At 40.0% G+C, this 115,343-nt stretch carries 104 protein-coding genes, 6 tRNA genes, 1 other RNA gene and 2 pseudogenes (2 of these 113 cut by a window edge); 36 read left to right on the top strand and 77 right to left on the bottom strand.

The window, feature by feature from the left end; translation table 11 throughout:
* A protein-coding gene (ahpF, locus tag EGS47_RS13305; protein WP_005004919.1) for an alkyl hydroperoxide reductase subunit F crosses the window boundary here: on the top strand, window positions 1–413 show its end. The gene continues 1,147 nt to the left of window position 1, outside the view; only the last 413 of its 1,560 coding nucleotides appear in the window; the start codon falls outside the window, past its left edge; it ends in the stop codon at window positions 411–413.
* A gap of 180 nt (window positions 414–593) precedes the next feature.
* Entirely contained in the window at window positions 594–938 is a 345-nt protein-coding gene (locus tag EGS47_RS13300; RefSeq protein ID WP_005004922.1) for a hypothetical protein, read from the top strand.
* A gap of 41 nt (window positions 939–979) precedes the next feature.
* On the opposite strand, the pseudogene EGS47_RS13295 reads toward EGS47_RS13300, so the two are convergent.
* From EGS47_RS13295 to pheA, 7 genes and pseudogenes are all read right to left on the bottom strand, one after another.
* A pseudogene (locus EGS47_RS13295) lies at window positions 980–1,532 on the bottom strand (GNAT family N-acetyltransferase).
* Window positions 1,529–2,152 (bottom strand): hypothetical protein, encoded by a 624-nt coding sequence (locus EGS47_RS13290; RefSeq protein WP_005004927.1) that lies wholly within the window; start codon window positions 2,150–2,152, stop codon window positions 1,529–1,531. The pseudogene EGS47_RS13295 and the gene EGS47_RS13290 overlap by 4 nt, the downstream one beginning before the upstream one ends.
* A gap of 43 nt (window positions 2,153–2,195) precedes the next feature.
* Entirely contained in the window at window positions 2,196–2,972 is a 777-nt protein-coding gene (gene yaaA, locus EGS47_RS13285; RefSeq protein ID WP_005004930.1) for a peroxide stress protein YaaA, read from the bottom strand.
* 184 nt (window positions 2,973–3,156) lie between these two features.
* On the bottom strand, window positions 3,157–4,620 hold the full coding sequence (locus EGS47_RS13280; protein WP_119686194.1) for an aminoacyl-histidine dipeptidase: 1,464 nt from the start codon (window positions 4,618–4,620) through the stop codon (window positions 3,157–3,159).
* Between the two features lie 82 nt (window positions 4,621–4,702).
* Window positions 4,703–5,083 carry a hypothetical protein gene (locus EGS47_RS13275; protein ID WP_005004935.1) on the bottom strand — a complete coding sequence of 127 codons (381 nt, stop codon included), beginning with the start codon at window positions 5,081–5,083 and terminating at the stop codon, window positions 4,703–4,705.
* Window positions 5,084–5,212: 129 nt separating this feature from the next.
* Window positions 5,213–7,459: a bifunctional prephenate dehydrogenase/3-phosphoshikimate 1-carboxyvinyltransferase gene (locus tag EGS47_RS13270; RefSeq protein WP_035272335.1), complete on the bottom strand. Its 2,247-nt coding sequence runs from the start codon at window positions 7,457–7,459 to the stop codon at window positions 5,213–5,215.
* Between the two features lie 77 nt (window positions 7,460–7,536).
* The gene (gene pheA / locus EGS47_RS13265) at window positions 7,537–8,646 is read right to left on the bottom strand and encodes a prephenate dehydratase (RefSeq protein ID WP_005004942.1); all 1,110 of its coding nucleotides are present in this window, start codon (window positions 8,644–8,646) and stop codon (window positions 7,537–7,539) included.
* Between the two features lie 223 nt (window positions 8,647–8,869).
* Between pheA and EGS47_RS13260 the strand changes: the two genes are divergently transcribed.
* The gene (locus tag EGS47_RS13260) at window positions 8,870–9,769 is read left to right on the top strand and encodes an alpha/beta hydrolase (RefSeq protein ID WP_228128608.1); all 900 of its coding nucleotides are present in this window, start codon (window positions 8,870–8,872) and stop codon (window positions 9,767–9,769) included.
* Between the two features lie 137 nt (window positions 9,770–9,906).
* On the top strand, window positions 9,907–10,425 hold the full coding sequence (locus tag EGS47_RS13255) for a DJ-1/PfpI family protein (protein ID WP_005004946.1): 519 nt from the start codon (window positions 9,907–9,909) through the stop codon (window positions 10,423–10,425).
* A 69-nt stretch (window positions 10,426–10,494) separates the two neighbouring features.
* Here the strand turns inward: EGS47_RS13255 and EGS47_RS13250 are convergent, their stop codons facing one another.
* The 4 genes from EGS47_RS13250 to EGS47_RS13235 all read right to left on the bottom strand — a co-directional run bounded on the left by EGS47_RS13250 (window position 10,495) and on the right by EGS47_RS13235 (window position 15,888).
* A complete protein-coding gene (locus tag EGS47_RS13250) occupies window positions 10,495–11,640 on the bottom strand; it encodes an acyl-CoA dehydrogenase family protein (RefSeq protein ID WP_005004947.1) in 1,146 nt (381 codons plus the stop codon).
* A 269-nt stretch (window positions 11,641–11,909) separates the two neighbouring features.
* Window positions 11,910–13,508, bottom strand: coding sequence for a bifunctional aspartate transaminase/aspartate 4-decarboxylase (locus EGS47_RS13245; RefSeq protein WP_005004949.1), 1,599 nt, complete (start codon window positions 13,506–13,508; stop codon window positions 11,910–11,912).
* Window positions 13,509–13,564: 56 nt separating this feature from the next.
* On the bottom strand, window positions 13,565–15,250 hold the full coding sequence (gene aspT / locus EGS47_RS13240) for an aspartate-alanine antiporter (protein WP_035272147.1): 1,686 nt from the start codon (window positions 15,248–15,250) through the stop codon (window positions 13,565–13,567).
* Window positions 15,251–15,459: 209 nt separating this feature from the next.
* Entirely contained in the window at window positions 15,460–15,888 is a 429-nt protein-coding gene (locus tag EGS47_RS13235) for an organic hydroperoxide resistance protein (protein ID WP_005004952.1), read from the bottom strand.
* 428 nt (window positions 15,889–16,316) lie between these two features.
* Here EGS47_RS13235 and EGS47_RS13230 point away from each other — a divergent pair, with 428 nt between their 5' ends.
* Both EGS47_RS13230 and EGS47_RS13225 read left to right on the top strand, forming a co-directional pair.
* Window positions 16,317–17,018 carry a VIT1/CCC1 transporter family protein gene (locus tag EGS47_RS13230; RefSeq protein WP_005004953.1) on the top strand — a complete coding sequence of 234 codons (702 nt, stop codon included), beginning with the start codon at window positions 16,317–16,319 and terminating at the stop codon, window positions 17,016–17,018.
* Window positions 17,019–17,055: 37 nt separating this feature from the next.
* A complete protein-coding gene (locus EGS47_RS13225; RefSeq protein ID WP_005004954.1) occupies window positions 17,056–17,646 on the top strand; it encodes a 2-hydroxychromene-2-carboxylate isomerase in 591 nt (196 codons plus the stop codon).
* 1 nt (window position 17,647) lies between these two features.
* Here the strand turns inward: EGS47_RS13225 and EGS47_RS13220 are convergent, their stop codons facing one another.
* The 5 genes from EGS47_RS13220 to eat all read right to left on the bottom strand — a co-directional run bounded on the left by EGS47_RS13220 (window position 17,648) and on the right by eat (window position 23,514).
* Window positions 17,648–18,427, bottom strand: a complete 780-nt coding sequence (locus EGS47_RS13220) for a TIGR03915 family putative DNA repair protein (protein ID WP_125269727.1) — start codon at window positions 18,425–18,427, stop codon at window positions 17,648–17,650.
* Window positions 18,428–18,454: 27 nt separating this feature from the next.
* A complete protein-coding gene (locus EGS47_RS13215) occupies window positions 18,455–19,714 on the bottom strand; it encodes a putative DNA modification/repair radical SAM protein (RefSeq protein ID WP_004986945.1) in 1,260 nt (419 codons plus the stop codon).
* Window positions 19,715–19,841: 127 nt separating this feature from the next.
* A complete protein-coding gene (gene eutC, locus EGS47_RS13210) occupies window positions 19,842–20,657 on the bottom strand; it encodes an ethanolamine ammonia-lyase subunit EutC (protein WP_004986947.1) in 816 nt (271 codons plus the stop codon).
* Between the two features lie 12 nt (window positions 20,658–20,669).
* On the bottom strand, window positions 20,670–22,055 hold the full coding sequence (locus tag EGS47_RS13205) for an ethanolamine ammonia-lyase subunit EutB (RefSeq protein WP_125269726.1): 1,386 nt from the start codon (window positions 22,053–22,055) through the stop codon (window positions 20,670–20,672).
* Between the two features lie 10 nt (window positions 22,056–22,065).
* Window positions 22,066–23,514 carry an ethanolamine permease gene (eat, locus tag EGS47_RS13200; protein WP_119686196.1) on the bottom strand — a complete coding sequence of 483 codons (1,449 nt, stop codon included), beginning with the start codon at window positions 23,512–23,514 and terminating at the stop codon, window positions 22,066–22,068.
* A 238-nt stretch (window positions 23,515–23,752) separates the two neighbouring features.
* Here eat and EGS47_RS13195 point away from each other — a divergent pair, with 238 nt between their 5' ends.
* The gene (locus EGS47_RS13195; protein ID WP_119686197.1) at window positions 23,753–24,793 is read left to right on the top strand and encodes an NAD(P)H-dependent flavin oxidoreductase; all 1,041 of its coding nucleotides are present in this window, start codon (window positions 23,753–23,755) and stop codon (window positions 24,791–24,793) included.
* A gap of 112 nt (window positions 24,794–24,905) precedes the next feature.
* Here EGS47_RS13195 and EGS47_RS13190 read toward each other — a convergent pair whose 3' ends face one another.
* Together EGS47_RS13190 and dusB are read right to left on the bottom strand one after the other, a co-directional pair.
* Window positions 24,906–25,433 carry a DinB family protein gene (locus EGS47_RS13190; RefSeq protein WP_119686198.1) on the bottom strand — a complete coding sequence of 176 codons (528 nt, stop codon included), beginning with the start codon at window positions 25,431–25,433 and terminating at the stop codon, window positions 24,906–24,908.
* Window positions 25,434–25,445: 12 nt separating this feature from the next.
* A complete protein-coding gene (dusB, locus tag EGS47_RS13185; RefSeq protein ID WP_119686226.1) occupies window positions 25,446–26,471 on the bottom strand; it encodes a tRNA dihydrouridine synthase DusB in 1,026 nt (341 codons plus the stop codon).
* Window positions 26,472–26,552: 81 nt separating this feature from the next.
* Between dusB and EGS47_RS13180 the strand changes: the two genes are divergently transcribed.
* Together EGS47_RS13180 and EGS47_RS13175 are read left to right on the top strand one after the other, a co-directional pair.
* Window positions 26,553–27,761, top strand: a complete 1,209-nt coding sequence (locus tag EGS47_RS13180; RefSeq protein WP_119686199.1) for a DUF1615 domain-containing protein — start codon at window positions 26,553–26,555, stop codon at window positions 27,759–27,761.
* Window positions 27,728–28,381 carry an HAD family hydrolase gene (locus EGS47_RS13175; protein ID WP_119686200.1) on the top strand — a complete coding sequence of 218 codons (654 nt, stop codon included), beginning with the start codon at window positions 27,728–27,730 and terminating at the stop codon, window positions 28,379–28,381. Before EGS47_RS13180 ends, EGS47_RS13175 begins: the two co-directional genes overlap by 34 nt.
* Window positions 28,382–28,404: 23 nt before the next feature.
* On the opposite strand, the gene proB is transcribed toward EGS47_RS13175, so the two are convergent.
* The 9 genes from proB to uvrB all read right to left on the bottom strand — a co-directional run bounded on the left by proB (window position 28,405) and on the right by uvrB (window position 38,594).
* Window positions 28,405–29,538: a glutamate 5-kinase gene (proB, locus tag EGS47_RS13170; RefSeq protein WP_004986962.1), complete on the bottom strand. Its 1,134-nt coding sequence runs from the start codon at window positions 29,536–29,538 to the stop codon at window positions 28,405–28,407.
* 90 nt (window positions 29,539–29,628) lie between these two features.
* Complete coding sequence (cgtA, locus tag EGS47_RS13165) at window positions 29,629–30,855, bottom strand: Obg family GTPase CgtA (protein ID WP_044434271.1); 1,227 nt, start codon at window positions 30,853–30,855, stop codon at window positions 29,629–29,631.
* Window positions 30,856–30,951: 96 nt separating this feature from the next.
* Window positions 30,952–31,431 carry a hypothetical protein gene (locus EGS47_RS13160; protein ID WP_044434273.1) on the bottom strand — a complete coding sequence of 160 codons (480 nt, stop codon included), beginning with the start codon at window positions 31,429–31,431 and terminating at the stop codon, window positions 30,952–30,954.
* 87 nt (window positions 31,432–31,518) lie between these two features.
* The gene (locus EGS47_RS13155; RefSeq protein ID WP_213069590.1) at window positions 31,519–32,193 is read right to left on the bottom strand and encodes a hypothetical protein; all 675 of its coding nucleotides are present in this window, start codon (window positions 32,191–32,193) and stop codon (window positions 31,519–31,521) included.
* Between the two features lie 9 nt (window positions 32,194–32,202).
* Window positions 32,203–32,949 (bottom strand): MFS transporter, encoded by a 747-nt coding sequence (locus tag EGS47_RS13150; RefSeq protein ID WP_119686202.1) that lies wholly within the window; start codon window positions 32,947–32,949, stop codon window positions 32,203–32,205.
* A gap of 137 nt (window positions 32,950–33,086) precedes the next feature.
* Window positions 33,087–34,544: a glyceraldehyde-3-phosphate dehydrogenase gene (locus EGS47_RS13145; RefSeq protein WP_119686203.1), complete on the bottom strand. Its 1,458-nt coding sequence runs from the start codon at window positions 34,542–34,544 to the stop codon at window positions 33,087–33,089.
* A gap of 269 nt (window positions 34,545–34,813) precedes the next feature.
* Window positions 34,814–35,752 (bottom strand): EamA family transporter RarD, encoded by a 939-nt coding sequence (gene rarD, locus EGS47_RS13140; protein WP_119686204.1) that lies wholly within the window; start codon window positions 35,750–35,752, stop codon window positions 34,814–34,816.
* Window positions 35,753–35,854: 102 nt separating this feature from the next.
* The gene (locus tag EGS47_RS13135; RefSeq protein WP_004986974.1) at window positions 35,855–36,445 is read right to left on the bottom strand and encodes a lipocalin family protein; all 591 of its coding nucleotides are present in this window, start codon (window positions 36,443–36,445) and stop codon (window positions 35,855–35,857) included.
* Window positions 36,446–36,572: 127 nt separating this feature from the next.
* Window positions 36,573–38,594: an excinuclease ABC subunit UvrB gene (gene uvrB, locus EGS47_RS13130; RefSeq protein ID WP_119686205.1), complete on the bottom strand. Its 2,022-nt coding sequence runs from the start codon at window positions 38,592–38,594 to the stop codon at window positions 36,573–36,575.
* Between the two features lie 166 nt (window positions 38,595–38,760).
* Between uvrB and EGS47_RS13125 the strand changes: the two genes are divergently transcribed.
* Window positions 38,761–39,561: a hypothetical protein gene (locus EGS47_RS13125; protein WP_125269725.1), complete on the top strand. Its 801-nt coding sequence runs from the start codon at window positions 38,761–38,763 to the stop codon at window positions 39,559–39,561.
* A gap of 272 nt (window positions 39,562–39,833) precedes the next feature.
* A complete protein-coding gene (locus EGS47_RS13120) occupies window positions 39,834–41,270 on the top strand; it encodes a diguanylate cyclase domain-containing protein (RefSeq protein WP_004986989.1) in 1,437 nt (478 codons plus the stop codon).
* A 22-nt stretch (window positions 41,271–41,292) separates the two neighbouring features.
* Here the strand turns inward: EGS47_RS13120 and ykgO are convergent, their stop codons facing one another.
* Window positions 41,293–41,418 carry a type B 50S ribosomal protein L36 gene (gene ykgO / locus EGS47_RS13115; protein WP_010588981.1) on the bottom strand — a complete coding sequence of 42 codons (126 nt, stop codon included), beginning with the start codon at window positions 41,416–41,418 and terminating at the stop codon, window positions 41,293–41,295.
* Window positions 41,419–41,568: 150 nt separating this feature from the next.
* A complete protein-coding gene (locus EGS47_RS13110) occupies window positions 41,569–41,751 on the bottom strand; it encodes a hypothetical protein (protein ID WP_004986994.1) in 183 nt (60 codons plus the stop codon).
* Window positions 41,752–41,967: 216 nt separating this feature from the next.
* Here EGS47_RS13110 and EGS47_RS13105 point away from each other — a divergent pair, with 216 nt between their 5' ends.
* On the top strand, window positions 41,968–43,200 hold the full coding sequence (locus tag EGS47_RS13105) for a pyridoxal phosphate-dependent aminotransferase (RefSeq protein WP_034699926.1): 1,233 nt from the start codon (window positions 41,968–41,970) through the stop codon (window positions 43,198–43,200).
* A 71-nt stretch (window positions 43,201–43,271) separates the two neighbouring features.
* On the opposite strand, the gene EGS47_RS13100 is transcribed toward EGS47_RS13105, so the two are convergent.
* The 3 genes from EGS47_RS13100 to EGS47_RS13090 all read right to left on the bottom strand — a co-directional run bounded on the left by EGS47_RS13100 (window position 43,272) and on the right by EGS47_RS13090 (window position 47,039).
* Window positions 43,272–45,101: an FAD-dependent monooxygenase gene (locus EGS47_RS13100; protein WP_005004970.1), complete on the bottom strand. Its 1,830-nt coding sequence runs from the start codon at window positions 45,099–45,101 to the stop codon at window positions 43,272–43,274.
* Window positions 45,102–45,149: 48 nt separating this feature from the next.
* A complete protein-coding gene (locus EGS47_RS13095) occupies window positions 45,150–46,073 on the bottom strand; it encodes a VOC family protein (RefSeq protein ID WP_005004972.1) in 924 nt (307 codons plus the stop codon).
* 105 nt (window positions 46,074–46,178) lie between these two features.
* Complete coding sequence (locus EGS47_RS13090) at window positions 46,179–47,039, bottom strand: fumarylacetoacetate hydrolase family protein (RefSeq protein WP_005004974.1); 861 nt, start codon at window positions 47,037–47,039, stop codon at window positions 46,179–46,181.
* Window positions 47,040–47,201: 162 nt separating this feature from the next.
* On the opposite strand from EGS47_RS13090, the gene EGS47_RS13085 reads away from it, so the two are divergent.
* Window positions 47,202–47,882, top strand: a complete 681-nt coding sequence (locus tag EGS47_RS13085) for a GntR family transcriptional regulator (RefSeq protein ID WP_005004976.1) — start codon at window positions 47,202–47,204, stop codon at window positions 47,880–47,882.
* Between the two features lie 33 nt (window positions 47,883–47,915).
* Here the strand turns inward: EGS47_RS13085 and EGS47_RS13080 are convergent, their stop codons facing one another.
* A complete protein-coding gene (locus tag EGS47_RS13080) occupies window positions 47,916–48,341 on the bottom strand; it encodes a hypothetical protein (RefSeq protein ID WP_005004977.1) in 426 nt (141 codons plus the stop codon).
* A gap of 238 nt (window positions 48,342–48,579) precedes the next feature.
* Here EGS47_RS13080 and EGS47_RS13075 point away from each other — a divergent pair.
* A tRNA-Asn gene (locus tag EGS47_RS13075) sits at window positions 48,580–48,655 on the top strand.
* Between the two features lie 161 nt (window positions 48,656–48,816).
* Here EGS47_RS13075 and glnA read toward each other — a convergent pair.
* Window positions 48,817–50,226, bottom strand: a complete 1,410-nt coding sequence (glnA, locus tag EGS47_RS13070; protein ID WP_004987001.1) for a type I glutamate--ammonia ligase — start codon at window positions 50,224–50,226, stop codon at window positions 48,817–48,819.
* A gap of 359 nt (window positions 50,227–50,585) precedes the next feature.
* Between glnA and yddG the strand changes: the two genes are divergently transcribed.
* A complete protein-coding gene (gene yddG, locus EGS47_RS13065) occupies window positions 50,586–51,461 on the top strand; it encodes an aromatic amino acid DMT transporter YddG (RefSeq protein ID WP_005004979.1) in 876 nt (291 codons plus the stop codon).
* Between the two features lie 99 nt (window positions 51,462–51,560).
* Here yddG and EGS47_RS13060 read toward each other — a convergent pair whose 3' ends face one another.
* The gene (locus EGS47_RS13060; protein ID WP_005004981.1) at window positions 51,561–51,704 is read right to left on the bottom strand and encodes a zinc ribbon-containing protein; all 144 of its coding nucleotides are present in this window, start codon (window positions 51,702–51,704) and stop codon (window positions 51,561–51,563) included.
* 577 nt (window positions 51,705–52,281) lie between these two features.
* Between EGS47_RS13060 and EGS47_RS13055 the strand changes: the two genes are divergently transcribed.
* Complete coding sequence (locus EGS47_RS13055; RefSeq protein WP_125269724.1) at window positions 52,282–52,929, top strand: hypothetical protein; 648 nt, start codon at window positions 52,282–52,284, stop codon at window positions 52,927–52,929.
* Between the two features lie 39 nt (window positions 52,930–52,968).
* Here the strand turns inward: EGS47_RS13055 and EGS47_RS13050 are convergent.
* Window positions 52,969–54,101 (bottom strand): IS3 family transposase gene (locus EGS47_RS13050; RefSeq protein WP_223235881.1). Its coding sequence is split into 2 segments (ribosomal slippage): window positions 52,969–53,849 and window positions 53,849–54,101, totalling 1,134 coding nucleotides; the frame shifts between segments, so codons are not numbered across the junction.
* 379 nt (window positions 54,102–54,480) lie between these two features.
* Here EGS47_RS13050 and EGS47_RS18795 point away from each other — a divergent pair.
* Window positions 54,481–54,615, top strand: coding sequence for a hypothetical protein (locus EGS47_RS18795; protein ID WP_005004985.1), 135 nt, complete (start codon window positions 54,481–54,483; stop codon window positions 54,613–54,615).
* A 45-nt stretch (window positions 54,616–54,660) separates the two neighbouring features.
* Here EGS47_RS18795 and acnD read toward each other — a convergent pair whose 3' ends face one another.
* From acnD to EGS47_RS13030, 4 genes are all read right to left on the bottom strand, one after another.
* Window positions 54,661–57,291, bottom strand: coding sequence for a Fe/S-dependent 2-methylisocitrate dehydratase AcnD (gene acnD, locus EGS47_RS13045; protein ID WP_125269723.1), 2,631 nt, complete (start codon window positions 57,289–57,291; stop codon window positions 54,661–54,663).
* Entirely contained in the window at window positions 57,291–58,448 is a 1,158-nt protein-coding gene (prpC, locus tag EGS47_RS13040) for a bifunctional 2-methylcitrate synthase/citrate synthase (protein WP_125269722.1), read from the bottom strand. Before prpC ends, acnD begins: the two co-directional genes overlap by 1 nt.
* Window positions 58,449–58,619: 171 nt before the next feature.
* Window positions 58,620–59,504: a methylisocitrate lyase gene (gene prpB / locus EGS47_RS13035; RefSeq protein WP_125269721.1), complete on the bottom strand. Its 885-nt coding sequence runs from the start codon at window positions 59,502–59,504 to the stop codon at window positions 58,620–58,622.
* Between the two features lie 44 nt (window positions 59,505–59,548).
* Entirely contained in the window at window positions 59,549–60,229 is a 681-nt protein-coding gene (locus EGS47_RS13030) for a GntR family transcriptional regulator (RefSeq protein WP_004987017.1), read from the bottom strand.
* 407 nt (window positions 60,230–60,636) lie between these two features.
* Here EGS47_RS13030 and EGS47_RS13025 point away from each other — a divergent pair.
* A tRNA-Asn gene (locus tag EGS47_RS13025) sits at window positions 60,637–60,712 on the top strand.
* A gap of 7 nt (window positions 60,713–60,719) precedes the next feature.
* Window positions 60,720–60,795, top strand: a tRNA-Asn gene (locus EGS47_RS13020).
* Between the two features lie 122 nt (window positions 60,796–60,917).
* Here the strand turns inward: EGS47_RS13020 and EGS47_RS13015 are convergent.
* Complete coding sequence (locus EGS47_RS13015) at window positions 60,918–61,553, bottom strand: YitT family protein (RefSeq protein WP_004987018.1); 636 nt, start codon at window positions 61,551–61,553, stop codon at window positions 60,918–60,920.
* A complete protein-coding gene (locus EGS47_RS13010; protein ID WP_004998658.1) occupies window positions 61,546–62,028 on the bottom strand; it encodes an Lrp/AsnC family transcriptional regulator in 483 nt (160 codons plus the stop codon). Before EGS47_RS13010 ends, EGS47_RS13015 begins: the two co-directional genes overlap by 8 nt.
* A gap of 478 nt (window positions 62,029–62,506) precedes the next feature.
* Here EGS47_RS13010 and EGS47_RS13005 point away from each other — a divergent pair.
* Both EGS47_RS13005 and EGS47_RS13000 read left to right on the top strand, forming a co-directional pair.
* Window positions 62,507–62,582, top strand: a tRNA-Asn gene (locus EGS47_RS13005).
* Window positions 62,583–62,635: 53 nt separating this feature from the next.
* Window positions 62,636–63,079 (top strand): DUF2726 domain-containing protein, encoded by a 444-nt coding sequence (locus tag EGS47_RS13000; protein WP_119686209.1) that lies wholly within the window; start codon window positions 62,636–62,638, stop codon window positions 63,077–63,079.
* Between the two features lie 32 nt (window positions 63,080–63,111).
* Here EGS47_RS13000 and EGS47_RS18440 read toward each other — a convergent pair whose 3' ends face one another.
* From EGS47_RS18440 to EGS47_RS12985, 4 genes and pseudogenes are all read right to left on the bottom strand, one after another.
* Window positions 63,112–63,288 carry a hypothetical protein gene (locus EGS47_RS18440; RefSeq protein ID WP_162897677.1) on the bottom strand — a complete coding sequence of 59 codons (177 nt, stop codon included), beginning with the start codon at window positions 63,286–63,288 and terminating at the stop codon, window positions 63,112–63,114.
* 136 nt (window positions 63,289–63,424) lie between these two features.
* The gene (locus EGS47_RS12995; protein ID WP_004987024.1) at window positions 63,425–64,321 is read right to left on the bottom strand and encodes an OmpW/AlkL family protein; all 897 of its coding nucleotides are present in this window, start codon (window positions 64,319–64,321) and stop codon (window positions 63,425–63,427) included.
* Window positions 64,322–64,558: 237 nt separating this feature from the next.
* Window positions 64,559–65,630, bottom strand: a pseudogene (locus EGS47_RS12990) (OmpW/AlkL family protein).
* 250 nt (window positions 65,631–65,880) lie between these two features.
* The gene (locus EGS47_RS12985) at window positions 65,881–66,264 is read right to left on the bottom strand and encodes a DUF962 domain-containing protein (RefSeq protein WP_119686210.1); all 384 of its coding nucleotides are present in this window, start codon (window positions 66,262–66,264) and stop codon (window positions 65,881–65,883) included.
* A 227-nt stretch (window positions 66,265–66,491) separates the two neighbouring features.
* Between EGS47_RS12985 and EGS47_RS12980 the strand changes: the two genes are divergently transcribed.
* Window positions 66,492–67,952, top strand: coding sequence for a CYTH and CHAD domain-containing protein (locus tag EGS47_RS12980; RefSeq protein WP_125269720.1), 1,461 nt, complete (start codon window positions 66,492–66,494; stop codon window positions 67,950–67,952).
* A 42-nt stretch (window positions 67,953–67,994) separates the two neighbouring features.
* On the opposite strand, the gene EGS47_RS12975 is transcribed toward EGS47_RS12980, so the two are convergent.
* Window positions 67,995–68,627, bottom strand: coding sequence for a hypothetical protein (locus EGS47_RS12975; RefSeq protein ID WP_125269719.1), 633 nt, complete (start codon window positions 68,625–68,627; stop codon window positions 67,995–67,997).
* A 109-nt stretch (window positions 68,628–68,736) separates the two neighbouring features.
* On the opposite strand from EGS47_RS12975, the gene EGS47_RS12970 reads away from it, so the two are divergent.
* Window positions 68,737–69,138 carry a DUF3144 domain-containing protein gene (locus EGS47_RS12970; protein ID WP_004987043.1) on the top strand — a complete coding sequence of 134 codons (402 nt, stop codon included), beginning with the start codon at window positions 68,737–68,739 and terminating at the stop codon, window positions 69,136–69,138.
* Between the two features lie 124 nt (window positions 69,139–69,262).
* Here the strand turns inward: EGS47_RS12970 and EGS47_RS12965 are convergent, their stop codons facing one another.
* The 6 genes from EGS47_RS12965 to icd form a co-directional block, all read right to left on the bottom strand.
* Complete coding sequence (locus EGS47_RS12965; RefSeq protein WP_004998678.1) at window positions 69,263–69,586, bottom strand: hypothetical protein; 324 nt, start codon at window positions 69,584–69,586, stop codon at window positions 69,263–69,265.
* A gap of 162 nt (window positions 69,587–69,748) precedes the next feature.
* On the bottom strand, window positions 69,749–72,520 hold the full coding sequence (locus EGS47_RS12960; RefSeq protein WP_005004998.1) for a M16 family metallopeptidase: 2,772 nt from the start codon (window positions 72,518–72,520) through the stop codon (window positions 69,749–69,751).
* A 97-nt stretch (window positions 72,521–72,617) separates the two neighbouring features.
* Window positions 72,618–73,850 (bottom strand): voltage-gated chloride channel family protein, encoded by a 1,233-nt coding sequence (locus EGS47_RS12955; protein ID WP_005005001.1) that lies wholly within the window; start codon window positions 73,848–73,850, stop codon window positions 72,618–72,620.
* A gap of 122 nt (window positions 73,851–73,972) precedes the next feature.
* Entirely contained in the window at window positions 73,973–74,800 is an 828-nt protein-coding gene (locus EGS47_RS12950) for a PhzF family phenazine biosynthesis protein (RefSeq protein ID WP_005005003.1), read from the bottom strand.
* 31 nt (window positions 74,801–74,831) lie between these two features.
* On the bottom strand, window positions 74,832–76,223 hold the full coding sequence (locus EGS47_RS12945; RefSeq protein WP_005005006.1) for an L-cystine transporter: 1,392 nt from the start codon (window positions 76,221–76,223) through the stop codon (window positions 74,832–74,834).
* 331 nt (window positions 76,224–76,554) lie between these two features.
* Window positions 76,555–77,814, bottom strand: coding sequence for an NADP-dependent isocitrate dehydrogenase (icd, locus tag EGS47_RS12940; RefSeq protein WP_005005009.1), 1,260 nt, complete (start codon window positions 77,812–77,814; stop codon window positions 76,555–76,557).
* A gap of 196 nt (window positions 77,815–78,010) precedes the next feature.
* On the opposite strand from icd, the gene EGS47_RS12935 reads away from it, so the two are divergent.
* Both EGS47_RS12935 and EGS47_RS12930 read left to right on the top strand, forming a co-directional pair.
* Window positions 78,011–78,814 (top strand): rRNA large subunit pseudouridine synthase E, encoded by an 804-nt coding sequence (locus tag EGS47_RS12935; protein WP_119686216.1) that lies wholly within the window; start codon window positions 78,011–78,013, stop codon window positions 78,812–78,814.
* Window positions 78,815–78,872: 58 nt separating this feature from the next.
* Complete coding sequence (locus EGS47_RS12930; protein WP_005005012.1) at window positions 78,873–79,490, top strand: hypothetical protein; 618 nt, start codon at window positions 78,873–78,875, stop codon at window positions 79,488–79,490.
* A 64-nt stretch (window positions 79,491–79,554) separates the two neighbouring features.
* Here the strand turns inward: EGS47_RS12930 and EGS47_RS12925 are convergent, their stop codons facing one another.
* A complete protein-coding gene (locus EGS47_RS12925) occupies window positions 79,555–81,786 on the bottom strand; it encodes an NADP-dependent isocitrate dehydrogenase (protein ID WP_005005014.1) in 2,232 nt (743 codons plus the stop codon).
* A 355-nt stretch (window positions 81,787–82,141) separates the two neighbouring features.
* Here EGS47_RS12925 and uraH point away from each other — a divergent pair, with 355 nt between their 5' ends.
* From uraH to EGS47_RS12910, 3 genes are all read left to right on the top strand, one after another.
* Window positions 82,142–82,552 (top strand): hydroxyisourate hydrolase, encoded by a 411-nt coding sequence (gene uraH / locus EGS47_RS12920; RefSeq protein ID WP_004987069.1) that lies wholly within the window; start codon window positions 82,142–82,144, stop codon window positions 82,550–82,552.
* A 247-nt stretch (window positions 82,553–82,799) separates the two neighbouring features.
* Window positions 82,800–82,875, top strand: a tRNA-Glu gene (locus tag EGS47_RS12915).
* A gap of 23 nt (window positions 82,876–82,898) precedes the next feature.
* A tRNA-Glu gene (locus EGS47_RS12910) sits at window positions 82,899–82,974 on the top strand.
* Window positions 82,975–83,079: 105 nt separating this feature from the next.
* Here the strand turns inward: EGS47_RS12910 and EGS47_RS12905 are convergent.
* The 6 genes from EGS47_RS12905 to EGS47_RS12880 all read right to left on the bottom strand — a co-directional run bounded on the left by EGS47_RS12905 (window position 83,080) and on the right by EGS47_RS12880 (window position 93,262).
* On the bottom strand, window positions 83,080–84,324 hold the full coding sequence (locus EGS47_RS12905; protein WP_005005021.1) for an NADH:flavin oxidoreductase/NADH oxidase family protein: 1,245 nt from the start codon (window positions 84,322–84,324) through the stop codon (window positions 83,080–83,082).
* A 114-nt stretch (window positions 84,325–84,438) separates the two neighbouring features.
* Window positions 84,439–86,037 (bottom strand): ABC transporter ATP-binding protein, encoded by a 1,599-nt coding sequence (locus tag EGS47_RS12900; RefSeq protein ID WP_005005026.1) that lies wholly within the window; start codon window positions 86,035–86,037, stop codon window positions 84,439–84,441.
* The gene (locus EGS47_RS12895; protein WP_005005027.1) at window positions 86,012–87,025 is read right to left on the bottom strand and encodes an ABC transporter permease; all 1,014 of its coding nucleotides are present in this window, start codon (window positions 87,023–87,025) and stop codon (window positions 86,012–86,014) included. The genes EGS47_RS12900 and EGS47_RS12895 overlap by 26 nt, the downstream gene beginning before the upstream one ends.
* Window positions 87,025–88,098 (bottom strand): microcin C ABC transporter permease YejB, encoded by a 1,074-nt coding sequence (gene yejB, locus EGS47_RS12890; protein ID WP_005005028.1) that lies wholly within the window; start codon window positions 88,096–88,098, stop codon window positions 87,025–87,027. The genes EGS47_RS12895 and yejB overlap by 1 nt, the downstream gene beginning before the upstream one ends.
* A 30-nt stretch (window positions 88,099–88,128) precedes the next feature.
* On the bottom strand, window positions 88,129–89,958 hold the full coding sequence (locus tag EGS47_RS12885) for an extracellular solute-binding protein (RefSeq protein WP_051070642.1): 1,830 nt from the start codon (window positions 89,956–89,958) through the stop codon (window positions 88,129–88,131).
* Window positions 89,959–90,019: 61 nt separating this feature from the next.
* On the bottom strand, window positions 90,020–93,262 hold the full coding sequence (locus tag EGS47_RS12880; protein WP_005005031.1) for a LysM peptidoglycan-binding domain-containing protein: 3,243 nt from the start codon (window positions 93,260–93,262) through the stop codon (window positions 90,020–90,022).
* A 210-nt stretch (window positions 93,263–93,472) separates the two neighbouring features.
* On the opposite strand from EGS47_RS12880, the gene dnaQ reads away from it, so the two are divergent.
* The 3 genes from dnaQ (at window position 93,473) to nudC (ending at window position 97,570) form a co-directional block, all read left to right on the top strand.
* Window positions 93,473–94,948: a DNA polymerase III subunit epsilon gene (gene dnaQ, locus EGS47_RS12875; protein WP_035272344.1), complete on the top strand. Its 1,476-nt coding sequence runs from the start codon at window positions 93,473–93,475 to the stop codon at window positions 94,946–94,948.
* 229 nt (window positions 94,949–95,177) lie between these two features.
* Window positions 95,178–96,824, top strand: coding sequence for a hypothetical protein (locus tag EGS47_RS12870; RefSeq protein ID WP_005005033.1), 1,647 nt, complete (start codon window positions 95,178–95,180; stop codon window positions 96,822–96,824).
* Window positions 96,824–97,570 (top strand): NAD(+) diphosphatase, encoded by a 747-nt coding sequence (gene nudC, locus EGS47_RS12865; RefSeq protein WP_004998703.1) that lies wholly within the window; start codon window positions 96,824–96,826, stop codon window positions 97,568–97,570. Before EGS47_RS12870 ends, nudC begins: the two co-directional genes overlap by 1 nt.
* Before the next feature lie 50 nt (window positions 97,571–97,620).
* On the opposite strand, the gene EGS47_RS12860 is transcribed toward nudC, so the two are convergent.
* The 4 genes from EGS47_RS12860 to EGS47_RS12845 form a co-directional block, all read right to left on the bottom strand.
* Window positions 97,621–98,505 (bottom strand): alpha/beta hydrolase, encoded by an 885-nt coding sequence (locus tag EGS47_RS12860; RefSeq protein WP_005005038.1) that lies wholly within the window; start codon window positions 98,503–98,505, stop codon window positions 97,621–97,623.
* Window positions 98,495–99,196, bottom strand: coding sequence for a BON domain-containing protein (locus tag EGS47_RS12855; RefSeq protein WP_005005041.1), 702 nt, complete (start codon window positions 99,194–99,196; stop codon window positions 98,495–98,497). The genes EGS47_RS12860 and EGS47_RS12855 overlap by 11 nt, the downstream gene beginning before the upstream one ends.
* 68 nt (window positions 99,197–99,264) lie before the next feature.
* Window positions 99,265–99,669, bottom strand: coding sequence for a YraN family protein (locus EGS47_RS12850; RefSeq protein WP_005005045.1), 405 nt, complete (start codon window positions 99,667–99,669; stop codon window positions 99,265–99,267).
* Window positions 99,670–99,681: 12 nt separating this feature from the next.
* Window positions 99,682–100,620: a penicillin-binding protein activator gene (locus EGS47_RS12845; protein ID WP_005005048.1), complete on the bottom strand. Its 939-nt coding sequence runs from the start codon at window positions 100,618–100,620 to the stop codon at window positions 99,682–99,684.
* 12 nt (window positions 100,621–100,632) lie between these two features.
* Here EGS47_RS12845 and rsmI point away from each other — a divergent pair, with 12 nt between their 5' ends.
* On the top strand, window positions 100,633–101,478 hold the full coding sequence (gene rsmI, locus EGS47_RS12840) for a 16S rRNA (cytidine(1402)-2'-O)-methyltransferase (protein WP_005005050.1): 846 nt from the start codon (window positions 100,633–100,635) through the stop codon (window positions 101,476–101,478).
* Window positions 101,479–101,521: 43 nt separating this feature from the next.
* Here the strand turns inward: rsmI and EGS47_RS12835 are convergent, their stop codons facing one another.
* The 5 genes from EGS47_RS12835 to EGS47_RS12815 all read right to left on the bottom strand — a co-directional run bounded on the left by EGS47_RS12835 (window position 101,522) and on the right by EGS47_RS12815 (window position 106,428).
* Complete coding sequence (locus EGS47_RS12835; protein ID WP_004987097.1) at window positions 101,522–101,776, bottom strand: hypothetical protein; 255 nt, start codon at window positions 101,774–101,776, stop codon at window positions 101,522–101,524.
* A gap of 172 nt (window positions 101,777–101,948) precedes the next feature.
* Window positions 101,949–103,181 carry an FAD-dependent monooxygenase gene (locus EGS47_RS12830; RefSeq protein ID WP_119686583.1) on the bottom strand — a complete coding sequence of 411 codons (1,233 nt, stop codon included), beginning with the start codon at window positions 103,179–103,181 and terminating at the stop codon, window positions 101,949–101,951.
* Window positions 103,178–104,383, bottom strand: coding sequence for a 2-octaprenyl-6-methoxyphenyl hydroxylase (gene ubiH / locus EGS47_RS12825; protein ID WP_119686582.1), 1,206 nt, complete (start codon window positions 104,381–104,383; stop codon window positions 103,178–103,180). Before ubiH ends, EGS47_RS12830 begins: the two co-directional genes overlap by 4 nt.
* A 26-nt stretch (window positions 104,384–104,409) precedes the next feature.
* On the bottom strand, window positions 104,410–105,735 hold the full coding sequence (gene pepP, locus EGS47_RS12820; RefSeq protein WP_119686581.1) for a Xaa-Pro aminopeptidase: 1,326 nt from the start codon (window positions 105,733–105,735) through the stop codon (window positions 104,410–104,412).
* 60 nt (window positions 105,736–105,795) lie between these two features.
* A complete protein-coding gene (locus EGS47_RS12815; protein WP_119686580.1) occupies window positions 105,796–106,428 on the bottom strand; it encodes a UPF0149 family protein in 633 nt (210 codons plus the stop codon).
* 64 nt (window positions 106,429–106,492) lie between these two features.
* Here EGS47_RS12815 and EGS47_RS12810 point away from each other — a divergent pair, with 64 nt between their 5' ends.
* From EGS47_RS12810 to EGS47_RS12795, 4 genes are all read left to right on the top strand, one after another.
* Entirely contained in the window at window positions 106,493–107,065 is a 573-nt protein-coding gene (locus EGS47_RS12810) for a hypothetical protein (RefSeq protein WP_119686579.1), read from the top strand.
* Window positions 107,062–107,346, top strand: coding sequence for a cell division protein ZapA (locus EGS47_RS12805; protein ID WP_004987106.1), 285 nt, complete (start codon window positions 107,062–107,064; stop codon window positions 107,344–107,346). Before EGS47_RS12810 ends, EGS47_RS12805 begins: the two co-directional genes overlap by 4 nt.
* Before the next feature lie 102 nt (window positions 107,347–107,448).
* A non-coding RNA gene (gene ssrS, locus EGS47_RS12800) (6S RNA) lies at window positions 107,449–107,634 on the top strand.
* Between the two features lie 156 nt (window positions 107,635–107,790).
* Window positions 107,791–109,071: an integrase family protein gene (locus EGS47_RS12795; protein WP_125269718.1), complete on the top strand. Its 1,281-nt coding sequence runs from the start codon at window positions 107,791–107,793 to the stop codon at window positions 109,069–109,071.
* Between the two features lie 106 nt (window positions 109,072–109,177).
* On the opposite strand, the gene EGS47_RS12790 is transcribed toward EGS47_RS12795, so the two are convergent.
* The 8 genes from EGS47_RS12790 to EGS47_RS12755 form a co-directional block, all read right to left on the bottom strand.
* Window positions 109,178–109,660 carry a hypothetical protein gene (locus EGS47_RS12790; RefSeq protein ID WP_125269717.1) on the bottom strand — a complete coding sequence of 161 codons (483 nt, stop codon included), beginning with the start codon at window positions 109,658–109,660 and terminating at the stop codon, window positions 109,178–109,180.
* Window positions 109,657–110,097 carry a lysozyme gene (locus EGS47_RS12785; protein ID WP_125269716.1) on the bottom strand — a complete coding sequence of 147 codons (441 nt, stop codon included), beginning with the start codon at window positions 110,095–110,097 and terminating at the stop codon, window positions 109,657–109,659. Before EGS47_RS12785 ends, EGS47_RS12790 begins: the two co-directional genes overlap by 4 nt.
* Window positions 110,084–110,377, bottom strand: coding sequence for a holin (locus tag EGS47_RS12780; RefSeq protein ID WP_125269715.1), 294 nt, complete (start codon window positions 110,375–110,377; stop codon window positions 110,084–110,086). Before EGS47_RS12780 ends, EGS47_RS12785 begins: the two co-directional genes overlap by 14 nt.
* 63 nt (window positions 110,378–110,440) lie before the next feature.
* Window positions 110,441–111,409 (bottom strand): hypothetical protein, encoded by a 969-nt coding sequence (locus tag EGS47_RS12775; RefSeq protein WP_125269714.1) that lies wholly within the window; start codon window positions 111,407–111,409, stop codon window positions 110,441–110,443.
* A gap of 1 nt (window position 111,410) precedes the next feature.
* The gene (locus EGS47_RS12770; RefSeq protein WP_125269713.1) at window positions 111,411–114,104 is read right to left on the bottom strand and encodes a phage tail protein; all 2,694 of its coding nucleotides are present in this window, start codon (window positions 114,102–114,104) and stop codon (window positions 111,411–111,413) included.
* Window positions 114,070–114,267, bottom strand: coding sequence for a hypothetical protein (locus tag EGS47_RS12765; RefSeq protein ID WP_228711810.1), 198 nt, complete (start codon window positions 114,265–114,267; stop codon window positions 114,070–114,072). Before EGS47_RS12765 ends, EGS47_RS12770 begins: the two co-directional genes overlap by 35 nt.
* A gap of 11 nt (window positions 114,268–114,278) precedes the next feature.
* Window positions 114,279–114,527: a hypothetical protein gene (locus tag EGS47_RS12760; protein ID WP_228711809.1), complete on the bottom strand. Its 249-nt coding sequence runs from the start codon at window positions 114,525–114,527 to the stop codon at window positions 114,279–114,281.
* A 7-nt stretch (window positions 114,528–114,534) separates the two neighbouring features.
* Window positions 114,535–115,343 carry the 3' portion of a phage BR0599 family protein gene (locus EGS47_RS12755; RefSeq protein ID WP_125269711.1) on the bottom strand. Its footprint extends 181 nt past the window's final position, so 809 of the gene's 990 nt are visible here — the last part of the coding sequence; its start codon lies off the right edge, out of view; the stop codon is at window positions 114,535–114,537.

The following is a 115,343-nucleotide window of genomic DNA, read 5'->3' as shown; positions in this document are numbered from 1 at the left end:
TGGTTGAATTTGATACCAAACTTCGTGCCGACCAAGTGTTACAGGACAAACTAAACAGTTTGCCGAATGCGACCGTCATCACCCATGCACTTTCAACTGAAGTCGTCGGTGATGGTGCTCAGGTGACCGCTTTGAAATATAAAGACCGTGCTACAGAGACAGAACACAGCATTGAACTGTCAGGAATTTTTGTACAGATTGGTTTATTGCCAAACACAGATTTCTTGAAAGGATCAGTCGAGTTAAGTCCACGCGGTGAGATTATTATCAACGAGCGTAACGAAACCAATGTAGCAGGTGTATTTGCTGCTGGTGACTGTACCACTGTGCCGTATAAGCAGATCATTATTGCCACGGGTGAAGGGGCGAAAGCTTCTCTGTCAGCGTTTGATTATATTATTCGGAATAGTTAAACAAGTGTTGTAAAAATCAGACTTGATTTTATAGGCTTATCCACCCTCGAAGGATAAGCCTTTTTTTTTATTGCATTTTTTAACATTTTAATTACAAATTATAATCGTCATGGATTGCTTCTTATGCGTACAATTTATTCATCCAGTCATTTTGGATGCCATATTAAAAGGAAAGTTAAAATGAATAAATTTATGATGATTCTTGGTCTTGCTGCGACCGTTGCCCTCGTTGGCTGTAATAAAGATAAAGCACCAGAAACAGGGGCAACGACAGGCGAACATCTTGAAAATGCAGCCACTCAAGCGAGCCATGATGTTGAGCATGCAACTTCTGACGCTGCTGCAAAAATTGATGCGGCTACAGACAATGCAGTTGCAAAAATAGATGCTGCGGCCGATCATGCAGCGGCAACAACTGAACATGCTGCGGATAAAGCAGAAGCAGCAACTCGTGATGCTGCTCACGATGCCGCTGCTTCTGTTGAAAATACAGCGAAAAATGTGAAAGAAAGCACTCACAATTAATTTATGAACAAAAAAATCCCGCTCATTAAAAGCGGGATTTTTTATGATGGGGAATTTATTTTATATAAAACATGCAATTGTAAAGGACTTTCTTCTGGAAGCTTAGGATGATTAAATGTCGATTGAAAAGACATTCCTAAGCGTTGCATCAGTTTTTCTGAAGGCTTGTTCTGTATTGCAGTAAATGCAACTACAGCATCTAACTTCAAATGAGTAAAAGCAAAGTTCAATGCTGCCTGCGCTGCTTCAAAAGCATACCCCTTCCCCCAATAATTTTTATCCAACCGCCAACCAATTTCAACACATGGCGAAAAATCAAATAAATCTGGTTGCGAATGCAAACCACAAAGTCCAATAAAATGATGCGTCTCTTTTAATTCGATCGCCCAAAATCCCCCCCCCCTGTTGTTCAATCAATTCAAATATTTTCAGCGCTAAGGCATCACTTTCAGCACGAGTCAAAGGACTGGGAAAGTATTTCATCACTTGTGGATCAGAATTAAGGATAAAGAAAGGCTCTCGATCAGTTTCAAGCCTCCATGGACGTAAAATTAATCTTGGAGTTTCAATGGTTCTTGATACACCAGTATTCATTTTAGATTTTCAGGAAGTGCCAGTGTAAGATTTTGTTTGGCTTGTAATTCAAAATGATCTTGAAAAAAAGTTGTTTGATATAACGGTTGTTGCAGAAAAAAATGCGTTAACACCTGCTTACGTTTATGTTGATAAATTTCTGAATCAACCCAATGATATTCACATTGAATCTGTTGTTGATATTCCATAAACCGTTTAGATGTAGCCCCTAGAATTGCCAAATCAATATCCAATAATAGGTTTAAATCCTGATCGGAACTGGGGAGATGTTGTTTGGTCGCAATAATCCATTGCGAAATTTTAGCTAAGAGCGCGGCAGATAAATCATCTTTTAATAAATCTTGAAATAATTTCGCGCTACATTCTTCATTATCTGAAGCTTTAGGATTATAAACTGCATCATGAAACCACAGAGCCAGTTCAACTGCGCAGGCATCCTCAAGTAAATCCTGCACCTGTTCAAAATGGGAAAGACATTCACTTATATGTTGCAAAGTATGATAGGCGCGCTGAGATTCAGCATAAGCCTGCTTCAACACGTTTAGAACATTTTGACTATCATTAAAATGATAATTTTGCTCTAACCGAAGCCATGAACGATGAAGTATTTCGTTCCACATCGATCATCACTCCTGCTGTACTCTTAATCAAGTTTCACCATTATTAAGCCTGTTCATCACGCTTAAATACCAGTTCAGATTCAGTGGAATTATCAGCATCAAAATAATAACCATCACAATTAAATGCTTTTAAGTCCTGTACTTTTTCCAGTTTATTTTCAATGATAAAGCGTGCCATTAAACCTCTGGCTTTTTTAGCATAAAAACTAATCACTTTATATTTGCCATTTTTCTGATCTAGAAAAACAGGTTTAATAATCTGTGCATCAATCAGTTTTTCATTGACCGATTTATAGTATTCATCTGAAGCAATATTCACTAGGATATCAGTTTTGGTGTGTTCCAAATCTTTAATGATCAACTGGGTAATTTGATCATCCCAGAACTCATACAAATTATGTCCGCGCGGATTGTGTAATTTGGTTCCCATTTCCAGACGATATGGCATCATCAAGTCCAATGGACGCAGTAGTCCATACAAACCCGATAACATGCGTAAATGGGTCTGAGCAAATTCGATATCTGCCTGTTTTAAACTGTATGCATCCAAGCCCGTATAAACATCACCTTTAAAGGCATAAATGGCTTGTCGTGCATTCGCAAGCGACAAATCAGCGGTCCAATCACGAAAACGATCTGCATTCAGATTTGCAATTTTCTCACTGACACTCATTAGACTGGCAATTTGTGATGCTGATAGCTCACGACAAACTTCAATCAATTGTTCAGACTGATCCAGTAGTCTTGGTAAAGTATGTTTATCTGTTGGTAATGTGGTTTCATAGTCTAAAGTCTTGGCGGGAGAAATGACTGAAAGCATAAAAACCTCAATAAACCTGTAAATAAATAATAAGTAAGACTATAACACTTTCAGTGTCAAAGCGAATTTAGGATTTTGTTGACAATCATCGTTTATATAAATATCGATTGAAATAAAACACTTGATGAAGGTATCGGCTCTGGATCAAAGTAATGACATTGATTTTGAGCCGTATTCACTCTTTTTATTTCACGCTTTCCAATGCGGTTACCAATAACTTCCAGCATTTTTCGACCGTATCCACTTTCACCCGCTCTCCCGGTGCATGCGCACCTTGAATATCAGGCCCAAATGAGACCATCTGCAAATCAGGATAATGCTCAGCAATAATGCCGCACTCCAAACCAGCATGTATCACTTTTAAATGCGGTTCAATATTAAAAGCCGTCTGATAAGCCTGTTGTAGACATTTTAATGCCGCAGAATCTGGGTTAGGTGTCCAACCTGAAACCAGCGGTGTAAACTCGGATGCAATACCAGCTTTATTAAAATGTGCTGCAATCTCCTGAGCAAAACGTTCAGCTTCACGATTAACCATTGAACGAACCATAATCAAAGCTTTGGCTTGTTGTTGATTGAGTTGAACCACGCCAATATTGTTCGAAGTTTCAACCACATTGTCTAAAACATCACTCATTTTTGCCACCCCATAAGGACAAGTCGCCAAGGCACTTAACCACGAGGTTTGTTGTTGAGGATGAATCGCTTGTGTGACTGTTTGCTCTTTAAGTTCAACATTAATTTTTAAGCGATCATCAATCCCTCTTAATTTTTGTAGACATTGATTCTCATAGTTTTTGACATATTTTTGTAGCGTCTCTATTCGGCTTTCATCAATCAGAATCAAAGCTGTGGCTTCACGCGGAATTGCATTACGCGCACTACCGCCGCTAAATTCAACCAGATAAGCCTCCAACTCAAATAAATACTGATGCAAAAATTTTGACAGGATGACATTGGCATTACCACGCCCTAAATGAATATCTACGCCAGAATGTCCACCTTTCAATCCAGTAACTGAGATTTCAACCGTTTTTAATCCAGATCGAGGAGCCGCGATATAGCTTAGCTTTTGATGAACCTCAACATCCTGACTACCCGCACAACCCAAGTAAAGCTCGCCCCATTCTTCGGTATCGATATTAAATAGCCACTTACTTTTAAGAACACCACTCTCAAGTAATCTCGCGCCACTCATGCCCGCTTCTTCATCTACAGTGAGTAAAACCTCAATTAGGCCATGAGAAATATCATCGGATTCCAGTACCGCTAACGCCAGAGCTACACCAATGCCATTATCAGCCCCCAATGTCGTATCTTTGGCAACCAACCAACCATCTTCCAATATAGGTCGTATCGGGTCTTGCTCAAAATTATGAATCGTGCCCGAATTGGCCTGCGTCACCATATCCAGATGACCCTGTAAAACCACACCTGTCACGTGTTCTTTGCCTTGGCTCGCAGCTTTACGAATCATCAGATTACCGACTTGATCCACATAGGTTTCCAAGCCTAATTGTTCAGCCCAAGCTTGCAGATGATCACGTAGTTTTTGTTCTTTTTTTGAGGGACGCGGAATTGTACATAAGGTCTGAAAATGTTTCCAGACCAAATTTGGAGCAAGTTGGGAAAAATCGACTTGAGACATGTAAATTGAACTCTGGACAACGGCTTTAGATATTTAAAAATATACACCGCAACAACTTCCAGAGATACTGATAATTGTTGTGTTAGTTTTTCCACTCAAATGCAGTAAAGGTCTGATCTGATTTCAAACTATTTTCAACAGCCTGTGCCAACTGGCGGATCACACTCTGAGTTTCTATTTTTTCAAACCAGTCTTGTTCTTCTTTGGGATAGGCCGTGATTTCACACATCAATTGCCCATCATCATTTTTTTGAGTACAGGTTACAGATAAAGGAAGCTGATGATTTTCAATATTCACTTCAACTTTTTGATGTTCATGGGTAATATGCTGGGCATCAAAGCCATACTCACCTAGTTGTTTAAATAAAAGTGCAGCCACATATTCCTGCGTAATACGGCATTCATTCAGCTCATGACCTTCATAGTGATGAGGACAATTCGCAATAAACTGTAGTTTTCTCATGTTGCGCACCCTGCATTTATAGTTATCACTGCCATTTAGCATAAAGCAATAAACAAACAGCAGCCAAGCCGAAACTCGACCGCTGTGTCACTATTATGTTAACCAGTATAGCGCAATCTAGCTGCTAAATTATTGGCTGACCTGAATGGTTAAACCCGCACGATTTGCCAACTCGGTAAAAGTAGGAAAACTTGTTGCGACCGTTTCAGTACCCACAATTTTAATTTCTTCAGAAGTGCGTAAACCAGCCATACTAAAACTCATGGCAATACGATGATCATGATGTGACTCAATTTCACCACCTGTGAAAATTGCAGACCAATCACCTGATTTTCCTTTGCCTTGAATGATGATGCCGTCATCTGTTGGCGTGCAATCGATCCCCATAATCTTAAGACCATCCGCCATCACTTGAATACGATCAGATTCTTTAACACGAAGCTCAGCCGCCCCTGTTAAAATCGTTTGACCTTCTGCACAAGCTGCCGCAATGAATAGGGCTGGAAATTCATCAATCGCAAGTGGCACTTGGTCTTCAGGCATATGAATACCTTTTAGTGTCCGTGTGCCCTTAATATGAATGTCTGCAATGGGTTCGCCGCCTGCGATACGTTCATTTTCCACAGTCAGGTCAGCACCCATCTGTTTTAAAATCTCAATCACACCGGTACGGGTAGGATTAATCCCGACTGCTTCAAGGATAACATCTGAACCTTCCGTAATCGCAGCACCCACCATAAAGAATGCCGCAGAAGAAATATCAGAAGGAACTTGGATATCCGTCCCCGTTAATTTACCACCGCCAATGAGTGAAATTTTGTTTCCTTCAGTTTTCACTTCATAGCCAAAAGCACGAAGCATACGCTCGGTATGGTCACGGGTAGGTTCAGGTTCAGTCACTGAAGTTTCTCCCTCAGCCCATAGACCTGCCAATAAAATACCTGATTTGACTTGTGCAGATGCCATCGGCAAATCGTAGTGAATGCCTTTTAATGCTTGGCTGCCCGTAATGCTGACAGGTGGTGTTCCTTTTTCACCCGTCGTCTGAATTTGAGCACCCATTAAACGAAGTGGCTTCGCGATACGTTCCATCGGACGTTTAGAGAGTGATGCATCACCCGTCATCACCGAATCAAACTTTTGTGCAGAAAGCATGCCCGAAAGTAACCGCATACTGGTGCCCGAGTTCCCCATATATAATGCACCCGCAGGAGCTTTCAGGCCCTGCATCCCTACACCATGAATAGTCACTTCACCATTTTTAGGCCCTTCAATGCTGACACCCATATCTCGAAAAGCCTGCAAAGTGGCTAATGCATCTTCGCCTTCCAGAAATCCTGTAACATGGGTGGTACCTTCCGCAATCGCACCAAACATGATGGAGCGATGTGACACAGATTTGTCACCCGGAACGGTAAATTTACCTTGAAATGATTTTTTTCCCGGTAGAATACTAAATTGCTGTGTCACCTTATTTTTCTCCATGAAGGGTTTCTGAGCTAACATATGATTAAAATGTTGACGCGCAGCCTGAGCATGTCCAAGCAGCCCCATCAGTGCATGTGAGTCTTCACTTTCAATCAGTTGTCGTAATTGAGCAAGTTGCTGTTCAAAACCATCAACAGCCTTGAGTATCGCAATTTTATTGGCAAAAAAGATGTCATGCCACATTTGAGGGTCACTGGCTGCAATCCGTGAGAAATCCCGAAAACCACCCGCCGCATAACGAAAAATGTCCAGATTGTCTTCGCGATTGGCCAGTTGCTCAACCAGATTAAACGCCATTAAGTGTGGTAAATGACTGGTATGTGCCAGCACTTCATCATGCTTTTCCACATCCATGCAAATCACTTCGGCTTTAGCCGCAGACCACAATTCAATTAATTTTTCAACCGCCCAATCTGCGCTACTTGGAAGTGGCGTTAAAATCACTTTATGATTAGCAAATAAATCGACTTTCCCTGCATGCACACCCGTATGCTCGCTTCCGGCAATTGGATGGCCTGGCACAAAACCTACGGGCAAATCTTGCCCATACACGGCTTGGGCAGCAGCGACCACATTGCCTTTGGTGCTTCCTACATCGGTTAAAATCGTATTTTCAGTTAAATAGGGTTTAATTTGCTGCAAAATCTTTTGTGTCGCACGGACAGGCAAAGCCAATATAACCAAGTCTGCGTCTTGCACGGCCTCGATTGGATTTTGATAACCGACATCAATTAAACCTAAGGCTTTGGCATCATCCAGTGTTTTTTGCGAACGGGTCGAAGCAACCACTGTTTTTGCTAAATGTTCAGTCTGTATCACTCGTGCCAGACTCGAACCAATCAGGCCGAGTCCAATAAATACGACTTTATGAAACAAAGGTTCTGGCATCATGTGTATATCTAAATCCGTAAGCAATATTTAAAAGGACAATGTCATCTCTGTATCATGAAAAAATCAAGACAGAACTACAATACAGCTGCTGGATAAGAACCGAGTACACGTAACTCTTTGACAGTTGGTCGGATATCATTCAACGCTGCTGTGACATTTTCCTGATCAATATGTCCTTCTAAATCGATAAAGAACACATAAGCCCATTTTTCAGGCAAAGCTGGACGTGTTTCAATACTGGTCAAACTGATGCCATGTTTTGCAAACGGCGCTAAAATATCCAGTAAAGCACCTGCACGATCATGCGCAGAAATCAAAAGCGAGGTTTTATCATTGCCACTTTGTGGAATTTTTTCACGACCGATGACTAAGAAACGTGTGGTATTTTCTGGGTTGTCTTCGATATTGCTATGCAAGATTTCAAGATTATAAAGTGATGCGGCAAGGTCAGAAGCAATCGCAGCTGAGTGCCATTCGTTACGAATACGACGCGCCGCTTCTGCATTTGAGTTTAATGCTACACGCTCAACACCTGGATAGTGTGCATCTAGCCATTGACGGCACTGCGCCAATGTTTGCTGATGCGCATAAATCTGCTTGATGCTGTCTTTGCGCGTATTTTCAGACACTAAAAACTGATGATGAATACGCAGTTCCACTTCACCAATCACATTCAACTGTGAGGTTTTAAAACAATCCAGTGTGTGATTGACAATCCCTTCAGACGAGTTTTCAACAGGAACCACGCCATAATGCGCGCTACCTGCTTCTACTTCACGAAACACTTCATCAATCGTCGGCAATGGACGCACAATCGCATCTTTACCAAAATGTTTGAGTACCGCAGATTGGGTAAATGTCCCTTCTGGGCCTAAAAATGCAATACTTTGCGGCGCTTCCAATGCCAGACAAGCCGACATAATCTCACGAAATAAACGTGCCATCGTGGTATCAGACAATGGGCCTTTATTGCGCTCCATGACTTTGCGCAGAACTTGTGCTTCGCGTTCTGGTCGATAAAACAACGGATTTTCTTCGGCTGCAAATTTTGCTTTAGCCACCGCTTCAGCCAGACTTGCACGACGATTAATGAGTTCTTGAATCTGTTGATCTACAGAATCAATATCATTGCGAATTTGTTGTAAATCGAGAGAAGTTGACGAGTTCTGATCATCATGGATCATTGGAATGCAGCCTCTGCAAATGGTTTGCGACAGTATATCAAGACTTGTCATGTTTGCTATAGCATCAAGAACAGTCAACTCGATAAAATCCTGATTTTCAGTTCACATCTTTCTTTTTTATGCTTTAATACCATTATTAAGAATCAATCTCATTTAAAGTTCTATGATACTCAAGCCTCTCGTTTGTACCTTACTCACCCTCTCGGTTTTCGGATTCAGCTCAGTGTCTTATGCACAGGACAACACTCTCAACCCATCCCAAACCAAACAGACGCAAGGCCCGCGTCTGGATTTACAGCGTAAAGGAACGATTCAACAGTTCGAGATGACATCGAAATATACGCCCAACACCTATTTTATTCAGGTGTATATTCCGTATAGCCCTGCCCCGAAAACAGGCTACCCTGTATTATATCTGCTCGATGGTAATGCGGTGTTTAACAGTGCCAGCAGCATTGCGCAATCGATTGGCGGCGGTTCGGAGAAAATGGGGCTTGATCCGGTTGTGATTGTCACGATTGGCTATCCAAGCGAAACTCAATTTTCAGGCCAACAACGCGCACTCGATTACACGCCGCTTCCAAAAGATACGCCACAAAAAGATGAAAGATATCAATATGGTGGTGCAGATAATTTCCTCAAATTTATTCAAAATGAATTAAAACCACGTATTCAACACAGTATTCAAATTAATACCCAGCAACAAACCTTATTCGGTCATTCATTTGGCGGCTTATTTACACTGGATACGTTTTTTAAACATCCGCAAAGTTTCAACCGTTATGTTGCGGCAAGCCCCTCTTTATGGTTTGATCAAAATGTTTTAGCAAAGCAGTTACAGCAATTCAAACATAATAAAACCGAGTTTAAATCACCTATTTTGGTCATGACCACTGTTGGTACGGCGGAAGGACGCGGCCGACCACCACGTGGAAATCAACCTGACAACGGCAATTTTTTTGAAGATTTTAATACCTTAAAATCAGATCAGCTTAAATATTGGCATTTTAATCATCCTGCTGAACAACACATTACCAACATGTATGCCAGTTTGCCGAAAGCGATTTTATTTGCCGCTTGTAACACCACTGCAAACTGTGAAAAATTATTTAACGACAATTAAATCCTGATGAATCAATCACTTTCATTAGAGAATTACAATTGATGACGCTTTCACTACAAAGCGTCAATGTTGTTTTTTGATTCAAGCCGTATTGTATTAAGTTCCTATAAAAACCTTCCTGAAAAGGGAGAATAAAAATGTCAAAAACCATTGCCACTTTAGTCACTCATGATTTTGAGGATCTCGAATACTGTGAAACTGTACACGCCTATCGTGCCGCAGGCCATAGTGTGATTAATATCGAGCATCAGGAAGGCAATATTGTTTATGGCATTCAACGTAAAACATCGACGACTATTGATTTAGGCATTGATGATAGTGATGTTCATCATTTCGATGCTCTACTGATTCCAGGCGGTGAATCTCCTGAAGCATTAAGAAACGATGAGCGCTTTGTGTATTTTGTACGTCGATTTGCCAATTTACAAAAACCCATCTTTATTTGTTGTTATGCGCCGCAGTTATTGATGCATGCAGGTGTGGTCAAAGGTCGACGAATTTGCGCGATGCAAACCATTTTAGATGAGCTAGAAAATGCAGGGGCGGTTTGTCTGGATCAAGATGTGGTGAATGACAATAATTTATATATTTCATCGCGCAGTGCAGATTTATTTCCAAAATTTGTCGATGAAACCTTAAAAGTGTTACGTTTGTAAATGTCTAAATAAAATACAAAAAAATGGGAGATCAATGATCTCCCATTTTTAATGATCTTATTGGGTATTTTACGACTTCCCAATCATCCCACGTGCGACAATTTCTTTCATAATTTCATTGGTTCCACCGTAAATTCGCTGAATACGTGCATCGACAAAGAAACGCGAAATTGGATATTCGGTCATATAACCATAACCACCAAACAACTGAAGTAAATTGTCAGCAACTTTCATTTGCATATCGGTACTAAAGCTTTTCAGTGCAGCCGCAGTGTCGACATCAAGTTTTGATTGTTGATATAAGGCAAGGTTTTGATTATAAAAAGCAGCCGTTGCCAATTCATCAATTTTTGCCTGAGCCAAAACAAAACGCGTATTTTGAAAATTTGCAATGGGCTGACCAAAAGCCTGACGCTCTTTAACATATTTGATGGTGACATCAATCGCACCACGAATTGCACCTAAAGCTGTAGCTGCAATGGCAGTTCGTTCACGTGGTAATTCCTGCATCAGATAAGCAAAACCTTGTCCAGGCTGCCCTAATAACTGATCTTTTGGAACGTTGACATTGTCAAAGAAAAGTTCAGAGGTATCCTGTGAGTGCAGCCCGATTTTATCGAGATTCGTGCCTTTTTTAAAACCGTCCAGATGAGTATCGACGAGTAACAGAGATACGCCTTTAGCACGTGCCTGCGGATCTGTTTTGACTGCAAGTACAACCAAGTCTGCATGTTGACCGTTTGAGATAAACGTTTTAGAACCATTGAGAATATAATGATCATCTTGCAAAATCGCACTGGTACGCATCGCTTGTAAATCAGAACCAGCTCCTGGTTCCGTCATACCAATCGCACCAACCACTTCACCACTCACCATTTTAGGCAGCCAATATTGCTTTTGTTCTTCATTGGCAATGTGCAGAATATAAGGCGCAGCAATTTCTGAATGACATGAAATTGCTGTTGATAAAGCTCCGTAACCTGCACGGGCAGATTCTTCAACCAACATTAAAGAGTAGTGTGTAGGTACGCCATAGCCACCATAAGCTTCAGGTACATCGACACATAAAAAACCATTTTCACCCAGCGATGACCATACTGAACGTGGCATGATACCTTCACGTTCCCATTGATCATAATGCGGAGCAATCTGCTCATTCATATAACGTTTAAAATTATCGCGAAATAATTCCAGATCAGCATCATAAGCTAGCATTTTTACTTCCTTTTCGATGTTGTTGTTCTATCGTTAAACTTCAAGATGCTAATAATTTTTACACTAAAAATCATCGACTATTGTTCTACAGTTGAGAACTTTACAGTCAGATGTTCGCTAAAAATAGACTTGATTTGTGAAATATCCAGCAAATTACAACCTTTATTATCTTAAGCAATGAAATAAAAAAATGAAGAAAAATCAAAATGAAATCAATAAAAAATCCCCGATATCTTCTCATCTATCGGGGATTATGGGTTTATAGGCAATTATTTTTTCTTGCGGGTTTTTTGATATTCCTGATAAGACTCTTCAGCAAAACGTCGTAATGAATCACCAATCGCAGCATATTGGTATTCATTTAGATTGGCCAACGAAGCGCGAGCAGATGGATGCTGTACCCCAAAACCAGAACCCGGCAATAACACCACACCTGTTTCATCCGCTACACGGAAAAGCAATTCGGTCGGATTTTTAGTTTTCATGACCCAATCTGCAAAATCATCTCCGTAGAGTTGACGCGAAGTATTTTCCAGATTGACTAAGGTATAGTAATCCACCGCATTTGGATCTTGTGGAACATTAACACCCAATTGGCGATACAAAGCAGCATCGCGTTCACGCACCACCGATTTAACTGCTTTTTTATAATCCTGACGTGAATCCATCATATTGAATAATGAAAACAATACCATTTGAACCTGCTGAGGTGTAGATAGGCCGGCAGTATGATTTAAAGCAACATTACGGCTGTCTGCGACCAGGCGATCAATAAATTTGATACCCGCAGGATCTGTGGTCAACGAGCCATAGCGTTTTTCCAAGTCTGCTTTGTCTTTTTTAGATAAAGCCGCAATTTTTTTATCCAGAATGTTTTCTTTTGCTGTTGCAATCACGCCTAAACGCCAGCCTGTCGCCCCAAAATATTTGGAATATGAATACACCAGAATGGTATTTTCAGGACAAATGGCAAACAGTGATTTAAAGTCATCTGCAAATGTGCCATATACATCATCGGTCAAAAGAATTAAATCTGGACGTTTTTTTACAATATCTGCCAAAATCGCCAAACCTTCATCGCTCATTTTGACGGAAGGTGGATTACTTGGATTGACCAAGAAAAAGGCTTTGATCGCAGGGTCTTCCAGCTTACGCAGCTCAGATTCAGGGTATTGCCATCCCAAATTAGGATCGGCATGAATCAGTACTTCTTCAAGCTGATAATCATTTAACTCAGGAATCTCGAGATACGGTGTAAAAACAGGCACACCAATGGCGATTTTATCACCATAATCAATCAGCTTATTTTCCTTTAAAGAGTTAAAAATATAGGCCATTGCCGCAGTTCCACCCTCCACTGCAAAAAGATCTAAAGACTCTTTTGGCATGCCTTTTACGCCCATTTCACGTAGGATATATTCCTTAACAATGGACTCACTGATACGCAACATACGATCAGGCACTGGATAGTTACAGCCTAAAATGCCTTCTACCATTTCTAGCAAGAACTTATCTGAATCCAAACCAAGCTGATCACGCACATAAGAAACAGCCTTACCCAAAAAAACCACGCCGGGTTTGTCACGGTTTTCAAGGACAAAATGATCAAAGCGTTGCTGTAAACCGACTGGTCGTGGAAAACCACCCAAACCTTCTGGCATATAGGAAAATGAAAATTCCGATTCAGTCGCTGAAAACAAACCCAACTGGAAAAAAGCACGGCGTGGAATAGTCGCAAGAAAGTTAGGATTACCACGACCAGCATTGAGCATAATGCGATCAGTTTTACTTTGTGCCAAAGCGATCAATTCGTCTTTTAATTCAAATGGGCTGAGTTTTGCATATTTAGAATAATCAACTTTTGCCATGAGGAAAAACTCCTTAATTTTTGTAAATCATTTAAAATTTTTTGTGGGTAACGCGATCAAGCTAAACCAACGATCACGGGGCCAAGTAAGGTCAAAAATACATTTGCCAACGCATAAGTAATAGCAAATGGAACCGTTGGAATTGAATTTCCAGCTTTATCCAAGACCTCACCGAACGCAGGATTGGCACTACGCGCACCTGAAAGCGCACCCGCAAAAACTGCGACATTGTTATATTTAAGGACATAACGCCCAAATAACATGGTTAAGATCAGCGGGACAATGGTGACCACAACACCGATTAAAAATAAAGACAACCCGCTTTCCTTAATGGTTTGGATCGCTTGTAAACCAGACTGCAATCCAACCGCAGCCACAAAACCCGCCAAACCTAAATCGCGAAGAAGCTGAGAAGCTGCAAGTGGCATATTGCCATGTAACTCATTTCGACTACGTAACCACCCAAACACCAAACCTGAAAGTAATGCACCGCCACCTGCACCAAGCGTTAATGGAATACCTCCAACACGAACCACGATTAATCCAATGATTAGACCCACCGCGATACCTGCTCCGTGGAAAACCCAATCTGTTTTCAGGCTTTCTGGTAATGCTTGACCACCTTCTTTAATGACACGCGCAAGGTCACTTTGGGTACCATAGACCGTGACAATATCACCGCGCTGAAAAACCACATCATCCGTCAGGGCGATTTTTTCACCATTACGTTTAATCGAAATAATATAAATGCCATGTTTTAGATATGGCGGGGTATTGGCTTTTAGATCTGCAAGGGTACGATTGATATACTTGGAATGCTTTAAAATCACATCCGTGGTATCCATCACCATTTCCATTCCAGTTGAGGATTGAAGTTCTGAACCAATCTGAGCTGACATCGCGACTACCGCAGGACGACGACCCACCACAAGAACCACATCATCAGCCTGAAGTATGGTGTCTGCACTCGCATCGATCAGTTGATCTTTACGTTTGAGTTTTTCAATCGTAATGCTGCCTGCCTCTGCTTCCAAAGACCCGATCGATTTTCCTGCGGCTTGTTGGACTTTATAGATCCGCCCTACAATCTCAGGCATTGCCATTTCCTGACCTGGTGCTAATTCAATCGCACCTTTGAGCAGTTCAGATTGTGCTTTGATCGCATCATCCCGAATCTCACGACCCATGAACTTCGGCAAGATATTCGAACAAACAATAATCGCACCTAATGAGCCAAAGATATAAGTGACGGCATAACCAATCGCGACATTGGCCTGTAACCTTGAGATTTCATCGACAGGTAAATCTAGCCGAGATAATGCATCGCCTGCTGTACCAATAATCGCAGACTGAGTCATACCACCTGCCGCAAGACCTGCCGCAAGACCTTTATCTAGATGGAAAATTTTTGCCATGATCAGGACGGTAATCAATCCGCAGATGGCCATGAATCCTGCCAGTAATATTTCCTTGATAGATTCCAAACCGAGTGACTTGAAAAATTGCGGGCCACTTTCAAAACCCACGGCATAGATAAATAATGCAAACAGAATTGATTTGACACCATTATCCACAGACACACCAATCAGGCTCAATACCACTGCAACCAATAAAGAGCCTGCTACGCCACCGAGCTGGAATTTTCCCATCTGGAATTTACCAATCCAGAATCCTATAGCGAGAGATAGGAATAAGAGTATCTCTGGACTATGTTTTAATACGCTTTGTAGCCATTCCATTATTTTAACCTCTCACTTTCTTTATTATTAAGTTTAAGAGCTGTTGATTTTGTATTTAAAGCATCCCAATCTTGATTGGGATGCTTTTATCATGAGAGAAATAAAGATTTGAATTTAACCTGTTAAATCGGTGTTTTATTTATAGGTGGTCGATAAAAAAAAAGATCAACTATTATATTTTTAATTAATTGCAACCTGAATACAGCTTATCCCTAGACAATAATATTAAGCTCTACGTCAATATTACCGCGGGTTGCATTGGAATATGGACAGACGATATGCGCCGCATCGACCAATTTTTTTGCCTCTGCTTGATCCATGCCTTCCAAATGAATATTCAGTTTCGCCTCAATACCAAAACCTGTAGGAATCGGGCCAATACCCACTTCACCTTCGATATAGGCATCGGCAGGAATTTTTATTTTATCCCGATTGGCTACGAACTTCATTGCGCCTAAAAAGCAAGCTGAATAGCCGCCAGCAAAAAGTTGTTCTGGATTGGTCACTGCACCACCTGCACCACCCATTTCTTTGGGTACACCCAGTTTTACATTTAAAACACCGTCTGAAGAAACCACTTGACCATCTCGGCCGCCTGTTGCTTTTGCTTGAGCACGATAGACTACTTTTTCAAGCGACATAATTTTTCCTCTAATATCGTTATAAATCTAATATCTTCATAAACTACTCATCTACTCTAAAACGAAAAGATGCTATTTTTTTTAATTTATGTTGTCGAAATACGACCTTATTGTAAAATTAAGTTTTTAAAAGTAAAAAAAATGATTTTTGGGGATTTATTAAAATGCCATAACAGATGCAAAAAAATAATAGCATGATGATTTTCATGAATAATTGATTATAAAGTTAAAATCTGAAACTAAATTTAGAATAACTAAAATAAATTAAAATATTTAAAGCACATCTTCACATTATTTTATTTATATTCAAGTTACATTTGGATTCCAACTTTATTTAGTCAACAAGATACGCCATGATTTCCTTGCTTTTTTCATGTCAATTCAGCATGCTTATTTACAAAATATAAGATCAGATACTTAGGCTATTTATGTCTTACTCACATCATGCTGAACCGCATTTTATTCAACGTACGGGCTGGCTTCGTGCCGCTGTATTAGGTGCAAATGATGGCATTATTTCCGTAACCAGTTTGGTCATGGGCATGGCCGCCAGTGGGGCAAGTTCGCACACTTTGTTTATTGCATGTTTGGCGGGTTTGATTTCAGGGGCAACCTCGATGGCTGCGGGAGAATATGTGTCAGTTCAGTCGCAAAAAGATATTGAACATGCGGATCTAAAGTTTGAAGCCCATTTACTAGAAAAACATCCTCATTTAGAGCTTGAGGAGCTGACTAAAATTTATATTGATCGTGGTTTATCCCCCGAGCTTGCAAAAGAAGTCGCCATTCAACTCACTGAAAAAGATGCGCTCGAAGCACATGCTCGTGATGAAATTGGGATCATCGAACAAACTGCCGCACGTCCAATTCAAGCGGCATTATCCTCTGCCCTGTCTTTTTCACTCGGTGCATTATTTCCAATGTTTGCGATTTTATTGAGCCCAAGTGCTTATACCGCCAAAGTCGTCTTGGGGGTTGGCATTTTCTCTTTAATGTTATTAGGTGCATTGTCGAGCTATTTTGCGGGCACTTCATTATGGAAAGGCAGCTTGAGAATTACGGTTTGGGGAATTTTAGCCATGGCTTTTTCGAGCTGGATCGGCTCGCTATTTCATGTCAGTCCAATGTAAAGTTGATTCACATTTAAAGGTTATGGAGTAATAAACCATGTCAGGCATTCAATTTTGGTTTGATTTTGCAAGCACTTATTCATATCCAGCCGCCATGCAAATTCGCCAATTAAAAGATGAGTATCAATTTAGTCTGCACCCTTTTTTATTAGGTACTATTTTTCAAAAACAAGGACTCAATGATTCACCTTTTAACGTCTATCCTGTTAAAGGACAATATATGTGGCGTGATATGCAAAGGATTTGTGAAAAATTAAAGATTGAATTGAACCGTCCTGAAATTTTTCCACAAAATGGACTTTTGGCTGCGCGAATTAGCTGTCAATATGCTCAGTCAGATTGGATTTTTGATTTTATCTGTGAGGTTTATCAAGCTAATTTTGTACATGGCAAAGACATTAGCCAAATTAAAACCATTGAAAATATATTAGAAAATATGCAGTTAGATAGTCAAATGATTCTTGATACTGCCACGACAGCACAAGCCAGACAAGCTTTAAAACAAAATGGCATTCAAGCTGAACAGCTTAATATTTTTGGTTCACCTTCATTTATAGTAAATGGTGAGCTGTTTTGGGGAAATGATCGCTTAAAAGATGCTTTGGACTGGTCAAAACGTACTGGGTAAATTACAGGTTTTTTTCATTCATATAACGCCAATAGCGTTTCGGCACATATTGAATATGCAGTTTGATGTTGTTACGCGCATCGATATTGACGCTTTTAAAATAATCTTTCCAAAGCTGGTCGTATAAGGCTTCGTTTTCATCTAGTTCTAAACTAAAATCCTGACTAAAGCCATTTTCAATATTTTTATCCAGTGTCGAGGCATCCAGTTCGACCTGATGAATCTGATCTAAATCATAATAAATACCGAAATGGCGTTTTTCATCATAAATCAGCCATTTTTGATCCTGATAACGTGCTTTAAAATGTTTTTCAATCAGCGGCAGCACATTAAAATCTGGACGTACCAGACTGATAAATAAGCCTTCTTGTGTTTTCTTAAATCTTACAAAAGCTTCCATACGGTGCTTTTCACGACCCACTTGTTTGGTCCATTGTGATACGCCAAGCACATCGGCATGACCATAATTTTTTTCAATTGAAAATGGATTTTGAAATACATAAATGGCGAAATTAAACAAATGCTGAAAGGCAATTAATTGTTCAGATAAAAACGTATAATGAAAACGCTTTATCCCTTCTGAAGAAAGTTTCTGAGTCAAACCCTTCCAAACACGCTGTGCTTGCTGCTCATGACTTGCAACTACAACACTTTCAGCAAACAGTGAATCCTGCACCTGATGCTCTAATGCCAATTGCACTTCAAATTGCTTAAATTGAAATGCTCTGAAAATACAGCTTAATAGTCCAGTCAGACTGCCATCGAACTGATAAATGATCATTTTAGAATTATCGTATTTACCATCGTATTAAAAACCAAAACCGAGTTGCGGTGAAATCTGTTTGGTATATTTGGACTGCCCTGATTGTAAAATTTGCTGGCGTACTTGATGCGGTTGTAAATCACGTTGAAACTGTGGAGTATCCACGCAACGAATAAAATGCTGTGCACGGCTATACGCCACCCCCATACGTTTCAACTGATCAATTCGCAAAGCCCCAAAACGACGTGCCTGTACAATTTTTTGGGCTGATTTCACCCCAATTCCCGGAATGCGCAAAATCATTTTGTAATCAGCTCGGTTTAGATCAACAGGAAATTGTTCTGGATTACGCAGCGCCCAACTCAGTTTTGGGTCGATATCCAGATCTAGATTGGGATGTTGCGGATTGACAATTTCATCGGCAGCAAAGCCATAAAAACGCATCAGCCAATCAGACTGATAGAGTCGATTTTCGCGTAGCAATGGTGGTGCTGATCCAATTGCAGGCAAAGCTTTTTCTTGTTCATTGATTGGAATGTAACCTGAATAATAAACGCGTTTCAGTTTAAATTCCTTATAATGCTGATCCGCCATCATCATCACATCATAATCAGTTTCACTGGCTGCTCCCACCACCATTTGTGTGGTTTGCCCTGCTGGCACAAATTTAGGGACAGTTCGAATCAGTTTTCGTTCATCCTTAAACTGAATTAAGCGATCACGTACAATGCCTAAATCCTTTTGTACTTCAGCATGTGTTTTTTCAGGTGCAAAACGTTTTAATCCTGCTTCTGTCGGCATTTCCAGATTAATACTCATGCGGTCAGCATAGAGTCCAGCTTCAGTGATCAGTTCTGGTGAAGCACCTGGAATAGTTTTGAGATGAATATAACCATTAAAATTTTCTTCTAAACGCAGCTTCTTCACTACCTGTAACATACGCTCCATGGTATGGTCGGCGGATTTAAAAATACCGGAACTTAAAAATAAGCCCTCAATATAATTACGGCGATAAAAATTAATGGTCAGATCAACCACTTCCTGCACGGTAAATGCAGCACGTTGAATGTCATTGGAACGACGTGAAACACAATAAGCGCAGTCAAAAATACAGACATTGCTAAATAAAATTTTAAGCAATGACACACAGCGACCATCTTCAGTATAAGAGTGACAAATGCCTGAGCCGGTATTGCCCAATCCCTTATCTTTATTTTTCCGATTGCTGCCACTGGATGAGCAAGATACATCATATTTGGCAGCATCGGCTAAAATCTGTAGTTTTTCGCGGATACGATCAGACATGAACATCCACCTTATAATTCACATTCGTTTATTATAAAAAATCAACGCTGATCAGGGGATTTGTATTCATTTTAAACGACATGAGATGTCGCTTAAAATGTAACGGATAAGTCTTAATCATTCAATATCAAAATAATAAATGTGTCTCATGCTGCTGATGTTCAACAGTCATTTCGTGTTCATCTTTTAGATTGACACCCGAAAAATCCAGTTGTAGGGATTTTTTCATTAAAGCAATTAAGCGCTGTGTTGCAATCAATATGGGAAGTCCCGCTGGACGTACATTTGAAATGCAATTGCGCATCGCATCATGACAACCCAGATGAGCATCATAAGTATAATAGATCCCTAGACTATCGGGCGAACTGAGACCCGGACGCTCTCCAATCAGCATCACTAACATTTTAGCATTCAAAATCTGGGCGACTTCATCGCCTAATGCAACGCGACTGCCCTGTGCGATGATCAAAGGCGCAACTGACCATTTCAGTGCTTTAAACTCAGCTATTAGATGTTCAATCAAAATGGGCGCATTCTCATCGATGGCTCTTGCAGATAAACCATCTCCAATGACGATGACAACATCATATTTATTGGGATTTTGGGCTTGATAGTGTTGTAATTCCTGACGTGAATTTTCACTTAAACTTCGCCCCAAATCTGGACGTTTAAGATAAGTTTCTTTATCTACAGCACAACTCTGAATCAGCAGTAATTGATGATTTAAATGTGATAACTTTCTTTTAAATAATTCGATATCTAATGCCTGTAAAACAGCATCTTTGGCTTGCGCATGTGCCAGTTGGAACTCAAGTAATGGCTTGGTTGGCACACTACAACCTACACGTCCCAGTGCTATTCGTGCATCAGTAAAATTTTTAAGCTTGCTCCAGACATCTTCATGTAATGACTGTGGGTATTGAGTATCTTTCATCAAGTTCACGACAACCTCCATTTAAGACATCAGCAAACGTGAAAATTTTTCAGGCATTTGTTCTGCCCAGTGAATATGATGCTGCGATTGTTTGAAAATGCCTTGTTGCTCCAGCCATGCCGCAAACTCAGGTGCGGGCTCTAGCCCTAATAATTGACGTACATACAGCGCATCATGAAATGACGTGGTCTGATAATTCAACATCACATCATCTGAACCAGGAATTCCCATAATAAAATTAATTCCTGCATTACCTAATAAGGTCAGTAAAATATCCATATCGTCCTGATCAGCATCGGCATGATTGGTATAGCAAATATCACAGCCCATCGGCACACCCAATAATTTGCCACAAAAATGATCTTCCAAACCTGCTCGGATAATTTGCTTACCATTATAAAGGTATTCAGGCCCAATGAAGCCAACTACAGTATTGACCAGTAGCGGCTTAAACTTTCGGGCAACAGCATAAGCACGGGCTTCGATGGTCTGCTGATCGACCCCAAAATGGGCATTACTGGATAAAGCACTGCCCTGACCTGTTTCAAAGTACATGACATTTTGCCCCAAAGTTCCACGTTTTAAACTTAATGCCGCCTCATAACCTTCCTGTAAAACAGACAGAGAAATACCAAAGGCATCATTGGCCTGTTGCGTTCCTGCAATGGACTGAAACATTAAATCAATCGGCACACCTCGATCTGCCAGTTCAATCCCCGAAGTGACATGAGTTAAAACGCAAGACTGTGTTGGAATTTCATAGTGCTGAATCACATGATCTAGTAATTTCAACAGCTCAGATAAATTCTGTAAATTATCGGTGGCAGGGTTAATCCCAATCACCGCATCGCCATTACCATACATTAAACCATCCAGAATACTGGCCGAGATTCCAAGCAGATCATCGGTGGGATGATTCGGTTGCAATCGAGTGGATAAATGTCCTTCCAGACCGATGGTATTTCGAAATTGGGTAATGACCTGACATTTTTTCGCAACCAAAATCAAATCCTGATTACGCATAATTTTACTTACCGCAGCGACCATTTCAGGCGTGAGTCCAGTTGCCAATTCAGTCAGTTTTTCAGTGGTGGCATCCGCAGAAAGTAACCAATTTCGAAAATCACCTACGGTAAAATGCGAAATTGGATAAAACGCCAAAGCATCATGTTCATCAATAATTAAACGCGTGATTTCATCCTGTTCATAGGCTGTCACCGTTTCATTCAAAAAATGTTTGAGCGGCAGATCAGCTAAAGCCATTTGTGCCGCGACACGTTCCGTTGCATCCATTGCCGCTACACCAGCCAACTGATCTCCCGAGCGTTCAGGCGTTGCTTTTGCCAATAATGTTTTTAAGTCCTTAAACACATAACGCTGCTGGGCAACGATGATTTCAAATGACATGACAATTCCTCTAGCGCAAATCTTCTTCAGCCGATTTAATATTGGCAAATTCCTCTTCAGGCGTACCTGTCACTAAATGATGCCGACTATAGAACATAAAATATAAAATAAACGCCACATAAATCGCTGCTGCCATCAACCAGACTTTAGGATCCACTAAAAAGCCTGCCACGACTGCAATCGCCGATAAAATTAGTGCAATCGAAGCAGTCACAATGCCACCCGGTGCTTTATAAGGACGAGGCAAATTTGGACGTGAAATTTTGAGTTTGATATAAGACAACATCATCAACACATAAGAGAGCGTTGCACCAAAAACAGCCATTAAAATAAGTAAATCCCCCTCCCCAGATAACGATAATAAAAAGCCAATAATGCCGGGAATAATAATCGCCCAATGTGGGGTTTTATTTTTATTGGTCAGCGATAACTTTTTAGGTAAATAACCTGCACGAGACAATGCGAAGATTTGTCGTGAATAGGCATAAATAATTGAAAAGAAACTTGCAATGAGCCCAGCTAAACCTACAAAATTTACAAAACTGGCCAACCATGTATTTTTACCATAAACAGCAACCAGAGCATCCACCAAAGGCGCACCAGAGGCTTTTAATTGATCAGCACCTGCTGCACCCGCCCCTAAAAATAAAATCAGCAAGGCAAAAGCAGCTAAAATCAACATGGAACCAATCAAACCGCGTGGTAAGGATTTTGCCGGATCTTTGGCCTCTTCTGCCGCTAAAGGCACTCCTTCAACGGCCAAGAAAAACCAGATGGCATAAGGTACTGCCGCCCAGATCCCGATATAGCCCATGGGTAAGAAATTACTTGCTCCTGCATGATCTGTGACCGCAATATTAAATAAATTGGCGCTATTAAAATGTGGAATCATTGCAATAATAAAGACAAACAATGCAACACAAGCAACGGCGGTAATGACAAACATGATTTTTAGGGCTTCACCTGCGCCTTTTAAATGAATCCCCATAAAGACCAAATAACAAACTAAATAGACGATCCATCCGCCAATGCCAAATAAGGACTGGCAATATGCACCAATAAATACAGCAATCGCAGCGGGTGCAATCGCATATTCAATCAAAATTGCCGTCCCTGTCAGATAACCTCCCAGTGGCCCAAAGGCTGTACGGGCAAAACTATAACCACCTCCCGCCGTAGGTAGCATGGTTGACATTTCCGACATGGCAAGACACATACATAAATACATGATGGCGACGACCACAGTGGCAATAAACATACCTCCCCAGCCACCTTGCGCGAGACCAAAATTCCAACCCGCAAAATCCCCAGAAATGACATAAGCCACACCGAGTCCAACCAGAAGTATCCAGCCAACTGCGCCTTGTTTTAGCTGCCTTTGGGCAAAATATTCATGATGGCTTTTATGTTCATCTTGAGACGAAGCAATATCACTTGCAATGGATTTGGTTTCTGACATGAGCTTTCTCTCATTTTTCATTTTTATGAGAAGAAACAAGCATAATTCATACCAGATATTTGGAATTTAAACGTCTAAGGCATGCAAAGTAACAAAGTTCACCATTAAAATATGGGCTAGATCCACAAAATCAGAAGCAATTCATCAAGCTCATCATTTAATAAAAAAATACTGAACATGATTTGCTTCTTTTGAACAATTCAGGCTATGGTGAGTAAAACATCTGGATCATAAGAATATGTCAATATTACAGCAGCTTGGAATTAAACACCCGATTCTGTTAGCTCCGATGGCAGGTGTATCAACACCTGAACTAGCAGCCGAAGTCTCCAACAGTGGTGGCTTAGGTTCTCTGGGTTTGGGAGCAAATAATATCAGTTCGGCTAGAGAACAAATACTTAAAACCCAAGCCCTTACAGATGCGCCATTTCAAGTGAATTTCTTCTGTCATCAACCTCAAATTTTAAATGAGCAGGAAGCTCAACGCTGGATCGAGTATTTAACCCCAGAATTTGAACGTTTTCATGCACAACCGCCGCAAACCTTGCAATGTATCTACCCAAGCTTTTTGGACAATGATGACTTCTTAAATCTGGTATTGGAAACCCAACCGAAAGCGGTCAGTTTTCATTTTGGAATTCCACATCCCCATCAAATACAGGCTTTAAAACAAGCAGGAATCATCACATTGGTTTCTGCAACCAATCTGGCTGAAGCTAAAGCGATTGAGGCCGCTGGAATTGATATCATTATTGCACAAGGTATCGAGGCAGGTGGGCATCGTGGAATATTCAATGCCGATCTAGATGGTGCTGTAAAAACAGCGGATCTGGTACAACTGATTACTCAGCATTGTCATACACCTGTGATTGCGGCAGGCGGGATTATGAATGGTCATCAAGCCAAAAAAATCATCAGCTTAGGTGCACAAGCCGTTCAACTCGGCACCGCTTTTGTGCAATGTAAAACTTCAAATGCCAATGCAGCTTATCGTCAGGCACTTTTAAATCAGCCCCTTACCCAAATCACATCCAGTATTTCTGGTCGACCTGCGCGCGGTATTATTAATCACTGGCATACTCAAATTGACCATCCACAACGCCCAACTGTAGCGGCTTACCCTTATGCTTATGATCTGGCTAAACAACTACATGCTATCGCAACTCAGGCAGGTGATCACGGCTATGGTGCGTTTTGGGCAGGCAGTAATGTCGCACAAATTCGTGAGATGGAAGCACGAGATTTAATCAATCAATTGATTTTAGAAATGAGTGAATAAGCTTAATCTCTCAGATTTCTTTTATAAATCTTTTTTATTTCTCACTTCAGGAGAAAAAAAGAGGAGCTAAACAGTGATGAAACAAAAGCGATAAAAACTTCTATTTAGCATCTCACAAGGATGCATGCTTTTCTACCAGCATATAGACCAAATCAAGCTCAGGGCACTCATAACCCAATCCCGTTAAGGCTGCGGTAATCTGCCCTCGATGGTGAGTCGCATGGTTAAAAATATGCAATAAAGTCGCTGCATAAGGTAAACACTTGGTTTCACCACTTGCCGTTTGATAACTGAACTGACTGTTCAATTTTTCTTGATCTAACTGCTCAAGAAAAGCGATCCAGTTTTTAGCTCTTGACTCTAATTCTATAAATAATTGCACAGGATTCTGTTCAACAATAGCATTTAGTGCCATTTTGGGAGAAATAGACTGAGCAAACCGCACATACCAAAGTAAATGTTCACCGACCAAAAGATGATTCAATGTTCCCAAAATGCTGCCAAAAAATAAACCGACATCACGATGCAGTTCATCATCAGATAATAGTTTCAAGCTATTCAATAATCGCTGCGTTGCCCAGACATTATATTCAGCTAAAAGCAGTAGACTTTCCTTACTGATTTTATAAATATCCGTCATGGCTGCTTATTCTTAATTGATCGCCAATAAATCGACCTGTTCAATCTGGACATCACTCATGATATGTCCTTGATCCAATAATTGATTAAAATAAGCTTCCACGACTTGAGCCTGTTGATGGGTCGTTTCAACTTGATACATGTTTTGCCGAAACTCATTACTTGAGCGTAAGCCTTTGGTGTACCAAGCAATATGTTTACGTGCGATGCGACAGCCTGAATATTCACCATAAAACTGATACAGCTCATCCAGATGCCCCAGTAACACCTGTTTTACTTCAGCGATACTGGGTGCAGCCAAATGTTCACCAGTTTTCAAATAATAGGCAATTTCCCGAAAAATCCACGGACGACCCTGCGCTGCACGCCCAATCATGATCGCATCAGCACCCGTATAATCCAGCACGAATTTAGCCTTTTCTGGACCATCAATATCGCCATTGGCAATTACAGGAATATTTAGAAGTTGCTTTACTTCCTTAATCAAATCATAACGCGCAGTATTTAAATACATATCTTCACGAGTTCGACCATGTAAGGCCAATGCTGCAATGCCTGCTTGTTCGGCACGTTGCGCAACTCGTAGGATATTTTCATGACCATTTAAAAAACCTAGTCGAGTTTTTAAGGTCACAGGAACATCCACTGCGGCAACCACGCTATCTAAAATACGTGCCACCAGATCTTCATCCTGCAACAAGGCTGAGCCTGCCAGCTTATTGCAGACTTTTTTAGCAGGACAACCCATATTAATGTCAACGATTTGGGCACCATTTGCGACTTGATAACGTGCCGCTTCAGCCAGTTGCTCAGGGTCAGAACCTGCAATTTGTGCAGAAATAGGCGCAAGCTCACCATCAAAATTAGCACGATATAAACTTTTTTTCGTCATGCGCAACGTTTTATCGGCGGTCATCATTTCACTGACCGCATGCCCTGCTCCAAAATATTTGCATAGCGAACGAAATGGACGGTCAGTGACTCCGGCCATTGGGGCAACGATTAAATTATTTGACAGTTGATAGGAACCAATATACATAATATTCATGCTTTTTTTGATCAACATAGTATACTGCATCTGTCTTTTTTGCTCATCTTTTTATCAAGGTGCCCTGCTTGCATGAATAGCCCAATTAAATCTGGTTTTTATTTAAAATCATTGAGCACAATTACGTTGAGTCTTGCATTAGTTGGATGCGGTGATGGTAATTGGTGGTCTCAAAAAGATGAGCCAGAATTTAAAGCAGAACAGATTAAACGTGTGATTCCGACACGCGTGAATGGTCGTGAATCTTGGGCCAATGATATTGACGACATTATGCAAAAATTAGGCATTCCAAAAACCAAAGAAAATGTATGCAGTATTGTCGCCGTGGTCGATCAGGAATCTAATTTTGTGGCTGATCCCGTGGTACCTGGCTTGGGTGCGAAAGCGGTTAAAGAAGTTAATACACGTTTAAATGAGAAATTTGAAGAAAAGCTAGGGACTACGATTGGTGGTCAAGTTGCGGGTTATTTTGAGGACGTACTCAAAAACCAACCCTCTCCAGATAATAATTATATGAGCCAAATGCGTAAAGTCCGTACAGAACGCGATCTGGATTTACTTTATCGCCAGATTTTTGATTTTATGGCGAGTCATTACCATGTCAGTGCCCTAACAGGTGCAGCCAAACTGGTAGGTCAGGATATTGGCGAAAAAATGAATCCGATTACTACACTGGGTTCTATGCAAGTGCTGATTACTTATGCTCAGGATCATAAGCGTTCACGCATGAATACCAATGAATTACGTGACGATTTATATACACAATATGGCGGCTTATATTATGGAATACATCGTTTAATGATGTACCCTGCCGATTATAATAAATCAATTTATCGATTTGCTGATTATAATTCAGGCATGTATTCAAGTCGTAACGCAGCTTTTCAAAGTATGCTCAATGATTTAACACCGAAAGAACTGGATCTGGATGGTGATTTGTTGCTTTATAATAAAGATGGCAGTCCTCGTGCAGTCCTTAGCCAATCTGAGAAAGAATTGATTTCTGTCTTTGCGCAAAATAATGTACTGGTGACACCGCGTCAAATTCGTTCAGACCTAAAAAAAGAGAAAGAGAAATCTTTTGAAGATACTCAGACCTATATTGCAGTGAAAAAACTATACAAAACAAAGACAGGCAAAGAACCTATTTATGCCATCATGCCACAAGTCATTATTTCTGGGCCTAAATTAAGCCGAGATTACAATACCAACTGGTTTGCCTCCCGCGTCAATGGAAGATATGAAACATGTATGCAACGAGCGAAAAGAATAAGACTATAAATCTCGCCCTGTTTGATTTTGACGGAACACTCTGTACGAAAGATAGTTTCACTGGCTTTATTTTTTATACTTTGTCTAAAAGACATATCATGCGTAAAGGCCTGAAAATTCTTCCATGGATTCAGGCTTATTATTTAAAACTTTATTCCGCTGATGCTATGCGCGCCAAGCTTTTTAGTACGATGTTTAAAGGAAATTCAGCAAAACAACTACAACAACTGGGTCAAGAATACGCGCAAACTTTAGTGAAAAATCTGGACACTCAGCTATTTCAACGCCTATTACAACATCAGGCGCAAGGCGATAAAGTGGTACTGGTTTCTGCTTCAATCGATTTGTATTTGAAACCAGTGTGTGAAATCCTCAATATCGATCTGATCTGTACACAAGTCGAAATCCATAATGGATTCATTACAGGTCAATATTCCACACCCGACTGTAGTTCTGAGCAGAAAAAGATTCGAGTTCATGAGGCTTATCATCTCAATGATTACGCGCATGTTTATGCGTATGGCAATAGCTATGAAGATTTACAGATGTTTAGTCTGGCAGATAGCTGCTATATGGTCGGAGAAGATCAACAGTTACCTCGATTAGCAGATGTAAAAAAACTCGCCTAAGCGAGTTGTTTTATTTTTAAAATTTAGTAAATCGCCATGTGGTTACGATGGATCATTTCCAGTGAACGCGCTTCACCTAGCACTTGATAGACTTTGTCCGAAGCCAATCCTTTAATAATATCAGCAGATTGTGAGCTAAAATTGACTCGCCCGACGGCAATACGTTTACCCGATTTGTCTACACATTCCACCACATCACCACGATCAAAATGTCCTTCGACCGCTTTCACACCCACAGGTAATAAACTGCGATGACGTTCCTTAATCGCCTCCACAGCACCATCATCAATAATTAAACGACCTGCGGTTTGTAAATGTGCTGCCAACCATTGCTGATGCGCGGTCATACGGTCTTTATCGGTACTAAATAAAGTTCCGAGCATTTCACCTGCCATCAAACGTGATAAAACACGATCGCTTTCACCACTGGCGATCAGCGTTGGACAGCCTGATTTAGCAGCAAGACGTGCTGCACGGACTTTAGTGACCATTCCGCCACGACCAAGCACTCCACCACCGCCTGCCATTTCAAACAAACTGTCATCTAAAGCACGGACTTCAGTTAGGAGCTTGGCATCTGGATTACTGCGTGGATCGGAATCAAACATGCCTTGTTGATCGGTCAGAATAATTAATAAATCTGCATGCACTTGCCCTGCCACCATGGCTGCCAAGGTATCGTTATCACCAAAACGAATTTCATCGGTGGATACCGTATCATTTTCATTAATGACAGGAATCACACGCCAGTCAATCAGATTTTGCAGAGCATCACAAGAGTTCAAGTAACGACGACGATCCGCCAGATCATCATGTGTCAAAAGCACTTGTGCAGTCTGAATATGATGCTTTTCAAGTACACTTGACCAAGTGTGGATCAAGCCCATTTGACCAATAGCCGCACAGGCTTGCAGGCTGGGTAGATCGGTGGGTCGGCTGGTCAGTTTCATGCGTACCATCCCTTCAGCTACAGCACCAGACGAAACCAAAATAATTTCGTGTCCAGCAGTGTGTAGATCAGCAATTTGCATTGCCCAATGCGAGATTGCATCTAAATCTAAACCTTGCCCGTTTGCTGTGAGTAGCGATGATCCGATTTTAACAACGATTCGTTTACACGCATTGAGCTGACGTTGCCCATCCACCACTTCTATCATGTTTTCCTCAAATTATTTCCCCCTTGCGAAGCAGAGACGAGTGCTTCGCAGGGAGAATTAAAGGTTTTTTAAAAAGCCAAATTGCGAACTCTAGTCACGTACATAAATACTTTCGACATCGTTATCATCATCTTCGTCATCGAAGTCATCATCGTCTTCACCAGCCAGTAAACCTTCCAGACGTTGTGCGCGGCGCATAGCACGATATGCTTCTTTGGCTGCGATGGTTTGTTCACGTGTTTCAGCTTCAAGCTGTTCACGGAATGCTTTCACTTCTGCTGCGTATTCTGGATCTTCAACTTCGCGTTCGCGTTGTTGTTCAATCTGATCCATGAGGTAATACACCACAGGTTTAGTGCCTTCCTCTAACAAACCAGAAGTCTTAAACACTGGTCCTGTCCATTGCAATTCATCAATGATGTGTTGACACCATTCATCACGGCTATCTTCATCCAACTGATCCAGTTTGTTTAAAACCAATACAATCGGCAGTTTTGCCAAGGTCGGAGAGAATTTTTCCAGTTCCGCCACAATAGCTCTAGCATTATGCGCAGGATCTGAACCATCAATCGGTTGCACATCCACGATATGTAATAAAATACGAGTCCGCGCCAAATGTTTCAGGAAGCGAATTCCGAGCCCTGCACCTTCTGCTGCACCTTCAATCAACCCTGGAATATCTGCCATGACAAACGAACGATGACGATCGGCATCGACCACACCCAGATTTGGCACCATCGTGGTAAACGGATAATCCGCAACTTTCGGTTTCGCCGCACTGACTGCACGGATAAAAGTAGATTTACCTGCATTTGGCATACCGAGCAAACCAACATCTGCTAATACTTTGAGCTCTAAACGAATTTCACGAAATTCGCCTTTGACGCCAGTAGTAAATTTACGCGGTGCACGGTTGGTTGATGATTTAAAATGAGTATTTCCCAAACCACCATCGCCACCATGAGCAACTAAAACACGCTGACCGTCTTTGACTAAATCGCCAATAATATCGCCTGAGTCAGTATCAACAATGGTTGTTCCCACAGGAACTTTTAAAATAACATCTTCACCGCCACGACCTGAGCAGTTCGCACCTGAACCATTTTTTCCACGTTCTGCACGGAATTTACGCGTATAACGATAGTCCACCAGTGTACTGGTATCGTCATCCGCTTGGATATACACGCTACCACCACGACCACCGTCGCCGCCATCTGGTCCACCAAACGGTACAAATTTTTCACGGCGAAAACTGGCTACGCCATTGCCACCGTCGCCAGCCTCTACGGTAATGACTGCTTCATCAACAAAGCGCATGTGCCAATCCTCTGAAATCTCTAAAAACCGCCTATTCTGCCATATTTTAATAGATTTCTCGAATAGAAAAATCAACAAACTGATTTTTTTGGTTTATTACTCATTTGTTATAAAGTCAACATCGGACCAGTAGCATTGTACTAATGCTAATTTTCCTTTTTTTTCAACATTAAGCCCAGCATATTTCTTAGGTTGATTAAAATTGAATTTAATTTTGGCAAAGCTTTCCCTCGCTTTGGACGTGGATAAATCAAAGTAAAGTGTTTGATTCATTTGCTTCGCAATATTTCCATATGAAAACTCAATTTTCTGAATTGGAACACCTTCATATTCAACATTTTTTAAAAAGAATATATTGCTTACGTAAGCTTGTTCCTCTACAAATTTATTTTTAATGACATGTGTTTTAAGCACTTTATCAATGTCTGGAAATTCATATAAATCATAACCATCCCGAATGGTACAATCTTTTTCATAGCGATCTTGCATAACTTGCTTGAGATCATACACTACTGCTTTTGCATAACTAGGAACAACAAAAAAGCCGAGTAACAAAGTCCAAAAAAATAATTTCATTCTTATTAACTCACTTTAATTATATTGAATAATCAATAGCATACAACTTTAAGAACAACCAAAAACTTCTCTATTCACAATAAAATTTTATGGTCTTATATTTTTCAAAGGTAACTGCATCTGCATATCCAGATTCGCCTGAGTCGTTTGTACGGAGTTATACATAATGGCATTAAAAGTCGCAATCTTACGCAGGGTCATTGGATCATTAATATTCAAAGTCGGTTTGAACTGATGTTGTACATTTAAATGTACTGGTTCATTAAACTCAAAATAGACAGGTCCACTAAATGAAATTTTGACAGGCAAGGTATAACTGCGTTTGAGCTGGAAAGGGACATCCAGTTGAATCGGAATATCTAACTTTAAAGGAAACTTGGGTAATAATTTATTTTGATAGATCAGATCTGTTGTGGTTTCAAGCGGCATCGTTTCATCAACTTTCAGCATCGTAGAATAATCGATATTCACAGTAATCGGGGTTTCTACTTCAAAGCTTAAATCAGCCAAATACTTGCCACGTAGCGGTAAATCTAACTGTCGATTGATATCAATCGTCGTATCTAGTTTACCTACCGATCGAGTTTGCAGATAATTTCCGACATGGATTTTAGTCGGGAGTGATTCTGGTAAATGAATCTGGGCATGATGAGAAGAGACTGAAACAGAGGCCTGGATATTCAAATACGACCAGAAGAGAACCGCAACCAACATCACGATACTGATAAAAATCAACAAAGTCCGTTTAACAGAAGCAAAAATCCACATCGATTACCGTTCCTTATGCTGTACAGCAACAGAATCCTTATTCTGTGGCGCAGGCTGTAAATCACCAGCCTTTTGAATCCGGATACTCGATAATGGAATTTTTAACTCGCCCTGTCTAATTTTAATCGGCAAAGTATTTTGCACATCTACCGAAGCAGCTAAAGCTGTTTCAATCGGAACATTCAAATGTCCATTAATTGGAATATTGGTTTTAAGCGTCGTATCTAGTGGAATATTTAAATTTTCTTTTAACACTGTGCGTACAGGCGCATCAAACTTAAGATGCACACTTTGTTCAAGCGGAACTTGTATATCAATCGGCACATCCAGTTTGATTGGAATCGTTCCCTTCAAGGGTAAAGTAATGTCTTTACCCAAAACTTTGACCTGAACTTTAGTGTCAATGGGTAAATCCTGATTCACTTTTAAGGTTTCTTTGACTGGAATCGAAGTTTTAATTGGAACTTGGTTATCGAAATAAACACGTGGAGTCAATGTCTGAGTTAAAGGAATAATTAGATCTTCACGAATGGGAATAGAGGCATTGACTCTCCCCGTCACATCCACATCCAAAGCATCCTGAATTTTAACTTTGGCCTGTAAAGGTTCTTGTAAATCAATATCAACAGCTTGATTTTTCAATGGGATATAAATATTAAAGTTTTTAAATACCCATATAGCAATAGCAACACCAATCAGAGCTGCCAATACAATAAATGCCAATGCACCCAACGCTTGTCTGAATTGCAACGATCTATCCTTAATTTGTTTTTTTCCTTCGTGAATAGTGTTCACATAATTTGTAAAATATTCAGCTTTGGTTTTGTATCTTATGTAAAAAAGCTCAGTCGAAACTGAGCTTTTGGAAATCTTGATCAGAAAAATGCTTAAGCATCGGTTCCAGCAGGAACTTTTGGATAGCTTACACCGCACATTTGCTCAGCGATACGCAATACCTGACAGCTATAACCAACTTCATTGTCATACCAAACATAAGCAGTTAAACGGTTACCCGAAGTAATCGTTGCCTGAGCATCAAAGACACCCGCAGTACGTGAACCAATAAAGTCACTTGAAACCACTTCAGTTGAATTGGTATAACCAATTTGACCTTGCAGATTCGAGTTAATTGAAATCTGACGAATATATTCATTCACTTCGTCACGATCTACTTCTTTATCTAAAGTCAAATTCAAGATCGCAAGTGAAACGTTTGGTGTTGGTACACGAACCGAGTTACCTGTTAATTTACCTTTAAGCTGTGGCAATGCTTTCGCAACCGCTTTCGCTGCACCAGTTTCAGTAATGACCATGTTCAAAGTTGCTGCACGACCACGACGATCCGCTTTATGATAGTTATCAATCAAGTTTTGGTCATTGGTAAATGAATGAACAGTTTCAACGTGACCATTTAACACGTGATATTTCTCATCCAATACTTTTAGGATTGGTGTAATTGCATTGGTAGTACAGCTTGCAGCAGAGATGATCTTGTCTTCATCCAAGATATCTGCGTTATTTACACCGTATACGACGTTTTTCATTTCGCCTTTACTTGGTGCAGTCAACACGACACGTGCAATACCCGCACATTTCAAGTGTTGGCTTAGACCTTCAGCATCGCGCCATTTACCCGTATTATCAATCAAAAGCGCATTGTTAATACCATACTGGGTATAATCCACTTCACTTGGACTAGATGCATAGATGACTTTGATGTAGTTACCGTTTGCGATGATCGCTTCGTTTTCTTCATCAACAGCAATGGTTCCTGCGAAAGTACCGTGAATTGAGTCACGACGTAACAAAGACGCACGTTTTGCCAAATCACCATCAGAAGATTTACGCACCACAATTGCTTTAAGGCTTAAACCGCGACCCAAGCCAGATTGACTGATGATTAAACGCGCCAAGATACGACCGATACGACCAAAACCGTACAACACGACATCTTTAGGTTGTTCAGAAGTTGCATTACCTTTAATTGACTCAACAGCTTGAGCAACAAAAGCATCGATATCGCCGCCTTTTTCTTTATATTCAACAGCAAGCTTACCGATATCCACTTCAGCAGAACCGATATTCTCAACTTTAGCTAATGCTTCTAAAATTGGGAAAGTATTAACAACAGAAAGCTCAACATCAACCACGCGAGTACGACGATGCGTTTTTAAAATCTGAATCACAGAGCGGTTAATTAAAGAACGACCGTAAACAGAAACGACAATATTTTTTTCACGGTATAACTGACCGATTAACGCGATCATATGTTCCGCAATTTCTTCGCGGTTTTTCCAGCGACCTTGGTGTTCCGCGTGTAGGGCGATGATAGTGTCTTTGCTCACAAATACGTCCTCTAATGAATAATTTTAGGCGTGAATTTCAAAACCCCATAATTGTAAAGGAATTATCATCAAGATTGAATCAAAAGCTGTGAATGTCGATGATATTTTCAGTGATATTCACTATAAATTTATAAAATACTTATAATTTTTTATTTTAATTTTTACATTATTTTTCTAAAAGTGAGTCAAAATTTAAATTTTCTCGTTCTTTTTTTGATCATATCAAATATTACTCAAGTCTAAAGTGTTGAAATTTGATTAAAATTATCTCAAATTTCCTCGTTTAAGCGTTTTTGATAATGCGCAACATTTCGCTCAAGTGCTCGTTTATTTTTATGTTGTTGATAAAGATGCCAACTGCCCTCAACCACCAACAATGACACCGCACACCAAATGGGAATGTAAGTGTACCATTCTTGAGGACTAATTTTTTCACCCAATGCCAAAGATGCCAATGCCAATAAAATAGGCTCTAAATAGCTCAGCAGACCAAATAAAATCATCGGTAAAAAACGGCTTGCTAAAATATAACTCCCCAAACCCACTGCGCTTAATAAACCTAGTCCAAGCACAACCAACCACATGAAAGGTTGCTGTTGTAATATCGCCAGACTTCCCGTTCCACTTTGAATAAAGTACACAGCAATAGGTAAGATAATGACAATATCCCACCAAAAACCACCGAGATTATCCGTCCCCATTTTTTTACGTAATAAAAAATAAGCCGAGTAACCAAAAGCAACTAAAGCAGTTTCCCAAGCAATAGACCCTAAACGAAAAATTTCGTGACTAACGCCTATAACCGCAAGAATTACAGCAGCAATTTGAAATTTAGACAGTTTTTCGCCATAAAATAAGCTACCGCTCAACACCAGAACCAACGGCAATAAAAAATATCCTAGTGAAACCTGTAAACCCCGTCCATTCATAGGTCCCCATAAAAATAACCAAAGCTGAACTGAAGTCAATAACGAAGATAAAATCATCAATAAAAGGAAAGCTGGATTTGCAAGCACTCGTTGATAAATGCTTTTAATATGCGGCAAATCCCCCAACAACCACATCAGCAGCGTTAAAAAAGGCAAGGTTGCCAACATGCGCCAACCAAAAGTTTGTTCACTGTCCAAACCTGTTAATAACTGGGTATAAAAATACAATACACCAAAGGTCATCGATGCGATAACCGACAATATTATGCCCTTAAACATCCTGACCTCTTATATTAACGCGCGAAAAATATCTAAAATATCAAAGGATTAAAAAATAAAAAAACCATGCATTCGCATGGCTTAATCTTATCATCATAACCATTATTTTAGAGTATGTTGAGGGCGAATAATATCATTCAAGTCATAACCTAAAGATTTTGCATAACTCAAATACTCATTCAATACATCTTCAGACAGTTCAGGCGTTCTGGATAGTACCCATAAGTATTTACGGGAAGGTTCTCCGACCAATACAGTTTGATAATTTTCATCAAGTTTAAGAATCCAATAATCTCCCCGCGCAACAGGAACCCAACGTATTGCTTCAGGCAAAAAGCTGACTTTTAATTTGGTATTAAAAGGTGGATTTTCAACAAAAGCTTCACCAACCGATTGTTTAAGCACACCATCTTTGCTGTAACAACGATTATCAACAGTCACGTTACCATTTTCATTCAAGGTGTAAGTTGCGGTAATGTCCTTGGCACATTGTTTCTCAAAATACATTGGTTTACGTGCAATTTCATACCAAACACCCAAGTATTTGTCTAACTCAACCCGCTCTACCGTTGGCAACGGCTTACTTTGCGCATAAGCAACCGTTGCAACCGCTAAACCTGTTAATACAATCCCGCCCACCGCAATTTTTGTCAGTGTCCAACTGGCTTTTGGGAGATTCTGTTTTAATGACATTTGTATTCCCCTGCTCATTGCCTGATTTAATCGGCATCGATTTATTCAAGATTACTCACATTAGCTTGTTTTATATGCAAATAATGTATAAATATGTAGCAATTTACACAGAGAATGGTGTCCAGATTTATTGCAACATCTGCGCTTTTAAACGCACGATTTCATCGCGTAACCGCGCTGCTTGCTCAAATTGCAACTCTTTCGATGCCTTGATCATTTCCTTCTCTAATTTACCAATATGCTTGGTAAAGAGTTTTGGATCAGCCAGAATATGTCGTTCGTCTGCTGAAAGTGCCTTCGCCTGATCAGAAATTTTGGCATCAATCTCGTCATCATTAAAGACTTCACCTGTATCAATTTCTTTAATTTTCTGACGTACTGCACTACGCGGCGTAATCCCATGTTCCTGATTAAATTCAATTTGCTTATTACGACGACGATCTGTTTCATCGATGGCTTTCTGCATCGAATCCGTCACACGATCTGCATATAAAATCGCTTTACCTTTCAGGTTACGTGCAGCACGACCAATGGTTTGAATCAACGAACGTTCGGAACGTAAAAAGCCTTCTTTGTCTGCATCCAAAATCGCAACCAAAGATACTTCTGGCATATCCAATCCCTCACGGAGCAAGTTAATACCCACTAGCACATCATAAACGCCTGTGCGGAGTTCATGAATAATCTTGACCCGTTCAACCGTATCGATATCAGAATGTAGATAAGCGACTTTCACCCCATATTCTTTTAAATAAGAGGTCAAATCTTCTGCCATTCGTTTGGTTAATGTCGTCACCAAAACCCGTTCATCCAGATCTTTGCGCAGATTAATTTCAGACAATACATCGTCAACTTGTGTCAACACTGGACGAATTTCAATTTCAGGATCGACTAGACCTGTCGGACGTACCACTTGCTCTACAATCTGATCTGATCGTTCCAATTCGTACTTGGCAGGTGTTGCACTGACATAAATTGTAGTCGGAACAATACGCTCCCATTCTTCAAATTTCATCGGGCGATTGTCCAGTGCACTTGGCAAACGAAAACCATAATTCACCAGATTTTCTTTGCGTGAACGGTCACCCTTATACATTGCGCCAATTTGTGGAACAGTGACATGCGATTCATCGATAATCAGTAATGCATCATCAGGCACATAATCAAATAAAGTCGGTGGTGCTTCACCCGATGGACGACCTGATAAATGACGTGAATAGTTTTCGATACCGTTGGTGTAGCCTAATTGCTGCATCATTTCCAGATCATAACGCGTGCGTTGCTCGATGCGTTGTGCTTCGATCAATTTGTCATGTCCACGGAAAAATTTAAGCTGATCCTGTAATTCAACTTTAATAGTATCGATCGCGCGGGATAAATTGTCTTTTGGCGTCACATAATGGCTTTTTGGATAAATGGTTACACGCGGCACCTGACGTAACATTTTACCTGTTAAAGGATCGAACCAGCGAATTGATTCAACTTCATCGTCGAACAACTCGATCCGGATCGCATTTTGATCGGATTCAGCAGGAAATACATCTAAAATTTCACCCCGAATACGGTAAGTACCCCGTAAAAACTCCAGTTCATTACGGGTATATTGCATTTCAACCAGACGGCGAATCAAATCATCACGATTGATACGATCACCTTCGACCACATGCAGCAACATTTTCATATAGGCTTCAGGATCACCCAAACCATAAATGGCAGATACTGATGCTACAATAATTGCATCACGACGCTCTAATAAAGCTCGTGTGGCAGAAAGTCGCATCTGATCAATATGATCATTAATCGCAGCATCTTTTTCAATAAAAGTATCTGACGAAGGCACATACGCTTCTGGTTGGTAATAATCATAATAACTGACGAAATATTCCACCGCGTTATTAGGAAAAAAAGCCTTAAACTCCCCATAAAGCTGCGCCGCTAAGGTTTTATTATGCGCCATGACAATCGTGGGGCGTTGAGTCTGAGCAATGACATTCGCCATGGTGTAGGTTTTACCCGACCCCGTAACCCCCAATAGCAACTGATTGCGATAGCCACTTTCAACACCATGCACCAGCTTTTCAATCGCTTGAGGCTGATCACCTGCGGGTTGGTAACTGGTGACTAATTCAAAGGGTTGCTTATCGCTCACTCGGCTGCTCTCTTCTTTTCAAAATTTCATTTCATTAAGCCCTTTATGGGGTAATTCACCCTCAATTTAAAGGCTTTTCCTGTAAATTTAATTTCTACATTTTGTACTTGACCCATCTGCGTTTCGTCTGCAACATGGAACACATCAGGATCAGAATTGAAACAACATGGCATACCATTATCACGACGAAAGCATCATCACAGAACTTCCTGAAGATACGGTTTTTGTCTTTGGCAGTAATATGGCTGGACAACATACACATGGTGCAGCACGTGTCGCTGCACAGCATTTTGGTGCGGTGAATCATGTTGGTCGTGGTTGGGCAGGTCAAAGCTTTGCCATTCCCACTTTAAATGAACATTTGCAGCGGATGCCATTGTCACAAATTGAACACTATATAGATGATTTTAAAATCTATGCCCAACATCATCCCAAAATGAAATATTTTATCACCGCTTTGGGTTGTGGCATTGCAGGTTATAAAGTTTCTGAAATTGCACCTTTATTTAAAGGCATTCACAACAATGTGATCTTGCCTGAGTCATTTAAACCCTATATTGATGAAAATGCCATTTCACAATTTCCAGATTTGACTTCACATACCGTACAGTCCTTTATTAACGACGATGTGATTTTTTATTTTGATCATGGTAGCGACTCTTTTGAAGAAGCCTTAGATAAAACTGATTTGAGTGATGCTGAAAAATCGATTGCACTCATTGTTTTAAATGAAGATATGTACCCGCGCGACCGTTATGGCCGTGGCCGCGAAAGTGAACTTGAAGACATTTCAAGCAAACTCAATGGCAAGATTTTTAATTTTCATGATAATCGTGAAGGCGCGATGATTTTTGTCGGGGTGATTGTCGCGTTGATGGAACTTTATGATATCGATGAACAAGACTTCATTAAGCTCTGGCGTGGTGACATCACCATTCAACATCCCATTAATCGAATAAAATCGTAAGATATTGTATTCCCTGCTCTTTTATTCCTTTATAAAAGAGCTTTATAGATTACTCTTATTCCGTCTTTTTTATCTCGGCCTTGCGAAGAAGAATAAATAAAATTGAATATGTGATGAAAGAAATCTTATGCGGACTCTTTCACAGCAAAACTATGGATACTTTTGCTCGCCTACTTCACTTAAATTGTCTATTTTTTACACCTTACTATTTCCAACTGTAACTGTTGGTTTTATACTCCATGAAAAATAAATAATTCATTGGAATTTCCTGAATGCAGACTTTAGATTCATCTATTTTTGACCTTGCACCGATTCCAATGTGGCTGGAGGATTATAGCGATATAAAAATCCAGTTTGATGCATGGCGCGCTCAGGGGGTCGAAGATTTACACGCATTTTTAAGCGAAGATCTTGATCGGGTACGCCAATGCGCTCATAAAATAAAAATCATCTCGGTCAATCAACAAACACTGGATTTATTTGAAGCAAATTCACAGGAACATTTATGTAGCAATCTGGATCGTATCTTTCAGGAAGATATGTTCAAATCTCATATTTATGAATTAATTGATTTATGGAATGGCAAAACTCATTTTTCGAGTGTAGCAGTCAATTACACACTGTCTGGCAAACGTCTGGACATTCAACTACGTGGGTCAATCCTTCCTGGATACGAACAATCTTTTGAACGGTTACTCATTACCACTGAAGATGTGACCTCTTATCAAAACGCACGTAGATTAGAAGAAAAAAATCGCAGATTGGCTGAAGCAAGATTTGTATATTCACCTGCTTCTCTTTGGGTTGAAGATTTCAGTCGGGTCAAAGTTCGAATTGATCAGTTAAAACAGATTGGAATTGACGATTTTCGAACTTTTTTAGATGTACATCCTGAGTTTGTTAATCAGTGTATTGAGGATATTTTAATCCTCGATGTCAATCAGGCGACACTCGATTTATTTCAAGCCCCTGACAAACAAATCCTGCTCAAAAATATCCATAAAGTTTTTTCAAATGAGATGCTAGGCACCTTCCGCGAGCAGCTGATTGAGCTATGGAAAGGCAATATTCACCATCAACGCGAAGCGGTCAATTATGCGCTAGATGGCAGTATTCGTAATGTGTTGTTGCAGTTTACTGTTTTTCCAGGCTATGAAAAGGATTGGGGGCTGGTTCAAGTTGCTTTAACCGACATCACTGCACGGAAAAAAGCAGAAAATTATCTGGAATATTTGGGCAAACATGATGTACTGACCAAACTATATAATCGTTCGTTCTTTACTGAAGAACTTAATCGTCTGGAACGTAGTATCTTGCGACCTGTTTCCTGTATTTTTCTGGATATGAATGGCTTAAAAGAAGTCAATGATCAACTGGGGCATGACGTGGGCGATGGTTTATTACGTCGTGTTGGCAGTGTATTAACTCAAGCAATTCAAAATACAACCTATACAGCGTCACGTATTGGGGGAGATGAATTTGTCATCCTGATGCCAGGAACAGATGAAACCGCAGTTTTGGTGATGCTACAGACGATTCAGGAACTGTTTAATATTGACAATCAATACTATTCAAGCCAGCCGATTAGTATGTCATTTGGGTCTGCGACCACACTTGAAAATGAAAGTATTGAAGCCATGCTTAAACGCGCCGATCAACAAATGTATCAGCGCAAAAAGCATTTTTATCAGGATAAAGAGGCGAGTTAAAAAAACAGGCAAAGTCCTGTTTTTATCCTTGACGTGCCTTAAAACGTGGATTGGATTTGCAAATCACATACAGCTTGCCACGACGACGAACAATTTGACAATCTGGCGAACGCTTTTTTGCACTTTTAAGAGAAGATAGAACTTGCATAATATAAGACCTATTAATAGATATGTTATAATATAACATTAATCTAAAACATCATCTTGCGTCAAGTCACAATGTTCATAGTCGTAATAAAAAAGCCCTTCATGACTACATGAAGGGCTTTTGATTTAGCGTAAAGAAAATAGCTTAAAATTAGCGTTTTCCCATTGATCTACGCGTACCACGTGGCGGCATCCAAGTACGATCAGCATATTGTTCAGGTTTTGGGCGAACCTGATTATGCACAGCATCTTCGTCATCGCAATCTGCCGCTTGAGGCATTGGAAAAGGTAATTTCACTAAAGCCTTTTTCGCTTTGGGCTTTTGTTCACTCATGATGTTCACTTAAATTTTGGGTGACCTTTAGTTATTTTAAATGATTTTCACCTAAGATGCCGCTAAAAATAACAAAGTAAATGTCTATTCGTTTATTTGAATTACACTCACGTCATGTTTTTTATAAATTTGTTTTGATAATAAAACACGTCTCAACAATTTTGGGCTAAGATAGTATGCTTTTATTTTTTTAATCCCATAAGAAGGAATGCTGCCGTGGACGTACGTCTGTCTGATCGTGTGAATGCCATCAAACCGTCCCCTACTCTTGCTGTTACCAACAAAGCTGCTGAACTTAAAGCAGCAGGTAAAAATGTGATTGGTTTGGGCGCAGGTGAACCAGATTTTGATACCCCGCAACACATCAAAGATGCTGCTATTGAAGCCATTAATAATGGTTTTACTAAATATACAGCGGTTGATGGTACGCCAGGCCTAAAAAAAGCAATCATTGCAAAATTTAAACGCGACAATAATCTTGATTATCAAGCGAACCAGATTTTGGTATCGTGTGGCGGTAAACAATCATTTTTTAACCTTGCATTGGCATTGTTAAATAAAGGTGACGAAGTCATTATCCCTGCACCTTACTGGGTAAGTTATCCAGATATGGTGATTATCGCTGAAGGGACACCTGTGATTGTAAAATGTGGTGAAGACCAACGTTTTAAAATTACGCCAGCACAATTAGAAGCAGCGATTACACCAAATACTCGTTTATTGGTACTAAATAGCCCTTCTAACCCAACAGGTATGATTTATACCAAAGCTGAACTTGAAGCATTGGCTGAAGTTTTGCGCAAACACCCGCAGGTTTATATCGCTTCTGACGATATGTATGAACCAATTCGTTGGGAAGATGAGTTCTACAATATCGCAACTGTTGCTCCAGATTTGTATGACCGCACTATTGTTTTAAATGGTGTATCTAAAGCCTATGCCATGACAGGCTGGCGTATTGGTTATGCCGCAGGTCCAGCAAAGCTCATCGGCGCGATGAAAAAAATTCAGTCTCAATCCACTTCAAACCCGACTTCAATTTCACAAGTTGCTGCTGAAGCTGCATTGAATGGCCCACAAGATGTACTTGAGCCAATGATTGAGGCATTTAAACGCCGCCATGATTTAGTTGTAAATGGCTTAAATGAAATTCATGGTATTAGCTGCTTGCCAGCCGATGGCGCTTTCTATGCTTATGCCAATATTCGTCCACTCATTCGTGCCAAAGGTTTAAAATCTTGCACCGAGTTTTCTGAATGGTTACTTGAAGAGACTGGTGTTGCCGTTGTACCGGGTGATGCTTTTGGTCTGGGTGGCTTTATGCGTATCTCGTATGCAACAGCAGACGAAGTTTTAGTCGATGCTTTAGCGCGTATCAAAAAAGCAGCTGAATCTATCGATGGCATCGATGCTGCAATTGCCTCTATTGAAGCAGAGAAAAAAGCTTAATTTGAAGCTTTAAAATCAACACCCCGCTAGATTGCTCTAGCGGGGTTTTTTATTTGGATATAGCGATTAAATTAATAAATTACTGCCAATTCTGAAGGGTTACTTTTTGATTTTTCCAGATCTACTAAATCAATATTTGCACGATCCAAAATTTGATCGATTACTTGTAACAATAACGAATTTGCATCATGACTAGCTTCATGACTACGCCATGCAACATGATGATCTGGTCGTACCAATACACAACCATTTTCATTTATTTCACGTAAAGTCGCCCAGTCGCCATAAGAATCAAAATATTCAAGCCCCAGTCCAATTTGTTTAACATGTATTTTAAAACCTGTTTGCTGCTCAACGTATTGCACCGCTTGTAGCCAACATGTCCCACCATGCCCTGTTAATAAGGTCATCTGCCCATGTCCACAAATATCTAATGTTGAAAGTTGCTTGCCTTTGGCATCATGTAGCCACGCATGAGGTAATTTTGCTCCTGGGCTTGTCGTGGGCTGATAATATAACTCTGCATCCTGCGTTTTTTTCGGTGTGTTTTTTTCACTGACAATTGACTGACTGGCATAGTATTGACCAAGTTCTACCCCATGACAGTTAAACTGGTAATGCTGTAATTGTACGGCCTGATGCAATTGATCACGGCGCTGTTGCCCTAACTCAGTATCCTTATATAATTCATTTAAGCTATCCCAACCTTCCTGCTCAGACTGCCCCGGTTTGAAACCCAATGCTTGAGAAATCGGCAACATATTTTGAACAGATTGCATGGCACGATTAACGACAGCTTTACCCACAGGTTGACGTTCCTGTGTATAGGATTCAAGTAAACCATGACCTGCCTGACCTTTTAAAACCATTGCCAATTTCCACGACAGATTAAATGCGTCCTGTATTGAAGTATTAGTACCTAAACCATTTGCAGGTGGATGACGATGTACGGCATCTCCCATACAGAACACACGACCTTTAGAATATTGCTCAGCTACAATATGATTGATTTGCCATTTACTGGTGCTTAAAACTTCGATATCAATTTCATCATCACCAATGACTTTTTTGGCACGCGCAATAATCGCCCCATGACTCAAATCAGGTTCACCCTCGGCAGGATCATACATATATAACATGATCCATTCATTCCACGGTTTGACACAAATAAAGGTGCCACTACCTACCCAATAATCGCTGCCTGGCTGAACAATCCAATACAAAACACCCGGTCGATGTTCGCAATATTTGGTGAGATCAGCTTTTAACCAGACATTAACCGCGCAACCCAAACCCATTTCACCTTGTAAATTGAGTCCTAATTTATCAACCACCAGACTACGTGCGCCATCAGCACCAATCATATATTGTGAGCGAACGCTAAGTTTCTGCTGGGTCGTTCGATCTAAAATGGTAGCAGTCACCCCCTGATCATCCTGTACAAAATCAATCAATTCAGTATTAAAACGCGTGAGAGATCCTGCTCGTAATGCTTCATTCGCTAATATCGGTTCTAAAATATGTTGGGGAATATTACACATCTCCGATGGACTGGCTTTTTCATAATCTGACTTACGCTCAATAGCATTACCCCAAGTCAGAAGCCTAGCAATTTCTTGGCCTGAAAAACTGGTTGCCCAAATATTATTGGCCATTAAATCATGTGGTAGCGACAAGGCTTTGACTTGTTCTTCGACCTGAGCATCACGAAAGACTTCTACCGTACGCTGATTGGTAATGTGAGCGCGAGGGCCATTGGCAGTCCAGCTATGTTTATTAATTAATAAACTTTTAATGCCATATCGGGAAAGCAAAAGTGATGAAACCAATCCTGCTGGACCACCACCTACAATTAACACAGGTACTTCAATATCATATTTTTGTGCAGTTGAATGACTCATGATGAAACTCCATTTCACATATTGAGCAATAATTTGGCTTGTGATGATTTAAACGACTTCGTAATTCACCACAAAATCTTCTGGGACATTTGGCCCCCATAAATACAAAGAATCTTCGGGGTCATGATTGGCGGCAGGCCACTCAAAACCTGCCGGGATATAGTCAATATCATAGGAATACTCGCAATAACTTCCCCACGGATCACGGACATAGTAAAAATAGTTTGAACCCAATACGTGTCGACCTACTCCCCAGCCACGATCCCAACCCTCAGCAAGCATTTGCATTGCCCCAAGTCCGACTTCTTCAAGTGAAGCAACGTCCCAGCTACAATGATGAAAGCCTGCTGCTGTAGACTGTGCGAAAGCAACCGTATGATGATCAGCGCCATGTGGCGCATGCATAAACGCGACAATACCTTCTGAATAATCAGACAGATTTAAACCTAGCGTACGATGATAAAAATCAATTGTTCGAGCTAAGTCCGAAGTAAATAATAAAATATGTGATAAACGCTGCGGTCTTACCTGAGTCGTTAAACGTCGATAACTTGCTCCGCGCTCACCCGCATGGGCTTCAGCACAAATCACGGGTTTTTTACTGTCTGGTGTCACTTTAGTCGCAACACGAATATCAATTGCAATGCCGTCTAAATCTTGAAAAGTAAATCCTTGATCATGTTCAGTGATCGTTAGATTTTCTGCCAAGACTCTTTGTTTTAATGCATCAATATCTTGTTGATAAGCACCGAAGCAAACTTGACGTAATACTTTTTTATTCGCTTGACCGATATACGCCCAGATATGATCATCCTGAAAGGTTCTTAAAACTAGACGATCTGCCTGTTGTTCGACCCGTAAACCAAAATCCTGATAAAACTTTTGTGCAACTGCCAAATCTGGAACATCAATATAAAAATGATCAACAGAATGTATTCCAAAAGGTCGTTGTCTATCTGATGTAGTTTTCATTGCAATCCTCTTTAGGTCATCAAAAGTAGTCCTTACTTTCTCTCTGGATTGAAACTGGATAATAAAGAAGCTGAATAAAATGATTTGATTCAGCTCAATTTTTAATTATTTGCTTTCATTGGCAATCGGTGAGCGTAGTATTCCAATTTTCTCGATCTCGACTTCACACACATCACCCTGTTTCATCCATAAAGGTGGCTTGTGACCAAGACCTACACCTGCTGGTGTACCAGAAACAATCAAATCGCCTGGCTCAAGCGTAATAGCTTCACTAATCGTACTAATTAAAGTTTCAATATCAAAAAGCATGTCACTGGTATTGGCTTGTTGCACCACTTTGCCATTTAACCGCGTCGTCAATAACAAACCTTTAGCACCCGCGGGTAACTCATCTGCGGTCATAAATTCTGGCCCAAATGCACCTGTATCATCAAAATTTTTACCGACTGTCCATTGCGGTGCTTTGAATTGATAATCACGAATCGAAGCATCATTAAAAATAGAATATCCAGCGACATAATCGAGTGCATCTTCTTTTGCGATATGACGACCACGTTTACCGATAATCGCAACCAACTCACCTTCATAATCCAGTTGCTCTGAACATAAAGGACGTTTAATCGGTTGCCCATTTGCAATCAGGCTTGAATTAAAGCGAGAAAACAAAGTCGGATAATCAGGCTGTTCATAAGGTGATTCTTTGGTATGGTCGGCATAATTTAAACCCACACAAATAATCTTGGGTGGCTGGCTTAAAGGAGGTAATTGTTCGACCTGATCCAGATTGATTGCATTCCCTTGTTTTAATACTTGCGCAGCGTTTATCAAGGCATCACCACCTTGCTGCAATAATTGTTCAAGATGACCTGGATAGTTTTCCTCTACTTCTGTGAGGCCTTTGAGCTGATCACCTACGCGAATAGCTAATCCTTTTTTTCCTGCCTGCATATAACTTAGAAATCGCATGGCTTTACTCCCTGTATGTATCGCTTAAAAAGTGTGCATACATTTAATATAATCTAAAAATATATTTTTTCAATTAAAAAATATATTTTTTTATAAAATATTTATATTTCATTCTGTTTTGCGTATACTTTCAATCATGAGATAAAAGTTAGCCATAAAAAGATGACTTCAAAAACGTTAAGCCAAACTGAAATTGCCTATCGATCAATTCGTGATGACATTCTTTCGTGCAAATTGGCACCGGGCTCTAAACTCAAAATCAATGAACTTTGTGAAAAATATGCGGCCTCTTTAGGTGCAGTCCGTGAGGCACTCTCGCGCTTGTGTTCTGAGGAGTTAATTATTTCTGAGGCACAAAAAGGCTTTCGAGTCTCACCAATTTCAACCAAAGACCTACAGGATTTGGCGAATACCCGTATCCATATTGAAAGTTTGTGTCTTGAGCAAGCAATTACCAAAGGTGATTTGTCTTGGGAAGCCAATATCCTCGCAAGTTTACATCGCTTAAATCACTTACCTGAACGTCAAGCCAATGCGCCTGAACTTACTGATAATCTCTGGGAAGAAGCACACAATGCCTTTCATAATGCACTGATCGCTTCGTGTGATAGTTACTGGTTACAGCATATTCGTAAAATATTGAGTGTCCAAAATGAACGCTATCGTAGACTTTCTGCTGTACTTGATCAGCACGATCGCGATTTAAAACTGGAACATCAAAATATTGCCAATGCTGTGCTTGAGCGCGATACAGCAATGGCTCAACAACAAATCAAAGATCATATATTAACCACCACCAAAATCGTTCTGCGCAATTTTGATTTTTCTATTGCGGAGCTTTAACTAGCAAAGCTCCATAGAAAATATCTCAACCCATTAACTATAACGTTTAGGTCGTTCCAGACTTAAATAATGACAATAATAAGGCAAGGTTTGATCTAGGGTAATTTGTTTAATCTGTTGTTCTTCTGTACTCCAAGCCAGCGCAGAAGTTTTGGCAAATAAACCTTTACGCTCGATTGCAAAAAGAAATAAAGAGTTGTACCAGCATTCGCTCAATTGCGTCCATAGTCCATGATTGACATCATTTAGAACTTTTACCTGATGCTCAGTCCATTTATCCCCAAACCATAATTGCAACAAATCACCTAGGTAGATTTTTTCTTCACTCACGATAGAAAAATGAATGTGAGCATCTTCTACAGACTGATAATACAAAGCGGGATCACGCACAATATCCAGATATTGAGCTTGATAAAATTTAAATTGAGAGAAGATATCTTGAATATGAAGAATTGGCATAATACTGCCCTCCGATTTAGCCATTTAGTGCTGGCAAGTTGGGTTAAATCCACACAGTTTGAATGTCCATTCAAACACTCTTACGCTGTCAAACATAGCAATCTACAACTCAAAGCACAAGTATTTTTATGTCCGATATAGTATTTGTTCAAATAAACATCATACACACGGAAAATGAAAGAAACATGACAGATTGGACTTGACCGTATTTAAAATCCCCTTATAATCGCTTTCAGATTCTCCCATAGCTCAGTCGGTAGAGCGACGGACTGTTAATCCGCAGGTCCCTGGTTCGAGCCCAGGTGGGAGAGCCAAATACAAAAAAGCCCGCAGCATTAAAGCGGGTTTTTTTATGCCTGAAATTTATGATTTAAGTCTTCACTATTATTCTATTTTCTTGATTCCATCAATATAGCATAAAATTTAAAGTATAAAAAAAGCCCGCATTACGCGAGCTTTCTTAAATTGATATGGATTACAAGCTGTAGTACATATCAAATTCAACTGGATGAGTCGTAGTATTTAAACGACGTACATCTTCAGTTTTAAGTTCGATATAAGCATCCAACATTTCTTTCGTGAACACGCCACCTTTGAGAAGGAATTCGTGGTCATTTTGAAGTGCTTCAAGCGCCATATCTAGGCTGTGAGCCACTGTTGGGATTTTTGCTTCTTCTTCAGGAGGAAGATCATACAAGTTTTTGTCAGCCGCTTCGCCCGGATGGATTTTGTTTTGAATACCATCAATACCCGCCATCAACAATGCTGCAAAGCCCAAGTACGGATTCATCATTGGATCTGGGAAACGAGCTTCGATACGCTTGCCTTTCGGGCTAGACACGTAAGGAATACGAATAGACGCTGAACGGTTACGTGCAGAGTAAGCAAGCATAATTGGTGCTTCGAAGTGAGGAACCAAACGCTTATAAGAGTTTGTAGATGGGTTTGTAATTGCATTCAATGCACGAGCGTGCTTGATGACACCACCGATGAAGTAAAGTGCCATTTCTGACAAACCAGCATATTCATCACCAGCAAACAAGTTCTTGCCATCTTTAGAGATCGACATGTGAACATGCATACCAGAACCATTATCACCTACCATTGGTTTAGGCATAAAGGTTGCTGTTTTTGCATATTGATGAGCAACGTTCCAAACTGCATATTTGAATTGTTGTACTTCATCAGCTTTGCGAACAAGTGTATTAAAGCTCACACCAATTTCTAACTGGCAAGATGCAACTTCATGGTGGTGTACTTCTACACGACCTGGCCCCATGATGTCTTCAATTTTTGCACACATTTCTGCACGCATATCTTGTGAAGAATCCACTGGTGGAACTGGGAAATAACCACCTTTAACACGTGGACGGTGACCTGAGTTACCAGATTCATAGTCTTTACCAGTCGACCATGCAGCTTCTTCAGCGATCAATGTATGACGAGCGCCAGACATGTCGATGTCCCATTTCACTTCGTCAAATACAAAGAATTCTGGTTCTGGACCAAAGAATGCTGTATCACCAATACCAGTTGATTTTAAATATTCTTCTGCACGACGAGCGATCGAGCGTGGATCACGTTCATAGCCTTGACCAGTTGAAGGCTCAATAACGTCACAAGTTACAACCACTGTAGGTTCAGCAAAGAACGGGTCGATAAAACCAGTTTCTGCATCCGGACGTAAAATCATGTCAGAAGCTTCAATGCCTTTCCAACCTGCAATTGAAGAACCGTCGAACATTTTACCGTCTTCAAATGTATCTTCATCAATTGAATCTGCTGGATAAGTAACGTGTTGCTCTTTACCTTTAGTATCCGTAAAGCGAAAATCGACCCATTTAGCGCCACTTTCTTTGATGAGTTCGAGGACCTTGTTCGCCATGCTCTGTATGCTCCAATGAAGTATTATTGCACTTGTGAAGTGCGTGTTAGTCGTTGGCTGTTATAAAGCAATTCCCATACCAACTTTTTGAGACTATTCTAATTTATTGAATTCTTTAGCAGAATATTAAAAAAGACCTGTTTATCCCATTGCTATTATACTGCTTGCAATTTTAATTGCACCATATTCAAACATTTTCATTTTAGCGCAATTTAACTGTTAAATTTATGAACCATATTGGTGCGTTTTCATTTTTTTGTCTTAATGCGGTGCATAACTTTGAAATTAAAATATCCTCATCATTCTTATTTTGTTTAAAATGAACAAATTGTTTGCACTGGTAATGTTAGATGAAACCCATGACTGCCAATTTTCTTGGATTTTCTTCCATTTTGATTTGGGCGAGTATCGTGGGTGGTGTCAAACTGGTGACCGAGCAATTAACCCCTATGCTTGGTATTGCACTACTTTATAGCGTCAGTGCATTCAGTATTGTGTTATCCAACCCCAAAGCCTTAAAAATAGCATTACCACCAAAATATTTAATCTATTGCGGCAGTTTTTTTGTTCTTTATGAAATTTTGTTTTTAACTTCAATTGGTCTATCTCATACACATGAAGAAGCTTTGATCTTGGCGATGATTAACTATTTATGGCCAAGTTTGACTTTATTGTTTGCTTATCTGTATCGACAGCTTTCTTTTCAGCTCCCTGCATTTTTAGGCATCGCTATTTCTGTCTTAGGGTTAGGGATAGTCATTAACCCTCAACTTTTTCATTTGTCTTTATTTTTAGATACTATTTCTAAAAATCCTGTCGCCTATTTATTGGCTTTTATCGCGGCAATTTTATGGTCGTTATATTGTGTGCTGACTCGAAAATTAGCACAGGGTCATAATGGCGTCCCTTTATTTTTTTGTTTTACGGCTATCGCATTGTGGATTTTATTTTTTATGACACATCAGCAGTGGCAAATGCCTTCTTTAAAACTGTGGCTTGTGATCATTGTCATGGGAACCTTAATTGGGATTGCCTATAAAAACTGGAATCAAAGCTTACAATTTGGACAGATTCAATTGTTATTATTGGCGACTTATTTTACCCCTGTTCTATCAAGTATATTTGCCAGTGTATTGCTACGAACAGTTCCAGAAGGGACGTTTTGGATTGGAACGTGTTTAGTGAGTTTCGGCGCTATCGTATGTTGGAAATTTAGTCGAGATATTGAGAATTAAATTTTACCCACCTATTTTTATAAGCGAGAATAATAAAAAGCCCTGTCGATGGACAGGGCTTTCATTCAAAACAGCGGATAACTGTTTGATGTGTGCAGCTTAAACAAGCTTACTGTTAAATTGCTTGCCAAGGCATTTGGTACACGGAGGTAAACGATCAGTACCAATTTCTAAATAAACGCGATGTCCGCATTGAATACAAAAATAGAAGCCTGTTCCAGGTTTTTCGCCAGCAGTAACCATTTTTGCTCTCCATAGATTTTAGAAATGGTATATATATTATAACTTGATAAGATTGGTGAATGATTGACATTTCTGACGAGTGGTGGTGGCGGAAAGGTGAAAAGTAAGATACGACAAGAGACATATCTAATGATCAAATACGAAAAGTTCGACAGGATGTCGGACTTTTTTATATTCATAAAATTTCGCTAAATGACAATAATTTTTCAGTTCAAAGAAAGCTTGCTTGTCATATGCCATTTAGGCAAGCCAAGCTATCAAATTACTTGCCAAAGCATTCCAAATATAAGAATAAGGTATCACTACCAATTCATAAGTAACCACACTATCTAGTATTAAATTCAAGAATACAAATTTGTAGATAGGCTAATACCATTAAATCATAATTTCTTTCAAAAAACAGCAAAAAAAAAAATAAATAAAGAATAATTAAGAAAATAATTAAATATATAAATATATAAATAACAATAACTTAAATTTATTTTAAAAATACTCTCTCTTAAATAAAATAAAACTCTCTTTACTTTCTCTTTTTATAAACTTAATATAGGAATAATAAAGCTTATAGGCAGAGAAAATGAAAAAAACAAGTTACTATCCAAGAGCATCTTTTGAGAGCAGTTTGGAACTTGCCAATGCAGTTTCTGACTTAGGTGGAAGTTGTACAAGTGAAATGGCCGCTGAAAAACTTGGAAAAAAAGTTAGTGGGGCTTTTTCAGCAATTATTAGTGCTGCCGTTGCATTTGGTTTATTGATAAATAATCGGGGCCAGCTAGATATTACAAATTTATTTAAAAATTATAAACTTGCATACACTCCAGAAGAAGAAATCAGAGAGCTTAGAACAGCTTTTCTTACACCACAACTATTTATAGAAATTGTAGAAAGATTTAATAATAAATCACTACCCCTAAGCCATTTTGAAAAGTTACTAATTAAAGAATTCAATATACCCGACAATTACAGCTCAAGAGTAGAGAGATACTTTATTGATGGAGCGAAAAAGTGTGAGATTCTTAGTGATGATGGATTTATCAATTATAGAGGTCTTCAGGAAGATAACTTTCTTGAAGAACCAATAATAAGTGATAAGGAAAGTCCTTCAACTGCTCCAGCATTATCTCCACCAACATATGAGCAGCAAAAAACATTGGAATGGAACAAAGAAAACCAGAATTACTCTATATTAATTACGGGACCAAAAGAGGTGGTCCCACATGTTTGAACAACTAAAAGCTTATTTATAAGTGATACTCTGCTCTAGTTAAGCTACCTTATTTTGTTGTGGTAGCTGGTCATAGTAAAACTCATCTGGAGTCATTTTGTCCAGACTCGAATGAGGTCGTTTCAAATTATAAAATTCAAAATATGCGTTTAATTGCTTCTTCGCATCCAAAACATTGCTGTAGGCTTTGAGATACACCTCTTCATATTTAACGCTCCGCCATAATCGTTCAACCATCACATTATCAACCCATCGACCTTTACCATCCATACTGATTTGAATGCCATTTGATTTCAATACATCAATAAATGCATCACTGGTAAACTGACTGCCTTGGTCTGTATTAAATATTTCAGGTCGACCATATTTTTCAATAGCTTCATTTAATGTTTCTATGCAAAATGTAACCTCCATACTAATCGATACTCTATGCGCAAGTACCTTGCGGCTATGCCAATCAATCACAGCACATAAATAAACAAAGCCTTTTGCCATAGGGATATACGTTATATCCGTAGACCACACTTGATTACTGCGCTGAATAGCCAATCCTTTGAGCAGATATGGATATTTGCGGTGAGCTTGATTAGCCTGGCTTAAATTTGGTTTGCAATATAACGCATTAATGCCCATTTTCTTCATTAAAGTACGTGTATGACGTCGTCCTATATGATGTCCTTGACGATTCAACAAATCACGCATCATCCGGCTACCTGCAAAAGGGTATTGCATATGTAACTCATCCATACACCGCATTAGCTTCAGATCTGATGCACTCACAGGTTTTGGGCGATAGTAATAACAACCACGGGAGACTTTCAGCAGCTGAGCTTGCTTAGATACTGAAATCTGAAGTGAGTCATCGATTAACTTTTGTGGTTGAAGCGGCCCAGTTTCTTCAACACACCTTCTAAAAAATCAATTTCTAATGCCTGCTCACCGATTTTTGCATGTAGTTTTTTTAGATCGATGGGTGGTTCTGTTGGAGCTTTTGATTGATCGAAAGCTTGCGAGGAAGCTGAAATCAGTTGATTTTTCCAGTCGATAATTTGGTTTTGATGAACATCAAATTCAGCACTCAATTCAGCAAGTGTTTTTTCTGCTTTAATCGCAGCAAGTGCTACCTTAGCTTTAAAATCATTTGAATGATTTCTTCTTGGTCTACGTGCCATAAAATACTCCATATATTGATGTTTATAACATCATTTGGGGAGCAAAATATCACTTATAAGTGTTGTTCAAATTTCCTGATCCACCTCTAAATACCAATGTAAACTTAGTAATTAATGACGAAGATGATTTGGCTATTATTGATATTACATTAAAGAAGATAAAGAGGATGCTAATTGAGAAATTAAATAAATCTGAAGAATAGACTTTATGTAATAAGTACCTATGTCTGCAAACATAGGTACTTAGCAAAACAATCTTCCATGGGTGTATCGAGTTATCCAACGGAGGGTCAGACTTATAAATACACATAGGAAAGTAAGCATTTTTATTGTGTAAAAAAAATAAGCTGATGTCAAGGAACTCGAAATGGAGTTCAGAATGAAACATCAACCACCATTTCCTGCGCCTGCAGGTTATCGCTGGGTATTCTGTAAGAGCTTTAAACATTGGCGTTCAGGTAAAGATGTCTATCCTAAAACAGCTGAATGTTTTTGCTTTTTAGTTCGAACGTAAAAAATAGCCAATAGTTCACAAGTGAGCTATTGGCTCTCTTAAATATTACGCCACTTGACCTTCTAAAAAGTCTTGCGCAAAACGCTGTAATACACCACCCGCTTCATATACAGACACTTCTTCTTCTGTATCTAAACGACAGGTCACAGGCACTTCAACAATCTCTTCCTTACCATCCGCTGTGGCACGTTCAATCACCAAAGTTAAAGTCGAACGCGGTGCAATATTACCAATCACGCTATACAGCTCAGTACCATCTAGCTTTAAGGTCTTACGATTTACACCAGCTTTAAACTCAAGCGGTAACACGCCCATACCGACTAAGTTGGTACGGTGAATACGTTCAAAACCTTCGGCAACAATCGCTTCAACACCTGCAAGACGTACACCTTTGGCAGCCCAGTCACGGCTTGAACCCTGACCATAATCCGCACCCGCGACAATGATCAACGGTTGCTTACGGTTCATGTAGGTTTCAATCGCTTCCCACATACGCATCACTTCGCCTTCTGGCTCTACACGCGCTTTTGAACCTTGTTTAATAGTGCCGTCTGAACGAACCACCATTTCATTAAACAATTTCGGGTTGGCAAATGTTGCACGTTGTGCAGTCAAATGATCGCCACGGTGCGTTGCGTATGAATTGAAGTCTTCTTCAGGTACGCCCATTTTATGTAGATATTCACCCGCAGCCGAATCCATCATAATCGCATTGGAAGGCGATAAATGGTCAGTGGTGATGTTATCCCCCAAGATCGCAAGCGGACGCATATTAGTTAAAGTGCGTGGAGCAGCTAATGCACCTTCCCAATACGGCGGACGGCGGATGTAAGTACTTTGCGGACGCCAATCATATAGTGGACTTTCCGCTTCTTCCGTTACACCCAAATCAAACATTGGAATATAGACTTTACGGAATTGTTCAGGCTTCACCGCTTCTTTGACCAGCGCATCAATTTCTGCATCGGATGGCCAAATGTCTTTCAGGTAAATTGGATGACCATTTTTGTCTGTACCCAGTGCATCTTTTTCGATGTCAAAACGAATCGTTCCTGCGATTGCATAGGCCACAACCAACGGTGGAGATGCCAAGAACGCTTGTTTTGCATATGGATGGATACGACCATCGAAGTTACGGTTGCCTGAAAGCACTGCCGTTGCGTATAAGTCACGGTCAATGATTTCTTGTTGAATCACGGGATCAAGTGCACCTGACATCCCATTACAGGTAGTACATGCATAAGCCACGATACCAAACCCAAGCTTCTCAAGATCACCTAATACGCCTGCTTCTTCAAGATACAGTGCAGCCGCTTTTGAACCTGGGGCAAATGATGATTTCACCCAAGGTTTACGTACCAAGCCCAATTCATTAGCTTTACGTGCCAATAGACCTGCCGCAACCGTATTACGTGGGTTAGAGGTATTGGTACAAGAGGTAATCGCAGCAATAATCACGGCACCATCAGGAATTAAACCTTCTGCTTCTTGTGCCTTGGCAAGATCCAAATTCCCTGCAATGCCTTTTGCTTTCAAGTCAGCCGTAGACACACGTGCATGCGGATTTGAGGGGCCTGCGATGTTACGAGTCACCGTTGAAAGGTCAAAACGAAGTACACGTGGGTACTCAGCTTTGGTCATATCAGATGCCCAAAGACCAATTTCTTTGGCATATTGTTCAACCAAAGCCACTTGTGCATCTTCACGACCTGTCAGACGTAAATAATCAATCGTGTTCTGGTCAATGTAGAACATTGCCGCAGTTGCGCCATATTCTGGGGTCATGTTCGAGATGGTGGCACGGTCGCCCACAGACATGCTGTCAGCACCTTCACCAAAGAACTCTAAATAGGCACCGACGACACGCTCTTTACGCAAGAACTCAGTCAATGCCAACACGATATCCGTTGCAGTAATGCCTGCTTGACGCTGACCGACAAACTCAACCCCGATGATGTCTGGCAGACGCATCCAAGATGCGCGACCGAGCATCACGTTTTCAGCTTCCAAACCACCGACACCGACTGAAATTACGCCAAGCGCATCGGTATGTGGGGTATGTGAATCAGTACCGACACAGGTATCAGGGAACGCTAGACCATCACGGTTTTGAATCACTGGAGACATTTTCTCCAAGTTGATCTGATGCATGATGCCGTTGCCCGCTGGGATCACGTCGACATTTTTAAATGCAGTCTTGGTCCACTCAATAAAGTGGAAACGGTCTTCGTTACGGCGATCTTCAATTGCACGGTTTTTCTCAAACGCGTCAGGATCAAAGCCACCGAATTCTACTGCCAAAGAGTGATCAACAATCAACTGGGTTGGCACCACAGGATTGACCTTGGAAGGATCACCACCTTTGTCTGCAATCGCATCACGCAAACCTGCAAGATCCACCAGTGCGGTTTGACCCAAAATGTCGTGACACACCACGCGCGCAGGATACCAAGGAAAATCCAAGTCCTGACGGCGTTCGATCAATTGCTTTAAATAATCAGTTAAGTTTTCTGCATCAGCTTTACGTACAAGCTGCTCTGCCAGTACTTTCGAGGTGTATGGCAAAGTTTCATATGCGCCTGGCTGAATATCTTCAACGGCTTGACGCACGTCATAGTATTCGAGCTGGGTATTGCCATTCTGATTTGGCAGCGGTTTACGGTATTGATTTGTCATTAACCACGCTCCGCCAATGGTTTGAATTCTAAGTTTTCAGGGCCAGTGTAGTTCGCGCTTGGGCGAATGATCTTACCATCTTGACGTTGTTCAATCACATGTGCTGACCAACCTGCGGTACGTGCAATCACGAATAATGGGGTAAACATTGCGGTTGGAACACCCATCAAGTGATAGCTCACCGCACTGAACCAATCGAGGTTCGGGAACATATTTTTCACTTCTTTCATCACCGCTTCTAAACGTTCAGCGATTAGATACATCTTGTTGTTCTCTTGCGCTTCGGCAAGATCACACGCCACTTTCTTGATCACTTCATTACGTGGGTCAGAAACAGTGTAAACAGGGTGACCAAAACCAATCACCACTTCTTTTTTCTCAACACGACTACGGATGTCTGCTTCTGCTTCATCAGCATTGTCATAACGTTGTTGAATCACGAATGCAACTTCGTTCGCGCCACCATGTTTAGGTCCACGCAGCGCACCGATACCGCCAGTAATGGCTGAATACATATCTGAACCTGTACCTGCAACCACACGTGAAGTAAAGGTTGATGCGTTGAATTCATGCTCTGCATACAAAATCAAAGACGTATGCATGGCTTGAATCCATTCTTCAGATGGCGCTTCACCATGAAGTAAATGCAAGAAATGTGCAGAGATTGAATCATCATTGGTTTCAACTTCGATACGACGACCGTTGTTGCTAAAGTGATACCAGTACAACAACATTGAGCCCAAGCTTGCCATTAATTTATCAGCGATGTCTTTCGCGCCCGCTTCGTTATGGTCTTCATGTTCTGGGGTTAGGCAACCTAAAACTGAAACACCTGTACGCATCACATCCATAGGGTGTGCAGATGGTGGTAATTGTTCAAGCGCCGTTTTGAGTGCTGCGGGCAAACCACGAAGTGCTTTTAATTTTGCTTTATACGCTTTAAGTTCGGCTTTGTTCGGAAGTTTACCGTGTACTAATAGGTGTGCGACTTCTTCAAATTCGCTACCGACTGCAAGGTCGAGAATGTCATAACCACGGTAGTGTAAGTCGTTGCCGCTGCGGCCTACGGTACAGAGTGCAGTGTTGCCTGCCACTTGTCCGCTGAGTGCAACTGATTTTTTTGGTTTGAAGCCTGTGGTTGTTTCATTACTGCTCATAAGATTGTCCTTTTTATATCCTTAGGTTAAAACTTATAAAGTTCTTAATCTCCCTAAATCCCTCTTTCCAAAGAGGGACTTCCCACCAACCCTAGATCATCCAAGATTTAAGTGATTCCCCTCTTTTTCAAAGATGAGGAACGCGGTTCCGCAAGGGGGAGATTGTTTGACTTATTTATTCTTCGCAAAAGTTCCATCAAGATATTGTTCAAACGCATGGTAATTAATGCGCTCATATAACTCCTGACGCGTTTGCATGGTATCGACCACATTCTTTTGCGTGCCTTCCTGACGCAAAGTCACATACACATTCTCAGCCGCCTTATTCATGGCACGGAATGCTGAAAGTGGGTACAACGCAATGCTCACATCAGCAGAAGCGAGTTCTTCAGTGGTGAATAATGGCGTAGAACCAAACTCGGTAATGTTTGCTAAAACAGGCACTTTCGTGGCATTGGCAAACTGCTTATACATCGCCAATTCAGTGATGGCTTCAGGGAATAGCATATCTGCACCCGCTTCAATATATGCACCCGCACGGTCAATGGCGGCCTGTAGGCCTTCAACTGCAAGTGCATCAGTACGCGCCATAATCACGAAGTTTTCATCAGTACGCGCATCAACCGCAGCCTTGATACGATCGACCATTTCCTGTTGCGTCACGATGGCTTTATTTGGACGATGACCACATCGTTTTGCGCCCACTTGATCTTCGATATGCATCGCTGCCGCACCGAACTTAATCATCGACTTGGTGGTACGCGCGATATTAAAAGCAGAAGCACCAAAACCTGTATCGACATCGACCAATAATGGCAAATCACAGACATCGGTAATACGACGAACATCGGTTAGAACATCATCAAGGTTACTGATCCCCAAATCAGGTAAACCCAATGAACCTGCTGCAACCCCCCCACCAGACAAATAAATGGCTTTGTAGCCTGCACGTTGTGCCAATAAAGCATGGTTAGCATTAATTGCACCCACAACCTGTAGTGGATGCTCAGTGGCAACTGCTTCTCTAAACTTTTGCCCTGCGGATAATACTGACATGAATTTGTTACTCCTTGTCTTTATAACTGATCTATAACATCGGGTTAAATAAAATGTTTTTGGATATTGCGATAAGATGAAGCGATATGACGGCACATCAGAAGCTCTGCCAGTTCAGCATCGCCATCTGCGATCGCATCTAATATGCGAATGTGTTCAGATAGCGCTTTGTGTGGACGATTTGGCGTTTTGGAATATTGCACCCGATACATACGAATCAAATGATAAAGCTCATCACACAGCATTTTTTCAAGAGTTTTATTACCGCAGTTTTTGATGATGCAATAATGAAAATCATCCTGACCTTCTTGTAAGTAATAACCTTTACCTTCTTTAAAGTTTGGATCTTGCGCATGCAAGTGCAACACTTCACGCAAATTTAAAATTTGCTGTTTATCGATACTCTGTGCAGCTAAACGACAAGCCAAACCTTCTAAAGTTTCACGAATTTGATATAGCTCGAAAAGCTGTTGATGTGACAACGACACGACTCTCGCACCGACATGCGCAGTACGTTCAACCAGCTTTTGCCCTTCAAGACGATGAATCGCCTCACGTAATGGCCCACGGCTAATCCCATAAACGCGAGCAAGCTCAGGCTCAGAAATTTTAGTACCTGGGGCAATATCACCACTGACAATTGCGGTTTGAATCTTTCTAAATATCTGATCGGTGAGCGTGATTGAGTTTAGCTCTTTAATCGGTTGAGTTATTTCAGTTGTCACGACATTGTCAACAATTAATATTTAATAAGTCAAAAATAAAGGTTTAATTGGTTAAAATCAACAATATTGTCAACAATTATACTTTTGTATGATAACTATAAAAATGAAAAAACAAAGGATATAAAAATAAATATTTTAAATTTCAGTCAGTTAATTATAGATTAAACAATAAATGTATTTTTGCTTAGCCTAATACTCAAGACCATGAGAAAACATTTTCATAAGATTGTTATGCTCAAAAAGACAATTGTTTGTATCTTCTTTGGTTAAAGCCATTTTAAAGACATCGTGCATGCCGAATAAAGCAGCATAAGTTTATGTTTTGATGATAAATAAATCATTTAAATGTTGTTTTCAGTTTTTATCCTTGACCTGTACATAAGATGTGCCTAGAATGCGCATCAGATTCTCCAATAGCTCAGTCGGTAGAGCGACGGACTGTTAATCCGCAGGTCCCTGGTTCGAGCCCAGGTTGGAGAGCCAAAACTAATCTCCCATAGCTCAGTCGGTAGAGCGACGGACTGTTAATCCGCAGGTCCCTGGTTCGAGCCCAGGTGGGAGAGCCAAGATTCAAAAAAAGCCTACATATTTAATGTAGGCTTTTTTTATTGTCATGGCTGGATGTCTATTTGTGAGAAGTAAATAAAACAGCGAGGATTGCCCCTGCTGCTTTAAGCGTATAGATCATTTAAGCTACATAGCGATCTGGACGATGATTAAGTGCCAATATCAAATTAAGGATGATTGCACCTAAAATAGAAATAGCCAGTAATGTCCAACTGACGAACGCAACTGATGCCAGTAAAATACTAATATCCAAACCCATTTGAACTTTGCCTGCTGGAACTCCATAACGCTCTTGAATAAATAAAACCAGCAAATTAAAACCACCCAGACTTGAACGATGTCTAAATAAAATCAGAAAACCCAAGCCCATTAACACATTGGCTAAAACCGTGGCATACAATGGAGTTAAGCCATCAACATGAATAAAATAAGGATGTAATTCTGTTAACACAGAAAGTAGCGCGACCGCCACGAAAGTTTTGATCACCATGGGCATACCTAAGCGTTTGTATGCCAAATAATAAAATGGAATATTGATCAAGAAAAAAACCAGACCAAATTTTAGTCCTGTCGCATAATGAATCAATAAAGATAAACCTGCTGTCCCACCTGTCAGTGTTCCCGCCTGCTGCATCAACATCATGCCAAATGAGATAATAAAGGTCGCAATAATCATCGCAAGACCATCTTCAATATAAGTATGTGGTCGAGTTTTGATCTCAGCATTGAGATTTAGATCAGCAGTCAGATTAGTCATGTGATTGATCCAGATTCATCATTTGATAATTTTCTTTGATACGCTCAAGAACAATAGAGGTATGACAATTACTTACCCCAATTTTTAGCGTAGTCAGTTTATTAATCAGTTGACTCATTTCATTTAAATCGCGCACCATCACTTTTAATAAATAATCAAAATTACCCGTCAGTTTATAAACTTCACGAATCATGTTCTCATGTTGTACAAAATCCAGAAACCTGTTCAAAACATCATCACTATATTGAAGTAACTTGATTTCAATCATTCCCATGATCGGCTGTAACTCAGCCTCAGGATGCAACTGGGCATAATAGCCCTGAATCATGCCATTTTGCTCAAGCGCGATACGACGACGGGAACACTGTGAAGTTGATAAACCAATGATTTCAGCCAATTCCTGATTGCTTAATCGACCATTACATTGCAAATGCTGCAAGATTTTAAAATCATATTCATCAAGTGAATCATTCATATCAGGTCTTTACCCAATTGAAATTTATTGTGTTTTCAATTAAATTCAACATCAGTTGAATGAAAACCACAATAAATGAGTTGATACTATAATTAAGCAGCAATAATAAGCGTTTGCACCGATAAAACGCAATTAAATTGCACCTAAAATAATAAAATACAATAAAAATTCAAATTTAATCTTAAAACGCAAAAATATTGTATAACACTTGCAAATTATCATAAACAGATTCGAATTAATATTAGACGTCTTTTATAAGTCCGAGTCAGGTATTATGGCAACAACATGGCGTTGCATTTCAAACGCTAATCTAAGAATCATGAAAGAAGTCTATTGTTTTGATTAAATAAAAAAATCTGAAAATAAAGCTAAGCAACTAGTATCTGACTATTTTTAAATCAGTTAAACTTTTTTTAATAATTTCAGCTTATTAAGGCTTGACCGAAAATCGATTGCCTTTTAGAATCCTACTCCAGATTCTCCCATAGCTCAGTCGGTAGAGCGACGGACTGTTAATCCGCAGGTCCCTGGTTCGAGCCCAGGTGGGAGAGCCAAATTTTTAACCCACTCTATTTAGAGTGGGTTTTCTTTTGAGTATAGGCAAAGTGTGTTGAGTTCATCTCAAATATTCTTTTTAAGTTTAGGCTGTATATCCAGTCTATTGCTTCTAATTGCTTGCTTTAAATCATTTTTATTTTCCAGGCAACAATTTTTTGCTCGCGCTCCAATCACGCCTTTTGAATCAAAAATGTTTCATCGGTTGAAACATGCTTTTCCCAATCATCATGTTCTGGCTCAAGTCGCTTTTAGTGCTTTGATTACCAGTAATCACTATAAAATTAGACGTAAATTTAATCGAAAAGTCACAGATTTTGTCATTTTAAATGATGCGCTTGAAGTGATCGCGGTCATAGAACTCGACGACCCCAGTCATTTGGAAAAAGTAGAAGAAGATCGAGTGCGCGACAAGATGTTTAAAGAAGCTGGATACCATGTATTACGCTACACAGAAATTCCTAATATTCGTCAATTACATAAAGACATTTTGTAATCATTCAGATTTTAAGCTGATAAAACTGTGTTTTACTCAGCATCAGACTGATTATATTTTTTGGCGATTTCTGCGCGTTGTTGCTGATATTGACGTTGATTTTCTGCATCGCTTTTTGCTGCCCAAAAAGCCATTCCAATAAGAAAAAATAGAAAAAATAATCCCAATCCCATAAAAAATAATGCTTTACGATGATGAGCTTCTAACATTTAACTACTCTTATCTGGATAATAAACTGCACCACTATAGCAAAAATCATGATTAAATAATGTGAAAGTCCAATCTATTTTTAATTTTTTCCCATAAAAAACCTCGATAAATCGAGGTCTTTTTATACTTAAAGTATTAGAAGCGGTAACCGATACCCACGTAAGTCACGATTGGATTGATTTCAATTTCACTTTGACCTGATACAACTTTCGCACCACCTAAAGTGCTAGAGGTAATATCTAATTTAGCAGTTGTTTGAAGATGTGCATAAGAGACAGAAGCTGTCGCAAACCAGTCTTTATTAAAATTATAGTCTGCTCCAATGGTTGCAATTGGAGCAACCGCATCATCAATATCAACTTTTGATACAGCTAAACCGAAATTACCACCCGCTGCTGCAATTGCTTTAGCCACTTGTGGATTAGTCAATGCTAAATATCCTGAAACTGCCTGACCACTTGGAGTACCTAGATAACTCGTCATAGAAGCATTTAGAGCAGGATTGACTGAGCCATTAAGTTTGAAATTTGAGAAATGAGCATACATGATACCTGCGCCAACAAATGGACGAAATTTACTATTTACAGTCCCAAACTGATACTTAGCCAATAATGCAGGTGTATATGCATCCACATCCCCTACTTCACCAATATTTCCAAGATTTACTGATGGACCTGCAAGTGTATTATTGCCTAGACTAATACTTTTTAGAATTGTGCCTTTTCCATCAATTTTCATTTTCGGTGGATAGCCACCCACAAATTCTAAAGATACATTATCATTTACATAGTAATCAAACAGAATTGCGCCAGTATCAGCATCGTCAATCTCAAAGCCTGCATCTGGATCAGAAGTTGAGATTTTTGAACCTAAATTTAAACTTCCTGCAACACCTTGTTTCTCACCTTGAGGCATGATGTGCATCCAGCCTGCTGAAACCCCAATAGTTTTACCGTCAGAAGTTGCTGCGTGTGTTGCAAAGCTTGTAGCAAGTAATGCTACTGGTAGGAGTGCTGTTGTTAATTTTCTCATGGGAAATCCTATCAATTTGTCGTAAATACGATAAGGTCTAAGGCGTCCAAACCTTATTGTTTGACAATTATTAGAATAAATACTTAAAAGATCAATACAGATTTATAACTTAACCAGTTCATTTCTTATAATTGCATGAATTTATTACAATTATTTTTATAAATATAAACCTACGCTTTCATAGTCTATACATTTGAAAGGCGAATAGTCTATATACTATTCGCCCTTGCTCCGCTCTTAGAAACGATAACCAACACCAACATAAGTAATAAGCGGATCAAGATCAACTTTGGTCGTTGCATGTATTAGCTCTTTACCCGTTTTACTATCTGTCAGACTAATCGTTGCTTTGTTATTAAAGTTCGGCATATACGTCAAAGACATAGTAGAAAACCAGCGGTCATTGAAATCATAGGTAAATCCAGCTGTAAGAACAGCACCAAAAGCATCATCTGTATCAACTTTTACATGCGGATCAGCCGATGATTTTCCTGAGTTTTGTAAAGCTTCACCCGATTTACCATCCAGAACATTTTGTACCATATGGCCTGCATTAACCAAATCTTGCTCAACACCACCATTCAATTTGATTTTATCAAAATATCCATAAACAATCCCTGCACCCACATATGGTCTTAATTTATTGACACCAGATTTACCAAAATGATATTGCGCTGTAAGTGCTGGCGTCCAGGCACGAACTTCTGCTGCTTTGCCGTGCGCATCAAGATCTGTGATTAAGATATCTTTTTCTAAATGAAGACCATCGAATACTTTACCTGTCGTGCCAAAAGCATCAGCAGATACGCTAGCTACAATCTGTCCTTTCCCATCAATATCTACTTTTGGAGGCACACCGCCGATAAGCTGCAAGGACACATTATCATTAATAAAATAGTTTAAAGTTAAACCGAGTGTATCTACGTCATCAGCCTCTAAACCAGCATTATTTGTCCACTCAGTAATTCCCATTAACATTTGCACTTCCACTGTAGGCCTTTCCTAAGGTACCATTTTTTATAGAACCATCTACTACAGCTTTAATAAAGCCTGGTTTTATAGCATCATATTTTTCCTGAAAATTAGTTCCATATTTAGTTAAATCCGAAGCTTGAATATCACCAACCTTATACGCGCCACCCTCCTCAACAGCAGTATTAATATGTGTCGTATTGGCCTTCCCTTGTGGCATAACATGTAACCAACCTGCTGAAACGGCCCAACGCTTAAACTCTCCACTATCGGCATAAGCTAAATGTGTAGATAAAAGAAATACTGTCGGTACCACCGTTTTCAATAACTTTTTCATGACTCTTAAATATCCATAAAAACATTCATTATTTTTCTGGTTTAAGAACCCCTTTCTAAAACCCTGTGTAGGTTATTAGAGTTTTCACTCTAATTTCAAGAAAATATATTTGAATAATTAAGTTATTTTTCTCTTAAAATAAAAAAATGTGACGAATATAACAACCAGTTACAAATATTTTTCCATTTGATAAAAACCGTTGTTAAAAAAATCACCGATTAGGTGATTTCTATAAATAATTGAATGAGAATCAACTATTAATTTTATCCAAGTTTCGGTCTTTTAAACTGAGTTGGCCTCGAACCACATCTGAAAACATTTTCCAGTCTGAAATAAAACTATAAAGTGGCTGCTTAAAACTGGCAGGTTTATTTTTTTCAAAAACAAAATGTCCAATCCACGCACAGGCATAACCTGAAAGTAATCCATAAGCGATATACTTTGGTTTGCGTTTACGAATGGCTTTACTCAAAAAATAGAGCCCTACACTACTTCCCGCAACATGTAAACGACGGCTTAAAATATTGCGATGTTCAGTGAGATAGAAGTGATAAAATTCCTGATAATTTTTAATGGGTAATTGAATATTTAGATTGCTGTTGGAATTTTTTTGCAATTTTACTGGCGCATTCATGGTCATCATCCTGAGACTATTTATTCCTCACTTTACCTGAAAGCTCAATCTTTAAAAAGCCTGTTTTCCAGTAATATGAAATGGAGTAATAGAACATGTTAGATGTATTCTGATATACAACGATCAAAGCTAACTTCATGAAATCTTACAATTTCAAAACAGCTTTTAATGTTATGCTTAAGCAAAATTAAACCATTAAAATTTAAAGAAGTTTTAGGAGTAAGCTCATGGTCGAAATTGAACTAAAATTTCAGCTTCCTGAGAGTAAGAAAAAAAGTGTATTGCAAGCACTAAAGCCCAAAACTGCCCAAAAAATTCGTTTACAAGCCAAGTACTATGACACGACAGAACGTTTACTTGCGCAAAATCATATGGCTATTCGGTTACGTCAGGAAGGTGATCATTGGGTACAAACTTTTAAAGCTTCGGGTAAAAACCATTTGGAACGCATTGAACATGAAGTTCATTTAGGTCAATGTGATGTTGAACCCGAATTAAATCTTGAGCTATTTTCGGAAAATAAAGTTGTTAAGGATTTACTTGACCAAGTATTAGGTGAACAACAGCAGTTAATGTTGCAATTTAAAACAGATGTTCAGCGTACTTTTAAAATTTTTTCCATTGATGAAACAGACATTGAAGTTTGTCTGGATGATGGTATCGTTTCCGCAGCAGAGCTATCCGAAAAAATTTGCGAAGTTGAGTTTGAGTTAAAGCAAGGTTCACCCGAACAATTGATTTTATTTACCCAAGACTGGGTGAAAAAATATCAGCTTTGGCTCGATGTGCGTAGTAAGGCTGAACGGGGTAATTTATTGTCAGTTCAACAAAAAGCATCTTCTGCGGTGAAAGCCAAAAGTTTGATATTAAGTAAAAAAGATTCCCCAGATACAGCCATACGAAAAATGGTGTCAAATACATTGCAACAGTTATTACCCAATGTCGCAGTGATTGCAGATGGAGTTGCTGATCCTGAACACATTCATCAGGCACGTATCGCGATTCGACGTATGCGTAGTATTTTTAAAAGTTTTAAATCTTGGTCAGAGGATATTGATCCTTTATGGGAGCCGCAGCTTAAGCAAATTTTTCAGGCGCTTGGTACAACTCGTGATTTAGATGTGGTTCGGGATGAAATATTGCCTGAATTATTAAAAGCAGACGCACCTTTTCAAAATTTACCTGAAACGGCAATAATAGATGAACAGCTTCATCTACTTTTTCAAAAAACAGAAACCATGTGTTTACTGCTACAACTTTTAGCATTTAGTTATCACGAGCAAACAAATCATAAAGAATCATCAAAACTCAAGAAAAAAATCGAGAAGTCATTGAACCAATTGCATCAGAACATCATTCATGATGCTGATCATTTTAGTCAACTTGAAGTTGAAGCAAGACATCGTACCCGTAAACGGTGTAAACGATTACGTTATTGCATTGAGTTTGTTTCAAGCTTATATGATGGAAAATCGGTAAAAAAATATCTAAAACAATTGCAAGCTGTTCAAGACAAACTTGGTTTATATAACGATTTACACGTGACTGAGCAGGTCTTTAGTCAATCTGCCGATCAACAAGCTGAATACTGGTTTGCCGTGGGTTGGAGTAAAGCGAAACAGCAGCAACTTTTACATGAGTCCGAACAAGCATTGAAGAAATTGGCAGACATTAAAGTGTTTTGGTAAGTTAATGAGATCTATGTTTTAGGCTTAGATCTCATGTTTATATTAACGATGCTTAGCAAAGACTTTCCAGACGCCATTGTCTGCAATTGGGTCTTGATAACTATCACTACGTTGTTTTCTTGGCTTTTCACGAGCATCGACCAGTTTAAAATGCGGTTCAACGCCTAGAATAATACCATTTACATAAAATCGGGTACGGGTATAGTCACTTTGCCCATGCTGAAAAACATAAGTTCTTAAATCAATAAATTCGCGATGTGCCACTAAAGCGGCAGTGTCACCGCTTTCCAGCCATTGTTGCATGGCAAAAATTTGATCTGAGTCAAACTGTCCACATTTTTCGATTAAGCTGGCAACACCTCTAAAGGTCTTGGATTCTTTTGCCCGAGTTTTATTAATCCGAATCCGATCAACATGAAAGAATAATAGTGGTAAATTTAAATGGCTAGGTAAATGAATTGCATCTAAGACTTCATCTTGCATAAAAGGCTGGCAGAGCGCTTGTGCCCTTTCAATCAATTCTTTCCATTCAAGATAATATTGTTCAACTCCATTTTGCAAACCATAATAAATAGGTAAACCTTCGACATGCTCCAAATGTTCAGGTGGCCAACTATGCTGACGCAATACAGCAATGTCCGTTTTTAAACGTTGAATGGCAATTGCATCTTGCATAAAGCACCTGCTTTAAATTTACTTAGGCTATTTTAAGCCTAGATCAAAGGTTTAGTTTATGCAAGGCTTTCACGTATAATAGCTGCATTCGTTTGTGTTGGAAAAAGCCATGTCTCAAAAAATTGATGCCACTGATATCACTGAAGAAGAAGCTTTAAATGCAGTTTTTTTTGAGCGTGCTGATGAGTTTATTAAACTTGCCAATGAGTTTTGCCGCCCTAAGAAGGGTGAAAAACCAAATCCTGCCGAAGTTCGCGGTCAGGTCAGTGCAGCCATGTTATTTGGAACAGCGCGTTTTAATACTTGGGTTGCTGCCAATAACTTTAAAGATGGCAATGAAATGCGTGATGCCAAACAACAAGTGATGTCGTATGTTTTGCAACAGTTCCAAATGATGCTTGAAGATAATTATGACGAGTATTGCGAACAGTTTGATAACTATTTACGCTTTCGTGAAAATGAAGAATTTCATACGCATAAGCATGATCATAAACACGATCACAACCATTGAGAAAAAGCCCTTGCGGGCTTTTTTTATGTCTTTTATCTTAAGATTTCTTTCATCAGTTCTTTTATTTCTTTGTTTGGGAGAAAATAAAGACAATCTAAACAGTGATGAAAGAAGTCTATAAAATTTAGTGATCAATTTTACGATCCCAAACAATTTTTTTAACGACATTATTCACCACCGTCACCGTATAATAGGTATTATCAATCAAATAGATATAATCGACTGCGGTTAATTTTTTGCGATTTTCTTCCCACTCATAACTGCGCTGAGAAACGGGCGCTTGCTGCATTTTTTGCATTAGATTAGCATAACTATCCCCAAGATAAACCAAGCTCCCATTTTGACTGCGAACTGTACTGGTTTCTGTGCTGGCTAAAACAAGGGCTGGACTGCCCAATAATGTAATTAATGCAATGATAACGAACGATCTTGTGCTTTTATTCAACATGATTTTACCTTTATTTTGAACTTTTATATTTTCAACAAAATTAACATAGCCTTTTTTTTACTATTGAGTCAAATCCAAATCCGCATTTATAAAAAAGCTGCCAAATCATCTACTCCTAAAACTTAGGCAGATGGATTGGGCAGCCCATTGAACAACTAAGTTTTAAGGTTTCTTTGCAGTTTGACCATATTGATCAGCCATGACTTCAACAAAGTGATCGAGCTTGATGTATTTTTTAATCACAGCATCAATATCCGCCTTGCTTAACTTGGCAATATCTCGATCACGTTGTCCTCGATCCAGCATATTTTTACCACGTTCTAACTGACTATTCAGCATACGGTGAATACTGCGTTCATCTTCTAATGTGGTGACTCGTTTTTTCAAAATATCAGCCTTGGCAGATTCTAATTCTTGTTCGGTGACTCCATTTTGCAATAAATTTTGCAAGACATGATGCACCGTTTGAGAAACTTGCTCACTACGCCCTGCAGTATAGTTAGCTTCAATGGTTAATGCACCCACATTGGTGTCACTATCCAATTGCAAATCGCTACCAAAGCCATAAACCAGCGCATTTTTCTCACGAAGCTCCTGCCCTAAACGTGAAGATAATTGTGATTGACCTAAAATATTGGTAAAGACAATCAACGCAGGTGCATCGGGATGATCCACCCCCACCGGGAAAGTCAAAATACTTTGATAGTTTCCAAATTCGCGTTGTTCAGACAAGGCATGTACTTTTTGAGCAGGATAATCTGTATCTGTCGATAAAATTTTCTGATAAGGCTGTGAACTTGACCAAGAACCAAATGATTGAGCGATGAATTGCTGCATTTTTTTAGCATCAAAATCGCCTGTGATTGCAATTTGAGCATGATTCATGGCAAAGAATTGATTATAAAGCTGTTTGACTTGTGCCTGCATCGCTTGATTGAGCTGTTTTTTAGCAAACTCAGGTTCAAAGTGGTAACGCAAATCGCCCGGTTGATAAATTTCAATAAGTCGTGCCAAATTCAAAGCAGCTACAGTCTCAGGTTCAGTATATGGACGATCCAGACTGGCCAAGCTTTGTGACTTAATCAAATCAAACTGGGTTTGCTCAAAACTTGGATGTTTCATCACCTCGACCACAAATTTAAAAAAGTCTTCAAATTTGTCTTTACGCGCTTGAATATTAATGGTCATCCCATTATCTGCACTGGTCGCTGTCGCAGCACCGCCCGCTTCAATCGATTTATCAGCAACTTGCTGTAAAGTATATTTGTCTGAACCACGCAGCAACAAATAAGAAGTTAAATCCAGCACTGTACCTTTATCAAATAGAGATTTTTCCGTACCAAAATCAAGCGTGATCGTAGCATAAACACGATCATCTCGGGTTTGTGTTGGGAACAACGCATATTGCATACCGTTTTTAAGTTTGCCACGTTGAATTTTTTTCTCAGTATTTTGTAAATAATCTGCTGATGATTTTACATATTGACTGACTTCCTGCTTATAGATACTGGCATCTTTTAAAGGTTCTTCAGCAGCTTGTTGTTGATCTAGCGTTTTTGGTTTTTCCTGCTGCTTTTTTTGTTCCAGTGCCTTTTTCTGTTCTTCTGGGGTGGGTTTAATATCCCCCGCAATACGATGTTCAGGCGTTAAAAACTGTTTAAAAGTTTGATTAACCTCATTCACATTGAGTTTCTGCACCGCATCCAGATCATTAAAATATTGCCCCCAATTACCTTTTGAGGAGACAATATAATCACTCAAACGCGAACCCAAAGCAGTTGCGTCATTCATGATCAGATCGGCCTGATTTTGCATCAGAGTTTTGACACGTTTTAACTCAGTGTCGTCAAATGCTTTGCCATTTTCCACCTGAGAAATCAGGGTAGATTCAACTTTTTTCTCATCATTATTCGGTGCATAAATTGCACCTAAAAACACAAGGTTAAAATCCTGATCTAACCATGTGGTCGATTGAACTGCGGTACTAATCCCCGTTTCAACTAATCCCTGATATAAATGTCCACTCGGTTGCATGGTATAAAGTAACGGCGAAAGTGCCAATGCAGGTTGGATTTTCTGATTTTGTCCATTCATATAAATATGAAACTTGGCCAAATCACTGCCCTTTTGAACTAAAAAGTTGCGTGGATTGATTTTACTTGAATCCAGTTTTGGCACTTGTACACTGGCAGGAATCGTACGTGCAGCAATTGGGCTAAAGTTTTTATCGATATTCTTCAACACTTCTGCTTTGTCAAATTTCCCTGAAATGACCATTACAGCATTATTAGGTGCATACCATGTTCGATAAAACTTATTGACTTCATCCAGTTGAATCGATTTGAGCTCGGGTAAATCACCAATCGGTAAGCGACCCAAATATTGATTGCCATACGCCGCTTTAAACATTTGATCCATCAGCACTGAAAATGGCTGATCCATGCGGATTTCACGTTCTCGTTTGACGATTTCAATCTCAGAAGGTACAAATTTTTTCTGTAATACCAATTTATCCATTCGTTGTGATTCTAAATATAGAATTTCATTTAAGGCTTGTGGCTCTGGACGCACAAGATTGGTATAACGTGTAGAATAATATTCTGTACTGGCATTGGTCATGAGTGTGTACTGATCAAGCCTACGTTGAAACTCATCCCCTTTGACATCCTGCGTGCCTTTAAATGCCAGATGTTCCAAAAGATGCGCCAGTCCTCCCTTGCCTTTTGGATCATTTAAAGAACCTGTAAAATAAATGGTGTTTACAAAGACTTTATTTTCTTTATTGTTTGGGGCAAGAACGACCCGAAAACCATTATCCAGCTTATATTCTTCGATATTCTTTTCACTTTTGACCAATACGGTTTGTGACCAAGCAGTTGTGCTTAAACCAAGAAAACACAACGAAAGAGTAAGTTGTTTAAACCGCATTAACATAAAAATTCCAAAAATTAATTAAGTCATATGAATTATTTGAACGCCGTTATAGTATGAAAATCCACAATATTTTTATAGTGAAGTTTTGAAAACGCGGTTACTCTTCACCACGTAATTTTAAATTTTGCTGGATATATAGACCACAATTTCCAGAAAACAAATAAGCCAACAAACAGGTAATGACTGCGTACTGCGCGATATCTGCTCCAAATAACTCAATTGCCAGTACAATAGACGTCAGTGGTGCTTTACTTGCACCAGCAAATAAACTCACTAAACCCAAACCTGCAAGCAATGAAATCGGTAAAGGTAAAAACTGACCTAAGGCGTTGCCAAAAGTTGTACCAACAAAAAATAGTGGCGTAATCTCCCCACCTTTAAAACCTGAACCGAGGGTGGTTGCGGTAAAAATGATTTTTCCGAGAAAATCGGTTACGGGTAAATCGATATAAAACGAGGAGATAATACTGCCAACACCTAGACCATTAAATTTTTGATGCCCCACGATAATCGTCATCAACATAATTAAAATACCGCCCACCATCGGTCTAAATGGCATAAAGCGCACGTAATGATTGAGTTGTTTACTGACGAATAAAATAGAAGCAATAAAAATGCGAGCCACAAATCCAAATAATAATCCCGCGACAATAAGGCTTGAGATAGTAGTGAAATTTAAATCTGGGAAACTCGAAACAACATAATACTGATGAGGATGACTAATATGAAATAATTCAGGAATCTGCGAGGCAACCAGTGCAGAAACAAAACAAGGAAACACCGCAGAATAACGCAATTTGCCTAATGCAGTAATTTCTAAACCATAGATTGCCCCAGCCAATGGCAGCCCAAAAATAGCCGCAAAACCTGAACCAATACTGGCAATCAGAAATATTTTTCGGTTATCTCCAGGCACTCTAAACGCTTGGGTAATATGATCGGTCAACGCACCCGATAGTTGTACCGCAGGTGCTTCGCGTCCAGCAGAACCGCCAAAAATTTGCGTCAAGATTGCTGTAAAAAAAACCAGAGGTGTCATTCGTTTGGGAATAAAAGCCCGAGGGTGATGAATTTCATCAATCAGCAAATGAGTTCCCTTCTCAATCGGCGTCCCATAGTAATAAAACAAATATCCAATCAATAAGCCAATAAACGGCAAGAAATAGACCAACCATGGATAGCTGATTCGAGTTTGATTGGCAAGATCAAAGCAGACAAAAATAAGACTGGATGACAAGCCTGAAATTAACCCAATCATCACAGAAGCAACCACCCAGTACGCTGTGTAACGAATGATCTGTGTGTACTCAGAGGACGGGAAAACTTTCATAAATACTTGCGTCTATAGCTATTGTATTAATAGTGGAAATATATCGCGATTATGATTTGACGACATGAAAATAAGCTTAACGCGTGGCAGTAATTTATTCCACTTGAAAAAAGAATGTATTTTTATAATGCATGAACTTCGATCTCACTTTGCATATATAACACCGCATATCCCGCTATTTCAATTCGATCATTTTCTAAAAGACGACTATATAACACACCACCTCGTTTTGAAGCTTGATAAGCAATCAGCTCAGTTTTATTCAATTGATCTGCCCACAAAGGGACAATTGCGGTATGAATTGAACCTGTGACTGGATCTTCATCGATACCAATCGCAGGTGCAAAATAACGTGATACACAGTCATATTCGATACTATCCGATGCGGTGATCGCAACATCCAGTGTTGAACTTGTAATTGCAGTACGCATTTTACCCAATGTCTTGAGTTTGACTAAATCAGGTTGTTCATCCAAGACATCCTGTACGCTTTCGTACTGCACAATATAAGCTTGCGGATTGGCATATACCGCTTTAAATGGTTTTGACAATGCTTCATCTAAAATAGCAGGATACTCACTCAACTTTTCAGCACGGCGAATTGGAAAATTCATCAAGATTTTGCCATCTTCCGCTTGAGTCACGATAAAAATGCCTAAATCTTTAACATGGAATTGTAGCGTTGTTGCCTGTGTGTAATTTCTAAATAGTACAAATGCACTTGCAAGGGTTGCATGACCGCAAAAAGCCACTTCATCCGACGGTGAAAACCAACGAATCGCATAGTTTTCATCATCAAGTTTTTTGACAAACGCCGTTTCAGATAGATTATTTTCAAAAGCAATCGATTGCATGAGTGCTTCATCAGGCCAAGCTTCTACCACCAAAACCGCAGCAGGATTTCCTTTGAATAATTGCAGGGTAAAAGCATCGACCTGATACATTTTCATTCTAGATTTTTCCTTGTTTTAAATTTTGAATTTAACCATGACTCAGCTTAGAATCATCGTCACTGTTTAAAATATCTTTATTGGTTTGATGCATCAATTGACTGGTGATGGTACCTGCGGTCATTGAACCATTCACATTTAATGCGGTACGTCCCATATCAATTAACGGTTCAATCGAGATCAAAAGTGCAACCAAAGTCACAGGCAAACCCATGGCAGGCAATACAATCAATGCCGCGAACGTTGCACCACCACCCACCCCTGCGACACCAATCGAACTTAAAGTGACAACCAAAATCAACGTTGCAATCCATAGAGGATCAAAAGTATTAATTCCTAAAGTTGGTGCAACCATCGTTGCCAGCATCGCAGGATACAAACCTGCACAACCATTTTGACCTATGGTCGCACCAAAAGATGCTGAAAAACTGGCAATTGACTCAGGTACACCTAAACGCTGCGTTTGTGCTTCAATATTTAAAGGAATACTTGCCGCACTGGAACGACTGGTAAATGCAAAGGTTAAAACTGGCCAGACTTTTTTAAAGAAGCGGAGTGGATTAATCCCTGATAGCGATAATAAAATGCCGTGTACTGCAAACATAATCGCTAAACCCAGATAAGACGCAATCAAAAATCCACCCAGCTTTAAAATATCCGCCATATTTGAGCCTGCAACGACTTTGGTCATGAGCGCAAATACACCATAAGGGGTTAAAGTCATGACCAAACGTACGAGCTTCATAATCCAACCTTGTAAAGATTCGATTCCGCGTAATACACGTTGTCCTTTTTCTGGCTCATCTTTTAGCAGCTTTAATGCTGCCACCCCTAAGAAAGCAGCAAAGATCACTACACTAATAATGGATGTCGGATTTGCACCCGTTAAATCTGCAAAAGGATTGGTAGGAATAAATGACAACAATAACTGTGGTACATTTAAATCCGTGACTTTAGCGATATAATCACTATGTAGTGCTGATAATCGGGCTGTTTCCTGTGTGCCTTGCACCAAACCATCAGCTGTTAAGCCAAATAAATGGGTTACGCCGACACCGACAAAAGCGGCTATTGCCGTAGTAAACAACAAAATCCCAATGGTATAAAAACTAATTTTGCCCAACGAACTGGCATTATGCAGTTTAGCCACAGCCCCTAAAATCGAGATAAAAACCAAAGGCATCACTACCATTTGCAACAGTTTGACGTAGCCATTACCCACGATATTAAACCATTGCATGGATGCGCTAATCACTGGACTCGACTCACCATACACCAGTTGTAAACTCAATCCAAACAACACACCCAGCAACAAACCTGCGAGGACTTTTTTTGACAAACTCCAGTGAGTTTTATGCGTCCGCGTCTGTAAAATAATTAATCCAATAAAAATAATAATATTGATCAGCAAGGGCCAGTTCATACAGACACCTGAAAGTTGACAAAAATCGTTGGTAATATTGGAGCATAGATAGCTGTTACGAAACTAGCCCCTCATGATTTAATTGGTTAGACAGTAACGCCTATGTTTATAGTTTTTACTTCTAAGTATTTTATTTAAATGAATTTGTTAAAATATAACATGACTGATTTATTTAGCATCCAATACTCAACTTCTTTCATTCTTCCCTTTTAATTTGCTCTATGGGAGAAAAATAAAGGGGGGGTTAAACAATGATGAAAGAAGTCTACTATTTCAACACATGATGAAGTCCAAAAAATTAACCTCTCTAGGATGAGAGGTTATTTTCAAACTATTCATCATCCATATGCTGAATAATCGCTTGTGCAAATTCAGAACAACGCAATAGTGTTGCGCCTTGCATGAGTCGTTCAAAATCATAGGTTACGGTTTTTGCAGCAATTGCAGCAGAAATCCCTTTGATAATTAAATCCGCAGCTTCTGTCCAACCCATATCACGTAACATCATTTCAGCCGAAAGAATAATCGAACCCGGATTGACTTTATCCTGACCTGCATATTTCGGCGCTGTGCCATGCGTTGCTTCATAAACCGCAACAGCTCCGCCAATATTTGCACCTGGCGCAATTCCAATCCCACCCACTTCAGCAGCTAAGGCATCGGAAATATAATCGCCATTTAGATTTAAGGTTGCAATCACAGAATAATCGCTAGGACGTAACAAAATTTGTTGCAGAAAAGCATCAGCTATCACGTCTTTAATAATAATGTCTTTGCCAGTTTTAGGATTTTTAATTTTTACCCAAGGTCCGCCATCAATGAGTTCACCACCAAAGCGCTCAATGGCAAGTTCATAGCCCCATTCTTTAAATGCACCTTCGGTATATTTCATGATGTTGCCTTTGTGTACCAAAGTGACATTTGGTTTATCATGATCAATCGCAAACTGAATCGCTTTGCGCACGAGACGCTGTGTACCTTCTTTAGATACAGGTTTAACCCCAATACCACAACTTTCAGGGAAACGAATTTTGGTCACGCCCATTTCTTCTTCAAGAAACTTAATTATTTTTTTGGCTTCAGGCGAGTCAGTTTTCCATTCAATCCCTGCATAGATATCTTCTGAATTTTCACGAAAGATCACCATATTGGTGTGTTCGGGATGTTGAACAGGACTCGGAACCCCTTTAAACCAGCGAACAGGTCGAATACAGACATACAAATCCAATTCCTGACGCAAAGCAACATTCAGTGAGCGAATACCGCCCCCTACAGGTGTCGTGAGTGGACCTTTGATAGAAACGACATATTCACGTAATGCTTCAAAAGTTTCTTCGGGCATATACGTGCCATAAATAGTATTTGCTTTCTCGCCGCAGTATACTTCCATCCATTCGATTGAACGCTTGCCACCATACGCTTTTAGCACAGCAGCATCTACCACTGCCTTCATAGCTGGTGTAATATCCACACCAATACCGTCACCCTCAATGAAAGGAATGATTGGATGGTTTGGAACATTAAGTGATAAGTCTGCATTGACTGTGATTTTGTCACCATCCGCTGGAACCACGATCTTTTGATAACCCATTGTCTAGGTTCTCCCTTTTTAAACTGGCGAATCACGTGTGCCACTGAGGACATACGTTAAAGTTTATTTTTTAATCGCTAATAGTCTAATCCAAAACAGGTTTTTTTGAGATTTTAAGGTTGAATAACTACATTTCTCCATTAAATAAAAACCTTTTATTAACGGTGATGACCAATAACCAAAGTAGTTTATTGATATGAAAATTGTTGTTTTTAACAAGCCTTATGATGTCTTATCCCAGTTTCGGGAAGATACTGCGCATTTAACTGTTTCAAGTTTTATTCATGATCCTGAATTACGTATTGCAGGACGTTTGGATTTAGATTCAGAAGGATTGATGTTTTTAACTGATCATGGCGGTTTAAATCAGTTCATTACTCATCCAAGTAATAAAAAATATAAAACCTATCTGGTTCAGGTGGATGGAGATATCACTGAAGAAGCGTTGCAACAATTACGTAAAGGCGTAGAGCTGGCTGATGGTCTCACCTTACCTGCCACTGCGATTAAAGTTTCAGAGCCAGATTGGCTTTGGGAACGTAACCCGCCTGTACGCTTTCGTGCCAATATTCCTACCTCTTGGGTTGAAATTTCAATTTGTGAAGGGCGCAATCGTCAGGTACGTCGTATGACGGCTACTGTTGGTTTTCCAACTTTACGCTTGATTCGGACAAAAATTGGTTCGATTGATTTGGTTCGACTAGGTCTTCAACCCGGCGAACAAACTGAGATTGAACCACTACTTTATCCTGACTTTAAGGATGTGCCAGAGGATAAACCTTATCGTTCGCGCTCTTATGTTAAAAAACCCGGCGGCACAGGCGGTAAACCGATGCAGCATAAGCACAAAGAAGGTGATAAAAAAGATCCGAATAAGAAAAAGTCAGGAACTAAGCGTATCTGGCAAATGGATGAAAATGAGAAACCACGTCGCAAGACCAATGGCACCACTCGTCCAAATACCAAAGCGCCGCGTGGTCGTAACCGTAATGGTCGTTGAGATTTAAGTATTTTTAAAGCCCATAAGTGGGCTTTAAAATTTAGTGGAGTTTGAAAATATGCTTAAAAATATACGATTTAAAATAATCAGATTACTCATTTCAACTTATTTACCATTTCTACTTATCTCAATTTTTTTACTAATAAATCTACTGTACATCTGGTTTGGGAACTTCTTAATAAAAATAGAAAATCAAAATAATATCTCTCTTATCACATCATTATTAGGTAGCGCAGCCACAGTATTCGCAGCAATAACAGCTGCTGTGTTAGTTCTTAACTGGAAAACACAACATAATCTATCTTTGATCTCACGATTAATTAATGATATATGGGATTTACATGGACAGTTTACATCTAAAATCTATGTTCTAACCTATACATTTTCAATAGAAACAAAAGAGTCAGAATATAAAGTTACGTATGCAGAGCTTATAGAAACAGCAGTTCCGTTACGCTCAAAAACACAACAACTTCAAATTTTACTTGAAGGGCAATTTGATGAGAAAAATTGGGAGCTTATACAAAAATATTTAAACTATCTAGAAATGTTTTATCCTTGGTCTGCCTTAGAATTTCTAGAGTTTAAGGATGATCGATACGATTTTCATAATGAATTCCAATATGCGCACTCCGCTTTAATGAATGTTTGTAGAAAATACATTTCTCTAGAATAAAAAACCGATGCTTTTGCATCGGTTTATTTCACAATATGGGTAAAATAACCCGTATTATTTTGACTTAAATCGTTTCTAGCGCGGCATTCAATGTCGAACTTGGACGCATTACTGCTTCCACTTTCGCTGGATCAACCGCATAGTAACCACCGATATCAGCAGGTTTACCTTGAACTGCTGCGAGCTCTGCAACGATCTTATCTTCATTGTCAGCCAAAGCTTTCGCAAGTGGTGCAAACTTGGCTTTTAACTCAGCATCTTCATCTTGAGCAGCAAGTGCTTGAGCCCAGTACAATGCTAAATAGAAGTGGCTACCACGGTTATCAATCTCGCCAGTACGACGTGATGGAGACTTATCGTTGTCCAGTAATTTACCCGTTGCTTGATCTAAAGTTTTAGCCAGTAACTTGGCACGCTCGTTATTTTCCTTAATGCCTAACTCTTCAAGAGAAACAGCAAGGGCAAGGAACTCACCTAAAGAATCCCAACGCAAGTGATTTTCTTCAACCAACTGCTGTACATGTTTTGGTGCTGAACCACCCGCACCCGTTTCGTACATACCACCGCCCGCCATTAACGGAACGATAGACAACATTTTCGCAGAAGTACCGAGTTCCATAATTGGGAATAGGTCTGTTAAGTAATCACGCAAGATGTTACCCGTAACAGAAATCGTATCCAAACCACGTGCCACACGTTCAAGCGTGTAACGCATTGCACGGACTTGCGACATAATCTCGATATCAAGTCCAGTCGTGTCATGATCTTTTAAGTATTTTTCAACTTTTTTGATCAATTCATTTTCGTGTGGACGGTATGGGTCAAGCCAGAAAATAGCAGGCATACCCGAGTTACGCGCACGAGTAACAGCAAGTTTTACCCAATCACGAATCGGTGCATCTTTAACCTGACACATGCGCCAGATATCGCCTTCTTCAACATTTTGAGACAGTAAAACTTCACCTGTTTCAAGGTCAGTAATATTGGCAACACCCGCTTCAGGAATTTCAAAGGTTTTATCGTGAGAACCGTACTCTTCCGCTTTTTGTGCCATCAAACCTACGTTTGGCACTGTACCCATGGTACGTGGGTCGAAGTTACCATGCCATTTACAGAAATTAATCATTTCCTGATAAATACGCGCGAAAGTTGATTCTGGCATCACCGCTTTAGCATCATACTGCTTACCATCTGCACCCCACATTTTTCCACCCGCACGAATCATGGCAGGCATAGAAGCATCAACAATGATATCGTTTGGTGAATGGAAGTTGGTAATGCCTTTGGCTGAGTCTACCATTGCTAATGCAGGACGGTGTTCCTGACATGCATGTAAATCTTCAATAATTTCTTCACGCAATGAGGTCGGCAAAGTTTCGATTTTTTCGTAAAGACCTGCCATACCGTTATTGACGTTAATACCTAATTCGTCAAATAACTTACCGTGTTTTTCAAATGCGTCTTTATAATAAATTTTGACACAGTGACCAAATACGATCGGGTGTGACACCTTCATCATGGTCGCTTTCACGTGTAATGAGAATAAAATGCCCGCTTCACGACAATCTTCAAGTTGTTTCTCATAAAAGTCGCAAAGTGCTTTTTTGCTCATAAACATAGAGTCAATGATTTCACCATCAAGCAAAGCGACTTCAGGTTTAAGTACAATGCTTTGACCGCTTTTGGTGATTAATTCCATTTTCACTTTACGCGCACGGTCCAGTGTCAATGATTTTTCACCATGATAGAAGTCGCCTTCTTCCATATGTGAAACATGCGTTTGAGACCATTGCTTCCATTCGCTCATTGAATGAGGATGTTTTTTTGCGTAGTTTTTTACCGCAGCAGGCGCACGACGGTCGGAGTTACCTTCACGTAATACAGGATTTACCGCAGAACCTAGACACTTGCTATAACGTGCTTTGATCGCTTTTTCTTCGTCAGCGGTTGGGTTTTCAGGATAATCAGGAATTGCGTAACCTTTTGACTGCAACTCTTTAATACATGCAGTTAATTGACCCACTGAAGCACTAATATTTGGTAACTTGATAATGTTGGTATCTGGATCTTGGGTAAGACGACCAAGTTCTGCAAGATTGTTAGGTACTTTCTGCTCATCTTTTAAATATTCAGAGAACTCTGCGAGTACGCGTGCAGACACAGAGATATCGCTTTTGTCGATCTCAATGCCAGCTGGCTTGGTAAAAGTCTCAATGATTGGAAGCAGTGAGTAGGTCGCTAAAAGTGGCGCCTCATCGGTCAGTGTGTAAATGATTGTTGACTTTCCACCAGCCATATATATCTCCTGCTTTGGATTGCGTTGCGAGGAATGAGCTTGTGACCCTCTCCTACGAACCGATTTGCTTAAATAAAACCCTGAGAGTATCGACTCTCATTGCATTTCAGTCAACGTAATATCTAGTGATAACGACATTTCGCCAGAAAATAGTAAAAGTAAATCTTCTCAGCAATATTCGTTAAATTTATTATTTTTTTCGTTTAAATAAACCGTTGTACCTCAATACAGGTCTTACATGAGGCCAAATCCCTGTATTTCAATGAAGATGGCCTTATTTTTTTCAGTTAATTTTACATATTTTCTATCAAAATGAGATAAATAAATCGATAAAATAAAATTCTTTGTTATTTCTATGAGAAAAACTGTGTATAAAACAACACTTTTTGCACTCAGCCTGAGCGCTTCGAGTCTGGTATTTGCTCAAAATCCACTGAGTGTACATGTACTTAATCTTGAAAATGGTTTGCCATCTGCTGATGTCAATGTTGTTCTTGAAGCTCAACAAGGTGAAAAGTGGGTGCAAATCAATCAGGGTAAAACCGATGAAAATGGACGTATCACTGCACTTTATCCAGATGAAAAAACTTTAGCTAAAGGAACTTATCGGGTGACATTCAAAACTGGGGATTGGTTTCGAGAACATAATCAACGTTCATTTTTTCCTGAAGTGCCCGTTGTATTTGTGATTGATGGAGCTGTTGATCATTATCATATTCCACTCTTAATCAGCCCTTATGGCTATTCAACCTATCGTGGAAATTAATGTCTAGTAATATGAAATAGCTGATGATGATTTGAGTGGGTGCACTCTTTTACCTATTAAAATGGAGAGATTGTTACCCACTTCATTTACAAGTTTCAGTGATACATTTGATCTAAATCGATAAAACTGCTGAAATTTACATCTCATTGATTTAATTTTAAACGCTTAATCTTATTTTATTGTTTTTATCATTAAAATCGTTTGACACCCTCCTCAAATCACCCTACTATACGCCCACCTCTGAAACGTCCCTATCGTCTAGAGGCCTAGGACATCGCCCTTTCACGGCGGTAACCGGGGTTCGAATCCCCGTAGGGACGCCAATTTCAGATACAGCCTCATATAAGTCCCTATCGTCTAGAGGCCTAGGACATCGCCCTTTCACGGCGGTAACCGGGGTTCGAATCCCCGTAGGGACGCCAAATTCCAAAAAAGCCACTGCATAATGCGAGTGGCTTTTTTATTTCTATCAAATCGATCATGAGGAAATAGAGATTCTGACGAATCCCTATTTCCATTCAATATATTTATGCAGACTTGCGTGAATTCACCTGACCTTTAATCACAGCCTTGATATTACCCTTCGCATAATTCAAAAATACAAGAAGCGGCGATAGTTTCGGATTTGGCTTTTTGCCTTTTCCAATACTTCTAAATTGCGCCGCATACCAAATAATTTCCATAATCGCCATTTTATCGACAAATGGTAATCCTGTTTTAATTGGTTTGACTGCATATTTGACATCCTGCCCTGCAATCAAACGATTTGCTAAGTCCGTTTCAACTGCAAATGGACGTGCAATACCAATAAAATCACAAGCACCACTTTGCAAAGCGGCATTCATGCCTGCCACTGTACGAAAACCACCCGTAACCATCAGCTTACATGTAACTTGTTGACGAATTTTTTCTGCAAAGTCTAAAAAGTAGGCTTCTCGCGCAATGGTGCTGGCTTTACGTTTTTCTGATTTCGCACCTGCCATCGCAGGGGCTTCATAGGTTCCGCCAGAGATTTCAATTAAATCGATTCCAACGACATCAATGGCTTTAAATACTGTAATTACATCTTCTTCAGTAATGCCACCGCGTTGAAAGTCAGCCGAATTAAGTTTAACTGAAATGATAAAGTTTTCTGAAGTCGCTTTACGTACTGCTTTATAAATCTCAAGCAGGAAGCGCATACGATTTTCAATCGAACCGCCCCATTGATCCTGACGTTTATTGGTCAATGGCGATAAAAACTGACTAATCAAATAACCATGTGCACCGTGTAGCTGTACACCCTCGAAACCCGCTTTTTCACAAATACTTGCGGCTTTCGCAAAACGCTGAATAATATCCAGGATCTCATCTTGTCGAAGCTCACGAGGCGTTCCAAACATGGTAGCAAGCATAGGACTAAATGGCACAGCAGAAGGCGCCACCGTTTCTTTATTTAATCCTTTCGGACACTGACGCCCCGGATGAGATAACTGGATTAACTGCACCATTCCGTACTGCTTGCCAATATCTGCCCATTTTTTTAGTTCAACCAGATCACGCTCACTTTCAGCGACAACAACGCCAGGCTCATTTTTAGCACGAATATCGACCATCACATTGCCTGTAATGGCACAACCCAGCCCTCCTTTCGCCCATGCTTCATAAAGCCCAAGATGTAGTTGATTCGGCTGTCCTGCATCATTTGCCAATGCTTCACTCATCGCTCCCTTAATTAAGCGATTTTTAAATGTGGTATTTCTGATTTGAATTGAATCGGCAATCTGTGTCATGTTTTTCTCTTTTAAAAAATCGGAGTTATTCTTCCAATTTGAATTAAAAATTGAAGTTAAAGTCATCCTGTATTTGCAAATTGACAATACCACATGTCAATTATATGCAAAAGTTTAATATTGGCTTGCAGCAATGAGCTGACGGGTATATTCAGATTGCGGTTTTAAAAAAAGTTGCTCAGTATCTTGATATTCAATAACTTTTGCATGTCGCAATACCAAAACTTTCTGACATAAAGCGCGGACGACTTGTAAGTCATGACTAATAAACAAATAGCTCAACTGCTGTTGTTGCTGTAAGCGTCGCAATAACTGGACGATTGAACGCTGTGTCGTACGATCCAATGCCGATGTAGGCTCATCCAAGATAATCAACTTAGGCTTCAAAATTAATGCGCGTGCCAAAGCAATACGTTGCCTTTGTCCACCAGATAACTCATGAGGATAACGCTGTTTAAATTCAATCGGCAATTCCACTTTCAATAGTGCATCGTCAATCAAATCATCCATTTCATCTGCTTTAATGTGTTTGAGAACGAGTCCCTCACCAATAATTTGTGCCACCGTCATGCGTGGATTTAAACTGCTAAATGGGTCCTGAAATACAATTTGAAAATCTGTGCGTAACGGGCGAAGTTGATTTTCTTTTAAATGATTTAAGTCTTTGCCCAATAAAATGATTTTCCCATCGCACTCAATCAAGCGAGTTACTGCCAGTGCAAGTGTGGTTTTACCCGAACCACTTTCCCCTACAATCCCAATCGACTCGCCCTGAGAAAGGGTTAAATCCATCGGTTCTAATGCAACCACATAATCCTTAACTCGATTGAGTAACCCTTGTTTAATTGGAAATTTGACCTCAAGCTGTTGCAGCTCAAGTAATGGCTGCCCAGACTGGAGTTTTAATGCATGACCGAAATCATGATTGAGCAAATGTTGGGTATAACTGGTTTTGGGATGATTAAAAACATCATTGACCTGCCCTTGCTCCTCGACACCACCTTTGTTCATGACAATGACTTGGTCTGCATAGCGTTTGACCAGATTTAAATCGTGACTAATCAAAATCATGGCCATATTGCGTTTTTGCTGCAACGTTTTAAGCAGATTTAAAATCTGTGCCTGCAACGTGACATCTAGTGCAGTGGTGGGTTCGTCAGCAATTAAAATCTCAGGCTCTTGCGCCAACGCCATCGCAATCATGACCCGTTGACGCTGACCACCCGATAATTCATGAGGATAACGTCTCAGCTTAGTTTCAGGCTCAGGGATTCCAACATCATGCAACAATTCCAGTACGCGGCTTCGAACTTGCTGCTTTGACCATCCTTTTAGCAGCAATGTTTCACCGACGATTTTTTCCACCCGATGTAATGGATTTAATGCCGTCATCGGTTCCTGAAAAATCATGGCAATTTTTTGACCGCGAATCTGTCGATACTGCGCTTGATTGAGGTGCAATAGATCTTGACCTTCAAATAAAGCTTGACCCGTTATTTTTAAATGCTGAGGTAATAAGCCTAATAACGCCAGACTACTGATGGATTTACCTGAACCACTTTCTCCCACGATTGCTAGGGTTTCACCCTGTTTCAGTTCAAAATCCAGTTGTTGAACCAATACTTGACCCGTTTCATTTTCAATATGTAAGCCACTTACTTTCAGGCAAGTCATTTGCTGCATTTGATTATTGTCGTCTTGGATCGAATGCATCACGCGTCGCCTCCCCAACATAGATAAGAAGAGATAACACCACAGCCAAACTAAAAAAACCTGAGAGTGCTAACCACGGCGCGGTTAAATTATTTTTACCTTGTAATAATAATTCACCCAATGAAGCAGCATCAGGTGGTAAGCCATAGCCCAAAAAGTCCAGTGCGGTGAGTGCCGTAATATTGGCGGTGAGCATAAAAGGAAGCTGCGATAAACTCGAACTCATGGCATTGGGTAAAATATGCCGAAACATAATGGTTCGGTCTTTTACCCCTAAAGCACGCGCGGCACGGACATAATCAAAATTTCTTGCTCGTAAAAACTCTGCCCGAACCAGTCCAACCAGTGCTGGCCAGCCAAACAACAGCATAATCAGAAACAACCAATACACACTTGGGGTAAACATACTGACCAAAATCATGACCATAAACAGCATAGGTAAACCACCCCATACCTCAAGAATGCGTTGGCCAATCAGATCAATCCATCCACCATAGTAGCCTTGTATCGCGCCAACTATGATTCCGATCACTGCGGCAAAAAAAGTTAACGCAAAACCAAAGATTAAAGATACACGTAAGCCATAAAGAATCCGTGCCAATACATCGCGCCCCTGATCATCTGTTCCGAGCCAGTTTTGCTGGCTTGGTGGTGAAGGTACAGGCACTGCTAAATCCAAATTTGGAGTTTGATAAGAAAATGGAATTAACGGCCATACTGCCCACCCCTTATCATCAATTAATTTTTGAACTGCTGGATCTTTATAATCTGCCTCGGTTTCAAACACACCGCCAAAGGTCGTTTCAGGGTAGGATTTCATCACTGGAAAATAATAAGACTGATCGTATTTGACTAAAATCGGTTTATCATTGGCTATAAACTCTGCACCCAACGACAAAATAAAAATCAATACGAACAGAATGAAACAAGTAAAACCCAGCCGATTGTGTTTAAAACGTTTAAAACGCGCCTGCATCATTGGGGACATTATTTTGCTCCCCGTGATTCAAAATTAATTCGTGGATCGATCACCTGATACAACACATCACTGATCAACCTCAAAACCAAACCAAGCAAGGTAAATAAAAATAAAGTACCAAAAATCACAGGATAATCACGTTGGGTAATTGCCTCAAAGCCGAGTAAGCCCACGCCATCCAGATTAAAAATAATTTCAATAAACAAGTTGCCGACAAAGAAAATGCCAATGAGGGCTTCGGGTAAACCTGCAATCACAATCAGCATAGCATTACGGAAAACATGACCATAAAGCACCCTATTTTCGCTTAATCCTTTTGAACGTGCTGCCAGTACATATTGTTTATTCAGTTCTTCCATAAAAGAATATTTGGTCAAATAAGTTAAGCCTGCAAAACCGCCCAACACCATCGTCAACAAAGGCAAGGTCATATGCCAAAAGTAGTCTTTAACTTGCTCAAAAAAGCTAAGTTGATGAAAATTCTCAGAGACTAAACCCTGTAATGGGAACCAGTGAAAATATGAACCGCCTGCAAAAAATACAATCAGTAATACACCAAATACAAAAGTCGGCACAGCATAGCCAACAGCCAGCAGGATCGATGTTGCTTTATCAAAAAATAAACCATGTTGTTTAGCTTTACGAATCCCAAGGGGGATCGATACTAAATAAATCAACAAAGTACTCCAGAGCCCCAGCGAAATGGTTACTGGCATTTTTTCATATAACAGTTGGGTAACGGGTTTATCCTTAAAAAAACTGGTGCCGAAATCTAAGGTCAAATAACCTTTTAACATCAACCAAAAGCGTTCAGGCGCAGATTTATCGAAACCATATTGGGCTTTTATCTGCTCAATCATTTCAGGGCTTAAACCTCTAGCTCCCTGATAAGATCGATCAGATGAGATACTGACTGTTTCACCGCCACCACTTTGATTGATCCCCTGAAAATTTTCAGCCTGATGAATTGCCTGCTCAACAGGGCCACCTGGCGCAATTTGAACCACTAAAAAATTAATCAGTAAAATCAGAAATAAGGTCGGAACAATGAGTAAAAGTCGCTTAATAATATAGGTGCCCATGTTTTGGTTCCTTTGGCGTCTTTTGATGATTTATTGTCGGCGCAAATAATTTGCAACCGCTTGCGCTTTTTTAGGATTCGACCACCAGTAATCCAGTCCTACCGAAAGTGTCGGCAAGGTTTGAGGATGTTCATACATATCCCAGTAGGCATACCAGTTCTCCCCCTTTCCATAGGTTAAAATTTGATAATAACCTGCACGTAACAAACGATCTAGCACTTTGGTATGGGTGATCAGTTCCTCTCGACTAGAAGATTTCACCAGTTTTTGGATCACTGCATCAATCACAGGGTCTTTAATACCTGAAAAATTATAATTGCCCACCTGATCTGCGGCAGAACTACTCCAGAATTGAAATTGTTCATTTCCCGGTGTTAAAGACTGTGGCATCGCCAAGGTCGTTAAATCAAAATCATTACGGCGCATACGCTCTAAATACTGTGGCACATCGACCTGTCGAATCGATACTGTAATCCCGAGACGTTTAAGATTTCGCACCAATGGCATTAGAGTACGTTGTAAACCGTCCTGATGGATTAACAATTCAAACTGAATCGGCTTACCCTGATGATCACGTAATTGTCCTGCTTTAACGCTATAACCCGCATCAATCAATAACTGTCTTGCGGTCAGCAAATTTTGACGATTAAAACCACTGCCGTCACTCACGGGATATTTCCAGTCTGCAAGTACACCCTGTTTCACAATCGGATTTAATTTGGATAGATACGGCTGTAAAACTTGAAGTTCTGCTGCTGAAGGTTTCCCTCTCGCTGCCAATTCACTATTATCAAAATGGCTTTGTAAACGTCGATATTTGCCATAAAACAGGGCTTTATTTTGCCATTCAAAATCATAGGCATAACTGACAGCACGCCGAAATTGAATATCATTGAGTGGCGCACGACGGGTATTCATTACAATACTTTGCATGGTCATCGGATTACGATGTTTAAACTCAAATTTTTTGACCATCTTGTTGTTTATTGCAGGAAAATTATAGGCAGTGACCCACTTTCTGGCAGTAAATTCTTCTTGCCATGTATATTGCCCAGACTTAAATCCTTCAAAAGCAATATCCATATTACGGTAATAAACATATTTCAGGCGATCAAAGTTATACCGTCCACGATTCACGGCTAAATCTTTGCCCCAATAATCTGGATTGCGCTTGTAAGTAATGCTGCGTCCTGCATCAATGCGTTCAATCAGATATGGGCCTGAACCTAAAATCGGCTCCATGGTAATGCGGCTAAAATCTTTATTTTTCCAGTCTTGTTTGGAATAAATGGGAAGACTTGCCAAAATCATGGGCATTTCAGCATTATTTTCAGATTTAAAACTAAACTTGACCTGATATTTAGACAACACCTCGGTTTTTGCCAAATCTGCAATATACATTTGCAAACCCGGATTAGCCTTGCTTTGATAGGTATCAAAACTGAATTTGACATCTTCTGCTGTCAAAGGCTGACCATTACTGAACTTTGCTTTTGGATTTAAATCAAAAATAACAAAATGGGTATGTTCAGGATCAAAAGTAGCAGTCTTCGCCAAAAGTGGATACATCACCGCAGGCTCATCAAGCGAAGGCGACATCAGGCTGTCAAATATAAAATTTATACCGTCTGTAGAACTGCCTTTGCCATTCATACTATTCAGGTTATCAAAAGTACCATTGCTATATTCACTCAGTATGCCACCTTTGGGCGCCTGCGGATTGGCATAAGGCATATGACTCAATCCACTATATTTGGCTTTACTATGTATAGCGATATAAGGCGTCGTCTGTACCGCAGCATTAACAGTACCGCCATAAAAAATCACTGCCAAAATAGTACTTTTGATCAGCTGACCCATCATTGGATGATGGGCGCTATGCAAGCCTCGTCCTGAAATCAAATCCATCATCCGTTACAACTTATAAGTTTGGAACTTTAATGACATCACCAATACGAAGCTGTGCATTTTGTTTCAGGTCATTTAGATCTGCCAACTCGGTAATTGCCATACCAAACTTACTCGCTAAACCAATCAGCGTATCGCCCCGTTTAACCGTGTATTCAGTAATGGTTTTTGGAATTTGCAATGATTGTCCGCGCTGTAACGATGCACGTGCATTGAGATTATTTAGATCTGCCAAATCTTTTGCACTCATGCCTAAACGACTGGCAATACTGTTAAGTGATTCACCTGATTTTACGGTATAAGATTCAGTATTTGCGGCTGTTTTGCCTTTTGATCTGCTTTTTGGGCTGTCATCTTTGGTAGTTTCAGTTTTTGGTAGATCACCTTCCAATTTTAACTTTTGACCTACGCGTACATTAGCGTTACGACTTAGACCATTTAAAGCAGCCAAATAATTCAACTGAAGATGATAGCGGCTTGCGATACTCGCTAGCGTTTCACCTGATTTGACTGTATGCGTATCTGGTGAAGTTTCTTGTACCTCAACCTTTGCCGAAGCTGGAATGTCACCCGTTAGTTTTAATTTTTGTCCAACACGTAAACCTGCGCTACGACTTAAACCATTGAGCTCCGCAAGATCAGAAAGCTCCAGATCAAACTTATTGGCGACACTATTTAAACTATCCCCTGACTGAACGGTGTATTGCTCAGGAACGCTAGAATCCGCAGGAATTTTTAAGGTCTGTCCAACTCGAACACCGCTATTAGTTGAAATATTATTCAAGCTTGCAAGTTCAGCCAACGTCATTTTTGATTTTGCTGCAATACTCGATAAAGTATCGCCACGTTGTATCTGATAATTTTCAGTTTTAACTTGATTGGCTAATTTGCTGTTACGTGTTTCCTTTGGATCTGCTTTGTCATCATCACGTACAGTCACTTCATGCAAAGGCACATTAATTTTTTGCCCCACGTATAAGCTACTGCTTGCGGTCAATCCTGAGGTTAAATCAGCCAACTCCTGATTTGATAAAGCATAACGATCTGCAATCAATTTAAGATATTCACCACGCTTCACTGTATAGGATTTGGTTGCAACACGTGTCGTCTTTGCATCACTTTTCGCTTCTGTATTGCGATTCGACCCTGCATTATGTGTTGTACCGTTGTCTTTAAGAGAAAGTTTTTGCCCAACAAATAAACCACTGGTCACAGACAAATTATTATAGTCAGCCAGTTGTTTGACTGTGAGACCAAATTGATCCGCAACACCTGTCAGACTGTCGTTGGCTTTTACCGTATAACTTTCAGGTTTGGACTCGGCTTTAACAGGAACTGGTCGATCAATCGCTTGCGGTTTGGCATCATACAAATACAAAGTTGCCCCAACAAACAAAGTATTGTTCGGATCAATCTGGTTCCATTTTGCGATATCACGCCAGCTCACCCCATTTTTAGCCGCAATAATGGCTAAAGTATCGCCTGGCTGAACGGTATAAGTTGAACGTTTGCCTGAAGGCTGTACCACGACAATATCAGTATCCGTTTTAATATAAGGCTTATCTTTATTATTTTGTGCCTCATAACTATCTGCATTGACAGTTGCAGCTACAGCTTTAGGGTAAGCAAAGCCTTTGGTCACTTCCTTACCTTCAGTATCGGCAACTGACTGACTGGTCTGAATCGCAGTTAATCTGATTTTGCCATCATAAGGATCCACAATTTCGGTGCCTTTAGGTGCAATCGCTTTGAGTTCTGCAACCACCTGATCTTTTTCAGCCTGTGTCGGTTGTGGTTCTAAAGCCTGAGTCACTGTTTCCTTAACTCCTTCTTGCTTCACCAATGCCACAATTTGTTCGCGCTCAGACTTGGAAATTGGTGGTTCGGCACTTAAGGCTTTCACATTACTGGCAGGCGTCACTGCAACAGGAATACGGGGTGCACTCGGAATATCCGCACTGGCCGCAAATGCAGCCAGCTCATCTGCACTACGCGGCGTGGTTTTCAAAGGTCGAGTGATCGATGAAACAACTGTACTGCTGGTCGAAGGTCGACTGATACTACTCGCGGTCATGACGGGTGGTGTTGTACGACTTGGCGTTACAGTTTGAGTAGAACCGCGCGTGGATGTGTTAACAGTCACATTGGCATTAGGCGTAGCTGCTGTGTTATTGCTTGCCCAGAATCCAGAGGATGATTTTAAAGCTTTGAGCTTAGCATCCACTGATGGATTGACATCTGAAGGAATCAAAATACGCATTGGACTTTCTGGGTCAATACGTTCACCACGATAACCCGGATTCAATGCATAAAGTTCAGCACGGCTTAACCCTGTCAAAGACGCAATTTGATTTAAATCAACAGGTGCATTGAGCATGACTTCACGAAAGTGAGGACGATTGGCAATCGGCGGTAAGTTTACATTATAGGCTTTAGGATTTTTAATAATTTGAGCAACTGCCAGAAAACGCGGTACATAGTTCATGGTTTCCTGTGGCAATTTGAGTGACCAATAATCCGTTGGTAAACCCGCGGCTTGGTTTCGATTGATCGCCTGCTGAATACGTCCTGGTCCAGCATTATAAGCTGCCAGAGCTAACTCCCACGAGCCGAACTGATTATATAAGCTTCCTAAAAACTCATAGGCTGCACGAGTTGATTCCACGACATCACGGCGTCCATCATACTGGCTGGTTTGCTTTAAACCATAAATACGACCTGTACTTGGAATAAACTGCCACAATCCTGCTGCGGCTGCGCTACTGGTCGCTGCGGGATCGTATGAACTTTCAATTACAGGCAGTAATGCCAATTCAGTTGGAATGCCGCGACGTTCTGCCTCTTTCACCGTGTGATATAAATAGCGGCTGGCACGTGCGCTTAAACGATCCAGATACGGCTGGCGTGAAATAAACCAGCTACGTTGTGCTTCAATACGTGGATCCCAATGATTCAAGTCCATTTTAAAACCAACGGTCATGCGCTTCCAGACATCACCGTGTTTTAAAATCTGTAAGCGATCACCTTCAACCGCACGCATATCTGTTGCAGAAAGCAAATCTTCAAGTGAATCCAGACTGCTGGCATCCAGGTATCCTGAACCACCAACTTGTTTTGTTGTATTTGTTTTTGCAGTCTGTGGAGTTGAGGAACAGCCAGTGGTGAGACCCAATGCTGCCAAAGCAGAAGCCAATATCGTAATTTTAAAAAGTGATGCTGCGGGAAATTGCCACACCATATTGGTCGGTTTATACATAAAATGTTCCAAACAACTCGCGTAAAGTTTAATTCTTTGATATGCCATTGTAGTGAAGCATGTCGCTTAGACAAGGCAATAATTTAACGTGAATTGCGTGGAAATGTTACAAGAAATTAAAAAAAACAGTGAATCTACGGCTCGAAAAGCACGATTTGCATATACAATACGGGACGTTAAGTTCATTTTTTTAGTTTTAGGTTTGATATGATCTCACAAACAATCACGCTCTATGTTGATGGTGCCTGCAAGGGTAATCCTGGCTTAGGTGGTTGGGGTGCCTATATCATTACTCAAGATGCTGAACACAAACTCTTTGGTGGTGAAGCTGAAACCACCAATAATCGCATGGAACTGACCGCTGCCATTGAAGGTGTTTCTTTTTGTCCAAAGGATGCAAAACTCATCATCTGGACAGATTCCAATTATGTCAAACAAGGCATTACTGAATGGATTCACGGTTGGAAAAAGAAAAACTGGAAAGATGTCAAAAATCCTGAGCTTTGGCAACAACTGGATCAAGTTTGTGCTGGGCGGAACATCGAATGGAACTGGATTAAAGGACATGCAGGACATGCAGGCAATGAAATGGCAGATCAACTGGCCAATTTAGGCGTGCAGCATCCTGAAAAGCAGCATGTGGTCGTGCCTGAAGCTGAATGGATAGGACATCAACTGACTCCACTAGATGCAAAAATAAAGACCGAGGCAAAAAAAAAATCTGAAAATGACTGGCTGCTCGATGACCCGTTTGGACTAGATGTTCTCGAGGATGCTTTTGATAATCATGACGTTGATAGCGAAGATTTAACCATCAATGAATATCCTATAGACCCTACAGACGATGAAGCGTTGGTAGAAATAGAAAATGAAAAGATAGTTGGGTCAGCAAGTGAACCAGAACAAACAGCAACCCAATTAACCAATAACCGTATCGATCAAAGCAAAACGCATCCACATGTGGTAACAACAGCAGCCACCCTAAATATTCAAGGCCCACGCCAACTAATTTTAGATACAGAAACCACTGGTTTTTACTTTCAGGATGGTGACCGAATAATTGAAGTCGGTGCGATTGAAATGATCAATCGTAAGCTAACAGGCAGTTCGATTCATATTTATATCAATCCTGAAAAACCTGTAGGTGAATCTGAAAATATTCACGGCATCAGCGATGATTTTCTCAAAGATAAGCCTAAATACGCAGAAATTGCAGAGGTACTCTTTGATTATCTCAAAGGTGCAGAAATCATTGCGCATAATGCCACCTTCGATATGAACTTTTTGGATACCGAGTTCAAACGCGCTGGTTTAGTTGCGCTTTCAGAAGTGTGTACTGTTACCGATACCTTGGCATTGGCTAAAAGTAAGCATCCGGGACAAAAAAATTCATTAGATGCATTGGTCAGACGCTACGACATTCCTGCGCGTGATCGTACCTTCCATGGTGCGTTACTAGATGCCGAGATTTTATCCGATGTCTATCTGGCCATGACAGGTGGACAGGTTTCTTTTGATATGGATGCCCTGTCACAAAATGAAAATCATGGACAGCAAAATAGCAGACAGCGTGTGCAGATTGATCTGCCTGTGATTTTGCCTGAACCCGAAGAATTAGCAAGACATGAGACTTGGGTCAAACAATTTGAGGAAAAACAGGGTAAGCCTTGCTTTTTTGCCAAATAAAATTCGTAGTAAGCTTGGGTTTTAGTATTCCAAGCCTTAAAAGTTCAGTTATATTAGTTGATAAATAAAGTGCTGATGATCAGAACCGATCACCCAAGTCACCCTGAACTTAGCAATCAATAACATACGACAGCATGTGTGGGGATGCATGTGTATGTTTGGTGATCTGGGATTTAATCTGGTCTGTCAGGCAATTTGACACCAATAACATAGGAAAGGTGCAGCTTACATGTCTTATCAAAGCTCTATTCACTTCGACCCAACTGCATTATTGATAATAAAAAATGAAATTGATAATTCAATCAAATTGGTTGAAAACGCAGTGAGTACATTGGCAGAAGAACAAACGCTGCCTTTTGGTATCGATGATGCACTCAATCAATTTGAACAATGCGCTCGTATTTTAGCCATGATTGATATGCCACGCTTGGCACTCATTACAGATTACTCAGCGTCATTGATGCGCAAAATTATGTCTGAACCGCACAATATTCAGACTCAGGATGTGATTGCCTTGAGTGAAGGCACCACTATGCTGAAACGCTACATCGAATTTATTTGCTTACGTGAAGTCAAAGTTCCCCAATTTTTAATCGATACTCTTAATCGGCTTGAACTCGCTCTCGGTAAACCACAAACACGAGAAGGCGCACAGATTTTACCGTTACTGGATTGTTTCCAGCCTAATTTTAATTTAGCAGCGACACCTGAGTTAGAAAAATCAGCTTATGTGCATCAACTTTATAAACTAAGCTTGCATAAACTACTTCAACATACTGCGCAATCATTGGATTTTCAGGCAATTAAAATTGTTGGCGTTTACCTTGCATCATTTGCGCGAAATACGCCTAGTCAGCAATACTGGGAATTAGTCAATATTGCACTGGGTTATCTTGATCACCTCATTTTAAATCAGGCGCGTTTACGTGTTTTTATTCAGTTAGAAACCAATATAGGACAGTTTCTTCAACACCCCGAGAATTTTACTGCAACTAGCGCAGATCTTGCCGATATTTTGAGTCTGTGCATCAGTCAGGAAGACGAGATTTCCGAACACATTCGCCAACAACTCAATATGGGTGATGAGCAACTTTCGGACACCCAACTTGAAGTTTTAAGTCGTCATTTGTATGGCCCAGATTACACCACCATTCATACTGCCAGTAAGCTGATTACCGATGCCATGACTCAAATTCGTCACGACATTGAATATAACTATCAAAATATGTCGACAGAAAAAATTCAGGATTTACAGACAAGTTTAAAAAATCTGGCCAACGTGTTTAAAGTCTTAAATCTCAATGAAGCCTATCAAGAGCTATATCGTCAGTCTGAAGCATTGAATCAACCGACAATTCTTAACGATGAAAATTATGCTCAGCAGTTGATGAAAAGTATATTGGCGGCGATGAATTCGATTGGCATTTTGGAGCGCAATTACTTATCTAGCCGTTTACAGCTTCGTGTCAACAATATGAATATTTCATTAGATCGTCTGGATGAAGCGCATCAGGTATTGCTTACAGAAAGTAAGGCCTTGATTGAAATGGTCATTCAAATGCTATTACAGTATGAGCAACAACCAGAAGCAGCATTGCTTGAACCTTTATGTGTTCATCTAAAAGAATTGTCAGGCGCAGCCTTATTTCTGGGAAGTAAGGAGCAACAACTTGCATTGTTAAACACTGCGGAATTTGTGCATAGCAGAAACGAACAACAACAAACGCTGAATCTTGAACAAATTTGTCTGATTTTAAACGTGTTAGCAAGTCTGGATATGCTGATTGACAATTTAAAAAATAAACAACCTGTTTTACAGTCGATGTTTGATGTAGCATTGGAAAATAGTCAGAAATTACAAACAGCGGCGGCCTAATGTCACAACTTTCACTTGCCTATATTTTTCATAATCAACAACTGCTTGTCGATGAAAATTACCAACTTCCCAAAGTTGCAACACTGGCAAGTGATTTAAAGTTTAAAGCGGGTGATGAAGTCATTGCCCGTGATTTACTAGAGCATGAACCTATCCCAGCAGGCCTACAACTGATCCCGATTCGACAACTCATTACCTTATGGTCTGTCGATGAATTTCAAAAAGCCAGCCGTGCAGTTCAATTGCTCGAATGGCGACGTAATCATAGATTTTGTAGTCACTGCGGCCATGAAACCCAGATTCACCCTACCGAATATGCCATGGTCTGCCCTGCCTGTCGTTATCACCAATATCCACGTGTACAGCCTTGCGTCATTACGATTATTACCAAAGGTCAGGATGAAGTTTTACTGGCTAAAAATGCACATAATAAAAGTAATATGTATGGACTGATTGCGGGCTTTGTTGAAGTGGGTGAAACACTTGAAGAAGCAGTACAACGTGAAACGCTAGAAGAAGTCGGTTTAAAACTTAAAAATATTCGTTACATGTCCAGTCAGCCATGGCCTTTTCCAAGTAATCTCATGATTGCATTTCAGGCAGAATACGATTCAGGCGAGATCAAGCTTCAGGAAGAAGAAATTAGCGATGCGAAATTTTTTAAATTTGATCAACTGCCTGAAATTCCTTTTAAAGGAAGTATTGCGCATGCCATGATTATGCAAGTCATGCATCATCAAGCTTGATGAAAATCTCATAACGCTGGTCGAAGCAAGATAAATCTGGAAGCTTTATTTTAGGTTTCCAGACTCTCTTTTAGAAAACTCAAAATAGTACGTTTGGTCTTAAAATATCGACTAAATAAACTCGATAAGGTACCAATAATGGAGATATGCCCTGTTTTGGGAATAATCGCAATGTGGCTATGATTGCCATGTTGTCTCAAAATATGATCAAAATCGATCGTATTTTTTGCTGCAACAATTTGATCATTTTCCGCCATTAATAAATAATGCCGAATTTGATTAGAGTCGACAAAATAATAAGGCATGACCTGTTGATACGGAATCTCCTGATCAAATGCATCCTGTGCCAAAGGATCACCCTTATAATCAAAGTGATAAGGTCCCGCAATTCCAATAATTGCCTTAATATTGTCCCGACAATGGACTAAATTGGGGTGTGGATGATACACCACTGACATGACATTAAATGCCCCAGCAGAATGTCCCATCAAAATTATATTTTCAGTTGAAATTTTCAGTTTAGTTTTATGTTGATCCAGAAAATTGAGCGCCAATGCCAAATCATCAATATAGCTTGGAAAAATATATTCAGGCGCAAGATGATAATTAATCACAGCGACATCATATCCCTCGCGAGCAAAACTTTCCCCTATAAAGCCATAATCTTTTTTATCGCCATGCTGCCAAGCGCCGCCATGAATAAATACCATCAGGGGCTGTTGTTTTAATGGTTTTTTTGCGCGGTATAAATCCAGACGCTGCCGTGCTTTAAGCCCATAAGCAATATTCTTTTGCGCGATATAAGTCGATTTGGGTGTTAGAAAATTAAGCGCATAGCTTCCCAAATCATATAAGCGAAACTCATGATAGTGATGTTTGACTTGCTCAAATCGCTGTTGTAATTGTTTCAAGATCTTGTTTGGACTATTGAGCATTCACAGGCTCACCTTGATCAGGATCAATGGCAACAGGTGTTTGCACCACTGGTTGCGCTGTTGCATTGCCCACCATCGGACTTGCAACTAGTGAACTCGCGGTGGTACCTGCATTTGGTTGGTCAATATTATCAATCAAGGTCACAATTTTTGTCACGTTACCTACTTTTTGCAGGACATCGTTCAAATCATTAATTTCAGCCGTATTTAAGCGCCCCATGACATACAACACACCATCTTCGGTATGCACCAACACTTTGGTGTCAGAAACCACTGGTGCACGGACCAACAAACCCCGTGTATTTGCAGTTACAGCAGAATCTTGCATGATAGTGGAGTAACTGACTTGAGGACCTACAGTAATATAATTATGTACTGTTTTTACATCACTCATTGACTTAACATTGTCTTCAGCCAATTGACGAAGATGCTCATCAGGAACCTGCCCTGTCAATAAAACATTGCTATGAAAGCTTTCAATGTTGACACGTGACTGTTTAAAACGCGGATCAAGTTTATATAAATTGATACTTGCAGTACGTTTAATAGAAGAATCAATAAACACCTGACCCAAACTACGTGCACCACTTTCTGTACCCACTGGCGCAGATCCAGTTCCACCAGAAATAAAGCTGGCACAGCCAGATAAACTCGCGACACACAACGCCGTTATTGCAATACGTTTAAACACTCAGCAAAGCTCCCTGAAAACTGTTTTGAAATCATGTTTGCATCTCGCTCAAGAGTAATGAACTCTGGTTACAAAGTAAATGCATTTTCAATCCATTGCTGATCATATCGAAGTTTAGAAAAATCTTGCTGTACTGTTTTTGCAATTTTCTGTGGAAAATCAAAACAAATTACATCAAAACGACAATAAAACTGATCATAGGCTGGATGACATATCAAAAAATATTCAGCAGTACGAATAATTTTGCGTTGTTGAGTAGGACGGATCATTTCATTGGCCTGTCCATAGCCACCCAATGAACGTGCTTTAACCTCAACAAAAACAAGTTCCTGACCTCGCTCCACAATTAAATCCACCTCTCCAAATCGAGAATGAAAATTTTGCGTCACCAGTCGAAAGCCCCGTTGTTGTAAAATGACCATTGCTTGCTGTTCCGCCCATTGACCGAGTGCATGTTGGTGATTGGTTGTCATGGATACGCTTCGTTATTGAAGTTGTAAAATGTTATTTTTTTGTTTTTGATAACAATGCGGAATTCGTGTCACTCGTTGCGCATTCACATCCAGATCGCCCGTACGCCCTTGTAATGTGAAATTTTGAATTTTTGGGGTTTTTAAATAAAGTTCCGCGAGCATCCATGCATCCGCTCCAAAAGCAATCAGGCGCTGATACGGCATACTGACAGGCTGCTGCAAATAAGCCTGTGCAACATCATCCCACTGATGTTCGTATAAAGCAGGAACATCACAAAATTTTAGCCCATTTGGAATCGGCTGATTTTCCTCAATAGCGGTCGGTTGAGCATAAACATTATTTTTAGGTAGATGAGAAAGCTGATTCATCCACGCATCATCTCCCAAAAGCAATAATCCCTGCCCCTTTTTTAGCTTTTTAGGTATCTCTTGAACCACTTCCACAGATTGACCAAACTGCGACATAATCGACATCAGATACAACTCACTGTCCTGCTCTCGACCTGTTTGGCGCAATACGAGCAACTGTGAAACTTTGTCTTTTTGCATAATCTGTTTCAAGGCATAAGCATCATCTTGTTTGGACAAACTAAACTGGATCACGTTAGGTGATTGCGTTTCAACTTCATTTAAAGCCAAAACTCGGACTTTGGGATTAATCGCGACAATTTGCTCTACTTCATTTTTAGCCAATGGTCCAACAATCAACTGGGTTTTATTATTAAGATGTTTAGCCAGAATGGTTTTGATCGTTTTTTTATCAGAATTGATAAATTTAAGCGGTACTTTATCTTCAGACAATGCATACGCACTCATAAAACCAGACTTAATGCTGCTTGTGGCTCGCGCCATAGGACCCGATTCAGGTAGAATGACCAACACTTCAGCCTGCGCTTGAGATATAAAAGCTGCAAAACCGACCAGCAGCCACTTTTTTTTATTATTCAACATGGAGTAAACCTTATGAGTGCTCAGTTATTTGTTGTAGCAACCCCAATTGGGCACTTGGATGACATGACCTTTAGGGCTATTGATATTCTTAAATCAGTTTCTATTGTGGCAGCAGAAGATACCCGTCAATCTGCGCAGTTATTTAAGCATTATAATATATCAACACCCCTCACCGCATGCCATGATCACAATGAAAGTAACAAAATTGAACAACTGATCGAGACGCTTCAATCAGGCAAAAATGTCGCGCTCATTAGTGATGCAGGTACACCATTAATCAGTGATCCCGGTTTTAAATTGGTTCGTGCCGCACAGGAACATGGTATTCGAGTCACGCCTGTACCTGGTGCATGTGCTGCAATAGCAGCATTGAGTGCAGTCGGACTGCCAAGCGATCGTTTTAGTTTTGAAGGTTTTTTATCTTCTAAGTCATCACAGCGAATCGGTCAACTTGAAAAACTCAAAGATGAAACGCAAACATTGATTTTTTATGAAGCGCCGCATCGTATTTTAGATTGCGTCAAAGATATGGCCGCAATTTTTGGTGAAGATCGTCCAGTGGGTTTTGCCCGTGAGATTACCAAGACCTTTGAAACCATTAAAAAAATGACCTTAAAAGAGTTAGTGACATTTATTGAAAAGGATCATCATCAACAAAAGGGTGAAATTGTGTTGGTGGTCGGTGGTAATCCTGAACACAAAGATCTCGATCAGGAAAAAATGGATCAATTGCTCACACGGTTATTGCAAGATTTATCAGTTAAAGCGGCATCTCAACTGGCAGCCGATTTAACAGGCGTAAAAAAGAAAGTGGCGTATCAACGCGCACTAGATCTGAATCAAGATCAGACGGATTAAATCACTTCAAAAAAACAAAGCATCACCGAAGTGATGCTTAGGGTTAATGTCTTGCTTCTTCGTCAGCAGGCACTTCAGTAATTTTTCCACCTTTGGCGAGAAAGGCTGCAATCTCATCTTCAAGTGCCTGACGTTGCTTTTGCTTTGCAGTTACGGTGAGGCTTTCGGCCTCAGCAAGATCAGCGTCACTTAAATTTCCACCTTCTTCGCTATCACTGGCACCGCGTTCAGCCGCTTTGGCTTCATCTTCATCGACAGCTGAATCTTCAGCTTCATCATAATCATTTGTATCTGTCATTTTTGCTCCCCATCATGATCAGTAAATGTTTTATGAGACTCATCATAAATTACGAAGAAATGTAGCAATCTCTTTGGCATTCGCAAAGAGGCTTTTACTCCATATTCGTATCTTTTTTAACCATATTGGTAATAATATATAAATGATTGTTTAAAAAATATCTACTCTCTTGTCAAATTGCATAACGTGTGTTCTTTAAACTCGGCAAACCACTGGCTTGTTGCATAAAGGCATCTTTCAATAAAGGAGAATGATTGACCTGATTTAAGCCCAAATTTCTTGCAAAAATCAGTGGTCTTAATTCTGTCGTTTCTAACCATCCGATGGTAGACATACTATGCATCATGGCTAAATTTTGTCCCTTACGCTCATGTTCATAACGCGCTAAAGTCTGTTCATGCGCCCACACACCGCGTTGCAGATCATGCAGCAAGACATCACATAGCACTGCGGCATCTAAGCAGCCAATATTCACGCCCTGTCCTGCTAAAGGATGAATCACATGAGCAGCATCCCCAATTAACGCCAGACCAGCCTTCACATAATGCTGTGCTGAACGCGCTTTAAGCGGGAATTTCGCACGGGAGCGAACCTCGATAACTTCACCTAACATATGCTGACTTTCACGGGTTAAAAGTTGCAGAAATTCAGCATCGTTTAAATCTGAATATTCCTCGGCGTAATCATCAGGCAATGTCCAGACAATTGATTGCCAATATCCATTTTCCTGCTCATCCAGACTCGCCATTGGTAAAAAGGCTAACGGCCCTGTGGGTAAAAAGATTTGTCGTGCAACATATTGGTGTGGTTTTGTAGTTTTAATGGCACAGCTAATCGCAGCTTGACGATAGTCAAAAACATCTAATTCAATATAAGCCTGATCACGTACAAAAGAGTTTGCGCCATCTGCCCCAATGACTAATTTCGTTTTTAACACTTGACCATCTGCCAGTTCAACAGTCCAACCTTGCACCTGCTGTTCAACACGAACGACTTTTACCTGAGTACGATAGTCCTGAATCTGTTGTAGCATTTTTTGTTGAATGACCAAATTAAGTAAACTGGGTTCAACCATTGAACCCAAAGCCTGATCAGGTGTTGGAAAAGCGGCTGATGCCTGACCAAATTCAATTTCACCATAGCCATTTTTATTCCAGACATGCATGCCCGTATAAGGCATCTGTCTGGGTAAATCATTCCAAACATCTACGGTTTTTAATAAATGAATCGTTGCTTGACTCAGTGCCAACACACGTGGATTTAGAATATTTTTAACCTGTTCAGGATCGAGCACAGGTGCAGCATCTAATACGGTCGCTTGCACACCACCTTTGGCCAATAGTAAGGCGGTCAAACCACCGACCAGACCACCACCCACGATCACTACATCAAGAATTTCACTCATGCTTTTAACCCCATCGCATAGTTGGCAACGAGTGGTTTAATCCCAGGAACAACGTCAAATGCAACCAAACCTGTATTACGCAGTAATTTTAAAACGGGATTTTGATTACTAAAACCCCGAACAACTGAATCGCAAAATTTAATCACTCGCTGTTGGTCTTTTAAACGCGACTGTTCATAAGCCAGTAAATTTTCAGGATCACCGATATCATCAGATTGGGTTAAATGTTGAGTGAGAAAACGCACTAACACATCCGCATCACGTAGACACAAATTAAAACCTTGCCCAGCAACGGGATGAATGGTGTGTGCAGCATTGCCCATTAACACCACACGCCCCACAGCCTGCTTATGTGCCAAAACCTGTGATAAAGGATAGCTGAATCGCTTACCTGTTTTTTCAAATTTTCCAGCACGATCACCGTAAGTTTGTTGCAAAGCATCCAAAAAATGCTGATCGTTTTCTTCACCTAGCCATTCTGCTTCTGTGCCTTTTTTAACAGGCCAAACGACTGAACGGCGAAACTCTCCCGGCAAAGGCAGCAAGGCTAATGGCCCAAGTGCGCTAAAACGCTCAAATCCTACGTGATTATGCGGTTTTGAGGTCTGTACAGCCGTCACAATCGCCACTTGATCATAATCATGCACATCCACACCAACACCAATCGCCTGACGACAGAAAGAATCACGACCATCAGCAGCAATCAATAATTGGGTTTGGAGTTCTAAAGTTTCTTGATCGCGTAAAGCACGGATCGTGACTTGCTGCTGATCTTGTTCAAGTGAAGTGACTTCCACACCATCAATCAGTTCAATCAATGCTTGCTGACGCACTTGAGTCAACAACACTCGACCTAGCCATGCATTTTCAATCACCTGGCCAAAGCTTTCGACTTTTTCCTGCTCTGCCACTAAACGGGCTTTACCAAAACTGCCTTGCTCTGTGATATGCACTTGTAAAATTGGGGTCGCATGCTGCTGTAAAGCGTCCCATAAACCAAGCTGCTGGTAAATCATGACACTACGACGTGACAATGCGGTATTTCGAGCATCGAAACTGGAATGATACGGTGCAAGCTGATCATCTTCATAATTTGGATAACGAATTGCTTCCAACAATTGAACCGCAATATTTTGTTTGGCCAGCATTAGCGCTAGACTTAAACCGACCATTCCCCCACCGACAATAATGACTTTTTGCACGGTAAAACTCCTCAATACGTTTATCGTTATAGTTTGGCTTTTGCCATGAGTTGCTCAATTTCTTCAATTTCTTTAACTACAGCGCCCGTTAAAACCAGTGGCCCTTGCGCAGTAGCGACCACATCATCTTCAATACGAATCCCAATACCACGCCATTTTTCATCGACTGTTTCATCATCAGGTGCGATATAAAGTCCTGGCTCAACAGTCACCACCATACCTTCTTCGTATGGGCGCCATTCATTTTCTTTTTTATAATTGCCCACATCATGCACGTCCATCCCCAGCCAATGCCCTGTGCCATGCATATAAAACTGGCGAAACGCTTCATTTTCAATTAACTCATCCAGCTCACCTTTGAGTAAGCCCAAATCCAGTAAACCTTGGGTGAGAATACGCACAGCCACTTCATGCGGTTCACGATAAGAATTGCCCACACGCACCGCATCAATGGCAGCATACTGAGCTTTTAACACCACCTCATAAAGTGCTTTTTGTTCAGGGCTAAATTGACCATTCACAGGGAAAGTTCGAGTAATATCGGATGCATAACATTGATATTCACAAGCAGCATCGATCAGAACCAAATCACCATCTTTCAGTGCTTTGTCATTTTCGACATAATGCAAGATACAACCATTTGCTCCACCCCCAACAATACTATTGTACGATGGCACGCAGCCATGCTGTCCGAAGATATAATTCAGTTCAGCTTCTAACGCATATTCCATCATTTCAGGTCGAACTTTTTGCATGGCACGAGTATGCGCAGCAGCACTGATATCCGATGCAATTTGCATCAGTTCAATTTCTTGCTTGGATTTAATCAAACGCATTTCGTCGACAATACGATCTAGTTGCAAAATTTGCGATGGCGCACCATTGCCACGACGCTGCTGAGCATCTGCGTATTTAATCCACTGACTCACACGTGCATCAAACTCAGCACGATGACCAATGCGATAATAAAGTCGCTCTTTATTTAATAGTTTTTCCGCAATCTCTTCATCAAGCAGATCAATGGCATAGGCTTCATCTGCATCATAGTCTTCAATCGCACCATCAATCCCCGCACGATAACCATTCCAGATTTCCATCTCACGGTTTCGTTCACGGCAAAACAAACTATAGGTGTAATCATCCACCGTATCGAAAGTTTCAATGACCGCCACAGCTTCAGGTTCAGCAAAGCCTGTCAGATAAAAAAAACTGCTATCGGCACGAAATTTATAGTCTGCATCACGGTTACGATACGCAACAGGACTGGTCTCGATAATGGCAATACTGTTTGGCCCCATATGTACTGCGAGGCGGTCTCGACGAAGTTCAAAATCTGCTTGAGTCAATTTCATGAGGCTATAAATCTTTAATTATCAAGTGGTAAATAAAATTTAAACGATTACATCGTCCAATTAGCTTGGACGATGTGGTGTAAACATTTCAACTACGCTTTGGTTATCTTTTCGTGCAGGATCATTTTGACTCTTGGCATGAAAGTTTTTTAACAGTGAACTTTCTTCAACTGGAATTTTTTTTCGTCCAATCGAAAGACTCACAGGAATCAGACGAACAAATTCGTACAATTCTTCGTAGCTGTTTTCGCCTTCTTCATCATCGTCTGACTCTTCAAACTCAACTGCTGCGACATCCTGTAAATGTTCGATCAATTCCATTTCATCGCTACGGATATGTCCTGATGCCAACCCAAAACCAAGTACCACACCCGCGCTCCAGTCTGCCAACGCCTGAACACGTTCTTGCAAAGAATGCTCATCATCAGGAAGCATTGGTAAATAATCCAACTCATCTTCCGCTAAGGCATGTGCAACATCTTCTGCTTCATCGGTCAGTAGTGCAAGTGCTTCATCTGTTAAATGAGGAACATTCAACGTAGTCAAAATTTGTAACCATTCATCACGGCTTGGTGCATGAGTTACACAAATAATGCCAGTAAGCAAGCCATGTAGCTCACTTGGGCTTGAAATCTCTTCAATTCCGTTAAAATTTGTGAACCATTCATTCCAACCTGAAATATCGTCTTGCATTCGCTTATCCAATCTCTATACTGCGTATATATTACCTTTGATTGCAATTCTGTGCGACTACGTTATGTTAGAACAATTACAGCGTCTACAGACGCATATTGGCGTTTTAAAAACGCGTTTACATCACCTTGAAAGTGAAAATGAGTCACTGACTCAAAAAAAACAACAGGATGAAGAGCATCATCATGCTCAAATTGTGCAAAAAAATGGGATTATCACGTCCAAACAGGAAGAAGTAGAGAGTCTGACTGAACAACTTTCCCAGTTACAAAATCAATTTCAGCAACTCAATACCGATGCCACAGCCCTAGCTGATCGTTATAGTCGTTTGGAAAAAAGTTGTACTGATCTTAAAAATCGTTTTCAGGAAATTTTGGCAGAACGTAATGATTTACGTGTGACTAAAGAAAAATTGCAATTACAACAAAAGCATTCTCAGCAAGAATTACACGACATCCAACAAGATCGCGAACGTCTACTTCAAAAAAATGAACTCGCCAAATCTAAGGTCGAGGCGATTATTCAGCGTTTGGCTATTTTAGGTACAGAACAAGATCAACATGCGCAGGAAATTCAACAATTGGCTGATCCTAGTGTTGAAAATAGTGTAGATAATCAAGAGGAGATTCAATCATGAGTGAGCAGGTAATGGTTGAATTGCGTCTAATTGAACAAACTTTCCGTTTAGCAACAACGGCCTCTGAAAAAGAAGAACTTGAACGCGCAGGGCAAATGCTCAATGAGAAATTTAATGAAATGCGTCGCAATGCACCGCGTGTCGAACACAATAAATTAGTGATTATGGTGGCATTACAACTGATGCAAGATGTGCTGAGTATGAACAAATCACTTCAGGAATATGCGCACTGTGAGCGTTTACTTGAAACAATATTAAACGATGTCGAACAAATTGTATAAACAAGACAGTGGTATCGAGCAAAGCTTCACCATTTGAAAACTAACTTTACATAACGATTGCTGCAATGGATTGTCATCGACCAAAGATCGGTTATACTTAAACTGTCTCTGGGATGTTCGCCAGCGCGTCTGATTCCCCTGAGCCGATACTATCTTTTTAGGATAGCGTTCTGCGTATTTAGAGCGTATGCCTGCCCTGTGCAGGAAACCCAGCAAGTACGCGTCGCTTCCACCTTGAACTTAAGGGTTCAAGGGTAAAGACATTGCAGCGGCATCTTCGGAGACATTTATTTTAAATTATAATAATAACTTAGCTTTAAATCGCCATTTCATCACTGCTCTTAAAATATCAAATAGTGTTCTGTGTATACCATGTGTATACTCTAGAATTACTGCTATTTGTTGTTTAATATGCGTTATTAGTGCAAAGACGGTGAAATGTTTATGACCAATGAAAAAATCAAAATTACCAAAACTTTCGTAGACAACGTCCCTCTTTCGCCTGAAAAACAGGTTATCTATCGTGATTCTGAGCTCACAGGCTTCGGTTTGAGAGTCAAAGGCGTCAAGACCTTCATAGCAGAAAAGAAGCTCCCTAACGGCATGCCCTGCCGTGTTACGATTGGCCAGTATGGTCTATGGACAGTCAATCAAGCCAAAGACCAGGCTAAAGAATATCTTCTGATGATCAGCAAAGGTATTAATCCAAATGCTGAAAAGAAAAATATCCGACTCGCCGCAGCAGATCAGTTATTAACATCAAAAAGTATACCGACTATCGCAGAAATATACTCACTCTACAAAGAGAGAAAATCACTATCCAGAGATTCAATCATTGCATATGACATCTGCGTGAATGATTATTTTGAGGACTGGCAAAATCTCAAGATTACTGACTTAACTCAAAAAGCATGTAGGGATCGTTTTGTTGTTCTTACTGAGCGTAGTCCAGCACAAGCCAATCTAGCCTTTAAATTTCTTAGAGCTTTGTTTAATTTTGCAATGATTAACTATCTTGGCCCTGATGATAAACCGATCATTACAAGTGAAAATCCAGCAGCTTTTATTGGATCTAAAAAGAATCAGAACAAGATTAAGAGACGGCGCACATACATTCGGGCCGATCAACTTCACGACTGGTCATATCATGTAGCAAACACTCATTGGCTTGGTAGTCAAAAAGACAATATGCATGCATACACGAATCAGGATTATTTATTTCTGACAATTTTAACTGGTTTTCGTAGAAGTGAGGCTGAGACAGTAGAATGGAAAAATATTGATCTGAAATACGGTACCATCAAAATCACCGACACCAAAAACGGCGAAGACTTGCTGTTGCCGTTGGGTAATATGCTATGGCATATACTCAAAGAGCGTAACAAAAGAGCCTGTGACAATCAGTATGTTTTCCCAGATAAGACTGGTAAATCTCATATTGAAGATCGTCGTGACGTACGCAAAAAAATTACTGAATTGTCGGGTATTGAATTTACGTTTCATGATTTGCGCAGGACATTTGGTACGATTGCAAACAGCTTGGCCATCGGTAGTTACACGATCAAGCGACTTATCAACCATACACTTGAAGATGATGATAACGACGTCACAGATGGTTATATTCAAGTCTCATTCGAAGAATTACGAAAGGCTATGAATATGATTGAAGAGAAAGTATTGTCTGAAGAAGTTAAGCAATTAATTAAATTTAGAAAGTATATTTAACTTTTAATCAATTAAAAACGGCTATCGCAGAGCAAAAAGAAACGCTTGATAAAGTACATGATATGCTTTTATTTGATGATGAAAAATAGCACTCATTAGAGTGCATTTACGGCAAAGTATTACTTAATCGCTCTGCATCAGCTGCGTGTTCATCAGCTTTTCTTGCCACTTCTCGATATTCTGTGATGCAACTTTCGAGTATGTCACTTGAGGAATCTGCGTATTCAATGACGGTTTCGCGGGAAGCTGTGGACAGACGTTGCTTTGCGCTGGCAAGTTGCTTTGACAAGCTGTTAGCACTAGACTGAGCAGCAATAGCATCAGACTGTATTTGCTTAATTTTGGCATTGTAGTTTTGCTCCGCTTGTGTAATTTGCTCTGCCCAAACTTTTTCTTGTTGAGCAGCCTGAACTTTGGCTTTTTCAGTTGCTAGTTGCTGTTGAGTGATGTAGTCAGCGTGTTGTTGCTTCTGATCTTTGATTTCAGCAGCTTGATGATTTTGAATAAACAAACAGATGAGCAATAAAAAGGCGAGAGCTACAATGATGCATTCTCGCCAGTATTTTGTTGCTAAGTAGAGATAAGTCATTTGTTGAATAACTCCATTTCAGCCTTACGTCTACGAACAAGACCTGTCATGACTTTTCCACCCGCTTTGTTCCATTTTGGAAATTCAGCAGCAGCACCCTTGTAGTCTTTTGAGTTGAGCTTTTTAAGTAGAGTTGATGCTGAGAGATTTGTAGCGCCTAAGTTGTACGTAAAGCTCACCAACGCATCAAACTGATTTTGATTAAGCGGAACATTTACAAGCATATTTACAGCACGTTCAAAAGTCGCCACATCATTTGCAATGTACTGATCTGCTTGAGCCTGAGTGATCTTGTCACCACGTTTAACTCGAACGCCATTTGGATATTTGATTGTGCCGTATCCAATGGTCCAGACACCCACACCATCATCATAAGCATTCAATCTCAAGCCTTCAAATTGTTTAATTAGATTTAAGCCATTGTTACTGATCTTCATTCGATTTCACCTTGTCTTTGACAAATTTTTCAGCCTGAGCCTCGACAAATTGACTTCCTAGTGTTCCAAGAAATGCACCCAACCCCAGAACACCAAGCATGTTTAAATCTGATATCCAGATCAGCACACCGCCTGCGCCAAGTGTTGTAAAACCATTTAAAATGGCTCGACCCAATACAACACGCCAAGTTAGTTTTTCCGTACTTACGAGTATCTTTGCCATAGCAATCACCACTCCCATGAGAATTAATTGAAGTGCCACTTTTTCATGCTCTTGCATGATGATCCCCCTAAATTTTGGTAATAAAAAAGCACCCGAAGGTGCATTGTTAATTAAGTCTAATTATCTAGCTGCAACAAATAAATTTAAAAATCTATTTGTTGCACCTGATTCTGAAAAGTAATTTATAGCAGCATTGTACCCACCAAAACTATTCACAGATCCATTGGCTGTTTGCCCGAATACCGCTTTTGCGTATGCTTTAATTGTTGAGTTTGCAGGCTCAGCATAGGCAGAAGCATAGTCATAGACAATTGGATTTTTTGGCGATGCTAGTAAAGAAGCTGGGCTTCCAACGGTTAAAGTCTGCGCTTTTCCAAGTCCGGCATATGCTGAGCCAGGGCTGTATGCTTGCAAAAAATAACCCTTCTTAGCTGACGGAATGCTGAAAGTTGGGGTAACAAAACCAACCATCGAACTGGAATTGCCAGGCCCAACAAATTGAGAAGAATTACTACTTAACTCAAATAAAACCTCAGTCACAGGTCTTGATGGGCGTAATATTATGCAAGTTTTATCAGAAGTGTTTGATAGAGAAATATCGACACTTGCCGACTGATTGATTGTTGCAATCTTATACCATGGATGCATGAAGTTATCAGTCAATCCTGATACATCTAATTTTGTAAATCCGTAACTTGCAAGCTCTGTATCTGCGCCATTTTTGAATACAATAACAATATCTCCAGCATTATGAGATGGCACAGTTAATGGCCATGCACTGGATGGTACAGAATAGCGCGATGGCGATGTCAATGCTTTCACGAAATTAAGAGTTGCTGGCTCTTTAGAGACTTTGACTTCAAAACATTCAGTGAAAACTTCTTGTTCACCCAGCTTTGTTGACAGCATGTAGAAGTATGTTGAACCTTCGGTGACTGCAAAATCTTCATATTCATACACATCACCGATGATTTCGGTTAAAAGTTGCGGTAAAGCATTTGAAGTAAATACAAAGTCCGCACGATAAATTCGCACAGACTCAGACACCACATTTTCATTATCCCAATTGATTTTGATTTTTACTGACATATCAATACTCTATAACTTGAAAAGTGACATTACTCGGAGCAACAAGCGTTGAGCGAATTACAGTGTGATCAAAAGCATATAAGCACTCATGCCCATCCCTTACCGTTTTAACTATCACTTCAATTGATCTAGTTTCAGCTTGCATTGCTGAAATAGTTAAAGTGTAAGTGTTGGTTCCAGTCACATTGATGTTGTGTGTCGCAACAACGAGGTCATCAACATCAAGCTCTTTGATTGTTAGCATTGTTGAAGCTGCACTCTCTAATGCAACCCCGCCATCAGTCCAACCAAGTACTGTTCCACCAGTTTGCTGTAAACGATTACGATCAACCCATGTAACAACAAGATCGGTTTCAATCTCGACTGGGTAATGTTCGTCGTTAATTTTTACATTTGCTGGTGGATAAGGGCGTATTGCTCGCCCGTTCATTTCAAGTGAAATGACATTTGTAGTATTGAGTCGTTCTACCGAACTCGGTGTGGTTGTTAAAACTTGCGCTTGAACAACTTCACTTTGCACATATTGAGTTGAATCATAAGCAATGGACTCACCCCAAAACACAAGACTGCCACTTGTGTGCTTATGCGGCACAGTATCAAGCACACCACGTTTCACAGTAATAATTTTTGTTTCAGTGTCATAAGAAACAAAAGCCATGAGCTCATCATTCATCTGAATGATTGTATCTGCATCAGTATTAACAAATTTCGGCGTATTCCTTTGCTCAACAAAATCAATGTCTTTCACTGCAAATGATGTATCCAAATAATCAATTGATTGATCAAGATAGAGTGCTTGACAGTAACTTAACGAAGAAACGCGTTCAAAATCAGTATAAACACCTGTTCCACCATCTGTATAAAGCAGCGCATTAAGAGAATTATTTTGCGGCTTCGGCGCTGCTGCTGCTAAATAACCCAATTCAGGGTTATTCGATAACTCCAAGTCTACTTGTGATTGTCCAAATTGCTGAATAGCCTCAAAATAAGGCATTTCAAAAACTACGGGCTGCGTCGGCTGCGGAGATAATGCATTTTCAACAGGCGGATCAACTGTAATAGCTGTAAAGCTTTGACCTGAATATGTTATAACTTCAACAAAATCAATCGAAACAGTATTATCACGCCCGTTTCCAAGCTTAATATTCATCACACGAACAGGTAGATCAAATATTCCGCGCTTTGCAAACGAAATTTTTATCACATCGTAGCGATTGATCTTACGAGCATCATATTTACCGGTTGTAAATGTTCCTTTCCATGCACCTGATGACAGCTGTTTTAACTTCCAATTACCCACAATTTCAGCATTGCGACGTTTCATGTAATAGGGAAAGTCAACAGTCTGAGATATTTCACCACCAACAGTATGAATTGAACCGACATCAGCTAAATTAAAAGATGAATTTTTAATATTCGCACGATCGTAATAGTTGATATTTAATACATTCACTGGGCCATCTGCGTTGGTAATTTCCGCTTCAAATGTCTTAATTGATTTTTCGTCAAAGCTATGTGCCTGCTCCAAATCAAACCAATCATCACGAAATAATACGACTTGATATTTTCCAGTTTGTCGATTAATACGAACAGCACCTTCTATATGTGAGCAGAGATCATTTAATACATCAATGCATTTAGCTTCTTGAATTGCATATGAGATACCCAAACCCTCAGCATAAATTCGATCAGCAGCACGTTTAAAATTCTCGTCATCAATATCTGATTCTGGCTTATTAAGCGCCACATAGTCTGTTAAGATTTCACGTATTTTGTGAATTGGATTCATATCTCCGGTATAAATTGGAGCGTCCGGTGCTGCATATCTTTTTAGGTTTAAGTAGGTCCAGTAGATTGAATTTGTCTGAGATATGTTAATATTAATGTTGAATATTTCACCAATAAATTCAATTCCATAAATACTAAATCCATGCTCATCAACATGAGAAAAACTTGCACCGGTTATATCTATAGAAACACCAGACCTTCCCGCTTTAACACCAATAGAACCCACCCATTTTGAATACGGTAACACTGCTTTTGAAGTAAATGAGCTGGCTTTTAAATCCAAACTGGAACTAATTGACCAGCCGCCACCAAAGAACATTAGAGTTTTTGATCGCACCTCGCCAACTTCTGGTTCTGAGATTTGAACAGCATCATTCGCAAAAAGATGTCTAGAAATTGTAAGACCATCCGGGATGTCTAGTGGCTCATCGCCTTCACCTCCGCCTCCGGGATTACTTCCGTTTTCTGGTATTTCCGCTTTTTCATCATACCACTGACCACCACCATCAAATTTTTTATGAATCCGCTTTGGCCATATCAAAACTTCTTTCATATAAGGGTTATTGCCCCAGTAAAAATCTTCATAAACCAAATATGAAAGATAGCGATAAGCCACGGGCGGTAAATCATTTTGAGCTAAATATGCGGCATAGATGTCATTTGATGTTTGGTTCGGGTCGCCATCTTTAATGTCAACGTAGCCAGAAATACCACCTTCGGTTTCTCCGTACAAATCCTGACGATCGATGTTGAATTTTCCCGCTTTAATCAATTCGCCCCTTGGATGCCTGATCCAGCCTCGGTTATCAAAATTCCAACCCCATATTCCTTCAATACAATTCCCGATCATGCCCACAAAAGTTGCAAAATATTTATGACCCGTGACTTGCTTGCTGCTCCCGCCCATTTTCAAATACCTCTACAACTTGTTGTGCCATTGCATCATTCGATGCTTTTACAATTTCAAGATCGATTCCATTCTTGAGAAAATCTTGCCAATCCCAACCTTGCGCCAAAAAAAATGCCCGCGATCCGCGAGCACACATATTGGCTTTTCGTATATCTGACATATAAATTCGCATCACTTGCCACCTTTGGTTTTAATGTCTTCGACACGTTCGCCAAATTTATCGACATAGTTGACGTACATGTGTGGACTGCCCGCAATATCACTAAATGACTGACCTTCATCTGCGAGTGAACCATCTAACTGTGAAGCTGATGCGCCATTTTTCTTTTGCATTTTGCGCATTTGATAAACGGAATAAATCGCCGATGCCAATGCTATAGCTATTGTCGCGTATATGAGCCAAACTGGTATTGCAACCATAAGCACCTCATTTAATAATTGTGTCGTTTACGGGATTTGTGGATGGAATGTTTGGAAACCCATGGTGATTCAGACTATTCGCAAATCGCACATGACAAAGAGAAAGCGACTGGTCACAACCAGGTGCAATCAGAACAATATCGTCTATAGCAAGATCAATATGCGGTCGATACAGCCAGACTTGATTTGAATTGCTGTTATCTGTGATGAATGTATAAACCCCATCTTTAAACAGCAAACCACGTGCAAACATATTGTTCTGCGCGATTGTCCAAAGCACATCCTCTTCTGTCGTTGTCGTGCTTTCCTCGGTTTCATGATCAGTTACCGTGACTTCAGTAATGATCTTTTTACTGATATACACTACGTTATCGATGATTTCGCCATATCCTGTATTTGTAGTCACAACTGTTGTGACAAGGTTTCCGTCCACATCAGTTTCTTCAGTCGTGACAATGTTGGGTTCAAAACTGAATGTTACTGATAATCCTGATATAGCAGTCACTTTTGCATAAGATGCCCATTTCTGAAAATCTAGGCTACAAAACATGTCGTAAATCTTGTTTGCACAAGGCTTTTGAAACTTACGTGTTAAGATATTTCGATTCTGCAAAGATTCAGCAGTTGAGCAAACCAAAGTCAAAGTATTTGCATCTTCGTCGTATTTCGGTTGTGTCACACGGCCTTTGAACAAGACCAATGTTTCCCCTTTGTACAACTCCAATATTGTCAGATAAACCGTTTCCAGATAGATTTTATTGTTAAAAATCTGCTGAAAGTTATCACCTGCATCATTCAAAATCTGGTACTGAAACA

The organism is Acinetobacter sp. FDAARGOS_515 (assembly GCF_003938865.1).
Taxonomy (GTDB): domain Bacteria; phylum Pseudomonadota; class Gammaproteobacteria; order Pseudomonadales; family Moraxellaceae; genus Acinetobacter; species Acinetobacter ursingii.
Note: the sequence above shows the minus strand (reverse complement) of the source record. Positions and strands in the feature narration are given on the sequence as shown.

Excerpts from the sequence above, each read along its gene's own strand:
- EGS47_RS13300 (WP_005004922.1), top strand. The coding sequence starts at position 594 with ATGAATAAATTTATGATGATTCTTGGTCTTGCTGCGACCGTTGCCCTC.
- EGS47_RS13290 (WP_005004927.1), bottom strand. The coding sequence starts at position 2,152 with ATGTGGAACGAAATACTTCATCGTTCATGGCTTCGGTTAGAGCAAAAT.
- yaaA (WP_005004930.1), bottom strand. The coding sequence starts at position 2,972 with ATGCTTTCAGTCATTTCTCCCGCCAAGACTTTAGACTATGAAACCACA.
- EGS47_RS13280 (WP_119686194.1), bottom strand. The coding sequence starts at position 4,620 with ATGTCTCAAGTCGATTTTTCCCAACTTGCTCCAAATTTGGTCTGGAAA.
- EGS47_RS13275 (WP_005004935.1), bottom strand. The coding sequence starts at position 5,083 with ATGAGAAAACTACAGTTTATTGCGAATTGTCCTCATCACTATGAAGGT.
- EGS47_RS13270 (WP_035272335.1), bottom strand. The coding sequence starts at position 7,459 with ATGCCAGAACCTTTGTTTCATAAAGTCGTATTTATTGGACTCGGCCTG.
- pheA (WP_005004942.1), bottom strand. The coding sequence starts at position 8,646 with ATGATCCATGATGATCAGAACTCGTCAACTTCTCTCGATTTACAACAA.
- EGS47_RS13255 (WP_005004946.1), top strand. The coding sequence starts at position 9,907 with ATGTCAAAAACCATTGCCACTTTAGTCACTCATGATTTTGAGGATCTC.
- EGS47_RS13250 (WP_005004947.1), bottom strand. The coding sequence starts at position 11,640 with ATGCTAGCTTATGATGCTGATCTGGAATTATTTCGCGATAATTTTAAA.
- EGS47_RS13245 (WP_005004949.1), bottom strand. The coding sequence starts at position 13,508 with ATGGCAAAAGTTGATTATTCTAAATATGCAAAACTCAGCCCATTTGAA.
- EGS47_RS13235 (WP_005004952.1), bottom strand. The coding sequence starts at position 15,888 with ATGTCGCTTGAAAAAGTAGTCTATCGTGCTCAAGCAAAAGCAACAGGC.
- EGS47_RS13230 (WP_005004953.1), top strand. The coding sequence starts at position 16,317 with ATGTCTTACTCACATCATGCTGAACCGCATTTTATTCAACGTACGGGC.
- EGS47_RS13225 (WP_005004954.1), top strand. The coding sequence starts at position 17,056 with ATGTCAGGCATTCAATTTTGGTTTGATTTTGCAAGCACTTATTCATAT.
- EGS47_RS13220 (WP_125269727.1), bottom strand. The coding sequence starts at position 18,427 with ATGATCATTTATCAGTTCGATGGCAGTCTGACTGGACTATTAAGCTGT.
- EGS47_RS13215 (WP_004986945.1), bottom strand. The coding sequence starts at position 19,714 with ATGTCTGATCGTATCCGCGAAAAACTACAGATTTTAGCCGATGCTGCC.
- EGS47_RS13205 (WP_125269726.1), bottom strand. The coding sequence starts at position 22,055 with ATGTCATTTGAAATCATCGTTGCCCAGCAGCGTTATGTGTTTAAGGAC.
- eat (WP_119686196.1), bottom strand. The coding sequence starts at position 23,514 with ATGTCAGAAACCAAATCCATTGCAAGTGATATTGCTTCGTCTCAAGAT.
- EGS47_RS13195 (WP_119686197.1), top strand. The coding sequence starts at position 23,753 with ATGTCAATATTACAGCAGCTTGGAATTAAACACCCGATTCTGTTAGCT.
- EGS47_RS13190 (WP_119686198.1), bottom strand. The coding sequence starts at position 25,433 with ATGACGGATATTTATAAAATCAGTAAGGAAAGTCTACTGCTTTTAGCT.
- dusB (WP_119686226.1), bottom strand. The coding sequence starts at position 26,471 with ATGTATATTGGTTCCTATCAACTGTCAAATAATTTAATCGTTGCCCCA.
- EGS47_RS13180 (WP_119686199.1), top strand. The coding sequence starts at position 26,553 with ATGAATAGCCCAATTAAATCTGGTTTTTATTTAAAATCATTGAGCACA.
- EGS47_RS13175 (WP_119686200.1), top strand. The coding sequence starts at position 27,728 with ATGTATGCAACGAGCGAAAAGAATAAGACTATAAATCTCGCCCTGTTT.
- proB (WP_004986962.1), bottom strand. The coding sequence starts at position 29,538 with ATGATAGAAGTGGTGGATGGGCAACGTCAGCTCAATGCGTGTAAACGA.
- cgtA (WP_044434271.1), bottom strand. The coding sequence starts at position 30,855 with ATGCGCTTTGTTGATGAAGCAGTCATTACCGTAGAGGCTGGCGACGGT.
- EGS47_RS13160 (WP_044434273.1), bottom strand. The coding sequence starts at position 31,431 with ATGAAATTATTTTTTTGGACTTTGTTACTCGGCTTTTTTGTTGTTCCT.
- rarD (WP_119686204.1), bottom strand. The coding sequence starts at position 35,752 with ATGTTTAAGGGCATAATATTGTCGGTTATCGCATCGATGACCTTTGGT.
- EGS47_RS13135 (WP_004986974.1), bottom strand. The coding sequence starts at position 36,445 with ATGTCATTAAAACAGAATCTCCCAAAAGCCAGTTGGACACTGACAAAA.
- EGS47_RS13125 (WP_125269725.1), top strand. The coding sequence starts at position 38,761 with ATGGCATACCATTATCACGACGAAAGCATCATCACAGAACTTCCTGAA.
- EGS47_RS13120 (WP_004986989.1), top strand. The coding sequence starts at position 39,834 with ATGCAGACTTTAGATTCATCTATTTTTGACCTTGCACCGATTCCAATG.
- ykgO (WP_010588981.1), bottom strand. The coding sequence starts at position 41,418 with ATGCAAGTTCTATCTTCTCTTAAAAGTGCAAAAAAGCGTTCGCCAGAT.
- EGS47_RS13110 (WP_004986994.1), bottom strand. The coding sequence starts at position 41,751 with ATGAGTGAACAAAAGCCCAAAGCGAAAAAGGCTTTAGTGAAATTACCT.
- EGS47_RS13100 (WP_005004970.1), bottom strand. The coding sequence starts at position 45,101 with ATGAGTCATTCAACTGCACAAAAATATGATATTGAAGTACCTGTGTTA.
- EGS47_RS13095 (WP_005004972.1), bottom strand. The coding sequence starts at position 46,073 with ATGAAAACTACATCAGATAGACAACGACCTTTTGGAATACATTCTGTT.
- EGS47_RS13090 (WP_005004974.1), bottom strand. The coding sequence starts at position 47,039 with ATGCGATTTCTAAGTTATATGCAGGCAGGAAAAAAAGGATTAGCTATT.
- EGS47_RS13085 (WP_005004976.1), top strand. The coding sequence starts at position 47,202 with ATGACTTCAAAAACGTTAAGCCAAACTGAAATTGCCTATCGATCAATT.
- EGS47_RS13080 (WP_005004977.1), bottom strand. The coding sequence starts at position 48,341 with ATGCCAATTCTTCATATTCAAGATATCTTCTCTCAATTTAAATTTTAT.
- glnA (WP_004987001.1), bottom strand. The coding sequence starts at position 50,226 with ATGGCGAACAAGGTCCTCGAACTCATCAAAGAAAGTGGCGCTAAATGG.
- yddG (WP_005004979.1), top strand. The coding sequence starts at position 50,586 with ATGACTGCCAATTTTCTTGGATTTTCTTCCATTTTGATTTGGGCGAGT.
- EGS47_RS13060 (WP_005004981.1), bottom strand. The coding sequence starts at position 51,704 with ATGGTTACTGCTGGCGAAAAACCTGGAACAGGCTTCTATTTTTGTATT.
- EGS47_RS13055 (WP_125269724.1), top strand. The coding sequence starts at position 52,282 with ATGAAAAAAACAAGTTACTATCCAAGAGCATCTTTTGAGAGCAGTTTG.
- EGS47_RS18795 (WP_005004985.1), top strand. The coding sequence starts at position 54,481 with ATGAAACATCAACCACCATTTCCTGCGCCTGCAGGTTATCGCTGGGTA.
- acnD (WP_125269723.1), bottom strand. The coding sequence starts at position 57,291 with ATGACAAATCAATACCGTAAACCGCTGCCAAATCAGAATGGCAATACC.
- prpC (WP_125269722.1), bottom strand. The coding sequence starts at position 58,448 with ATGAGCAGTAATGAAACAACCACAGGCTTCAAACCAAAAAAATCAGTT.
- prpB (WP_125269721.1), bottom strand. The coding sequence starts at position 59,504 with ATGTCAGTATTATCCGCAGGGCAAAAGTTTAGAGAAGCAGTTGCCACT.
- EGS47_RS13015 (WP_004987018.1), bottom strand. The coding sequence starts at position 61,553 with ATGACTAATCTGACTGCTGATCTAAATCTCAATGCTGAGATCAAAACT.
- EGS47_RS13010 (WP_004998658.1), bottom strand. The coding sequence starts at position 62,028 with ATGAATGATTCACTTGATGAATATGATTTTAAAATCTTGCAGCATTTG.
- EGS47_RS18440 (WP_162897677.1), bottom strand. The coding sequence starts at position 63,288 with ATGTTAGAAGCTCATCATCGTAAAGCATTATTTTTTATGGGATTGGGA.
- EGS47_RS12995 (WP_004987024.1), bottom strand. The coding sequence starts at position 64,321 with ATGAGAAAATTAACAACAGCACTCCTACCAGTAGCATTACTTGCTACA.
- EGS47_RS12985 (WP_119686210.1), bottom strand. The coding sequence starts at position 66,264 with ATGAATGCGCCAGTAAAATTGCAAAAAAATTCCAACAGCAATCTAAAT.
- EGS47_RS12980 (WP_125269720.1), top strand. The coding sequence starts at position 66,492 with ATGGTCGAAATTGAACTAAAATTTCAGCTTCCTGAGAGTAAGAAAAAA.
- EGS47_RS12975 (WP_125269719.1), bottom strand. The coding sequence starts at position 68,627 with ATGCAAGATGCAATTGCCATTCAACGTTTAAAAACGGACATTGCTGTA.
- EGS47_RS12970 (WP_004987043.1), top strand. The coding sequence starts at position 68,737 with ATGTCTCAAAAAATTGATGCCACTGATATCACTGAAGAAGAAGCTTTA.
- EGS47_RS12965 (WP_004998678.1), bottom strand. The coding sequence starts at position 69,586 with ATGTTGAATAAAAGCACAAGATCGTTCGTTATCATTGCATTAATTACA.
- EGS47_RS12960 (WP_005004998.1), bottom strand. The coding sequence starts at position 72,520 with ATGTTAATGCGGTTTAAACAACTTACTCTTTCGTTGTGTTTTCTTGGT.
- EGS47_RS12955 (WP_005005001.1), bottom strand. The coding sequence starts at position 73,850 with ATGAAAGTTTTCCCGTCCTCTGAGTACACACAGATCATTCGTTACACA.
- EGS47_RS12950 (WP_005005003.1), bottom strand. The coding sequence starts at position 74,800 with ATGAAAATGTATCAGGTCGATGCTTTTACCCTGCAATTATTCAAAGGA.
- EGS47_RS12945 (WP_005005006.1), bottom strand. The coding sequence starts at position 76,223 with ATGAACTGGCCCTTGCTGATCAATATTATTATTTTTATTGGATTAATT.
- icd (WP_005005009.1), bottom strand. The coding sequence starts at position 77,814 with ATGGGTTATCAAAAGATCGTGGTTCCAGCGGATGGTGACAAAATCACA.
- EGS47_RS12935 (WP_119686216.1), top strand. The coding sequence starts at position 78,011 with ATGAAAATTGTTGTTTTTAACAAGCCTTATGATGTCTTATCCCAGTTT.
- EGS47_RS12930 (WP_005005012.1), top strand. The coding sequence starts at position 78,873 with ATGCTTAAAAATATACGATTTAAAATAATCAGATTACTCATTTCAACT.
- EGS47_RS12925 (WP_005005014.1), bottom strand. The coding sequence starts at position 81,786 with ATGGCTGGTGGAAAGTCAACAATCATTTACACACTGACCGATGAGGCG.
- uraH (WP_004987069.1), top strand. The coding sequence starts at position 82,142 with ATGAGAAAAACTGTGTATAAAACAACACTTTTTGCACTCAGCCTGAGC.
- EGS47_RS12905 (WP_005005021.1), bottom strand. The coding sequence starts at position 84,324 with ATGACACAGATTGCCGATTCAATTCAAATCAGAAATACCACATTTAAA.
- EGS47_RS12900 (WP_005005026.1), bottom strand. The coding sequence starts at position 86,037 with ATGCATTCGATCCAAGACGACAATAATCAAATGCAGCAAATGACTTGC.
- EGS47_RS12895 (WP_005005027.1), bottom strand. The coding sequence starts at position 87,025 with ATGTCCCCAATGATGCAGGCGCGTTTTAAACGTTTTAAACACAATCGG.
- yejB (WP_005005028.1), bottom strand. The coding sequence starts at position 88,098 with ATGGGCACCTATATTATTAAGCGACTTTTACTCATTGTTCCGACCTTA.
- EGS47_RS12885 (WP_051070642.1), bottom strand. The coding sequence starts at position 89,958 with ATGGGTCAGCTGATCAAAAGTACTATTTTGGCAGTGATTTTTTATGGC.
- EGS47_RS12880 (WP_005005031.1), bottom strand. The coding sequence starts at position 93,262 with ATGTATAAACCGACCAATATGGTGTGGCAATTTCCCGCAGCATCACTT.
- EGS47_RS12870 (WP_005005033.1), top strand. The coding sequence starts at position 95,178 with ATGTCTTATCAAAGCTCTATTCACTTCGACCCAACTGCATTATTGATA.
- nudC (WP_004998703.1), top strand. The coding sequence starts at position 96,824 with ATGTCACAACTTTCACTTGCCTATATTTTTCATAATCAACAACTGCTT.
- EGS47_RS12860 (WP_005005038.1), bottom strand. The coding sequence starts at position 98,505 with ATGCTCAATAGTCCAAACAAGATCTTGAAACAATTACAACAGCGATTT.
- EGS47_RS12850 (WP_005005045.1), bottom strand. The coding sequence starts at position 99,669 with ATGACAACCAATCACCAACATGCACTCGGTCAATGGGCGGAACAGCAA.
- EGS47_RS12845 (WP_005005048.1), bottom strand. The coding sequence starts at position 100,620 with ATGTTGAATAATAAAAAAAAGTGGCTGCTGGTCGGTTTTGCAGCTTTT.
- rsmI (WP_005005050.1), top strand. The coding sequence starts at position 100,633 with ATGAGTGCTCAGTTATTTGTTGTAGCAACCCCAATTGGGCACTTGGAT.
- EGS47_RS12835 (WP_004987097.1), bottom strand. The coding sequence starts at position 101,776 with ATGACAGATACAAATGATTATGATGAAGCTGAAGATTCAGCTGTCGAT.
- EGS47_RS12830 (WP_119686583.1), bottom strand. The coding sequence starts at position 103,181 with ATGAGTGAAATTCTTGATGTAGTGATCGTGGGTGGTGGTCTGGTCGGT.
- pepP (WP_119686581.1), bottom strand. The coding sequence starts at position 105,735 with ATGAAATTGACTCAAGCAGATTTTGAACTTCGTCGAGACCGCCTCGCA.
- EGS47_RS12815 (WP_119686580.1), bottom strand. The coding sequence starts at position 106,428 with ATGCAAGACGATATTTCAGGTTGGAATGAATGGTTCACAAATTTTAAC.
- EGS47_RS12810 (WP_119686579.1), top strand. The coding sequence starts at position 106,493 with ATGTTAGAACAATTACAGCGTCTACAGACGCATATTGGCGTTTTAAAA.
- EGS47_RS12805 (WP_004987106.1), top strand. The coding sequence starts at position 107,062 with ATGAGTGAGCAGGTAATGGTTGAATTGCGTCTAATTGAACAAACTTTC.
- EGS47_RS12795 (WP_125269718.1), top strand. The coding sequence starts at position 107,791 with ATGACCAATGAAAAAATCAAAATTACCAAAACTTTCGTAGACAACGTC.
- EGS47_RS12790 (WP_125269717.1), bottom strand. The coding sequence starts at position 109,660 with ATGACTTATCTCTACTTAGCAACAAAATACTGGCGAGAATGCATCATT.
- EGS47_RS12785 (WP_125269716.1), bottom strand. The coding sequence starts at position 110,097 with ATGAAGATCAGTAACAATGGCTTAAATCTAATTAAACAATTTGAAGGC.
- EGS47_RS12780 (WP_125269715.1), bottom strand. The coding sequence starts at position 110,377 with ATGCAAGAGCATGAAAAAGTGGCACTTCAATTAATTCTCATGGGAGTG.
- EGS47_RS12775 (WP_125269714.1), bottom strand. The coding sequence starts at position 111,409 with ATGTCAGTAAAAATCAAAATCAATTGGGATAATGAAAATGTGGTGTCT.
- EGS47_RS12770 (WP_125269713.1), bottom strand. The coding sequence starts at position 114,104 with ATGGGCGGGAGCAGCAAGCAAGTCACGGGTCATAAATATTTTGCAACT.
- EGS47_RS12765 (WP_228711810.1), bottom strand. The coding sequence starts at position 114,267 with ATGTCAGATATACGAAAAGCCAATATGTGTGCTCGCGGATCGCGGGCA.
- EGS47_RS12760 (WP_228711809.1), bottom strand. The coding sequence starts at position 114,527 with ATGGTTGCAATACCAGTTTGGCTCATATACGCGACAATAGCTATAGCA.